Here is a 110,260-nt window from a genome sequence, read left to right as displayed (position 1 = left end):
CGATCATCGTGCCGACGAGATAGGAGATCTCGAGCTTCGCCTCGCCCATGACTTCGGCTGCGACACGGTCGATCACGCCCTTGACGTAATCGAGCTCCGAGCGCAGGCCGACCAGCGGGACCATGATTTCCGGCACGACGGCAGCACCCGTTTCGCGGGCAGCGCTGACTGCCGCCTCGAAGATGGCGCGGGCCTGCATTTCGGCGATTTCGGGATAGGAGATGGCGAGCCGGCAACCGCGATGGCCGAGCATCGGGTTGAACTCGTGCAGCGCGTCGATGCGGCGGCGCATGAAGCCGGGTTCGAGGCCCATGGCATTGGCCACTTCCTCGATCTCCTCGTCGGACTTCGGCAGGAATTCATGCAGCGGCGGGTCGAGCATGCGGATCGTCACCGGCAGGCCATGCATGATGGTGAAGAGCTCGGTGAAGTCGGAGCGCTGCATGGGGAGAAGCTTGTCCAGCGCCACGCGGCGGCCGGCCTCGTCTTCGGCGAGGATCATTTCGCGCATGACATGGATACGGTCGCCCTCAAAGAACATGTGTTCGGTGCGGCAGAGACCGATGCCTTCGGCGCCGAAGGAGCGGGCGGCGCGGGCATCGCCCGGCGTGTCCGCATTGGTGCGCACCGTCATGCGGCGGGTGCGGTCCGCCCATTCCATCAGCTTGGCGAAATCGCCCGAGAGTTCCGGCTGCAGCATGGGCACTTCGCCCTTCAGCACCTGGCCGGAGGAGCCATCGATGGTAACGATGTCGCCTTTGGTGAGGGTCACCCCCATGCCGATGAGCTTTTCGTTGCGCAGGTCGACGCGCATGGTGCCGGCACCGGCCACACAGGGGATGCCCATGCCACGGGCAACGACGGCGGCGTGGCTGGTCATGCCGCCACGGGTGGTCAGGATGCCTTCGGCGGCATGCATGCCGTGAATGTCTTCGGGGCTGGTTTCGACACGCACCAGGATGACCTTGCGTCCTTCGCTTTCAGCCTCGACCGCCTCTTCGGCGGTGAAGACGATGGCACCGGTCGCCGCCCCAGGCGAAGCGGGAAGGCCCGAGCCTATGACATGGCGGGTGACGCGTGGATCGATGGTTGGGTGCAAGAGCTGGTCGAGCGAGGAGGGTTCGATGCGCAGCACCGCTTCCTCTTCCGTGATCAGGCCCTCGGAGACCATGTCGACGGCGATCTTCATTGCGGCCTTGGTGGTGCGCTTGCCGGAACGGGCCTGGAGCATCCAGAGCTTGCCACGCTCGATGGTGAATTCGAGATCCTGCATGTCGCGGTAATGCGCTTCGAGCCGGTCGCAGATCGCCTGGAATTCGGCGAAGGCCTCCGGCATCAGCTTTTCCAGCGAGGGCTTGTCGGAACCACTGTCGATGCGGGCGGCCTCGGTGATCGATTGCGGCGTGCGAATGCCGGCGACGACGTCCTCGCCTTGCGCATTCACCAGGAATTCGCCGTAGAGCTCCTTCGCGCCCGTCGAAGGATTGCGGGTGAAGGCGACGCCGGTGGCCGAAGTCGAGCCGAGATTGCCGAAGACCATAGTCTGAACGGTGACGGCCGTTCCCCAGTCCTCGGGGATCGAATGCAGCATGCGATAGGTCTTCGCGCGCGGGTTCATCCAGCTGGAGAAGACGGCACCGATCGCGCCCCAGAGCTGGACATGCGGATCCTGCGGGAAAGGCTGGCCGAGATCGTGCTCGAGCAGCTCCTTGTAGAGTTTCACCACATGCTGCCATTCGACGGCGGAGAGGTCGGTGTCGAGTTCGTGGCCGAGGCGCGCCTTTTCGTCCTCCAGGATTTCCTCGAAGATCTCGTGGTCGAGGCCCATCACGACATCGCCATACATCTGGATGAAGCGGCGGTAGCTGTCCCAGGCGAAGCGGGCGTCGCCGGAGTGGTGAGCCAGCGCCTCGACGGTGTGGTCGTTCAGGCCGAGATTGAGGACCGTGTCCATCATGCCGGGCATGGATGTGCGCGCGCCGGAGCGGACGGAGAGGAGAAGCGGATGGCTGATGTCGCCGAAGGTGCGTCCGGTGGCAGCTTCGACGCCCTCGATGCCGGCGAGAACCTGAGCCTTCAGGTCGTCGGGCAGCAGTTTGCCGCTCTGATAATAGATGCCGCAGGCATCCGACACGATCGTGAGGCCGGGCGGAACCGGCAGGCCGAGCGCCGCCATTTCGGCGAGGTTGGCCCCCTTCCCTCCCAGCTGATCGATCTCGGTCCTACTCCCCTCGGCCGTTCCTCCGCCGAAGGTGTAAACCCACTTGCGCATCGCCCTCTCCACCCAAACAGGCTTTGTTTTCCACCGTTTATAGCAAATGTGACGGATTGGAAACGTCACCTCGTCAAGTTTATGCTGCAATGCATCATAATTGCGGCAGTCGATGCGAACCGCAGCCCAGGATGCTGCGGGATGGCAGGAAAAGGCACCAGCGGATGGGCGGAAACACGCCTGGGAAACGCCAGCCGCCTGCCCCGGAGCGTCTCCCAATTGTTACGGCTCATCACGCAATGCGATAAACGGTCACTTAAAATGACCGAAGAAATCGCTTCAGGATGATGCACTGCGGCCGAGACTTTGGTAGTGGGCATGCACGAGTATTGTAATCCGGAATCGAAAATGACCCTGAAAAGCCCGGTGCCCCTGACGCAGATCCCGCACAACAACCTGTATCGCAAGGGCGACGTCTTCGTTCTATTTGGTGAATTGTTCGGTCGAGGTTATGTCACGGGCCTGCTGGACCAGGCCAAGAAGGCCGGCATGGAGATCATCGGAATCACCGTTGGTCGCCGCGACGAGAACAACAAGCTGCGCCCGCTGAATGCCGAAGAGCTTGCCCAGGCGGAAGCCAATCTCGGCGGCCGGATCATCAACATTCCCGCCATGGCCGGTTTCGATCTCGATGCGCCCGAAGGCGAACCGACGCCGACCGACCTGCTTTCGGCCCTGACGCTGGAAAACTGGGAAACGGAAAAACTCGACTGGGCGCATATCGAAAAGTGCCGCCAGGTTGGCGTTGAGCGCTTCCAGAAAGCCGTTTCCGACATCATGGCCGAACTGGAAGGCATGATTGCCGACGGCAAGAACGTTCATTTCGCGCACACCATGGCCGGCGGCATTCCCAAGGCCAAGGTTTTCCTCGTGATCGCCAACCGCATCTACAAGGGCCGTGGTGCGCGGCACATGTCCTCGCAGGTTCTGCTCGACAGCGATCTCGGCAAGCTCATCCTGCAGAATTTCGACGAAGTCTCGGCCAATACCTTCCGCCACCTGATCGAAGGCAGTGCCACGATCCGCGCCCGCATCGAAAAGAGCGGCGGCCAGGTTCGTTACTCGGCCTATGGCTATCATGGCACGGGCATTCTGATCGGTGACGAATATCGCTGGCAGACCTATACGAACTACACCCAGGGCTATGCGAAGATGAAGCTCGAGGCGATTGCCGAAGAGGCTTTTGCTTCGGGGATCAAGGCGACCGTGTTCAACTGCCCTGAGATCCGGACCAATTCGTCCGACGTCTTTGCCGGCATCGAACTGCCGCTCCTGCCCCTCCTGAAGGCGCTGAAGAAGGAAAACCCGGGCGCCCGCGCCGAGAAGATCTGGGCCGATTGCCAGGCGCTTCTGGTCGATGGTGCGACGATCGACGAGGTTCTGCAGAAGATCGCCGACTTCCAGGTGAGCGCGGTCATGGAGCCGTTCTACGACTTCAACAAGTGGCCGATGCCCAACAGCCAGGGCCAGTCGGACATCACCATCGGCACCTCGACCGAAATCGCCCAGATGCACAAGGACGCCAAGGCTCTGATCTCGGACTATCTGAGCGTGCTCGTGGTCGAGGCGACCGGCGCGCTGATTTTTGGCGAGGTGGCGAACCCGTCGGCGCCGGTGCTGTGGCTGAACCACGATGTGGTGGCGCGGCAGATCAATGCGGCGGGCTGAGGCGAGCGAATAGCGAATGGGCAGTCGCCAATAGACGGATGCCGGGAGCTTGCTTCCGGCGTTTTCTTTTTTCACGCCCCCCTTCGTCATCCTCGGGCTTGTCCCGAGGATCTACTGCTGCGGCCATGTGCGCGACGTTTATGGCCTTTCCCTTAGGCGTCGCATTCTTGGCCACCCTCGGCAGATCCTCGGCACAAGGCCGAGGATGACGGCGCGTCTGGGGCATGTCTCGTGGCCGCCGGATGGCTCGGCGCTCAGCGCCACCCCTTAAGTCCTTTTCCGGGGGCGAACCGATCGGCGTCTCGCATCACTGGACTTGGTCGAGGAATGCTGGCACCTCGGTGCCCGGTTGTCTGACAAATCGAGTCGTCCTGATGCATCTCCCCCCGCAGTTTCGCGTCTATATCGCCTTCTTCCTGTTCGCCATGTCGACGGGATCGCTGTTTTCGCGGCTGCCGGACCTGCAGATGCAGCTTGGCGTCAACAAGGCCGAACTCGGGATGACGCTGATCGGAATGGCGATCGGGTCTTTGATTTCGCTCACCTTCTCCTCGCCGCTCATTGTCCGGCTCGGCACGCGCACGACGCTCGCCATCTCGCTGCTCGGCGTGATGGCACTGCTGTCGACCATTCCGCTTCTGCCGAATGCGCCCTTTGTCTTCGCAACACTCTTCGTCATGGGGCTTTTGGCCGGAGCGCTGGAAATCTGTCTCAATGTCGAGATCGGACGGATCGAGGCGCAGATCGGCTTCGGCATCATGAACCGGGCGCATGGCTGCTGGAGCCTCGGCTTCTTCGTCACGGCAGTCACCGCCTCGCTGGTGCGTCAGGCGGAGATCAGCATGCAGACGCATATGCACGTGCTGCTCGGTCTGATGTTCGTGATCGGCGCAGTGACGGTTGCCGGCATGAAGAATGCACCGCATCTGCCAAATGCCGCCGCAACGCAAGACCAGCCGCATTTCGCCCTGCCGACGCTCGGACTTCTGCCGCTCTGCATCATCGGCACCTCGGCCTTCCTGATCGAGGGGGCCGGCATCGACTGGTCGACCATCTACATGAACGAAGTCTTCGACGTCTCGCCTTTCATTTCCGGCTCGGGACTGACGCTGTTTGCCTTCTTCATGGCGCTCGCCCGTCTGACGGTCGATCCGGTTGTCGACCGACATGGTGCGCGGCTCGTCGGGCGCGTGCTGCTGACGGTCGCCGCCCTTGGCATCGCATTGGCGTGGCTCGCGCCTCATCCTTACGTGGCGCTGCTCGGCTTCGCGCTGATGGGCGCCGGCTGCAGCGCGGTCTATCCGATGGCCGTGACGGCCGCTGCCATGCGCACGGATCGGCCTGCCGTGGTCAATGTCGCAGCGATCGCCCAGATGGCTTTCGTCGTCTTCTTCCTCGGCCCTCCGCTCCTCGGCTTCGTGGCGGAGACGTTCGGCATCCGCGACGCCTATCTCGTCTGCCTGCCGCTCATTCTGGGGTCTATCTTCGCCAGCTCAGCGCTGCCGGTCAGGGTGGACAATGCCGCACGTGATGCTGCGGCCTGAGCAAACTCGTTAGTCCGCGAGTGCCGCCAGTTCGTCCGGCGTCGGGTTGCCGAAGAACTTGACGCCGAATTCGGCGTCCGAGACCTTCAGAACGGCATGTTTTCCATCGGCTGAGAAGATCGCCACGATCCGGCTCGCCTCACAGCGACCAGCCTCGCAGGCGCGAAAAAGCTGGCGCCGTTCGCCGGAGATCCGCACCTCCTCGGAAGCGAGCGCGACGTAACGCGGCTGGCGCACCAGAGCCCTGACCCAAAAGGGCAACCCCGGCTTGCCCTTGATCATCGCCATGAGGCTATCGCGATGGGCCGCCGAGGATGCGAGAACCTTGGGCAGGAAGTTGCCGGAGAGAGAGGTATCGGGAAGACCGGCGGTTACATCCTGGGCGGCGACGGGACCGATCAGGAAAACCATCAGCACTGTCAGCAGGAAATCCCTCACACCAGGTCCCTTTCGCGCAGCGCCTCCGCCGTCTGCAGGTCGACGGATACGAGTTGGGATACGCCCTGCTCGGCCATGGTGACGCCGAAGAGGCGGTTCATGCGGGCCATGGTGATGGGGTTGTGGGTGATGATGACGAAGCGGGTCTCGGTGGAGGCGGCCATTTCGTCCATCAGGTTGCAGTAGCGCTCGACATTGTGGTCGTCGAGCGGCGCGTCCACCTCATCCAGCACGCAGATCGGAGCGGGGTTGGTGAGGAACACCGCGAAGATCAGCGCCATGGCGGTCAGCGCCTGTTCGCCACCGGAGAGCAGCGTCATGGTCTGCGGCTTCTTGCCCGGCGGGCGGGCGAGGATTTCGAGGCCGGCTTCGAGCGGGTCGTCGCTTTCGATCAGCTGCAGTTCGGCCGTGCCGCCGTTGAACAGGTGGGTGAAGAGACGCTGGAACTGGGCGTTGACCACGTCGAAAGCGGCGATCAGGCGTTCGCGGCCTTCGCGGTTGAGGCTCTGGATCGCGCCACGCAGCTTGCGGATGGCATCGATGATGTCGTCGCGCTCCTTGATGAGCGCCGCGAGCTTTTCCGACAGTTCCTTCTGTTCCTCCTCGGCGCGCAGGTTGACGGCGCCAAGGCGCTCGCGCTCCATCTTGAGCCGGTCGACATTGCGCTCGACTTCGCGCAGGTCGCCGATCTGCGAGGGGTCCTTCAGGCCCGTCAGGCGGAAGGCCTCGTGCGGGGGCACGTTGAGGGCTTCGGCGATGCGCGTTTCGGCATCGATGCGCCATTCCTTGGCGGAGACAAGACGCTCTTCGGCGCGGCCGCGCTTTTCCCGGCTTTCTGCAAGTTCGGCGAGTGCCGCAGCGGCCTTCTGGTCGGCTTCACGCTGGCGGGTCTCGGCTTCGACCAGACGGTCCGCTGCCTCGCGGCGATCCTTCTCGGCCTTGTCGAGCGCGGTCATCAGGTTGCGGCGCTTGTCCTCGAATTCATCGGGCGCCATTTCGAGATCGGTGATTTCTTCGCGGGCCTCGGCCTCGCGCTCGCGGAGCGTCGCGATGTGTTCTTCGGCGGATTTGGCGCGGTTCTGCCAGTTCTGCTTTTCCTGGCGGATCGAGAGAATGCGTCGGCGGCGCATCTCGTCTTCGCGGGCAAGACCTTCGAACCGGGCGCGGGCTTCGGCGAGCAGGCCACGGTCGCGCGCAACCACAGCTTCGGCGTCCCGCAGGCGGACGTCGAGGGCGGAGAGGTCGGGCGTCTCCTCCATCTCGATGCGGGCGGTTTCTTCCTGCTCGACGATCTCCTCGATCTGGGCCTTCAGGCCATGGACAGCTTCCTCGATCACTTCGCGGCGGCGGATGAGATCGCCCGAGGCGCGTTCGGCCTGAGCCAGGGCATCGCGGGCTTCGGCGAGCGCACGCACCGTCAGACGGCTGCGGTCGCGGGCGTCCGTCAGGCGGGCTTCCTCAGCGCGGATGGCGTCGGCGGCTTCCGAAAGGCGATCCTCGGCCTCGACCATCTGGTCGCGGGCTTCCTCGGTCTCGATTTCGATTTCGGCAAGGCGGTTCTTCTGGGCCAGGCGGAGCGCTGCCGCACTCGGCGCATCCGCGCCGGTCACATGGCCGTCCCAACGGTAGACCGCACCATCACGGGTGACGAGGCGCTGGCCCGGCGCAAGGCTTGCCATCAGGCGCAGCGCATCCGCTTCTTCAACGACGCCGATCTGGCGCAATGCACGGGTGAGTGCTGCCGGTGCCCGGACATGGGCAATGAGCGGCTTTGCGCCTGATGGCAGGTCCGGATCCCCTGCCCCGTCGCCATTGCCATGCCAGTGAGCGGGGGCGGACTGGTCGAGCGCGCTGTCGAGATCATCACCCAGGGCGGCACCGAGCGCCGTCTCGTAGCCGCGATCGACGGAGAGTTCGTCGGCAACCGGCGGGAAATCGCCCGTGGTCGTGCTCGCCAGGATGCGCGCGATGGTGCGGGCTTCGGTCTCCAGGCCGTTGACGCGGGCACGCGCGGCTTCGAGCGGCTGGCGCAGATGGCTTTCGGTGCGGCGGGCTTCATTGAGCGCCGCCTCGGCTTCCATCGCCGCAGTTTCGGCGTCGGCAACGGCCTGCTCTGCGATCTCGACCATCTCGCGCTTCTCGTCCGGATCGGGCAGAGCGGCGATCCGGTCTGAAATCTCGGAGAGTTCGCGGGAGGCGTCGGAGACCTGGCGTTCGAGGCGCGCGCGGCGTTCGATCAGATCGCGGATAGCGCGTTCCAGCTGATTGCGACCGGCGGCTGCCTCGGCGCGCTCGGCGGTGAGCCGGGTGAAGTCGCGTTCGCCGTCGGCCAGCGTTGCGGCAGCGGCCTCGAAGGCTTCTTTTGCCTCTTCGCCGAAGCGGCCGGCATCGGCGAGGATTTCTTCGAGCTCCGCCTCTTCCTCGGCCAACCGCTGGATGACCTCGGCGTTTTCCGAGACGAGGCGCTCCTCGCGGCGGATGTCCTCATCGAGCTGGGCAAGACGGCGGGTGAGTTCGTCGCGACGGCGAAGGATGCGGCTGGCTTCCTCGTCGAGCTGGGAACGCGCGATCTGCAGGCGCTGCAGGGCTGCGGCTGCCTTCGCCTCCTCCTCGCGCAGTTCCGGCATCTTCAGGCTCGCCACCGCCTGGAGCTTGGCCGCCTCCATCTGGAAATTCGCCTTTTCGGCGACGATCGACATGGCCTGGTTGAGGGCGCTTTCCGCCTCGCCTTCGGCCTGCTTCGCCTGCGCCCAGCGGATGTGCAGGAGCATGGCCTCGTGCGCCCGGATATCGGCCGACAGCTGCTTGAAGCGGTTGGCCTGACGGGCCTGGCGCTTCAGGCTCTCGATCTGGCTTTCGAGCTGGGCTGTGATGTCCTCCAGCCGCTCGAGATTGGTCTCGGCGGCGCGCAGGCGCAGTTCGGCCTCGTGACGGCGGGAATGCAGGCCGGAAATGCCGGCGGCTTCTTCGAGCAATTGCCGGCGGGCCTGGGGCTTGGCCGCGATCAGTTCGCCGATGCGGCCCTGCCCCACCATGGACGGCGAGCGGGCGCCGGTCGAGGCATCGGCGAACAGAAGCTGCACATCCTTGGCGCGGGCTTCCTTGCCGTTGATGCGATAGACGGAGCCGGCGCCACGCTCGATGCGGCGGGTCACCTGGATTTCGTCGGCGTCGTTGAAGGCAGCCGGTGCCGTGCGGTCGGAATTGTCGAGATAGAGGCCGACTTCGGCGGTGTTGCGGGCGGGGCGGTTGCCGGAGCCGGAGAAGATGACGTCGTCCATGCCGGACGCGCGCATGTTCTTGTAGGAGTTTTCGCCCATCACCCAGCGGAGTGCCTCGACGAGGTTCGACTTGCCGCAGCCGTTCGGCCCGACGATGCCGGTCAGGCCGCGTTCGATGACGAATTCGGAGGGCTCGACGAAGGACTTGAAGCCGAGGAGCCGGAGGCGGTTGAATTTCATCGGCACAGCCTCCCCTTCGCCCCGCTTGCGGGGAGAAGGTGGCCCGAAGGGCCGGATGAGGGGCCGTATTCGCCGTGATGTAACACCGCACGCGATGACAGGGATTTGCTCCTCATCCGCCTACCGGCACCTTCTCCCCGTGAACGGGGAGAAGGACGAAAAACGGGCGCACGGGTCTCCCCGGCGCCCGTCGTCAGAACGGAACGTCGATCAGAGCAGGCTGTCGATGAGGGCCGACATGGAGTCAACCGACATGTCCCCCGAATAGGCCTTGCCATTGATCAGGAAGGTCGGCGTCGAGTTGACGCCGAATTCCTGTGCACCGCGATCGCGGATTGCCGTCACATCACCGGCAAGCTTCGCGTTCGTCAAGCAGGCGTCGAAGGTCTCCTGTGTAAAACCGCCGAGTTTCGACAGTTGCAGCATGGCGGCGCGGACATCGCCATCAGCCGGGGCTGCCCAAGCGCGCTGCTGCTTCAGGAACATGCCGACGAAGGGGAAGAACTTGTCTTCGGTCGTGCAACGGGCCAGCATGAAGGCGGCGAGAGATGCCGTGTCCTGCGGGAAAGGGAATTCGCGCAGCACGAAGTAAGCCTTGCCGCTGTCGACATACTTGGTCTTGATCGCGTCGAAGGTAGTTTCATGGAAATGGGCGCAATGTGGGCAGGTCATCGACATGTACTCGATGATCTTGACCGGCGCATTGGGATCGCCGAGCGCCATTTCCTTGAGCGGGCCCGGCTTCAGGGCGGCTTCCATGTCGACATCGCGATCGGACTTCGGCATTTCCGCCGAGGTGGTCGAGGCCGTGGTCTCGTTGCTGACCGCGGGCACCGGCTGTTCGGCACTGGCGGATTTTTCCTCGCTGCAGGCCGACAGGGCGGCGACGGCGCCGGCCATGGCGATACCGCTCAGCAGGCGGCGCTTGGTGATCGTGAGTTCAGACATCGACATCGGTCTCTTACCTGTTGGAATGACGGTTAATCCGGCACAACCGTTATAACGGCAGATTGCGGCAAACAAGGCGGGGGCCTCAGAGAAAAATCAAAGTTCCGTGACCTTTTCCTCGCTCCGGGCATCGTGTGCGAAGGCTGCCATACCGTGGATCTGCCGGTGCACCGCGCTGCCCCGCACTTGCCCTTGCTGCAGTGCGGCCTTACAGATATCGGCCTGATGGGCCTGCAGCGAGGAAGGCCCCAAACTTGGACGTTCCATACGCATTTCTTCGCTTCATAGTTCGGATCGACTTGCCGTAAATGCTTTTATTCCGGTCGTAGCCAAGAGTTGCATTGATGAATTGTTCTTCCAGAGGTTTTGAGAGGCTACTTTTGCGGACGATCCGTCTCGGCGGCCTTTTGGCGGCTTGTGCGCTTCTTCCCGCGGCCGATGCTTTCGCCCAATCCACGCAGAATGTCGTTCCCCGGACCGGCTCCCAGTCGCTCGAAACCATCGAAGCCGACCGCAAACGACTCTTCGCGCAGATGATGGAGCATCCCGACGACCTGGATACAGCCTTCCGTTATGCCGCGCTTTCCTCGCAGGCGGGCGACCTCGAAGGCGCCGTCTCGACGCTTGAGCGAATGCTGATCTATGCACCCGGACTGCCGCGCCTGCAGCTGGAACTTGGCGTGCTCTACTATCGCCTCGGCGCCTATGAGACGGCACGACAGTATTTCGAGGGGGCACAGTCGGCGGGCGACGTGCCGCCGGAGGTGAATGCCAAGGTGGAGGAATACCTGGCCGCCATCGACAAGCAGGCGGCGCCGACCTCGCTCACCGGCATGGTCCGGGCGGGTATCCGCTATCAAAGCAATGCCAATGCCGGGCCCGGCAATTCGACGGTGACCCTCAACGGCCTGCCCTACACGCTCGACGCCCTGACGGTGGCCGGAGAAGATTTCAACGGCTTCCTCACGAGTTCGGTGCGCTATCGCCACGAACTCGATGAACAGGGCATTGCCATCGAGGCCGGGCTTTCGGGCTATGCGGCCGGATACCGCGACCGCGAGGCCCTGAACACCGGGGCAGTCGAGGCTTTTGTCGGCCCCACGTTCGACCTTGCACGATTCGGGCTGGACGACCGTTCGCTCTCCGTCTTTCTTTTGACGAGCGGCGTGTTGATCGAGGGCGATCGCTATCTGGCCTCGATCGGCGCCTCCACCGCCTTCAACTGGCAGGTGACCCCGTCGGACGGTTTCGGCGCCCAGCTCGAGTATCGCTACGAAGACTACAACAACACGAAATCCCGCCAGAGCGCCGAGGATCAGACGGGCGACCGGTTTGACGGCCAACTCTCTTATTCGCGGCAGGTGACAGAGGACTTCAACCTTTCGGCCCGGCTGCTCGCAACCCGGCGCATTGCCGAAAGCGACTACCTCTCCTCGACGGAGCTGGGCCTTGGCATCGGCAGCGCCTGGCGCTTCGAGGCCCCGATCGGCGACGGGCCGGCCTGGGTTCTTGCCCTCGACGCCGGTGTCTCCCGGCGCAACTATGACGGTCCGGATGCCATGATCAACGCGGCGGAAAGCCAGCAGGATACCGAGTTCAGCCTCAATCTGAGGCAGATCGTGCCCTTTACGGAGCGCGTGGCGCTGGTGGCCGAGGCCGGCTATCGCAAGGTCTGGTCGAACTACGACATGAAGACCTTCGACAATGTCAGCCTGTCACTCGGGATCCAGTCGAGTTTCTAGTGTATCCGAGGCGATGCAAAATCGCCTGATGCCTGTACGCCATTGATGAACGCAGTCCGGACGCAAGACCGCCACACGCCCTTTCGCCGGCGCTGCCCTAGGAGAGCAACATGAACCGCATCCTGTCGACATCAGCGCTTCTCGCCGCATCCGTCGCCATGGTCGTCTCGACCGCAGCACCGGGCCATGCCGAAACCAGCGTTGCCGGCGTGACGGCGGCGGTGAACCCGACCGCATCAGCGTTGGAGCCGAGCGGAAAACGCAAGCTGATCTCACTCGGCGATCCCGTGGTGCGCGATCAGCGGATCGAGACCGGACCGGAAGGCCTGGTGCAGATCCTGCTCGCCGACGGCACCTCGTTCACGGTCGGGCCGAATTCTTCCATCGTCATCGACAGCTTCGTCTACGATCCGGAGAAGCAGACGGCATCGCTTGCCGCAACCATGACCAAAGGGGCTCTGCGCTTTATCGGCGGCAAGGCGTCGAAGGCCGGCGGCGATGTCAAGATCGACACGCCGATCGGCACGGCCGGCATTCGCGGCGCCGTGGTGGACATCAACCTCGACGGCAAGACTGCAGACGGACAGGTAATCCCACCGCATGTCTCGCTGGTCTTCGGTAAACAGGTGGAACTGAACAGCCGCGGCGCCTCGCAGCGCGTCTTCCGCCCGGGGTATTCGATCGTCGCCGGCAGCGGCGGCAATGCGGTCCAGCGCACTCCGCCGGTCTGGGTAAGCTCCCTGCAGCAATATCTGGCCGGGCGGCCGGGCCTGACGGGTGGCGCGCAGACCGTGCCAACCGACAACAGCGTGCGCAACAGCCAGGTGGCGACCAACAATTCGCAGCAGCCTCCAGCGAAGAACAACATTCCTATTCCCCAGCCGAAGCCGCTTCCGGTGAAGTCGCCGGAGCAGATTGCGGCGGAAGCCACGCGGGATACGACGCGGCCTGAGAGTTCCTGGGATGGATCGGTGGGCGTGGTTTACCAGACGGTGAATCAGTGGAACGACGAGGAACTGACGAGCAGCTACGGTCGCATGACCAAGCAGAGCGACGGCTCATGGTCGGGCACAGATGGGGACGGCGCAAGTTTTACCCTGACCGGCATCACAGCGTCCAACACCCTGACCGACGCGGCGGCAACAGGTACCAGTAGCATTCTGGGCAATTTGACCGGCACCGCCTACACCGGCAGCGGGGAGTTCGTTGCCTATCTGATGCGCTCGATTTCGGACGACAAGCCCTTCTACGTGGTGGGTGGCAAGACGGCGAGTATGGCCTCGACCTTCTCGGGGACAGACGTGCTGCATTATGTCGTAAGTGAGGATCCCGCCTCCGGTGCCGTTACGATCGGGGCAGTCAATCCGGCTCTCGCTGCAGCGCTTGATACCACCGATGTGGTATCGAGCGATCTGCTCGTGGTGGGGGCGTCGGGTACCACATATGACAGCGACGCGATCGTCGGCAAGGCGATCCAGGCCTCCCTCTCCATCAGCGGCGATGGAACGAACCAGACAAGCGCGATCAACGTCACGGCAGGCACCTTCGCCCATCTGGCAAGCGGCGGCAAGGGACTGACGGCCCTCAGTTCGGGCGGCTATCTTTCGAGCGCCTCCTCCACCGTGGCCAACGAGCAGTCCACGGTCGAAACCATCGGCGGCAGTGCGGGCAAAGATCAGTTGTTCGGCAATAACGGCGAATACATGGTGATCGCGGGTAGCCAGGAGAACTGGGGGGGCGGTGGCAACACCTTGGACACGGGCGCCAATGTCGTCAGCCGTGACGACACCGCGACCGAAAATGGTGGTAGGAGATCTTTTGCCAACAAGACAGTCACCGGCTTCGCGGCTGGCGCGATGAACAGCTCCAGCACCACCGAACTGGCCACTGGCACGGTATCCTGGAATGTCAACGGGACGACAAACAGCTTTATCGGTGCCATCCACGTCGATGGGATCAACAGCGTTGAGGATGCCGAAGTCTATATGTCTGCGAGCAATTCGCAAACCGCCTACCTTAATGACCAGCTGATCGCGGCCGCCGGCGAGGTCGACGGTTCCTACATCGTTTCCTCCAAGGTAGTTCCGGCCGAGATCTTTGAATATCACAACGGGCCGACGGTCACGGCGAGCGCAGAAATCTGCAGAAATTGCGAATTCATGACTTGGGGTTGGTGGGGCCAAGCCCAGGGGCCGGAAACCTCGACCTCGGTCCATCTCGGCAACTGGATCATCGGCCAGCAGCCCGCCAATACCGCTGTGCCCACGACCGGAAGCGCTACCTATAACGGGAACGCGGTCGGGACGGTGATCAATGGATCATCCCAGTACATTGCGACCGGCACCATGACGTCGACGATGAATTTCGGTGCGCGACAGGGCACGGTGGAAATCAATGATTTCGACAGCAAGGATTTCACGACAGTCGTCAGTTTCGACAATAGCGGCGCGCCCAAGTCCTCCTTCACTGGTAGCAGCACCGTCGGTTCGATGACGAGCAGCATCACTGGCGCGTTTGCTTCCGATGGCTCCGGCACGACGCTCGGCAATGTCAAAGGCATCATGGGCAACTTTACCGCCGTCGATGGAAGCTGGTCTTCCACTGGCATCTTTGCCGGCAGCACGTCTGAGATCTTTCCGTGACAGGCCAGACGGCGGGCGCAGCGAAGTCACAGGCTCGCCCGAAAGGGTGGCGTCTGTCGTCCTCGCAGCGGCGGCGAACAGGGGTGATGCTGATCGGAGCGGCGGCGCTGACGGGTTTCATCACGCTGCAGGCTGTCTTCGCCGGGCAGGCCTTTCGCCTCACGGCTCTCGTGTTCGACAGTTACCAGAGCATCAAGCCGCGTGTGGCGACCGATCCGCCCGTGGCCGTTATCGACATCGACGAGGCCTCGATCGCCAGGCTCGGCCAGTGGCCGTGGTCGCGGCGGGTGGTCGCCGACATGGTGGTGCGCGCGAGCGGGCTCGGGGCGGCTGCAATCGGCTTCGACATCGTGTTTTCGGAGCCGGACCGCACCGCGCCATCACGACTGATCGAGGAAATGCGCCGCCAGGGCGTGTCGCTCGAAATCGCCACGGCTGCCCTGCCCGATCCGGATCTTGCCCTGGCCCGGGCCGCAGGGGACAACCCCGTGGCTCTCGGCATTGCACTGACCAACGAAACAGAGGCGCCCGTCGCGCCACCGAAAGCTGGCTTCTCCTTCCTGGGCAAAGACCCCGCTCCGGCGCTCGACCGCTTTTCCGGGGCACTCTCGAACCTTAAGGTTCTGACCGAGGCGACGAATGCGATCGGATACTTCTCCTTTCCGCCTTCGGCAGACAACATTATCCGCAGCTTTCCGCTCGTTTCGAGCGCCCAGGGCAGGCTCTATCCAGCCCTTTCCGTCGAGACGCTTCGCATCGCGCAACAGGCCGGCTCCTTCATCGTCCGCTCGGCTGAAAGTGGCGGCCGGCTGGCGATGACAGACCTGCGGGTGGGCGCGCTGGATGTGCCTGTCGGCCCCGGCGGGGAGATGTGGATCTATTACTCGGGTTTGCCCGCGATGCCGGTGATCTCGGCCGCAGACCTTCTCGATCCGGCAAAGGCAGCAATCCTCGGGCCGATGATCGAAGGGCGCATTCTGTTGATCGGAACCAGTGCCGTGGGCTTGCGTGATCTCGTGGCGACACCCGTCGATCCGGCGATGCCAGGGGTCAAGGTGCATGCGGAGATCATCGACCAGATCGCCAGCGGCATTTTCCTGCAACGACCGGACTGGATTACCGGTGCGGAACGGGTTGTTGCGGTCGCAGTCGGCCTCATGCTGGTGGCCGCGCTCGCGCTTGGCTCGCCGGCCATTGCCGTGGCTGTCGCGCTCATCCTTTCGGTGGCCGTCGGAGCTGCCTCCTGGCTTGCCTTTTCCAAGGCGCTCCTCCTTTTCGATCCCCTGCTGCCGCTCGGCGGACTGGCCTCGGTGCTTCTCACCGCCCTGCCCCTTCTCCTGATGCTGACGCATCGGGAAAAGCGCTTCGTGCGCGAAAGCTTCGGCCGCTACCTTTCGCCGACGCTGGTGGAACGGCTGTCGGAGAACCCGGAAGGGCTGAAGCTCGGCGGCGAGGATCGGGAGCTGACGATCCTGTTCTCGGACATTCGTGGATTCACGACCCTGTCCGAAAGTCTCACGCCGACCGAACTGACCGCGCTGCTCAACGGCTTCCTGACGCCGATGACCGACGTTTTGCTGGAGCGCGAGGCGACGATCGACAAGTATATCGGCGATGCGATCATGGCGTTCTGGAACGCTCCCCTCGACATTGCCGAGCATGCGAGGAAAGCCTGCGATGCGTCGCTTGCGATGATCGCGGCACTCGATGCGCTGAACCGGGAGCGCGGCACGGCCCTGAAGATCGGCATCGGCCTCAACACCGGCATGGCCTGCGTCGGCAATCTCGGTTCAGACCAGCGTTTCAGCTATTCATGTCTCGGCGACAGCGTCAATCTGGCTTCCCGCGTCGAAGGCATGACGAAGCTCTATGACGTCGCGATCCTGGTCACCGAGGAGGTGGTTCGCCAGGCGCCCGGTTTCGTGTTTGCCGAGGTGGATCGCGTGCGGGTGGTCGGGCGGCGGGCAGCCGTGCGGCTCTACACGCTGCTTGGGCGCGAGAGTGATCCCGCCGTCAGCGACCTTGCGCCGATCCTCGCCCGGCACGAGGCGTTTCTCGACCTGTGGCAAACAGGCGATCTCGACGCCTGCCGGCGAATGGTCGAGGCGTTGCTGTCGCTGGCGCCCAATCCGCTGTCCGGGACCCAAAGGCTTTATCGTTCGCGTCTTGAAACGCTGCCTGAAACCGCTCCCGATGACTGGGACGGCGTGTTTACCGCAAACAGCAAGTAGCGCCGAACACGCTCTTTCTGTCCCGCAGGCTTCGCCACCCGATCCGTTCGTGCGGTCTATTCGTGCAGCGACTGCACAACGCGGTTGGCGATGGTGAGACGCTCTGCGAGCGTGGTCGCACAGAGCCGGTGGATCAGAAGCGCCAGTTGCGGATCCACCGTTTCCAGGTGGCGCAGTTGCTGGCGGCCGAGACGGTAGACGGTCGAGGGTATGTCGGCCACGACATCGGCCGTGCGTGGGCCGCCGCGATAGATGGCGATTTCGCCGAGCACGACACCCGGCTTGACCGTTCGCAGACGCAAGGAACGCCCATCCGGCAAACGCGCTTCAACTCGCGCGCGGCCCTTCCACAAGAGGAAAAGATCGTCACCGATCTCGCCTGCGCGGATGAACCGGTCGCCGGGCTGAAGATCGATCCGTTCCATGGCCGCGACCAGATCCTGCAGCCGAGCATTGGGACCGATCGTCTGGGCGAGGTAATCCTCGACATCGCTCCAGTCCACCTCGTCCGGCAAGGACGCCAACAGGCGCTCCTCACAACGCTCCAGCGCGTGGTCGAGATCACGCTCCACGGCGACGGTCGGGTCGTCGACAACGTCCAGGCCGTTGCGGCGCAGCGCCGTTTCCACCCGCTTGTTCATGCCGCAGACGAGGAGTTCCACGTCGCTCGCGACCAGCATGTTGCGGATCTTGACGAATGCGGCACAGGCGGCGGCATCCATGCCGCTCACCCGGCGAAAATCGAGGATGACGAAACGCAGCGACAGTCGCGTGCGGTCACCGAGGCGCTGACGGACCGCGCCGATGATCTGCTCCACTGTGCCAAAAAAGAGGAATTCCTGCAGCTCGAGCACCTGGACCTGATCACCTTCAAGATCCAGCAGCGTGTTCTCGGCAATGGGCCTATCGATACTCGATCGTCGCTGCCGGGCCGAGGTATCGGCGCGGATCACCGAAAGCCGCGCATAATTGTAAACGAAGGTGACGATCGAGAGGGCCAGGCCCAGGGCCATGCCACCGATGAAACCAAAAGCCAACATGCCGAGCGGGATAGCCAGCACCACCAGCCATTCGCTTACCGGCAATTGCCGCCGCGAGCCCCAGAGCCAGTCATGGATCAGTTCGAAACCCAAGGTGAGCATCAGGCCGGCGGCAATGAAGGTCGGCATGGCACCGGCGAGCTGTCCGGCAAAGGGCAGCATCAACAGCAGCAAGGCCGCGGTCACCACTCCTACGGAACGCGCATGGGCGCCCATGCGGTTGGCAAGCAGCGTCATACTGAGGCCCGTGAAGCCGGGCGCCCCGCCGAGACCGCCGGCAAGAAGATTGGCAAGCCCCGCAATGCGCAATTCTGCGTCGGCATCGATCTCGCGGCGGGTTGCGACCTCAAGGCCGCTGGTGTTGAGAAGCACCCCGACCATGCTGAGCAGCGCCACCGATGCAATCGCCGGCCCGGCATGGGCGACCACCGCCCAGTCCGCGCCTGTGACAATGGCAAGTGGTGACGGCAGTTGCAGACCCGATGTCGGCGGCATGGACGGCAGCCATTGCAGCATGCGTGCCTGTTCGGAGGTCACGCCCAGGAAGGCCAGCATGGCGTAAAACAGCAGCGCACCGGCAAGCATGACGATCGGGGCGGTGACCGGGTTGCTGGCATTCCTCAGGGCGAAGGTCAGCACGATGGCAAAGATCAGCGCGATGTAGAGATTGGCGAGCGCCTGGTGACCGAGTGGCTGGATGAGGAGTTGGGGCAGCGAGCGATCACCGACCACCATCATCACGGCACCCTGGATGAGCAAGAAACCGGAGCCGGCAAGGAAGCCCGCCACCACCGAAAAGGGCATGAAACGGACCAGGCGACCGAAGCGGCAGGCGCCGAAGATCCAGAAGATCGCGCCTGTGGCCACCGCACTCGTGCCGAGAATTGCAAAAGCCGTCTGAATGCGGGTGGCTTCGGACGCTCCCTGCAAAGAGGGCGAGGCCATGGCGGCAGCGATGGCTGTGGCGAGGATGGCGATACTCGCCTCCTGCACCTGGCCGACGCTCGAGGGGTAGCGGCTGCGCAGCGCAATCAGCAGCGCGATGACGACACAGGAGAGCAGGATGACACCGACACCCATTCCGAAACCGGCGGCGAGCGGCCCGGTGAAAATCAAGGCGGCGAAGGCGATGCTGGTGCCCAGGCCATCAATGCCCGCGATGGCGGCAAACAAGAGAGGAGCGGAGAACTGTGCCAGCCTGCCTTTCGGCAGGACCTTCGGTATCGGATGATCCATGGCCGGGACCAGGGCATCGGCGGGCAGTTCAGGCTGGAACTTGTGATTGCTGACGTTCACCGTGGCCGTTCCTGCAAACTGGCGATTGAGGCACCAGGGAGGCGGGGAGTTCTACCGATTGGTAGACCTGCCGCCAACAGCCGACAACGGGCCGCGCCTGATAGACCCAAACTTGGCCGATCAAACGCGCGAAGCCTTTGGCAGACTTGTCTAATTTGAGATTCATTCATGCAGTGCCTGGACGGTGCGATTGGCGATCGTGAGGCGTTCGGACAACGCTGTGGCACAGAGGAGGTGAACCAGCACGGCGAGATGCGGATCTGTCCGTTCGAGAAGAAGAAGCTCGCGGCGGGTCAGGCGATACACCGTCGATGGCAGTTCGGCAACGACGTCGGCCGTGCGCGGACCATCGCGGTAGATGCCGATTTCGCCCAACACGACGCCTGGAGTGACTGTGCGCAGACGCAGGACCCTGCCGTTCGGCAACCGGGCCTCAATGCTCGCGCGTCCCGTCCAGAGAAGATAGAGATCGTCACCGGTGTCGCCGGCACGAATGATCCGATCACCCGGCGAAACGTCGATCCTTTGCATGACCGCGACGAGATCGTGCAGGCGTTCGTTGGGGCCGATGGTGCGGGCGAGATAGTCTTCGACATCGTGCCAGCCCTCTTCTACCGGGACGGTGGCGAGGAGGTGATCCTCGCAGCGCTCCAAGGCCCGGTCGATGTCGGCCAGCAGCAGAACCGCATCATCGCCCTCAAGATCGAGACCGTTCAGGCGAAGCGTTCTTTCCACCTGAGCGGGGAGCCCACAGAACACCAGGACCGCACCGGCACCGGCGAGCAGATTGCGCGTCTTCAGGAAGGTGACGGCGGCGGCGGCATCAAGGCCGCTCACCCGCCGGAAGTCGATCACAACATGGCCGAGTGCGGGGCGTTCCGGATCGCTGAGACGCTGACGGACCCGCTCCATCACCTGTTCGGCTGTGCCGAAGAAGAGAAATTCCTGCAACTCCAGCAGCAGAACCCTGTCCCCTTCCCGGTCGAGAAGCGCGTTGTCCGCGATCGGTCGATCGACACGAGATCGGCGTTCCCGGGAGGAAGCCTCGACGCGGATGACGGAGAGGCTGGCATAGTTGTAGACGAAGGTGACCACCGACAGTGCCAGGCCAAGCGCCATGCCGGGGAGAAAACCCGCCACGACCATGCCGAGAGGAATGGCAAGCACAGTGAGCCATTCACTCTGCGACAGTTGCCGGCGTGCCTTCCACAGCCAGTCGTGCAACATCTCGAAACCGAGCGTCATCATCAGACCGGCCGCGATGAACACGGGCATAATGCCGGCAAGCCCACCGGCAAAGGGCAACATCGTGAGCAAAACCGCAGCAGTTGCGAGACCGACGAACCGGGTTTTTGCACCCATGCGGTTGGCAAGCATGGTCATGGACAGGCTTGAAAAGCCGGGCGGCCCGCCCAACAGGCCAACAGCGATGTTGGCGAGACCAGCAGTGCGCATTTCCCGATCGGCGTCGATCTCGCGGCGGGTCGCAACTTCGAGGCCGCTGGTGTTGAGGAGGAGGCCGATCATGCTGAGCAGGACAACAGAGGCGATGGCCGGCAAGGTGTGAGCAACGGTCCACCAGTCGGCGCCTGAAAACACATCCAGCGGCGACGGCAGGGCAAGGCCCCCAGACGGTGGCATGGCAGGCAGCCAGTGCATGGCGCGGGCTTGCTCGACCGGCAGGCCGATCACGGTCAGCATCCCGTAAAACAGCAAACCGGCACCGAGCATCACGAGCGGCCCCGTAGCGGGACTGGCGAAACGGCCGAGAGACCAAAGCAGAACAAGGGCGAAAATCAATGCCACCAGCAGATTGCTGAGGACCGGACGTCCTTCTGACAACGAAAGTGCGGTGAAGCCGCCTTCACCCAGCACCATCATCACCGCGCCCTGAACCATCAGCGCGCCAGAGCCGGCCAGGAAGCCGGCAATGACGGGATAAGGCAGAAAGCGCATGAGCCGACCGAAGCGGAAAGCGCCGAAAATCCAGAACACGAGACCTGTCGAAAGGCCGCTTAATGCCAAGACGGCGAAGGCTGTCAGGACCCGTGTCTCGTCGCTCGCATCCGTCATCGTCGAAGTCGCGCCGGCAATGGCCGTGGCGAGGATCGCGACGCTCGGTTTGCGAACCTGGCCGATGCTGGAGGGATAAAGGCTGAACAGCGCCATCGCGAGAACCAGCACGACGCTCGAGAGGAGGATAAGACCGACCCCCATGGCGAAGCCCCGGGCGAGCGTGCCGGTGAAGATCAGCGCGGCGAAGGCAATGCTGGTGCCAAGACCATCCAGGCCGGCGACCAAGGAAAAAAGCGCCGAGGCAGTCGTGTTGGCGAGGTGATCGGACCGGGCGGAAGCGAACGCGTTGCTTGCATTGCCATGAGAAATGCCAGCAGGTGGTTCTGCGCCCTCGGGCGGATGCGCCTTGTCGTGAACAGGCTGCGGCGAGCATGTCGGATTATGAAGGTTCACCGGGGCATCCATCGCGGCAAGCTCAACCACGGATTTGGTCTGCCCTCATTCGTAGCCCTCGCCATCGGCAAGCGGCAACGGCCGGGGAACAATCGACCCAGATTTGGCCGCTGCAGCGCAGCATTCTTATGCGCGACGCAGCATTTCACGCCCTCGCTGCACGTCGGACGCGGAACCGTCCACAGGGCGGCGGTCGTTCAGCGGGCCCCGCCGGGTCGCTTCGTCCTTGAAAGCACAGCCGTCCCCAGGCGTTCGATCGCCCGGCGTAAGGTGTCGTTTTCGATACCCTCCATCAGGTTTTCCAGATGTCGGGCCTTTTCTCCCTCGAGCTTTTTCGGTGCGGGACGGCGGAGGGCCGCGTTCGACACCGGCTTCTGCACAATGCGGATCTGGCCGATCGCAGGATAGCCGAAGAAACCGTTGATGCGCGCGATGAGTTCACCTTGGGCATGCGACAGAAAAAGAGCGCGCGCGCCCTCACAGGCGATCGTCAGGACGCCCGGGCGATGGCCGCCGTCCTCGTCGAGATCGCTGCGGCGGGGCCAGGCGATCTTTTCCGGTCGGGTGCAATCGGCAAAACCGCCACCGACGATATCTTCCCACGAGCCGAGCAATGCCGTGTTGATGCCGGCGCGACGCGCGAGCACCGGGTCGACGATGCCGTTGGCAATCTCGGAGATCTGATTGGCGCCCCGGCGCTGAAAGTTTCGTCCCTCCATGATCAAGGAGCCCCCGACTTGGGCAGCGTTTCAAAAGCTTCGGGTGCGGGCGTTGCGATGGCGCTCGCGACAATCACCGAGCCGATCCAGAGAAACAAGGAATCATAGATGTCGTGGCCGAAGATGAAATTGCTCATGCCACCCAGGACATAGGTCGCCACGAGGCAAAAGGCCATGAACAGTCGTGGACCGTAAAGAGCGTTTCGCTCTGCCCGCCATGCGATGACCAGAGGCGCTAGCAGTACCGCAACGAGAGCCATGAGGCCGACAATTCCGCTATCGACCAAAGCTGTGATGAAGCCATTGTGAAAATGCGAGTAGCTGTATCCGGCGGCCGTAATCAGGGCACGGCGATTCTGGAGGCCATGGCCATCGAAAAAGCCCGACTGGACCAATTCCAGCGCTTTCATCCACAGATCGAGCCTCACCGTATAGGACGCGCCCCAGGCGATGTCGCCCCGCCCCGCCAGCAGGCCCGAGACTTCTTCGAACCGTTCGACACTGCCGGAGACGTAGAACCCAATGGCGACCACCGCGAGCAGCGAAAATACGCCTGCGAAGATTTTGAGCCCGCTTACCTGATCGCGCAAAAAGAAAACAGCAAAAACAAGCGCTGCGACGAGAGGGGTCGGCATGAGACCCTTCGTCTGCGACAGGAAGATGCACAGGTATCCAGCGACGAAACCAAGCCCCGCCAGCGCCCGCCAGCGGCGGTCAGTGTCGAGCAAGCCGGGCAAAGAAAGCACGCTCAGCAGAGCGCAGGTCATGGCGAAGGGGATCGCATTGCCACTTCCTCCCTCGACCCGCTGGTCGAGAATGAAGGCCTGAAACAAGGCGAGCGGAAGAACGGCAACCGCGCCAATCGCCGATGCGCGTACCAGCGTCGCAAGGAGGCAGCGTCCGCTGCAGACGGCAAGCCTGTGCATCAGGAACAAAGGCGCGAGAAAGAGGAGTTGCGGCCCGAATTTGCGAAGCTCGGCCAGCGGAGAGGCGAAATTTTCCCCGAAATGCATAAAGAAAAACAGGGCGTTAACAGCCACATAGAAAAGAAGAACCACACTGAACGCGAGAGGCGCCGGGTCACGAACCCAAGACAGGCGCCCGAGCATCAGATAAATCAGGGCCCAGCCGGCAGTCATCACCAGCAGCGCCGTGACGACGGAGCCGCCCAGCGCAGCCAGCCCGAAAACGACGAAGAGGGCTGCAACATTGTTTTCAGCCATCGATCTGTCGAATACATGCATGCTTAAACGGTCCCCTTGCGGGGCATAGAGGTAAACGGAAACGTGATGGACCACAAGACAAAGCCGGGCGCCGAGACGCTGCTGTCCTGGTATGACCGGCATCACAGGGAGTTGCCCTGGCGCATCTCTCCGGCCGCCGCAAAAGCCGGGGCCGTGCCGGATCCCTACCACATCTGGATGTCGGAAGTCATGCTGCAGCAGACGACGGTCGCGGCAGTGAAAGCCTATTTCGCCAAGTTCATCAGCCGCTGGCCGAGCGTGACTGCGCTCGCCGAGGCGCCAATTGAAGACGTGATGGCCGCCTGGGCCGGGCTCGGCTATTACGCCCGCGCCCGCAATCTGAAGAAATGCGCCGAAGCGGTGGCGTTTCAGCACGGCGGTGTCTTTCCCGACACCGAGGAGGGACTCAGGGCCCTGCCCGGCATCGGTGATTATACCTCTGCTGCGGTCGCGGCGATCGCCTTCAACCGGCCATCGGCGGTGATGGACGGCAATGTCGAGCGGGTGATTTCGCGGCTTTATGCCATCGAAGCGCCGCTTCCCGGCTCCAAACCGCAGATGAAGGCCAAGGTCGCGGCACTGACACCGACCGACCGGCCGGGCGATTTTGCCCAGGCGATGATGGATCTCGGTGCCACGATGTGCACGCCGAAGCGCCCCGCCTGCGCCCTCTGTCCGTTCAACGATGCCTGTCTCGCGCTGGCAGACGACGATCCCGAACGTTTTCCGGTGAAGGCGGCCAAGAAGGCCAAGCCGGTGCGGCAGGGGGCGGCCTTTGTCGCGGTGGATCGCGACGGGCGACTGTTGTTGCGCAAAAGGGTGGAGAGTGGGCTCCTCGGCGGCATGACGGAAGTGCCGACGACGGACTGGACATCGCGTCAGGACGGCGAGACAGGGCTGAAAGCCGCCCCCTTCCCTGCCGACTGGCAGTCGGCGGGCACGATCAGTCATGTCTTCACCCATTTCGAACTCAGACTGTCGATCTTCCGCGTCGGACCGATCGATACTCCATCGGGAAATCACGGTTTCTGGGTGCCCGTCACCGAACTTGATGGGGAAGCGCTGCCGACTGTCATGAAGAAGGCAATTGTGGCGGCTATCCCGACAGCATTTCCAACTCCTAAGGGATAAAACATGACCGAGATTCGCCACATCGTCTTCGACATCGGCAAGGTGCTGATCCATTACGATCCGAACCTGCCGTTTCAAAGGATCATTCCTGATCCCGACGAACGGGCGAACTTCTTTGCCACGGTCTGCACCCATGACTGGAACATCGAGCAGGACCGCGGGCGCAGCTGGGCAGAGGCGGAAGACCTGCTGATATCAGAGTTTCCCGAACATGAGGCCAATATCCGCGCCTTCCGGCAATATTGGTCCGAGATGGTGCCGCATGCCTATGACGACAGCGTCGCCGTCATGACCGGACTGATAGAGGCCGGCCACGACGTGACCATGCTGACAAACTTTGCGGCCGACACCTTTTCCGAAGCGCGCAAGATGTATCCGTTTCTCGACAAGCCGCGCGGCGTCACCGTCTCGGGCGAAGTGGGTCTGATCAAGCCGGATGTCGCGATCTACGAGCGGCACGCCACGGATTACGGCCTGTCGCCAGCGCATTGCGTTTTCATCGACGACAGCTATCCGAATGTGGAAGGTGCGCGGGCGGCCGGCTGGAAAGCGGTCCACTTTACGGGTGCCGAACAGCTGAAGGCGGATCTGCGGTCTCTCGGGGTCGAGATCTGACGTCAGCGCTGACAAAAAATAGGCGCGGGTGGAGTTGGCGGACCCCGACCCGCGCCAGTCCGGCCGCAAGCGGCCGAAGACGTTACGGGGCGGTGTCGATAGGCTGACGTTTCATCCCGTGTTTTGTGCAGCGGTGTTACGGCGAGCGGCTTGTCCGAAGCTGGTCTCCGTGACCAGATACGGTAAACTGATCACACACCATGCAGGGGCCGGTCCCGGTCTCTGCACTTTTGCAAACACACCCTGCCACTGCCCGGAGACCCCATGCCTTTTGATCCCGTCACCGCCGCCCGCACCTTTCACGAGGCGATCAATGCGCTCGACTTCGCCACCATCGACGGCTTCTTCGCCGAAGATGCGGTCTACGGGTCGGTGAAGGTCGGCCAGCTTTCCGGCAAGACCGAAATCATGGCCGCGTTCCGGCGCTATTTCGACACCTATCCGGACCAGGTGGCCGTGGATGAACTGACCGAAGCCGTATCGCCGATGGCGGCGCGCGCCGTCTGGCGGTTGAAGGCCACACATGCCCAAACGGGCGAGCCGTTGGTGCGCTTCGGCGAAGAGACGATTACCTTCAACGATGAAGGCAAGATCATCTCGGTCGACGTGACCGACTATAAGGTGTGACGATCAAACATCGCCTTAGAATGCCCAACGCCCGCTCCATGGAGCGGGCGTCCGTCGTTTGATCGTTCGTCCGAAACTCAGTCGAGCTTGATCATGCCAGCACGGACGATGGCACGCAGGTCGTCGATCGGTTTCAGCGCACCGTCCTGTTCGAAGTGCCAGAAGGTCCAGCCGTTGCAAGCATCGAGCCCCTGTACCTTGGCACCGAGGCGATGGATGGAGCCGGCCTCGCCGCCGGACACCAGTGTGCCGTCGGCGCGGATGATCGCCGAGTGGCGGCGCTTCGCATCGGTCAGCACCTGACCGGGCTTGACGAGGCCGCTTTCGACCAGCGTGTTGAAAGCAACGCGGGCTTCGCCCTTCTTGCCGGTCATTACGGTCAGTTCGACCTTGCCCAAAGGCTCGACAGCGGCGATGCGGGCCGAGGCGGCATCGATGTATTCCTGTTCGCGTTCGATGCCGACGAAGTGACGGCCGAGACGCTTGGCAACGGCCCCTGTCGTGCCGGAGCCGAAGAAGGGGTCGAGCACGATGTCACCGGGCTTGGTCGAGGCCATGATGACACGGGCCAGCAGCGCTTCCGGCTTCTGGGTCGGATGGACCTTCTTGCCGTCGTCGCCCTTCAGCCGTTCGCCGCCCGAGCAGATCGGGAAGAGCCAGTCCGAGCGCATCTGGACGTCGTCGTTCGCCGCCTTCATCGCATCGTAATTGAAGGTGTAACCCTTGGCCTTCGGATCGGGCGAGGCCCAGATCATCGTCTCATGGGCATTCTGGAAACGACGGCCCTTGAAGTTCGGCATCGGGTTGGTCTTGCGCCAGACGATGTCGTTGAGGATCCAGAAATTCATGTCCTGCAAGGTCGCGCCGACGCGGAAGATGTTGTGGTAGCTGCCGATGACCCAGATTGTTCCAGTCGGCTTCAGGACGCGGCGGCAGGCGAGCAGCCAGGCGCGGGTGAAAGCGTCATAGGCTTCGAATGAGGCGAACTGGTCCCATTCGTCGTCGCAGGCATCGACGAGGCTCTGGTCGGGACGGTGCAGCGCGCCGCCGAGCTGCAGGTTGTACGGCGGATCGGCGAAGATGACGTCGACGGATTTGTCGGGAAGGGCTTCGAGAGCGGAAACGCAATCGCCCTTGATGATGCTGTCGACCCAGGCAAACGGGTCGGACGAACGGCGGAGTTCGGCAATCGGAAACACAGAAGCCATCGGTTACTCACTCTTACGCTGACGCAGCACGGGAACACGAGGCTTATGGTTACCGAAGTTGGTTACCGAAGGGTGAAGAGGACGTGAGATTTTGTCCGGGGGTGGGATGCCCCTCGTGAGTTTGTCCAATGGCACCCATGTGTTACTGCATGACGCTATTCCAGAAAAACTCAGAAAGCTTTCGGCAGCCCCGCTTGCTTCAAGGTCTCGTTGGCAGTGTGGCGCGACCTCACACCGTGATCGACCGTGAAGTGCCGATTCGTGATGGGGCTGTACCAAATCTCGTGGTCGCGCTTACCCGGTCGGACAAAGGTGCAACCTGCTGCGATCAGTCTTTCCTTCAGATCCCGCAGATAGCTCGCCATAGACGTGCCAGAAACTAGGATTGGGTATCTTGCCGATCTGTTCTGCGAGAATGTGGACCGGAATTTCCGGCAGATCTGAGCCTACTCCATTCAACTCAAGCAAATCTGCTACGGCAGCCATCACCTTGGGCTGGAGCTTTTCCATACTCTCGGATTCCACTGCCAGTCCTTCAATATCACTGCTCGTGGCGACCCAGACTTCGGCATCTTCGTCCCAGGATGCACGTACGATAATTGACCGCGTATTCATCTTGGCCTCCGCAGCTATGGATTGAAGGGCAAGTTACACCGAAACGACCAGTCACGAAACCCGCCGCCGCCAGACCCCATCAAATCGCACGAGGCGAATGCTTGGCATACCTCTCGACCGGCTACGTCTTGCGGACTTCATAACCGAGTGGACGCGGAGGCCTCATCCCAAGCCTTCACCACCGCCTTCTTCGCCTGTGCCCGCCACACACGCGTCAGGTTTTCCCGCACCCATTCGATATCCACCCGATCGGGCCGGGCCAGCACCATCGGATAGGGCCGATGATGGTCGGTGGTGAAGAAGGTGTCTGGGTCCATCTCGATCAGGTGGTCGCGCTCCTCGAAGGGGACCTTGAAGACCGGGCAGTCATGGGTCGGGTTCCAGAACAGCATGACCCTGCCGTTGACCTTGAAGGACGCGGCGTTCCAGGAGGTGGTCTCTTCCGTGGTCGGCAGAGCGAGGATGATCTGGCGCAGGGTGTCGAGGGTGATCATGGTTGGGCCTCCCATCAAGAAAGATGCCAGAGATCACTGGCGCTGTCATGCGACGGTGTTAAGAGTGTAAGATCGAAGCGATGCGAACGCATGGCTCCAACCGGGCGCGGCCATCAGGCGCTCACACATGCAGTCTTCTCGACCTGAAATCCTTGTAACGCGTGCAAAATGAAGATGTCGCCCACTGAAATCCATGATCATCGCTTCGTGCAGGCGGCCCTGGCGTCCTCGGATGACTGCATCAAGATCCTTGGTCTCGACGGCAGCCTTCAATACATGACCGACGGTGGACGGCGTGTGATGGAGGTCGACGATTTCAACGCTATCAAGGGCTGTCCCTGGCCCGATTTCTGGCGCGACGAAGGTAATCATGCGGCGATCGCCGCCATTGAAGCCGCGCGTGAAGGGCGCGAAGCCCGGTTTACCGGCTATGCCGATACGGCGAAGGGGAATCGACGTTTCTGGGACGTGAAAGTGAGCCCGATCCTGGCCGAAGACGGCAGCGTCGAGAGCATTCTCTCGGTGTCCCGCGACATCACTGCGATCAAGAATTTCGAGATCGAACAGGAACTGCTGCGCGGCGAACTCTCGCACCGGATCAAGAACATCCTGGCCCTCGTGCAGTCGCTCGCCAACCAAACTCTGCGCAACGACAGCGACATGGCGTCTTCGCGGACCGCATTCCTTGAGCGCCTGCACGCACTCAGCCATGCGCAGGATCTGTTCATCAGCCGCAATCAGGTCTCGACAACACTGTTGCAGCTGGTGGAATCCGTCATCTCGACGCAGGATCCCGGTCGCGTTGATGTCGACGGGCCCGACGTGGATCTATCATCCAAGAGCAGCATCGCCTTCGCTTTGACACTGCACGAGCTGATGACCAATGCGGTGAAATACGGCGCGCTGTCGAATGGCGAAGGCCAGGTGGAGATCTCCTGGTCCGTCGGCCCAGGCGAGAGCGGCCCGGAGCTTCGGTTCCAGTGGCGCGAACGCGGGGGGCCGGTCGTCGTTGCCCCGAGCCGCAAGGGGTTCGGTTCACGCATGATCGAGAAGGCGCTGGTCGGCTACATCAAGGGCGAGGCCGGCATCACCTATGCCCCGGCGGGTCTTGTCGTGCAGGTAAAAGCCCCTCTCTCCGCACTGCTTGCCGTTTGATCCTATCAGCGCGGGGGCGCAACGCGCACCGAGGTAAAGCCATCCCCGGCGACCTGATCACATAGATCCAACCACTCACAACCGGCACAGGCCGAACGGATCTTACCCGTGGCAAAGTTGGCTCGGAGCCGCTCGATCAGGGCAAGGGTCGGCGTGATAAGGGCACCGAGCGGCAGCGGACAGCCGAGCAGCCGGGCGACGGCGTCTGCCGCCTCGCGGTCGCGCTCCACGACGCTCGCTCCATGGCAATGCGCCTCTGGATCTGCCGTCAGAGGCCCACAGATATCGTCCGGCCCCGCCACCAGTTGGATCTCCTCGCCGGCCGAAAGCCTTGCGGCAATGGCTTCGTAGTTCTCAACGAAGGCGGGCGAATAGCCCTTGCCGACATAGGTCAGCATGCAGAGCAGGTGGTGAGGACGGAGCCGGACGGTCATTCTTCTGTTATGACAACTGGCCGGTCAGAGGTCGAGCGGCCGGGCCGTTCGGCGGGCCAGCGCCAGCAGCAGGGCGGCAGCGAGCGCCGATTTGATGACGGCGCCCAGAATGAAGGGCGTGACGCCAAAGGCCAGGCCCTTTTCTAGGCCGATCAACCACGACAGCCAGGCGCCGCCGATGGCGAGGCAGAGGATGTTGGCCGAGAGATGGGCGAGAAAACTCTTGATCACGCGCTGACCCGTCCAGCCCTTTTCGGCGAGGTAACCGGCGAGGGCTGCGATGATCGGGAAGGCAGCGAGATAGCCTGCCGTTGGGCCGACGAAAGACGCGATCCCCCCGGAGGCATTGGCGAGAACCGGCAGGCCGAGCATGGCCTCGCCGAGCCAGGCGAACACCGTGAGCGAACCGAGACGCCAGCCATAGAGCACACCGATCATGGTCATGGCGAAGGTCTGCATGGTGATCGGTACCGGCACCATGGGCACGGAGATCTGCGAGGCGAGCGCCAGCACACACGTGCCGAAGAGGAGAAGCGTGGCCTGGAAGGGTAGCGAACGGCCCGATATGCCGAGCGGATCGAAACCGCGAGCGGCGGGCGCGAGAATGGTCGTCATGGGCAAACTCCATTTTATAGATAATTCATTCAGGCGTGATTCTTTTATCTACTATTTTCTTAACCAGCAAGAGCTGGCTCGACATGCAAGAAGAGACAACAGCCAGACGCTCATGAGCAGACCTCTTCAATCACGCCGATTTTTCCTATTTTTTCAATCTTTTCAGCCTGTCTCAGCGGTTCGTCGTTCCGTGACAAATTATCTATAATTTTCGACCCGCCGCCGCCCACGCCATCGTCGACGTCGTCACAGCCTAAAAAAGGTCGAGTTCCGCACGATTACGAGGCCTGTTGAGAAAACCATAATTTACCGATGACGGGCAGGATGGCGGACATGGCGACATGCGATGGCCATCGGCGGCGTGAACCTCTCACTCACCGCCGGCCGCGCGGATCAACACCCATCCACCGTACACCGGAGCAGACCAATGTGCCTCGACTGCAGCATCAAGAGCCCGAGGGGCCTCAAGCGCCGCCACCTGATGAAACTGGCCGCCCTCGGCTTTGCCGCCGGCGGGACCGCGCCGATCGCGCTGGCATCGGAGACAAAGACGCCTCCGGCTGCAGACGCGCACGACGCGGACGCCCATGCAGCCGAAGCGCCGGCCGAAGGCGGTCATGATGCCCCTCAGGCGGCCAAGGCCAAGCCGGCCGCCGACCCGCACGCGGCGCCGGCCGATGGCCTGACGCCGAAACAGGCACTGGCCAAACTGAAAGAGGGCAATCGCCGTTTCGTCGAGGACGCCAATGCCTGCGCTGTCGATCTTGCCGCACGGCGCACCGAGCTTGCCGCCGGCCAGCATCCCTGGGCGATCGTGCTCACCTGTTCCGACAGCCGGGTGACGCCAGAGCTCATCTTTGGCGGCGTGACGCTCGGCGAACTCTTCGTCGTGCGCAATGCCGGCAATGTGCTCGATACCGGCGCACTCGGCACGATCGAATACGGTACCGAACATCTGCATGCGCCGCTGGTCGTGGTGATGGGTCACAAGAAGTGCGGTGCGGTGGCGGCCGCCTGCGACGTGGTCAAGAAGGGTGTGGAACTCGAGGGTTCGATCGGCAAGATGGTGCAGCCGATCCTGCCGGTCGCTCTTTCGGCCCTGTTCACCTCGGAGGATTTCGTCGGCCAGACGGTGCGCAACAACGCCGTTTCCGGCGCCAGGCGCATCACCGAAGAAAGCCCCATCGTCTCGCATCTGGTGGAGAGCGGCGCGGTGAAGGTGATCGCCGCCGTCTATGACATCGAGACGGGCGAAGTGCAGTTCATCGACAAGATCGCGTGAGGACCATCTCCCAGCCCGGCGTTTCGGCCGAACCACCCCTCCCCTTGAGGGGGAGGGTCGGACAGCAGGTCCGGGGTGGGGTGAACATTGGTGTCTCACCACCGCCTATCATGCTCGCGGCAGATCACCCCACCCGCCGCTTCGCGGCGACCTCCCCTCAAGGGAGGTGGGATTGATCATCCAACGATCGCAAAGCCTTCCGTCTCGGCACGCCCAGGTACCGGCATGGGCGCGCGGCCGATCCACTGGACGTGGCGTTCGAGGATGCGGGCGGCTTCCGTTGCGTTTCCGGATTTCAGCGCTTCCAGGATGGCGCGGTGGTCGTGGTCGGTGCGGGCTTCCCAAGTGGCCCGCCAGGCGACGAATAGGAAGCGAGCGGAGACGGCATGCAGGTCGTCGATGACCGAGAGGAGCCGCGGCATGCCGCAGGTGGAGACGATCAGGCGGTGGAAGCGGCGGTTGGCCTCCTCCCAGGTGCGAACATCCTTGGCGTCGTCTGCATCGGCTGCGGCCTGTTCGGCGGCGGCCAGAACCTCGGGCGTGAGGTTTGGGGCGGCGTGGCGGAGGGCGAGCACTTCCAGCGCCGCGCGCATCTCGGCAACTTCGCGCACCTGCTTCAGGTCGAAGCTTGCGACCCGCACGCCACGGCGGGGCAGAGAGACGACAAGGCCCTGCGCCTCCAGCCGTCGGAAAGCTTCGCGCACCGGCACATGGCTTGCGCCGAATTCCTCGGCGATATGATCCTGGGCCAGACGCGCGCCGGGCACGAGTTCGCCATGGATGATGCGCTCCGCCAGCGCGCGGCTGATGCGGCTCGCCACCGTGTCCTTCGAGGAATCGTCGCGCGTCTTGGGCATGCGGTCATGCATAGAGAGCGGGGCATGGCTTGTCGAGGGAGTGGGATTGCAACCTCATCCCCAAACCCCTCCCCTCACCCATGCCGGGCGCGACTGTCCTCCGGGGCCTCGGCACGGTCGTCCAGACCATAGTCGCGCAGCACCTCGGCGACGCGGAGGCGGTAGGCGGCGAAGACGCCGCCACGGCCGGCGGACTGGGCGGTCCGGTGTTCTTCCGTCTCGCGCCAGCGGCGAACCGCTTCTTCATCACGCCAGAAGGAGAGCGAGAGCAGCTTGCCGCGCGTCGTCAGGCTCTCGAAGCGCTCGACGGAGATGAAGCCGTCGGTCGCCTCCAGATGGGCACGCAGGTCCCCGGCGAGGTCGAGATAGCGGTGGCGCTCGCCGAGAAAGGGCGTCACCTCGAAGATGACGGCGATCATGGCTGGACCTTCGAGGATGCCGGGTTGGAGACGTTCTTCAGGAAGAGGCGGTCCTCCTGCAGGATGAAACGGGCGTTTCTGGCGAATTCGTAGTTCGCCTTGCCCAACGGATCGGCGGCAAGCCTTGCGCGATAGGCCTCGTACGCTGCGAGGTTTTCGATGTTGTAGATGCCATAAGCCGTGGTGGCCGAGCCCTCATGCGGGGCGAAATAGCCGACGAGATCGGCGCCGCAGCGCGGGATCGCCTCGCCCCAGTTGCGGGCATAGGTGGCGAAATCGTCGCGACCGAAGGGGTCGATGCTGTAGCGGATGATGCAGGTGATCATGGGTGGCTCCTCGTTTGTTGCAAGGCGGGTTTGCCATGAACGAAGGCTGGGATGCTTCGATCGGGATCGAAGTTTTGGCCGCCCCCTAGATAGTTCGACCGGGATCGAAGCATTGGCTACAATTGCGAGGCAGACTGCGGTTGAAAATCTAGAGAGGATCACATGGCAGAAGGCCCAGACATTGCACGCATCGCCTCGCTGATCGGCGATCCCGCGCGTTCGAACATGCTCTTGGCGCTGCTCGGCGGCAAGGCGCTGACGGCGACGGAGCTGGCGGGGGCTGCCGGTGTCACATTGCAGACGGCGAGCTCGCATCTCTCCAAACTCGAAGAGGGCGGGCTGCTTTCCCAGCGCAAGCAGGGGCGGCATCGTTATTTCGCGCTGGCCGACGGTCATGTCGGCGAAATGATCGAAGGCCTGATGAGTTTTTCGGCGACGCGCGGGCACCTGCGTCATCGCACCGGGCCGAAGGAGCCGGAACTGCGAAAAGCCCGGATTTGCTACGACCATCTGGCCGGCGATTTCGGCGTGCGGATGCTCGACAGTCTCGTCGCGCTAGGGGCGATCCGGGCGGAGGACGAGGCGCTGACGCTGACGACAGAGGGTGAGGCGCTGCTCGAAACTCGGGGTCTCGATATCGGCAGTCTCCGCGCCAAGCGCCGTCCGCTCTGCCGCGCCTGCCTCGACTGGAGCGAGCGACGGACACATCTCGCGGGCAGTCTGGGGGCTGAACTGCTCACGCATTTTCTCGATCGCGGCCTTGCCCGACGGGTCGAGGATAGCCGGATCATCCGCTTTTCTCCCGAGGGGGAAAGGCAGTTTCTGGCGTGGTTTCCCGTCGGTGGAGAGCGCGAACCGAGCGCCACAACGATTGCAAGGATGAGCAGCTCGTTCAAACGCGCTTCAGGCGCACAAAGGGGCTAACCGATGAGTATACCTAGCCTGCCGGAGATCGTGGAACTGGAAGAAGCCCTCCATCGGCCCGAGGTGAGGCGCTGCCAAGAGACGCTGAAAAACCTATTAGCTGAAGACTTCATGGAAATAGGGGCTTCGGGCGCCATCTACGACCGGACAGCGATCATCGAGTTGTTGGCACGAGAAGCGGATCCTCCCGAAGACGTCCTGCAGCCTACGAATTATTCGCTAAAGGTGATCAGCGACGGAGCGATGCTCCTGACTTATGAGACTGAGCTCACCCACGCTGACGGGTTTCGAAGGCGCGTTGCAAGAAGCTCCATATGGGTGCGCAACGGGGCTAAATGGCAAATGCTGTTTCACCAGGGCACAATCAAACCCTGATCCTAAGAGGCTGCCTCGTAGAGGAACGTCAACGAGGGTGTTCGGCACCTGCATCGGCGTGCAAGCACACTTGAAAAGAAACCGACCGTACGGTATGTTTTGAGCTTCTCTTTTCCGGAGCTCCGCCATGAACCCTACCCTCTCCGCCTATGGCGCGCTGGCCGCGGCCATCGTGCTCGAAGTCACCGGCACGACGCTTTTGCAGAAGTCGGCGCAGTTCACCAAGCTTCTGCCGACGGCCGGCATGGTGATGTTCTATGTCGCCTCCTTCTACCTGTTGTCACAGGCGCTGAAGGGAATGCCGCTCGGGATCGCCTATGCCATGTGGGGCGGGCTCGGCATCGTGCTGACAGCACTGATCAGCGTGTTCTATCTCAAGCAGAGCCTGGATCTCGCCGCCCTCGCCGGTATCGCGCTGATCGTCACCGGCGTGGTGGTGATGAACACCCTGTCGAACACGGTCTCGCATTGATGCCTGCCGCTTCCACGCCGGCCGGCGCGCCGATCTCCGCCCATCACCGCAAGAAGCAGCCGGAGCAGGTGCGGAGGGCGCTTCTCGACTGCGCCGCCCAGATCGCCGCCGAACAGGGGGCGCAAGCGATCACCATCCAGGCCGTCGCCGACCGCGCCGGGGTGACCAAAGGCGGCTTGCTGCACCACTTCGACAGCAAGCAGGCGCTGCTGGCGGCCGTCTTTTCCGACCTGCTCGAGCAGATGGACCGGGAGATCGACCGCACGATGGCCGGTGATCCCGTAGCGCGCGGGCGCTTTACGCGGGCCTATGTGCGCGCCTGCTTTTCCGACCGGCTGCTCGGCGAGCGCAGCCTCTGGGCGGCGCTGTCGGTCGCCATCGTCTCGGAGCCGGCGCTGCGGGCTCTCTGGTCGTCCTGGCTCGACGGGCGCATGGCGCGGCATGCCGAGACGGATGGCGATGCGAATCTGGTTGCGGTGCGCCTGGCAGCCGATGGTGTCTGGCTTGCCGACATGATGGAGAAATCGGGGGGACTCACGCGCTATCCACAATCCTTCGAGGCGGTGCTGTTGCAGATGGCAGGTGCTTGAGCCAGCAGCGGTGCGGTAGAGACCGGCAGACCTGCCATGCGGGGCACGCGATTGTCCTCGCGCTTGCGATCGTGTAGGGAGCGACCATCCCCTACCCCACACGGATATTCCCATGAGCAGTTTCGAGCTTACCCTTTTCGATTGCGACGGCGTTCTCGTCGATTCCGAGATCATCGCTGCGAAGGTGGAATCGAAGCTTCTGACGGAAGCGGGCTATCCGATTTCGGTCGAGGAAATGGGCGAGCGTTTTGCCGGAATGACCTGGAAGAACATTCTTCTGTCGATCGAGAGTGAAATCGACATTCCGCTGTCGGCCAGTCTGATCGACAAGTCCGAGCAGTTGCTCGACCAGAAGCTCGCACGGGAGGTCAAGGCGATCGACGGCGTCCAGTTCGCGCTGTCCCGCATCAAGGGGCCGCGTTGCATCTGTTCCAATTCGTCGGCGCATCGTCTCGACATGATGCTCTCCAAGGTGGGTCTCAAGGACCATTTCGCGCCGCATATCTATTCGGCAAAAGATCTTGGTGCCGACCGGGTCAAGCCCAAGCCGGATATCTTCCTGCATGGTGCCAAGCAGTTCAATGTCAGCCCGTCACGCTGCGTGGTCGTCGAGGATTCCGTGCATGGCGTTCATGCGGCGCGCGAGGCCGGCATGCGGGTCATCGGCTTCACCGGGGCTTCCCACACCTATCCGTCGCATGCCGACCGGTTGACGGATGCGGGCGCGGAAACGGTGATCGCCCGGATGACGGACTTGCCGGGCGTCATTGCCGCCATGGAGGAATGGGAAGGCGCGTTTTAAGACCCGCCTCGCGGCTCTCACATCCTGACCGTCAGGGCCGCCGGAAGGATTTCCGCAACGAATCCGCCACGAACAGGATTTTCGCCATCGACCTCGACCGGGAAACGGGCGGGGTCGTGTGGACGAAGTTCGATACGGCGCCCTCGGTGGAAGCTCAGCAGGGGATGACCGAGGTGTCCGGCCGAATAAAGACTCTTCAGTAAACCAAGCAGGCCGAGAGCGCTCTCCTCACGCATCACCGCAAGGTCGAACAGACCGTCGGCCAGATCGGCCTGTGGCGTGATGTGCATGCCGCCGCCGAACCAGCCGCCATTGGCGATGGCCGCAATCGCCAGCCGCCCCTCGTGCACCCGCATTCCGTCGACCAGGATGTCAAAGCTGTAGGGCCGATAGCGCAGGATCGCCACGACGGAGAATAGCAGGAAGCGCAGCGGGCCGGTGACGATCTTGCGGCGACCACCCGCATTGACCGCATCGACGATTTCCCCCGATATTCCAACGCTGGTGATGTTGGCGAAGTAACGGCGCTGTTCGTTATCCCTGATATCGCGGGCGATCAGAAGCCCGGCATCGATCTTGCGGGGCGTCGCTGCGGCAATGCGCCGGGCGAGTTCGCCGAAATCGCTTGGCGGCGAAAAGTTGCGGACGAAGTCGCAACCTGTGCCGATCGGCAGGAATGCGAGCGGTGTGTCCGGGCGGCTTGAGGTGAGGACACCATGGACGACATCACTGATCGTTCCATCGCCGCCGGCCACGATCATCAGATCGCAACCGCGTTCGGCCTGCTCGCGCGCCAGACGGATGGCATCGCCGCTGGAACGGCTCTCATGAATTTCGAGACGGGGAAACTGCGCCGAAATGGCATTCTCCGCTGCCCGCCAGACCTTTGTCTGCCTGCGTCCACCCGCGACCGGGTTCCTGATGATGACGGCCTTCACCTGAAACACTCCCCAACCGCCGACCCCACCGGCGGCCCACCTGTCGACCATGCACTATGCGCCGCGAAGGTCTTTCATCGCAGCGACGATCGTCACAGATTAGAGAGGGGAAGTTACTTTTTCTTTTTGCCCGCGTCGAAGCCGACATAGACGCGCGTCATGCCAGAGACGTTTCCGGGAACCGTGACCTGCTTGTTGTAAACGAACTGGGTCGGCTGGTTCACGTCGGCGAGGGTCACAGGATATTGTTCGACCTCGGAGAAGACCTCCTGATCACCATCGACCACGGTCACGCGGATCGGCAGGTTGATAGCGCCGGCCTTGCCCTGCGGCCCGGAGGTCAGGCGACCCTGCAACAGCGCCGTAATGGTGAGCGTCGTGTCGGTGCGCGAGCAGGCGCGGGTCGTATCGGCGAGCGACGCCTGGAACACGACGTCCTTGGGATCTTCGCTCTTCGACTTGGCATAGGTGCGATAGAAGGAGGTTCCGTCACGCAGCGAGATCTGCGGGCAGAAGCCCTGGACGAAAGGCTGAACCGATCCGTTTTCGCTGACCTGCATGGCCGGTTGTGCCGCAGGTTGCGCTGCCGTCTCAGGCGAGGACAGGCCGAGGCTCGACCCCATGCTTCCGGCATTGCAGCCGCCGAGCGCCATCATCAACGAAACGACCAAGACACCACGCGACACGTTTACAGACACGAGATTCACCTTCCGCATGCTCGGCCGAAAAAGCCGGAAAACAGTCAAACTTGAGGCTTTTCAGCGCCCTTGCGGATGGTCTATACCAGCGGCCACGACAAAAATCGATTGGGTAGCCGGCAATTTGAGTCAATTTTCGATCTGCCATCCAGCACCCTTCGTGCCCCAGCAGGCCCGCCCCACAATCGGCATTGCCGGGCTTGCGAAATTCAGCCGCCCGGTCTGGCGCAAAATGGCAAACCTCTTTATCGAAATCGCCATAGGTTTGCGATCGCCAACGATCCGGACAACACACGCTCAAGGATAAGCATCGTGGAATATATCTCGACCCGCGGAGAGGCTCCGAGCCTCGGCTTTTGTGACGCGCTTCTCGCAGGGCTTGCCCGCGATGGCGGCCTCTACGTGCCCCGCGAATGGCCGCAGATGTCGAAAAAGGCGATCCGGGGCCTGCGTGGCAAGAGCTATCAGGACGTGGCCTATGAGGTGCTGCTGCCGTTTACCAATGGCGAGATCGAGCCCACAACCTTCCGCGCGATGATCGACGAGGCCTATGCGACCTTCAAGCATCCGGCGGTGGCACCGCTGGTGCAGACCGGTCCGAACTCCTTCGTGCTCGAACTCTTCCACGGCACCACGCTCGCCTTCAAGGACGTGGCAATGCAGTTGCTTGCACGGCTGATGGACCATGTACTGGAAAAGCGCGGCGAGCGGGCGACGATCGTCGGCGCGACCTCGGGTGACACTGGCGGAGCTGCCATCGACGCCTTTGCGGGACGTGCCCGCACCGACATCTTCATTCTTTTCCCGCATGGCAAGGTCTCGCCGGTGCAGCAGCGTCAGATGACCTCCTGCAAGGACGAGAACGTGCATGCCATCGCCGTCGAGGGCAATTTCGACGACTGCCAGAACCTGGTGAAGGCGATGTTCAACGACGTTGCCTTCCGCGACCGGGTGAAGCTGTCGGGCGTCAACTCGATCAACTGGGCGCGCATCATGGCGCAGGTGGTCTATTACTTCACATCCGCTGTTGCGCTCGGCGCGCCGGACCGGAAGATCTCCTTCACCGTGCCGACCGGCAATTTCGGCGACATCTTCGCGGGATACGTGGCCAAGAAAATGGGCCTGCCGATCGACAAGCTCGTCATTGCAACCAACGACAACGATATTCTGTCGCGCACCATGAAGACCGGACGCTACGAGATGAAGGGCGTCATGGCGACCACCTCGCCGTCGATGGATATCCAGATCTCCTCCAACTTCGAACGGCTGCTGTTTGAATCCTACGGTCGAGATGCGGCTGCGATCCGCTCGTCGATGGAGGGATTGAAGCAGTCCGGCGCGTTCGAGATCCAGCCGGAAGCGCTGAAGGCGATCCGCAAGGAATTCCGTGCCGGTCGTGCGACGCAGAAAGAAGTCGCCAAGACCATTAAGGCCGTGCTTGCCGATACCGGCTATCTGCTCGATCCGCACACCGCCGTCGGCGTGCATGTGGCGCAGAAATTCGAGAAGCCGCAAAGCCCGATGGTGGTGCTCGCGACTGCGCATCCGGCAAAATTCCCGGCTGCAGTAAAATCAGCCTGCGGTATTGACCCCGCGCTTCCGACATGGCTTGCTGACCTGACGGACAGGGAGGAGCGCTTCGAAATCCTGCCCGCGGAACTTAAGGCCGTCGAAAGCTTTGTCGGCACACATGCCCGTGCGGTTGATTGAGAAGCGCAGAAAGACGGACCATGAATGTTGAGTGCACCCGGCTTCCATCGGGTTTGACTGTCGTAACCGAGAACATGCCGCATCTGGAAAGCGTGGCGCTCGGCACCTGGATCAAATCCGGCTCGCGCAACGAGACCGAAGCCGAGCATGGCATTGCGCATCTGCTCGAGCACATGGCCTTCAAGGGCACGAACAAGCGCACAGCCCGGCAGATCGCCGAGGAAATCGAGAATGTTGGCGGCGAAGTCAATGCCGCCACCTCGACCGAGACCACCTCCTATTATGCTCGCGTGCTGAAGGACAATGTGCCGCTCGCGGTCGACATTCTCGCCGATATCCTGACAGACAGCGTGTTCGACGAAGAAGAGCTGGAGCGTGAGAAGCACGTCATCCTGCAGGAAATCGGGGCGGCCGACGACACGCCCGACGACGTTGTCTTCGACCGGTTTTCCGAACAGGCCTTTCACGGCCAGACGATCGGCCGCAGCATTCTCGGCACGCCGGAAACCGTGCAGTCCTTCACCAGCGACCAGATCCGCGCCTATCTCTCGCGCAATTACACGACCGACCGGATGTTCGTCGTCGCCGCCGGTGCAGTCGATCACGACGCCTTCGTCAAGCAGGTCGAACAGCGGTTCGCCTCGCTTCCGACCCAGCCCTCCGCTCCGCCCGTGATGGATCTCGCCCGCTATACCGGCGGCGAGGCCCGCGAAGAGCGCGACCTGATGGATACGCAGGTGCTGCTCGGCTTCGAGGGCAAGGCCTATCACATGCGCGACTTCTACTGTTCGCAGATCCTCGCCAATATCCTGGGCGGCGGCATGTCGTCCCGGCTGTTCCAGGAAGTGCGGGAAATCCGCGGCCTTTGCTATTCCGTCTATGCCTTCCACTGGGGTTTCTCCGATACCGGTATCTTCGGCATCCATGCCGCGACCGGCGGCGAGAACCTGCCGGAACTCGTGCCCGTCATCATCGAGGAACTGCGCAAGGCGTCGGAAAAGATCGACCAGCAGGAAATCGAGCGGTCGCGCGCGCAGATCCGCGCCCAGCTTCTGATGGGTCAGGAGAGCCCTGCCGCCCGCGCCGGCCAGATCGCCCGGCAGATGATGCTTTACGGACGGACCATCCCGAACCAGGAAATGATGGAACGGCTGGCGGGCATCACGACCGAACGGCTGACCGATCTTGCCGGCCGCCTGTTCTTCGATACCGCACCGACGCTGTCAGCCATCGGCCCGGTGGACAAGCTGGTCTCGCTGGATGAGATCGCCGGTGCACTGAGCCTCCAGCCCAAAGGCGCGCGCAAGGCCGCCGGCTAGGGACGCCGCGAATGAAATCATCCGGCGGGATGCCGCCGGATCTCTCTGGGAGTTCCAGGATGACGCGCTCGGTCTTTCGGTTTCTGTCGCGACAGGCGGAGCTGCCGGAACTCGTGGGCGAACGGCATCTTTTGCGGCTTGCCCGCTACCGCGACTTCGAGGCCTGGCATGCGCTGCGGCGCGACAGCCGCGCCTTCCTGCAGCCCTGGGAACCGACCTGGCGGGCCGACGAACTGACCGAACGCGCGTTTCGCCAGCGGGTTCTGCGCAACGAGCAGGAATTTCATTCCGGCATGGCGGTGCCGTTCTTCCTGTTCGAAAAGGACACGGGCGAGCTTCTAGGGGGGCTGACCGTCGGCCTCATTCGCCGCGGTGCCTCGCAGGCCTGCATGATCGGATACTGGATGGGCGAGAAACATGCCGGCAAAGGCCATATGTTTGCCGCACTTCAACTGGCTATTCCCTACATCTTCGGGCCGCTCGAGTTGCACCGCATCGAGGCAGCCTGTATTCCCGACAACGTCAACAGCATACACCTGCTGGAGAAAGCGGGATTTGAGCGAGAAGGTCTTTTGCGCGAATATCTGAAAATCAACGGAGAATGGCGCGACCACGTGCTGTTTTCGAAGATCGCCCCTGTTCGGGGACGGAACGGCAAAGCAGGCTCATGACGCAAACCGTGATCGCTCCGCGCGCGGCTCGGCGCCTGATGCTCCTCGTTGTCGCCCTCGTCTCGACCCTGTGTTTTGGTCTTGCCGCACCGGCATTTGCCGTCGAACCGGTCAAGATTGCCCGCGACGACACCGCGCTCGACCTGACCGCGACGACCGAAATCTACACCAATCAGGGCGCAGCCTTCCAGGTTTCGACCGCCGCGGGTGCCGACGGCATCCGTCGACGCATCGAGGTGCGCTCGAGTTCCGACACACACCAGGGAGACTGGGCCGTTTTCGCGCTTGCCAATGTCTCCGAGGAACAGCTCGAACGCGTCATCGTCGCTCCGCATTTCCGCCTGTCCGGGTCGAAGATGTTCTGGCCGGATCTCGGGTCTCAGCGCATCATGGCGATCACACCGTCGGAAGGCTTTGCGCTCGACCGCGTGCCGAGCCCGGATGCCGATGTCTTCCGCATTACGCTCAATCCCGGGACCGTGATCACCTTCGTTGCGGAACTCGCCTCGCCGAACCTGCCGCAGATCTATCTGTGGGAGCCTGACGTCTACAAGGATACGGTCAACGCATTCACCCTCTATCGCGGCATCGTTCTCGGCATCGCCGGCCTGCTCGCCGTGTTCCTGACCATCCTCTTCGTCGTCAAGGGCACATCCATGCTGCCGGCGGCAGCCGCTCTCGCCTGGGCGGTGCTCGCCTATATCTGCGTGGATTTCGGCTTTCTCGAAAAGCTGATCTCGATCACCTCGTCGGATGTGCGAATATGGCGTGCGGGCGCCGAAGTGGCGCTCGCCTCCTCGCTGGTCATTTTCCTCTTCACCTATCTTAACCTGAACCGCTGGCACGTGCATCTCGGCTATGCGACGCTCGCCTGGATGCTTGGGCTTGCGGCGCTTTTCGGGGTCGCCATCGTCGACCCCTCCATCGCCGCCGGAATTGCGCGGATGTCATTTGCACTGACCGGCGTCGTCGGCATCGGCCTCATCATCTATCTGGGCTTCAACCGCTATGACCGTGCCGTCCTGCTGGTGCCGACCTGGGTGCTGATCCTGGTGTGGCTCTTCGGCGGCTGGATGACTGTGACCGGGCAGTTGTCGAACGACATCATTCAGCCGGCGCTGGGCGGCGGGCTCGTCCTCATCGTTCTCCTGATCGGCTTTACCGTCATGCAGCACGCCTTTGCCGGCGGTGCCTATCAGCAGGGTCTCTTCTCCGACCTCGAGCGGCAGTCGCTCGCCTTGACCGGCTCGGGCGACACCGTCTGGGACTGGGACGTGGCGCGCGACCGTGTCGTCACCAGTCCCGATGTTTCGGTGCGTCTCGGCCTGTCCCCCGGTACCATGCATGGACCGGCACGCAACTGGCTGCCGCGCCTGCATCCCGACGACCGCGACCGGTTTCGTGCGACGCTCGACGTTCTGCTCGAACATCGCAAGGGGCGCCTCAGCCATGAATTCCGCATCCGCGCCGAGGATGGCCACTTTCACTGGCTGAAGATCCGCGCCCGGCCGGTGCTCGGCTCGAATGGCGAAGTCATCCGCTGCGTCGGCACGATCATCGACGTCACCGAGCAGAAGAACTCGATCGACCGGCTGCTGGTCGATGCCATGCACGACAATCTGACGGGCCTGCCCAATCGTGAGGTCTTCCTCGACAGGCTACAGGCGATCCTGTCGCTCGCACCCGCCTCTGATGGCGTCAGACCGACGGTGCTTGCCATCGACATTGATCGCTACAAGCAAGTGAACGATGCGCTCGGCATTGCGGCCGGCGACAACATTCTGATCGCGATTACCCGGCGCCTGCGCCGGCTGCTCAAGCCGCAGGACACGCTAGCGCGTCTCTCGGGCGACGAATTCGGTCTGATCCTGGTGTCGGAAAAGGACCCTGGAAAGATTGCCGACTTCGCCGATGCCGTGTCAAAGGCGATCATGGTGCCGCTCAACTTCGCCAATCGCGAAATCAGCCTGACAGCCTCGATCGGCCTCGTCTCCTGGGTCGACCAGCAGGAGAGTGCCGCCAGCCTGCTCGCCGATGCCGAGCTTGCCATGTATCGGGCCAAGCGCTCCGGCGGCAATCGCGTGGAACCTTTCCGCCCGGCTTTCCGCACCGTCAGCACCGACCGCCTGCAGCTCGAAACGGACCTGCGCCGCGCCATCGAGCGTAAGGAGTTGTCGATGGCCTATCAGCCGATCGTCAACCTTTCCAATGGCGAGATTGCCGGTTTCGAGGCGCTGATGCGCTGGGACCATCCGAAACGCGGGAATATTCCGCCGACGGAATTCATCCCGATTGCCGAAATGTCGGATTTGATCGAGCCGCTCGGCATGTTCGCTCTGGAGCGGGCCTCGACGGACTTGATGGACTGGGAGCGCCAGACCGGCGAGCTGCCGATCTTCGTTTCGGTCAACCTGTCGTCCGCGCAGCTGATCTCCAGCGAAATCTATAATGATGTTCGGGCGATGCTGATCAAGACCCAGTGCGATCCGAAGCGGATCAAGCTGGAGCTCACCGAAAGCGTCGTGATGGAAAACCCGGAACAGGCGCGCCTGATGCTGGAAAAGCTGAAGGACACCGGCATCAGCCTGGCGCTCGACGATTTCGGCACGGGCTATTCCTCGCTTGCCTACCTCACCCGGTTCCCCTTCGACACGATCAAGCTCGACAAGGCACTCGTCTGCGACCAGTCGGACAAGCGGGCCGTGCTGCTGCGCTCCGTCATTTCAATGGCGCGCGGCCTCGAAATGACCGTGGTGGCCGAAGGCATCCAGACGGACCAGGACGCCGCCGATCTCGCCATGATGGGCTGCGAATACGGCCAGAGCTATCTCTTCGGCCCGCCGCTCGGATCGGACTCGGTGCTGCGGCTTTTGAAGGAACGGTTTCCGCTGATGAAACGGGCGTGAGGCTTCCCTGCCTCACGTGCGCTGGAATGCGACGTGCAGGCCAAGCCCGACAAGGACCGCACCCCCTGCCCGCTGGAGATTTCGCCGCAGGGACGAGACCCGCGCCAAGCGCCGGGTGATCGTGCTGGCCGCCATCACGCAGGCGATATCGGCAATCGTGAACATGATATTGACCACGGTTCCGAGGATGACGAACTGTAGCCAGACCGGAAAACTTGCTGCCGCATCGATGAATTGCGGCAGGAAGGCGAGGAAAAAGATCGCCGTCTTGGGATTGAGCAGCTCGACGAGCGCGCTCTCCACGAAGGCGCGGCCGGCCGGTTTTACGGCTGGCATAGCTGCACCTGCAACTGCCATCATGCGGGCGGCACGGAACATGCGAACCCCGAGATAGATCAGGTAGGCGGCACCTGCCAGCTTCACCACCACATAAAGCGTGGGCACCACATGGAAGAGGATCGACAGGCCTGCGGCTGCGGCCACGACATGCACGTAGCAGCCAATATGGATGCCGAGCGTTGCCATAAGACCGGCACGGCGATCGGCTGCCAGGGTACGGGCGGCAACGAATAGCATCGCCGGGCCTGGAATGAAGGCGAAGACGGCGGTGGTGATGAAGAAGGCGATGAGGACGTCTGTGGAGGGCATGTAACGGGGTCCCGGTTGTGTCATCGACTGCGGTGTGGCTCGACCACTTTGTGAAGTCAGCTCGGTCTTTGCAAGCAGAATACAACCTACGGAGCAAAGCGCCATCAAGTAGCACAGCAGAAAAACTCGATCCTGAGTTGCAATTCTTGCAGGCTAGACGTATTCTGCTCCCAGGTGCGGCTTACTCGTCTCAAACTGGGGGACAAGATATGATTTTGCTCGCGCTCGCTCAGGCAACGTCCACAGCAGTGGCGGCCAGCCAAACCGATACAACTGCGCCTGCCAGTGTTGCTCCTTGGGTATTGGCCATCATCGGCGCAATAGTCATCGCGCTGGCCTTGGTGCTGGTCATACGAAACATGCCAGTAAGCACCGGGCACTCGATTTTCCTTGGTGCGGGCATCGCTTTGCTGGCGCTTCCCCTCATCTCCAAATTTGAATGGTCGAGCGACAAGTTTTCCTTCGAGCTGAAGGCAGCCGCACAGGACCTCACCAAGGAGGTCAGTCGTCTTGCGGAGGAAAACAAGGCCATTCGTGGTGAACTGGTGCAACTCAGCAATGCGTTGAAGGCCGCAACGACTAAAATCGACCTGAAAGCAGACGCCACGACACCCGGGATCGGAGCCGTATCTCCCTCAGCTGACGTCGATTGGTCGAAATACAGTTCTCCGAATTTCTTCGATGATTTGATGATCCGCAACAAGAGCGCGATTGAGGGCAATGAACGCGCTTTGGACAATTTACAGTCCATTCAGAAGCAGCTGGAATTTCAATAGCAATAACGGGATCTCTGCCGAATGTCTCAGGCGTGTCCCGCATCCATCGACAGCATGGCCGGGCTGATGCCCATCAGCGCCAGCGCCCGGTCATACTTGTTGTCGAGGCACCGGTCGAAAATGAGTTCTTCGGTGGCGGCGCAGTTCAGCCAGCCGTTCTGCGCGATCTCCTCTTCCAGCTGGCCCGGACCCCAGCCGGCGTAGCCGAGCAGCATGGTGGCGTGCCGGGGGCCGCGCCCGTCCGAGATGGCGCGGACGATATCGAGGGTGGCGGTGAGCGAGATGTCGTCGCTGACGGGAATGGAGCTATCGGAGAGATAGTCGTCCGAATGCAGCACGAAACCACGGTTCTGCTCCACCGGCCCGCCGCACTGGATGGGGAAATGGCGGGCATGATCTGGCAGCATGATCGCGTCGTTGCGGTCGATCAGCTCAAGATGCAACAAGAGGTCAGCGAAGGTGACCGACTGGGCTCGATTGATGATGAAGCCCATGGCACCGGCATCCGAATGGGCGCAGATATAGACAACCGAACGCGCAAAGTTGCCGTCTGCCATGCCGGGCATGGCGATCAGCAGCTGGCCGTCCAGGAAGCCGCGCTCTCTCAGGGATGTCTTCGACGACAATGCCATGCCTGCCTCCTCGGTCTGCCTTGCGGCCATCGTTCGATGCCTGGTTCAGGTGGTCTCCAAATCAAGATGGGGCAGAAGGTGGCACTGATCAACCCAAAATGATGCAGGTCGCTGAAGCGTGACTGGCATACCCACATCTGATCGCCTAGAGATTTGGGCATGATCCACCGTTTCCATGTTTCTCTCCAGCGCCGGCTTCACGCTCTTCGCCCTGCGGCAGTCGCTGTCCTTGCGGCTCTTGCAGCGGTTGTCCCTGCCTGCCTGCCGATGTTCGCGCCCCCCGCCCACGCGGCCAGCAGCCCCTGGGCGATGAACGAAGGCGGACGCATGCGTCTCGTTCTCCTGCCCGCCAAGGCGGATGGCAGCCGGGAGGGCGTGCTGCTGATCGAGCCTAAAAAGGGATGGATCACCTATTGGAAGGAACCCGGCGATGTCGGCATCCCGCCATCGATTACGGCGGCGCCGGGAGCCGAATACCGCGTGGCCCGGGTCGACTTCCCCGTTCCGAAGCTCTTGTCGTCGGGGGACATGCAAGATGTCGGTTACGACCATCCTGTGGCGCTGCCGCTGGTGCTGACCCATGCCGGCGGGGAGCGCCCCTTCAGGATTAACGCCTTTGTCGGCGTTTGCCAGAATATCTGCATTCCCTTCCAGGCGGATCTGACTGTCGACCCCGCCGCCGAAGTCGGAACCGATCCGCAAGAGGTGGCGCTGGTGGAAGAGGCCAAACGTCAGGTGCCGCCGGGACCGAGCGGAGACTTTCGCGTTATCAGCCACGCGATGCGGCCGGATCTCAAAAGCCTGCAGGTTTCGCTGCGCCTGCCAGCCGGCGTGACCAAGCCCGAAATTTTCGTCAGCGGGCCGAGCGGGCATGTCTATGTCGACGGTGACGTGTCGGTCGGCACCAATGGCGAGGCACTCTACACCCTGCCGATCGGCAAACTGCCCAAGGGTTATACGATGGCTGGCAAGCAGTGGGGCATTCTCGTCGTGGCCGGAGATCGCGCCATGGAAACGACCCTTGCCTTTGATTGACCCGCTTCTATATTTGGCGCCGACGCGACGACCGGCATAAGGGCCGGCACGAGAAACATGGGGATGATTTCGATGACCATTGCGATTGGCGACACGCTGCCCAAGGCAACTTTCAAGGAAAAGACGGCTGACGGTGCCGTGGAGATCAGCACGGACGAACTGTTTTCCGGCAAGAAGGTCGTGCTGTTTGCCGTGCCCGGCGCCTTTACCCCGACCTGCACACTAAACCACCTGCCGGGTTACCTGGAAAACCGCGACGCGCTGAAGGAGCGCGGCGTCGACGACATCGCCGTCGTCTCCGTCAACGACTGGCATGTCATGGGCGCCTGGGCCCAGCACTCGGGCGGCCTCGGCAAGATCCACTTCCTCGCCGACTGGGATGCGTCCTTCACTAAGGCGATGGGTCTCGATGCCGATCTCTCGGGCGGCGGTCTGGGTGTACGCTCCAAGCGCTATTCGATGCTCGTTGAGGACGGCGTGGTGAAGAGCCTTAACATCGAGGAAAACCCTGGCCAGGCGACTGTTTCGTCTGCCGCGACGATGATCGAGCAGCTCTGATGTGATGTTTGCGTCCGGAGAAGCTGGAGGGCGGATTGCCCCCTCTAGCCTGCCGGACATCTCCCCCTCAAGGGGGGAGATTGGAACCCGCGATCGGCATGCCGATACGATAAGTTCTGACCCGAAAACCGGCCAACGTGGCGAGCGCTGCCGTCATTCGATCTCCCCCCTTGTGGGGGAGATGCCTGGCAAGGCAGAGGGGGCTACCACAATCTCCAAGGACTAGAGACTAGGCCTCCTTAACCGAGCAAGTCCTCAAAACTGCACCACCGCCATCGTCGCCCGATGATCTGATGGCCACGGCGTGACAACAACATCGGCCTCGGGCGCCTTTTCGCCGACAATACCGGCTTTCAAGACCTTCAGGTTCTTCGCCCGACCGAGCGTATAGTCGATGCGGTCATGGTGGTCGTCTTTGGCGGTCGGTTCGGAGGTGGGCGTCCAGGTAAAGCCGGGCTTGGCGACCGGGTCGGGGAAGGCCGCGCGGAAGAGATCGGTGAAACCACCTGCCGTTTCGATGCGCAATGCCGAGGGATAGGCGACCGCGAGCGGCTGATGGCCGGCCTTGACTGCGGCTTCCGTCCAATCGAGATGTGAGGGTTCATTGAAGTCGCCGAAGACGAAGGCGGCGTCGGCACCATCGGCCTGTTTCAGATCCTCGAAGAACAGATCCAATGCCGGCCCCCGCGCCGCCTTTGCTGCCGCTTGCGCCTCTGCCGCCGTCTTCAGGAAAGGCGCCGTGCCGTATTCGATGTTGAGCAGTTGATAGGGCTGATAGGGGAAATCCGTCAGGTGCAGGTTGAAGGCATAGACCTTGTGGCCATTTACATCGATTTCGACGCCCAGGTCATGCGGCGTTGCCTTGCCGATCGGATAGCGGCTCAGGATGGCATTGGCCCATAGCGCGACGTTCTGCTGGCTCTGGTCGTAGTAGAAATAGCCCAGCTTTTCGGCGATGGCCTTCGCTTTGCTCTCACCGACCGCAGCGCAGGATTCGGCGGTGCAGGGATCCGGTTCCAGACGTGTTTCCTGCATGCCGACAATGTCAGGATTGACCGTCTTGATCACGGCCACGGTCTCATCCACCGGCTTTCCCGAATTGCCGCCGCCACCCCAGATGTTGAAGCTCATCACGGTGAGTTCGACCGGATCTTGCGCGCGGGCAAGCCCCGGCGCGGCAAGAAGGAATGCGGAAAGCACAAGCGACAAGCTGCGCATGGGGATGTCTCCTTTGACGCTGGATGATGGAACAAGACGAGGCTAGCAGGGCCGGATGACAGGTGCGAGACAAGTTACACAACGCAATCGGTGGCGGCGGCCCCCACACCGGCCTTGATTTCGCCGCAATTAGAGCGCCTTTGGCGTTTGTAATGTTATTACATTCATGATGGGCTGCCGATGGACGAACCCGCCTTTCTCCCAAGCCTGCTCGCCCGGTCGGCTCTGGCCCGCCTGTATTTTGTGCTGCTGTTGATCACGCTTATCTGGGCCGGCATCCAATGGGCCGTGGCACTCCCATGAGCCTGATCCGCATCGACAATCTGACGCTGACCTATCAGCGCCACCCGGCCGTACACCATCTCTCGGGCGTGATCAGACAGGGCAGCCTGACGGCAATCGCCGGGCCGAACGGGGCGGGAAAGTCTACCCTGCTCAAGGCGATCATGGGCGAGATCCGCCCCGCCGAGGGCCGCATCGAACATGCTCTCACCGCCCATGACTTCGGCTATCTGCCGCAGGCCGCCGAGATCAACCGGCGCTTTCCGATCAGCGTGCTCGACACCGTCATGCTCGGCGCCTGGCGGCGGGTGGGGGCGTTCGGACGCATCGGCCGGGAAGAGACGGACAGAGCACGCGAAGCACTTTCGACTGTCGGGCTCGAGGGATTCGAGCGGCGCGAGATCGGCTCGCTCTCGGCCGGGCAGTTCCAGCGCGTGTTGTTTGCACGGCTTCTGCTGCAGGATGCCCAGGTCATCCTGCTCGACGAACCCTTTACCGCCATCGATGCGCGCACCACCCGCGATCTGATCGATCTCGTTGCCGGCTGGCATGGCGCGGGCCGCACGGTCATCGCCGTGCTGCATGATCTCGACCAGGTGCGCAGCCACTTTCCCGAGACCTTGCTCCTGGCACGGGAGTTGATCGGCTGGGGTGCGACCGAGGACGTTCTGACACCGGCCAACCTCCTGTCGATGCGCAGCATGGCCGAGCGCTGGGACGAAGATGCCGAGGTCTGCCAGCCCGCGAATATCAGCGGGAGAACGGCGGCATGAGCTTCTTCGACCTGCTGATTGCGCCCTTTGCCGATTACGGCTTCATGCGGCGCGCGCTGATGGCGGCCGTCTGCCTCGGCTTCAGCGCCGGGCCGATTGGGGTGTTCCTGCTCTTGAGGCGCATGAGCCTGATGGGCGATGCCATGAGCCATGCGGTGCTGCCCGGTGCTGCCATCGGCTATCTCGTCGCCGGCTCGCTGTCACTGACGGCCATGGGCATTGGCGGGCTTGTGGCCGGCCTGTCTGTCGCCGTTCTCTCCGGCCTCGTCAGCCGCTCCACCGTGCTGCAGGAGGATGCGAGTTTTGCCAGCTTCTATCTGGCGTCGCTGGCGCTCGGGGTACTGATCGTCTCGCTGCGCGGCTCCAATATCGATCTCCTGCATGTGCTGTTCGGTACGATCCTCGCCATCGATGCGCAGGCTTTGACGCTGATCGGCGCGATCAGCACGCTGACGCTTGTGGCGCTGGCGCTGATCTATCGGCCGCTGGTGCTGGAATGCCTCGACCCCGGTTTCCTGCGGGCCGTTGGCGGCCGGGGATCGCTCTATCACTTCGCCTTCCTGCTGCTCGTGGTCATCAACCTCGTCGCCAGCTTCCAGGCGCTGGGAACGCTGATGGCGGTCGGGCTGATGATGCTGCCGGCGGCGATCGCGCAGCTCTGGGCGCGCACCCTGCCCGGCATGATGGCGGTCTCGGCGGTGACAGCGATTGTCTCCAGCTATGTCGGGCTGATCGCCTCCTTCCACCTGGAACTCGCCTCAGGCCCGACGATCATCCTCACGGCCGCCATCCTCTACGGCCTGTCCATCCTCATAGCCCCGATGGGCATTGCCCGCCGCTTCTTCCCCCGGCCGCATCTCAAGGCTTGACGCCTGCCGCTTTTCCAACCGCACACCAAAGGAGTGTCCGATGATCCGCAAGCTCTCCCTTCTCTCCGCCCTCCCCCTGATCGCGTCGCTTTACGGTTCAACGGCGTTGGCCGGCGAACCGGTCAAGGTGGTGGCCTCCTTCACCGTGCTCGCCGATGTGGTGGCGCAGGTGGGCGGCGATCATGTCGAGGTGTCCAGCCTTGTCGGGCCGAATGGCGACCCGCATGAGTTCGAGCCATCTCCTGCTGACGCCAAGGCGCTGAAGGCGGCCAAGGTGACCTTCATCAGCGGCGAGGGCCTGGAAGGCTGGATGGAACGGCTGATCTCGGCCTCGGGCTATGAAGGCAAGCCGGTGGTCGTATCCGACGGGATTACGCTGCGCAGCATGGAAGAGGACGGCAAGACCGTGACCGATCCGCATGTGTGGAACAGCCCTGTGAACGTAAAGGTCTGGGTCGACAATATCGAGGCAGCACTTGCCAAGGCCGACCCTGACGATGCGGCGGATTTCGAAACCAATGCGAAGGCTTACAAGGCCAAGCTTGATGCACTCGACGCCTATGCTCACGAAAAATTCGACGCTGTCCCGGAAGCGAGCCGGAAGATCCTGACGAGCCACGACGCCTTCGGCTATCTCGGCCGGGAGTATGGCGTGACCTTCCTGTCGTCGCTCGGGCTGTCGACCGAGACGGAAGCGTCGGCTGCCGATATCGCGGAGCTGATCGAGCAGATCAAGACCGAACATGTGAAGAGCTACTTCCTGGAGAACTCCAACGATCCGCGCCTTGTCGAGCAGATCGCCGGTGTGACCGGCGCGCAGTCGGGCGGGGAGCTTTACGTCGAGTCGCTGTCGGAGAAGGACGGACCGGCGCCGACATATGAGCAGATGTTCCGCTACAATGTCGACCAGCTGTCGGCCGCCATGGCGAAATCGAGCTGACCGCAAACGATACGACTGATGGTCGATGAGCCCTCCCCTCGCCGGGAGGGCTTTTTCGTCAATGGGCGAGGTCGAAGACCAAGATGCCAGCAAGGCCGCCATCGGTCGCATGGACGATGCGCTCGCCGACCGCGACGTGCTGCGGGTGCTTCAGATAGTAGTCGCGGACCAGTTCATCCTCGAAGGTGACGATGAAGCCGTCGTTATAGCCGCCGCTCAGGCCCTCTGGCGAGACATTCGGGCCCGACCTCACCTCAAGCATGCCGGGCACGACATCCTTCAGTTCCGCGATCGCGGCATAGATCGCCTGCTTCTCGGCCTCCTGGACAGCGGCCTTGAAGCGCAGGAACACGCAGTGCTGGATCATGGATGTCTCCCGGATGTTTCGTTTTGAGGCGAGCATAGGGGGAATAGGGGAAAGGGCAAGGGTGCGCGCGCCATGCGGTGAGGGTCGCTCACTCCTCCGTCAATCTTGACATTCTTCCGAATAGAGACCAGCTTATACCGAAATCAGTATAAATTGGTGCGGACACATGTCGGAAAAGCTTACCTACAGCAACATCTTCGAGTCGATCACCGAAGACACCTCGCTTGCTGCGGACTTGCAATTCCGTTCGGATCTGATGATGACGCTGATCGACATCATCGAACACAAGGGCTGGAGGCAGTCTGACATTGCGGAGGCGCTCAGCATTCCCCAGCCTCGCGTGAGCGAGTTGCTACGCGGGAAGATCAGCCTCTTCTCCTCGGATCGACTGATTGGCTATCTGGCCAAGCTCGGCTACCGCCTTCGCCCCTCCGTTGATGGCGAGCATAGGGTGGTTTGCGCCGTGGAAACAGCCGCAGCCTGAGATACCAAGCCCCATCAGCCTTTCGCGCGGCTCCGTTTTTCCTCGTCCCGGATGATCGCCATCATTTCCTTGTAGCGATCCTTCACAGTGACCATGGCCTTTTTGTCCACACCGTTGGTGGTCTTCGTGAATGCGTGAAGAACGAAGACCGTATCAAGAAACCTGGCGCAGTAGACCAACCGATAGGCCGGTGAACCGTTCTCAATCAATTCGATCACACCTGCGCCGAGTTCGGGCAAGTGCTTGAACGGTGAGCGCGGATCCTTGCCTGCGGCCACGAAGTTCAGGTCGTTGAGAAAGTCGATTGCGACCGTATGCGGCAGTTTTTGAACCGCCTTCTTCGCGGCGTTATTGACGTATCTGATAGTCCTGACCGCCATACCCGCCACCCGCCGAACGGACATCCATCTGTCTCGCGAATGGCAGCGATGCTCCCCAGCTCCCGCATTCGCGAGGGGCATCATAACGTGGCGGCGACACTGATTGTACCCGTGCAAATCCGGGGTTCAGTGAACGTCCTATCCCGCTCACTTCACCAGCAGTGACTTGCCGAAATTCGAAGTCTTGAACGGCTCCATGCCCTTTCGGGCGAGTTCATCGGCGCGTTCGTTTTCAGGATGCCCCGCATGGCCCTTGACCCAGTGCCACTTGACCTTGTGGCGTTGGTTGGCGGCATCGAGGGCCTGCCAGATTTCGCCGTTCTTGACCGGCTTCTTGTCGGCGGTCTTCCAGCCGTTTTTCTTCCAGCCGAAGATCCACTTGGAAATGCCGTCCATGACGTATTTGCTGTCGGTGTAGAGATCGACCTCGCAGGTGTCCTTAAGCGCATTCAGCGCGCTGATGGCGGCGAGCAGTTCCATGCGGTTGTTGGTGGTGTTGGCCTCACCGCCGCACAGCTCCTTCTCGACGTCTCCGTAGCGGAGCACGGCGCCCCAGCCACCGGGGCCGGGATTGCCCGAGCAGGCACCGTCGGTGAAGATGTCAACGTGTTTCATGAAATCAATCCGTATTCGGAGGCATTGCTGACGGCGCGGTGGAAGCGCAGCTTCTTCAGATATTCAAGCGGGTCTTTCTTCACCACCAGCGCGCCTTCCGGCGTCGTCAGCCAGTCGTAAAGGCGCGTCAGGAAGAAGCGCAAAGCCGAGCCACGGCAGAGGACCGGGAGGGCTGCGATCTCATCGGCAGACAGCGGGCGCACCGAGAGATACCCCTCGATCATCGCCTTACCGTTGGTGATGTTGTAGGAGCCGTCCTTCTCGAAGCACCAGGCATTGAGGCAGATCGAGAGATCGTAGACGAGGAAGTCATTGCAGGCGAAGTAGAAGTCGATCAGGCCCGACAGGTCATCGCCGAGGAAGAAGACGTTGTCGGGGAAGAGGTCGGCATGGATGACGCCGGCGGGCAGATCTTTCGGCCAGTGCGCTGCGAGGAAATCGAGCTCGGCGCCGATTTCTTCCTCCAGCCCGGTTTCCACCTCGTCAGCACGCGCTTCCGACTTTGCCCAGAGCGTCTGCCAGCCTTCGAGCGACAGAGCATTCGGGCGCGTCAGTTCGAAGCCTTCGCCGGCCACATGCATGCCGGCGAGCGCCTTGCCGACTTCGCGGCAATGCTGCGCTTCCGGTTTGCGTAGCCACATGCCTTCGAGGAAGGAGATGAGCGCGGCGGGGCGGCCAGAGAGTTCGCCCAGGAGTTCGCCATCCTTGCGCGGCAAAGGCAGCGGGCAGGACAGACCGCGCTCAGACAGGTGATGCATCAGGCCGAGGAAGAAGGGCAGATCGTTTCGATCGACGCGCTTTTCGTAAAGCGTCAGGATCAGCGGCTGCTTGGTCGTGTGCAGCAGGAAATTGGTGTTCTCGACGCCTTCGGCGATACCCTTATAGGAGAGCAGTTCCCCGGCATCGTACTGCGCCAGGAAGGCCTTGAGGTCGTGTTCGTTGATATCGGTGTAGACTGCCACAGCGTGAGGTTCCGTGCCGCTTCGGGAATGGCCCCGAGTCCTATAACGGGCGCAGCGCGCATGCCAGCCCCGCTGCGACATGGGGCACAGGAAATGGGGCTCATGCCCGCATCTCTCGCGGCGTCGCAGGCATGTTTTCAGGTTTAAAGCTTTACCCATCACTAATATTGTTGATTTAGTCTCCACTTTCAAAACAACCGGAGTGGCGTGATGGATCCCGTTTCCAGCGTCCGCATGGCGCATGATTTCGCCGCGGCGATGAACCTTGCGCTCATCGTCGTCGACGGTGAGGGACATATACAGTTCGCCAATCCCGCGTTCTGCTGCATGTTCGGCTACGACTTCGACGACATCAAAGGCCAGCCGATCACCATCATCATCCCCGAGCGCATGCGCGGGGCCCATAGCGCCGGCATGGCAAATGTTGCGGCCGGCGCCAAACCGGGCCTTGGCGGCAAAGCGGTGGAAGTTTCGGCGTTGAAGAGCGACGGAAGCGAGTTTCCGATCGAGATCACTCTATCGACTTGGAAGACCGAAAGCGGCTTCTGGGCCGGTGCCGCCATCAAGGACATTTCGGAGCGGCGCGAGAGAGATGCCAAACTGATGCGGCTTGCCTCTCACGACACGTTGACGGGCCTGCCGAACCGGCACGAGTTCACGACACTTCTGGCGCAGAAACTCGCCGCCGGAGCGCGCTGCAGCCTCTTCCTGATGGATCTCGACGGCTTCAAGGAGGTCAACGACGCGCATGGCCATGTCGTGGGCGACAGCCTGTTGCAGGCGGTTGCGGTTCGTATCCCCTATCTGCTTGGCGACCGCGCTACGGTCGGTCGTCTCGGCGGGGACGAATTTGCCGTGCTCTACGCAGACAGCGGGGACCCGCTCATGGCACAGAAGGAAGCCTCCGCGATCCTTGATGCCTTTCGCAAACCGTTCAGCCTGGGTGGACTGGAGCTGGAACTGGGAGTGAGCATCGGGATTGCCATTGCACCCCTGCATGGCGAAGACGGCGACGAGCTTCTGGCGTCAGCGGACTTTGCGCTTTACCGCGCCAAGGCCGCCGGAGGGCGCGGCTATCGCTTCTTCGAACCCTCGATGCGCAGCGAAAGCCAAGCCAAACGCGACATGCGGGACGACTTGCGCCGCGCCATGCGTCAGGGGGAGCTGGAACTCTATTATCAGCCGCAGGTGGAGCTTTCCTCCCGCCGGGTTATCGGCTTCGAGGCGCTCATCCGCTGGAACCATCCGCTGCACGGGCTGCTTCTGCCGGGCCGTTTCCTACCCTCCCTGGAGCAGAGCGCGCTCGCAACCGAGATTGGCTGGTGGACCCTAAACGAGGCCTGCCGGATGGCTGCCAAACTGAACGGGCGGGGAGAAGGCTGCAAGGTGGCGGTCAATCTCTTCGCACAACAGTTCCGCTCGCCTCATTTGCGCGACCGGGTCATGGAGGCGGTGCAGCGGCATGGTATCGCGCCATCGTGGCTGGAGCTCGAAGTCACCGAAGAGGTCACACTCAACGACGACGAGTCGAGCCTGCAGACGCTCAAATGCATCCGTGACATCGGCGTCGGTGTCGCCTTCGACGATTTCGGGACGGGTTATGCCTCGCTCTCTTCGCTCCAGCGCTATCCGCTGACCACGCTCAAGATCGACCGAGGCTTCATCCGCGACATCCAGACCTCGGCCTCCGACGCCGCCATCACGCGGGCGCTCGTGGCGATGAGCCGGGAGATGGGACTTGTGACCGTCGCCGAGGGAATAGAGACGGAAGCACAGGCGGCGGTCCTGCTGGCCATGGGATGCGTGCAAGGCCAGGGTTATCTCTATGGTCGACCGATGCCGGCGCAGGATGCGCTCAACTTCTTCCGTCAGGTCCAGACACCGGGCGGTCTGCGCGCAGCACGAGCCCTCTGACGTCCAGAAGGCTTAGGTCGACACCACGACCTAACCGTTCACCCAAGCCATGTCCGCGCGCGTCAATTCCACGTCGCGCAGTTCGCGGTTAACGAGGAAGTGCTCGTTCTCTTCCGCCGTGATCGCAAGCTCGACTTTGGCGTCGAAACGCTCGCGGAACGCCTCGATGATTTCATCGACGATGACTTCCGGGGCGGACGCGCCGGCGGAGATGCCGAGCGTGCCGATTTCGCCGACATCATCCCAGTCGATCTCGGAGGCGCGCTGGACGAGAAGAGATCGGGTGGCCCCTGCCCTCAGCGCGACTTCGACGAGACGCTTGGAGTTCGACGAGTTGGGCGCACCGACGACGATGAAAAGGTCACAGCCGGGGGCTGCCGCCTTCACCGCTTCCTGCCGGTTGGTGGTGGCATAGCATATGCTGTCAGCCGAGGGCGCGGTGAGATTGGGGAAACGTTCAGAAAGCTTGGCGATGACACCGGCGGTGTCATCCACCGAGAGCGTGGTCTGCGTAACGTAACCAAGATTGTCGGGGTCGGCCGGCTGATAGGCAGCTGCATCCTCGACGGTCTCGACCAGCGAAACCGAGCCTTCCGGAAGCTGCCCCATCGTGCCGATCACTTCCGGATGGCCGGCATGGCCAATCAGGATCACATGACGTCCCAGCCGCTGGTGGCGCATCGCCTGCTTGTGAACCTTCGAGACCAGCGGACAGGTGGCATCGAGATAGAAGAGGTTTCTGCTTGTCGCGTCCTCGGGCACCGATTTCGGCACGCCGTGCGCCGAGAATACGACCGGCTGCTGGCGATGCTCGGCGGGGATCTCGTCAAGCTCCTCAACGAAGATCGCGCCCTTGGCTTCCAGGCCTTCGACAACATACCGGTTGTGAACGATTTCATGGCGGACATAAACCGGCGCCCCGTAGCGCTTGAGCGCCAGAACGACGATCTGGATGGCGCGGTCAACACCGGCGCAGAAGCCGCGCGGGCCGCAAAGCCTGATCGTCAGTGGGGGGCGGTTCATGTGAATGTTCATAGGGTCAGCCGGCAATCAGGACAGCGAGGATGGCGATGGCCGCAGGAAGCGCCTGGATGACGAAGATCTTCCGCGAGGCCGTTGCACCCCCATATAGGCCCGCGACCAGCACACAGCCAAGGAAAAACAACTGAATTTGATAGCCGAAGCCAAGATCGGGATGCAGCAGGCCCCAGATCAGGCCGGCGGCGAGAAAGCCGTTGTAGAGACCCTGGTTGGCAGCCATGACCTTCGTGGATTCAGCCTGCTCCGGCTTGAGGCCGAAAGCACGGCGGCCGGTCGGCGTGGTCCAGAGAAACATCTCCAGGACCAGAATGTAGATGTGCTCGAGTGCGACCAGCGCTACCAGTGTCGAGGCGAAATAAGACATACGATTCCCCCTGAGGCAGCGGCGATTGCGGCTACACTTGGAGCGTGTTTAGCCGAATTCGCGCGGCGCCTCTACGGCGTTTTGCGACGGAAGAACCCGGCGATGGTGACCGCCGCCAGCGCAAAGGCAAGCCCGTACCAGGTGATGGCATATTGCAGGTGGCTGTTGGGCAGATCGACTTGCGTGACCCCGCCTTTCGGCAGGCCGCCCGGTACCGGTGTCGCATCCGCATCGAGGAAGAAGGGCAGGACGCGGTCTTCCGGCAGGCCAGTGGAGGCCGCCATGCGGGTCAGGTCTTTCCAGTAGAAGATGTTGGCGCCTTCGTCGTTATCAGGGACCAGCGATGACGGCTTCTCGTTCAGCTTCGTACGGGCCAGACCGGTGATCGTCTGCTGCCCCTCAACCAGGCTTTCCGGGCGCGTCTTCGGTTCCTTGCGGTCGTAAGGCACGAAGCCCCTGTTGACGAAGAGGTACTTGCCATCCGCCAGTTCGAGCGGCGTGTAGAGATAGAAGCCGGACTGGCCGTCAAAGGTCGCGAGGAAGTGGCGCTCCTTGTCGTGCAGGAAGCGACCGCTTGTGGTGGCGTGGCGGTAGTCGATCTCCTCGCCGGCCGCCAGACGCACCGCGATATCCGAGACGTCGACGGCCGGGGCATGGCTGCGTTCGTCGATCGCAGCGAGCAGGCTTTCCTTCCAATGCAGACGGTTGACCTGCCAGGTGCCGAGCGACAGCAAGATGGCCATGGCGAGCGGAACCAGCACGAGACCGGCCCAGAAGCGCCAGCCGCGGCCCGACTTTTTGACGACCTCGGTCTGCTCAACCACGGTCGATGACCCCGGGGGCGGCGTTGTTGCGGTATTGCAGCGCGATCAGCAGAGCCTTCAGCGTACGCATCAGCCAGAGCGTCAACGCGACACCGAGGGGAGCGAAGACCAGAATGTGCAGCCACACCGAAGGCTGGTAGGTGAGTTCGACCCAGACGGCAAACCCGACGACCAGAAGGTCGGCGAGCAGGATGACGAAGATCGCCGGGCCATCGCCCGCGTCGATGAAGGAATAATCGAGCCCGCAGGAGGCACACCGTTTCTTCGGTTTGGTCAGGCCATCGAACAGCTTGCCATTCCCGCAGCGCGGGCAGGAAGCGGAAAGCGCGGCCTTCATCGGGTCGACGGGTGCGTATTGTGCGTTGTCGTCGGTCATAACAATCCCTCCTTTGGGACATTCCAGCCGTCTGGCCAACCCTTAGAGCAGGTCGGTGTTCCCTCCCAGTCCCCACAGGGTCGCAGGCAGTGCCGCAGGAAGGAAGTTGAAATGAAAAAGGGCGGCTTGCGCCGCCCTTCTATCCTTTCGGCCGCATTCAGCCGGCGTGCAGCGGCGCGCCCCAATCGCCCCAGATGTAGATGGCGAAGAAGAGGAAGAGCCAGACAACGTCAACGAAATGCCAGTACCAGGCAGCAGCTTCGAAGCCGAAGTGCTGCTTCGGGGTGAAGTGGCCGGCAAGCGCACGGAACAGGCAAACGATCAGGAAGATCGTGCCGACCAGAACGTGGAAGCCGTGGAAACCGGTCGCCATGAAGAAGGTCGCGCCATAGATCGAATTCTTGAAGTCGAACGGCGAGTGCATGTACTCGTAGGCCTGGACCGCCGAGAACAGGATACCGAGCAGGACGGTCAAGACCAAGCCGGAGACCACACCCTTACGATCGTTGTGCAGCAGAGCATGGTGAGCCCAGGTGACACAGGTGCCGGAGAGCAGCAGGATCACGGTGTTGTAGAGCGGCAGGTGCCAGGGGTCGACGACCTCGATGCCCTTCGGCGGCCAAGTGCCACCGGTGAACTCGACGCGGCTTGCCTGGATGGCTTCATTCGCGAAGAGGCTGGCGTCGAAGAAGGCCCAGAACCAGGCGACGAAGAACATCACTTCCGAAGCGATGAACATGATCATGCCGTAGCGAAGGTGCAGCGAGACAACGCGCGTGTGGGCGCCGGAATGCGCTTCCTTGATCGTATCCGCCCACCAGGCGAACATCGTGAAGAGCACGATGGCAAGACCGATGTAGAACAGCCACGGATGGGCAAGCTCCAGACCGAACAGCTTGAAGGAACCGCCGTTCAGATAGCGCATGTAACCGACGCCACCGAAGGTCAGGACGAAGGCGCCGATCGAGGCCAGGATCGGCCAGGGGCTGGGATCGATAATGTGGTAGTCGTGGTTCTTCTGGTGCGCTTCGGCCATTTCAGCAATCCCCGAATGTCAATTTCATTACGAGACCCGTCTTACCGGACCCCTCTCACAGTTTCGGCTGTATCTTGCCCTTATCCACGTTCAGCGCTGCTACCGGCTTGTCGTCTTCGCGCGGATAGAAGGTGTAGGAAAGGGTAATCGTTCCGATGTCCTTGGTCTCTTCCGCATCGACGATGGCGGGATCGACAAAGAACACAACAGGCATTTCCAGCGTCTCGCCCGGCTGCAACGTGGTCTTGGTGAAGCAGAAGCACTGGACCTTGTTGAAGTAGGCACCGGCTTCGCCCGGAGAGACGTTGAAGACGGCCTCCCCGGTCACGGGCGTCGACGAGTTGTTCGTCGCGACATAGCGAATTTCAACGGTCTCGCCGATCTTCGGCGTGACCTTCTTGTCGACCGGCTTGAAGTCCCAGTTCAGACCGCTCGACACGTTGGCGTCGAAGGTCACGTTGATGGTCTTGTCGAGAACAACGTCGGACATCTGTTCGACACGCTGCGTGGTGCCGCCGTAGCCAGTCACCTTGCAGAACATCTGGTAGAGGGGAACGGCGGCGAAGCTCATGCCGACCATGGCACCGACGAAGACGACACAGGCAGCGGCAACGCCAAAATCGCGGCGGGTCGCGCTGCGTTCGGGCATTTTCGGCGTGTGGTTAATCGGTGCCTCGGCCATGGCTATCTCCGTCAGCCCATATTGCTGATCTTGATGATCGTCACAGCGTAGAAAATCGCGACGAGCAGCGCGAGAACGACGCCGAGGGCGATGTTGCGACCGCGGCGCGACTTCTTCTGAACCTCGTTAAGCTGGATGGTTTCCATCAGGCGGCACCTCCGAGAGACAGGATGGCAGGCGCGACATAGAGATCGACCATGAGAGCCGAGAAAATCGCGAAGAGATAGAAGATCGAATAGCCGAAGAGCTTCTTGGCCGGCACCATCTTCTCATCGCCGTCTGCCATGCGCCAGACGGCGATGGAACAGTGGATGAAGATGGCGCCGAGAAGAGCAGCGACAATGCCGTAACCGATCGAGGACAGGCCGGTAACGGTCGGAAGCACGCCTGTGATGGCGGTCAGCACGGCATAGAGCGCGATCTGACGCTTGGTCGAGGGGATGCCGGCGACGTTGGGCATCATCGGAACGCCGACGGCGCCGTAGTCCTTCATCTTAAACAGCGCCAGTGCCCAGAAATGTGCCGGCGTCCAGAGGAAGATGATCATGAACAGGATGAAGCTGTCGAGGGAGACGCCACCCGTCACGCAGGCCCAGCCGACCATGGGCGGGAAAGCGCCGGCCGCACCGCCGATGACGATGTTCTGCGGGGTCGAGCGCTTGAGCCACATCGTGTAGACGACGGCGTAGAAAAAGATGGTGAAGGCCAGCAGGCCGGCTGCGAACCAATTGACCGCAAGACCGAGGATGGCGACCGAGAACACCGAGAGCACGAGACCGAAGGCCAGCGCTTCGTGCGGGGTGACGCGGCCAGCCGGAACCGGGCGGGTAGCCGTGCGCGACATCACTGCGTCGATATCGGCGTCGTACCACATGTTGAGCGCGCCGGACGCCCCTGCCCCGACGGCGATACATAGGATAGCGATAAAGCCAATGACCGGATGGATCGAGCCCGGGGCCAGGACGAGACCGGCCAGTGCCGTGAAGACGACGAGCGACATGACGCGCGGCTTCAGAAGCGCGAAGAAATCGCGCGGGCCGGCTTCGGACAGGCGGACTTCGCCCTCGATGCCGAATACGTCGCGATTGTCGATGACTGTCATTCTGTTGCTTTCCGTCTTCCGTGTGGTCTTTCGGGCGCCGCAATCTTGATGACTGCGACGCCCGATCGTCTGTTGGATGCGAAGATCCGCTTACTTGATCTTCGGCAGCTGTTCCCACTGGTGGTACGGCGGCGGCGAAGACAGCTGCCATTCCAGCGTGGTTGCACCTTCACCCCAGGGGTTGTCACCGGCGACGCGCTTCTTGGCGAAGGCTTCGAAGACGCCGTAGAGGAAGACGAGAACCGCGAAGGCCGAGATGTAGGAGCCGATCGACGAAACATAGTTCCAGCCGGCATAAGCATCCGGATAGTCGATGTAGCGGCGCGGCATGCCAGCGAGACCGAGGAAGTGCTGCGGGAAGAACACCAGGTTGACGCCGATGAACATGATCCAGAAGTGCAGCTTGCCGACGAACTCGGAGTACATGTAGCCGGTCATCTTCGGGAACCAGTAGTACCAGCCGGCGAAGATGGCGAAGACGGCGCCGAGCGACAGAACGTAGTGGAAGTGAGCCACGACGTAGTAGGTGTCATGCAGCGAGCGGTCGAGGCCGGCATTGGCGAGCTGGACGCCCGTGACGCCACCGACGGTGAACAGGAAGATGAAGCCGATTGCCCAGACCATCGGGGTCTTGAAGGTGAGCGAGCCGCCCCACATCGTCGCGATCCAGGAGAAGATCTTGATGCCGGTCGGCACCGCGATGACCATGGTTGCGAAGAGGAAGTAGCGCTGGGCGGCGAGCGACAGGCCGACCGTGTACATGTGGTGTGCCCACACGACGAAGCCGACGGCGCCGATGCCAACCATGGCGTAGGCCATACCGAGGTAGCCGAAGACCGGCTTCTTCGAGAAGGTCGAGACGATGTGGCTGATGATGCCGAAGCCGGGCAGGATCAGAATGTAGACTTCCGGGTGACCGAAGAACCAGAACAGGTGCTGGTAGAGGATCGGGTCACCGCCGCCTTCCGGCGCGAAGAAGGTCGTGCCGAAGTTGCGGTCGGTCAGCAGCATGGTGATGCCGCCGGCGAGAACCGGGAGCGACAGGAGCAGCAGGAAGGCCGTGACCAGAACGGCCCAGGCGAACAGCGGCATCTTGTGCAGGGTCATGCCCGGCGCACGCATGTTGAGAATGGTGGTGATGAAGTTGATCGCACCGAGGATCGAGGACGCACCGGAAACGTGGAGCGCGAAGATCGCAAGGTCAACGGCAGGTCCCGGCTGGCCGGATGTCGCAAGTGGCGGATACATGGTCCAGCCACCGCCGACGCCGTGGGCACCCGCCGGACCTTCGACGAACATCGAGAGGACGAGCAGCAGGAACGCCGGGACGATCAGCCAGAAGGAGATGTTGTTGAGGCGCGGGAAAGCCATGTCCGGAGCGCCGATCATGATCGGGATCATCCAGTTGGCGAAACCGCCGATCAGCGCCGGCATGACCATGAAGAAGATCATGATGAGCGCGTGCGCCGTGGTGAAGACATTGTACATGTGCTTGCCGGCATCGATGGCGGAATCGCCTTCGGCGCCGTAGACCATAGAGGCCAGGCCATGGAAGATCTGGATGCCGGGCTCCTGGAGCTCGGCACGCATGGCAACCGACAGAGCACCACCAATGATACCCGCGATGATCGCGAAGATCAGGTAGAGCGTACCGATGTCCTTGTGGTTGGTCGAAAACAACCAGCGAGCAGCAAAGCCCGGCTTATGGTCGTGATGCGCATCGTGCGCGTGTTCGTCGTGGGCAACAGAGCCGGCCATTGTCCTCACTCCTCTCAGTTCGTGATGTTTTCAGCGCTCTGGACGGCGGCCGGAGCCCCGTCGACAGCAGCCATCAGCGCCTTGTTTGCGCCAGCAAGATCAGATGCAGCCGCCGCGAGCCAGGTCGCATACTGCTCTTCGGACACGACACGGATGGCGATCGGCATGAAGGAGTGATCCTTGCCGCACAATTCCGAACACTGGCCGTAGTACAGACCTTCGCGATCCGCCTTGAACCAGGTCTCGTTGAGGCGACCCGGGATCGCGTCGATCTTGATGCCAAAGGCGGGCATGGCGAAGGCGTGGATGACGTCGGTCGGAGCAGCGGTGACGAGCATTCGGACCGTCTTGCCGACGGGAACGACCACTTCGTTGTCGACGGCGAGGAGGCGCGGGTAACGCGCGACGTCTTCCTTGCCGGCGGCGGCTCGGTCGGTTTCCTTCAGCATGTAGCTATCGAAGGAGACGGCCTGCTCACCCTGATATTCGTAGGACCAGAGCCACTGTGTGGCGGTGGCCTTCACCGTCAGATCCGGGTTTTCCGGCATCTTCAGCTGATAGGTCAGCAGGTTGAAGGAGGGGATCGCGATGGCGAAGAGGATCAGAACCGGAGCGACCGTCCAGACGATCTCGATTGCCGTGTTGTGGCTGGTCTTCGACGGCACCGGATTGGCCGATGCGCGGAACTTAACCACGACGAGAATGAGAAGGATCAGAACAAAGATGGTAATCGGAACGATGAACCACAGGGTGTATTGCTCGAACCAGCGATTCTTCTCCATGATAGACGTCGCGGCTTCCTGCATACCCATCTGCCAGGGCTTCGGCTGGTCTGCGAAGCTGGCAGAAGCGAAAAGCAGACAGACCAGAGCGGTCAAGGCTGCATAGGTTCTCTTCATCACGGTCTGGTCTCCCACAAGCGCTTGATCCACATCAAACCATAGCGCAAAAATCATGCTAGTGTCGCCGTTTAAAATCACAGATCGGCCGCATTCGCAATACGCTGAGGCGAAAGCCGGTGCGGCATTTTTGCGCTTGATCAATTGCCAGGCGCCTTCCTTCACAGGCTTTTCCCCAACCGGCTGCGCCGGCCGCCTCGAATGCCCGCCAGAGGCGCGCAGCCAGTCCCAATTATGCCGCAGTCGACCGTAAAACAGGCGTCGGGGCTTTCCATTTCCCCACCCGAACGACAAGAATGTGCGGGATGATTCGTTTTCCAGAGGTATTCATGGGTCTTTCGAGACGTGTCTGGTCTGGCCTTGCCGCATCGGCTGTGCTTTTCGGCACGCTTGCGGCCCCGGCGCAGAGCCAGCAAACGCAGCAGCAGCCGGGTTCGGTGCGCTCCAATCACGGCGCCTGGTCGGTGATCTGCGACAAGCCGGCAGGCGCCACCGCCGAACAATGCGCGCTGATGCAGAACGTGATTGCGGAAGACCGGCCGGAGGTTGGTCTCTCTGTGGTCGTGTTGAAGACGGCCGACCGCAAGGCACGGATCCTGCGCATCCTCGCGCCGCTCGGCGTACTGCTCAAGGACGGGATGGAGCTCTTCGTCGACGGCAACAACATCGGCCGCGCCTATTTTACCCGCTGCTTCTCCGAGGGCTGCTATGTCGAGGTCGAGATCGACGAGGAGCTGATGAAAATCCTGCGCGCCGGCAAGGCCGCTGTCTTTGCGCTGCGCGAATCCGCCGATCAGGACCGCGTCGGCATTCCGATCGAGCTCGCCGGCTTTGGCGAGGGTTACGACACGCTGCCTTGAGCGCGCGGTCGCCTTATCGTGATGACATTCCAGATTGAGGGCAAGTCCGGCGGGCTTGCCCCTTTTTCTTTGGGCGCCTACATGCTTGGTCAATGCGCCCAAGGAGACATGCATGACCCAGGACCTTCTCTCCCTCTTCGACTGCGACGATGCCACCCTGACGCGGCGCGTGGCAGACGCCCTGAAGGGCGCTGACGACGGGGAGCTGTTCGTCGAACATGCCCAGGCGGAATCGCTGACGTTCGACAACGGCCGCCTGAAGGGGGGCTCGTTCAACACCGACCAAGGGTTCGGCCTTCGGGCGGTTGCGGGCGAAGCGGTGGGTTATGCCCATGCCGGCGAACTGTCGCTCTCTGCCCTCTCCCGCGCGGCCGATGCTGTCGGCGCCGTCACCCACGGACATTCCGGCTCCTATGCGGCCGCGCCGCAGCGGACGAATTCCAAGCTTTACGGCGACGGCAACCCGATCGGCTCGCCAACCTTCGAGGAGAAGGTGAAGCTGCTGTCGGAGATCGACGCCTATCTGCGCGACAAGGACCCGAAGGTGCGGCAAGTTACGGCGACTGTGGGCGCAAGCTGGCAGGTGGTCGAGATCCTGCGCGCCGACGGGCACCGCGTCCGCGACATCAGACCGATGACTCGGATCAACATCTCCGTCGTGACGGGACAGGGAGACCGGCAGGAAAGCGGCTCTTTCGGAACCGGCGGTCGTATGGGCTTCAACGACTTCCTGACCACCGAAAGCTGGCAGCGCGGGGCGGACGAGGCGCTCCGTCAGGCGCTGGTGAACCTGGAGGCGCAGGAAGCGCCAGCCGGCACGATGGATATCGTACTCGGCAATGGCTGGCCGGGCGTCATGCTGCACGAAGCCGTCGGCCACGGACTGGAAGGCGACTTCAACCGCAAGAAAACCTCGGCCTTTGCCGGACTGATGGGCGAAATGGTGGCCGCTCCCGGCGTGACCGTCGTCGACGACGGCACGATCAACGACCGGCGCGGCTCGATCACCATCGACGACGAGGGCACACCATCGGCCTATAACGTGCTGATCGAGAACGGAAAGCTGGTCGGCTACATGCAGGACCGCCAGAATGCCCGACTGATGGGCATGAAGGCGACGGGGAATGGCCGACGCCAGGGTTATGCTCACCAGCCGATGCCGCGCATGACCAATACCTACATGCTCTCGGGCGACAAGACGCCGGAAGAGATCATCGCCTCCGTCAAGAAGGGCATCTATGCCGTCTCCTTCGGCGGCGGTCAGGTGGACATCACCTCGGGCAAGTTCGTCTTCGGCTGCACCGAAGCCTATCTGATCGAGAACGGCAAGATAGGCGCGCCGGTCAAGGGTGCGATGCTGATCGGCAACGGGCCGGACGCCATGAAGCGGATCACCATGATCGGCAACGATACCAAGCTCGACACCGGGATTGGCAACTGCGGCAAGGCGGGCCAGTGGGTCCCCGTCGGCGTCGGCCAGCCGCATCTGAGGATGGACCAGATCACCGTGGGCGGGACCAAGGCTTGATCGGCAATGCGCTGGTGCCGGAGCTGGGCGTCAGCGACTGGCGCAGGAGCCGGGCCTTCTACTGCGATCTTGTTGGCTTCGAGGTTGCTTATGAACGGCCCGAGGAAGGCTTCAGCGACCTGACGCTTGGTAAGGCGCAATGCGCCGATTGAACAACCTTACCGGCCGAGGCTCGATCTGCAGATCGGGGTTTTTGATCTCGGCAAAACTTTAGGTCGCCCGGGAGAGTGAGGCCGCACCTTGCATGAATGGAAATTTCCATTACTCTATCAGCAAGGAGAAACCCCCATGACATCGCTCACCGTCACCCAGAAGGGCCAGGTCACGCTTAAGCGTGAGTTGCTGCAGCATCTCGGCATCAAACCGGGAGAGCGGATCGCACTGGAGAAATTACCGGGGGGTGAATTGCGTGTTCGGGCTGAGCGCCCAACGGGTAGCATCTCGTCTTTTATCGGCCGCCATGCCGGCAAAGTAGAGAAGCCACTGACCCTTGAGGAGATCAACGAGATTGCAGCGAGCGGCTGGGCCGGCGATCAATGAACATTTCAGTCGACACGAATGTCTTGATCCGCGCTGTTCTCCAGGACGACCCTGTTCAGGGGCCTGCTGCGGCCAGGATCATGTCAGAAGCCTCGCTGATCGCGATCTCTTTGCCCTGTCTCTGCGAATTCGTCTGGGTGCTCAGTCGCGGTGCAAAGCTCTCTGTGAGCCAAGTGGCACAGTCGATCCGCGACCTCTTGGAAACGCAGAATGTTGCAATGAACCGCCCCGCGGTGGAAGCGGGGCTGGCCATGATGGAGGCTGGTGGCGATTTCGCTGACGGTATCATAGCCCACGAGGGCAAATGGCTTGGTGGCGAAATGTTTTATTCGTTTGACAAGAATGCTGTCGCACTCCTGACGAAGGTCGGGGAGCTTGCGGACATCCCGTCGTGACCTGTCGATCAACTAACTGCTGAAGTCCCGATTTTCACCCCCGCGCTGGCATCAGCACGCAGTCGTAGCGCTGGCGGACCAGCTTGTCGCAGGCGGTGCGGGCCTCTTCCTTGGTTTCGAAGCCGGTGAAGCGGGCGCGGTAGAAGGTGGTGCCGTTGCGCGTGACCATCTCGGTATAGGTGTCGAGGCTCTTCAAGGGACCGCCGACCTTGTCGCGGGCGTCCGAGAGAAGCTCCATGGCGGCTTGGGCAGAGGTCGCGGCGGCGATCTGGATCTGCCACTTGCGCTCGCCCGTGGTCGAGGTCGCAGAGGCTTGCTGCGCGCCCTGAGTGGCCGCAACCTTGCCTGCACCAACGCTGGCGCGCGGGATGGCTGCCGTGAGCGGCTCCTGTGCCGGAGCGAGATCCCCCTCGGCATAGGCGGCGGCGACCTCGGTCGTCCCGACGCCCGTGGCGCCGGCCATGCCCTGGACGGCGGCCACCGCGCTCTGGCGCGAGGCCGGAACCGGGATGGCGTCGCCCAGCCGCGCGAGGTCCATCTGCACGCCGGTCGTGCGGCTCGCCACGAGCTGCGTTCCGGTGGAGGCCTTCTTGATGTTCGCGTCGATCAGCTTTTCCATCAGCCTGTCGCGACTTGCGGCCGTGCGGCCGCCCATGACCACGCCGATCACGCGGCGGCCATTGCTCTCGACGGCGCTGACGAGGTTGAAGCCCGACGCATTTGTATAGCCGGTCTTGATGCCGTCCATGCCCTTGTAGCGATACATCAGATTGTTGTGGCCGTTGATCGTGCGGCCGCGGAAGGCGAAGCTCTTGGTAGCAAAGAGCTCGTAGTCCTTGGGGAAGTCGCGGATCAGGGCGACGCCGAGGGTCGACATATCGCGCGCGGTGGTGAACTGCTGGTCGTGCGGCAGGCCGGAGGCATTGAAGAAGGTGGTGTTGAGCATGCCGAGCGAGCGCGCCTTGCGAGTCATCAGGGCGGCAAAGCCCTCTTCCGAACCGCCGATCTTCTCGCCGACGGCAGTCGCCACGTCATTGGCCGACAGCACGATCATGGCCAGCACGGCTTCCTTGACCGTAATCGAGTCTCCCGCCTTGACGCGAAGCTTGGTCGGCGGGCGGGCGGAGGCGTATTTGGAGAAGGGAACGGGGCTGTCCCAGGAAAGGTTGCCGGCGTGGATCGCATCAAGGACCATGTAGATGGTCATCATCTTGGTGAGCGAGGCCGGATGGTTCAGCTCATCCGGGTTTTCGGAGGCCAAGACCTCGCCGGTGCGCGCATCAAGGAGAAGCTGGGCGCTTCCGGCTTCAGCCGAGGTCGAGAGAGACAGGATCGCCACGCAAAACGAAAACGCGATCAACAACTTCTTCATGAAAACTCCAAATGCCGCCTGGATTTCGATGATGGATCAGGCTTGCATGATTCTCTCGACGCGCCGTCCCGGGTGCTGCGCTTAGGGCAAGAATGGGGCGACAATCAGCCGAGCAGGATCAAATGCAACCAATGATCCACAGAAGGTCACCCAACCATGGTTAGCAACCGGTTAACTCTGCGAGCAAGTTCTACCAAAGCGCCGGATCTCTGCCTCCCTCCCCTATCGGCCCAATCCTTCCGCAAGCTTACTTGCGCAAGGCGACCCCACCCGTTCCCTCCTTCGCCAAGGCATCCGCCGGATTGACCAGATTGCAGCGCTTCATCGACAGGCAGCCGCAGCCGATGCAGCCATCGAGATCATGGCGCAGACGCTGAAGCAAACGGATGCGCGCATCCAGTCGCTCGGCCCAGCCGGTCGCGATGCGGCGCCAATCAGCCGGCGTCGGAGTGCGCCCGGCCGGCAAGGCTTGTAGCGCTTCAGCCACTTCCGAGAGCGGCAATCCCACCTCCTGGGCGGCGCGGATCAGCGCGAGACGTCGCAGGACATCGCGGCCGTAACGTCGCTGGTTGCCGCCGGTGCGATCTGCCGCAATCAGGCCTTTGCGCTCGTAGAAATGGATCGCTGAAACGGCAAGGCCGCTGCGGCGTGCGACGTCGCCAACACTCAGCAGGGAGATTTCTTTCGACATGGGCTTTACCTCAACTTAAGTTGAGGTTGTAGCATCCAAGCCCGACCCGACAAAGACCCTCTCTGCAAGGATGCTCCATGCCGAATACCAAAGCCATTTCTGTCGATGCCGTCCCATCCGGTCACGTACCATCAGTTTCGGGCCGGGAGACGGCCGATACGATGCTCCACGGTCGGTGGATCGAGCTGTTGACGCCACGCCATGCGACCACCACCGTGATGCTGTGCATGGGTGTTGCGCTCTTTGCGTTCAACGGCTTTCTCGTCACCACGGTCCTCCCGAGTGCCATCGCCGAGATCGGCGGCGGCCACCTGATCGCGTGGACGGTGTCGCTCTATCTCATCGGCTCGATCGTCTCCGGCGCCAGTGCGGCTGCCTTGAAGGGGCGCTTTGGGGCAAGGCTTGTCATGCTGGCCGCAACCCTGTTGTTCCTCGCCGGCACGCTTGTCGCAGCCCTTGCCCCTGCCATGCCGCTGGTCCTGCTCGGCCGAACGGCGCAGGGGCTCGGGGAAGGCATTGTCGCTGCGCTCTGCTATGCGCTTATTCCGACGCTCTATCCGGCGCGCCTGGTGCCCAAGGTGTTCGGTGCGGAAGCGATGGTCTGGGCGGTGGCTTCGTTCGGCGGTCCCTTTGCCGCAGGGTGGATTACCGAGACCCTATCCTGGCGTGCAGCCTTCCTGGTGAACATACCGCTTGCGCTGATCTTCCTTCTGCTCGTGTTGAAGACGGCAACCCCACATTCTTCTGCTGACGCTGGCGGACGGATGCCGCTTTCTCCACTGCTCCTGCTCGCGGCCGGCATGCTGCTGCTGTTGTCCGCAGGATCGATCGTCGACCTCCGACTTTCGGCACTCACAGTCCTCGGCGGCATCCTTCTGGTTGGCCTGAGCGCATCCCGGGATCGCGGGTCTCGTGATCGGTTGATGCCGCAAGGCGCCTTTGGACTGGGTTCGACCGTCGGGACGGGTCTGTGGGTGGTGCTGCTGATGCCGGTGGCACAGGCAACCAGCGCGGTCTACATCGTCTACGGGCTCCAACATGTCTTCGGCTATGGTCCGACGGCCGCCGGTGGTCTCGGTGCCGTGATGGCGATGAGCTGGAGCTTGGTTGCCGTTGTCATCGCCAACCTCCGTTCGGCAAGGGCGCGAAGGCGCGCCATCCAGGGTGGGCCGGTGCTGCAATGCGCCGGCATGATGCTGGTCGCGGCCGGCATGGCCTTGCACATCCTGCCGGTTCTGGTGCTCGGCCAGGTGCTGGTCGGGGCGGCTTTCGGATCGAGCTGGTCCTATCTCAATCAGATGTTGATGGCCGCAAGCTCGGCAGAGGACCGCGACAAGACCTCTGGCCTTTTGCCCACGCTGCAATCGGCCGGTTATGCGATCGGCGCGGCTCTCGCCGGTCTCACCGCCAACAGTCTCGGCTTTGCCGAAATGTTGGGTCCCGACACGTTGCGCCTCGCGCTGGCGGGAACCTTTACCGTTCCCATCCTCTGGACGCTTCCCGCTATCGTTCTTGCGCGGCGAGCGGTGAGGTTGGCGCTCTCCCCCTGGGGTTCGGAACCTGGCTTGAATTGAGACGAATGCATTGAGTGAAGCTTAAGGACTTCGCCGGTAGGTTGACCGCAATGTAAAAAGGGGTCCAGGCAGGAACGATGGCGGGACGGCTCAGACACGGCATCAAACGGGCGGTGATTACCGGCGGGCTGGAGGTCTCCTTCTGGCTCTCCTGGCTGGGACTGTTGAAGTCCGCACGGGGGCACGGGGTGATCTTCACGCTTCATCACGTGCGGCCGGTCGACGGCGAGGCTTTTCAGCCGAACCGGCATCTCGACATAACGCCGGAGTTCCTCGATGCGGCGATCGTGTCGCTCAAGCGCGCCGGGTATCTCTTCATCCGGCTCGACGAGGTGCCCGCGGCACTCGCCGGACCGGTTGCGGACCAGCCCTTTGTCGTTTTCACCCTGGATGACGGATTTCGCGACAATGCCGCGCATGCGCTTTCCGTCTTCGAGCGCCACGCGGTCCCCTTCACGATCTTTGTCTGCAAAGGCTTGTCTGAGCGAAGCCATACCATGTGGTGGGAGACGGCAGCGGCCCTAATTGCCAGGCAGAAACGGCTGACGCTCTGCCTGCCCGCCGGCCGCATCGACGTGGACTGCAGCACCACCCGGGCCAAACAGGCCGCCTTCGACATGGTGGCGCATGCGGTGTTTTCCGGCGACGAGACCAAGTCCGTCGCCCAGCTCGATGCCGCTGCCCAGGCAGCCGGCATCAATCCGTATGCTCTGGTGGCCGAAACCGTGATGGATCGCGATGAGTTGCTGGCGCTGAGCCAGCATCCGCTGGTCTCCTATGGCGCCCATACCGTGAGCCACCGGGGCCTGGACGCCATGACGGATACCGAGATTCTGGCCGAACTCAACGACAGTGCCGACTATGTCGCCGGCATCACCGGTGCGCGACCGGTGACCTTTGCCTATCCCTACGGAGATGCCCGCAGTGCCACGCCGCGCACGGCAGGTTATGCCGAATGGGCGGGTTTCCCGCTCGCGGTCACGACCCGCCCGGGGACCTTGTCGCCAGCCTCACTCAATGCGCCGCAGCTTTTGCCCCGCGTCTCCTTGAACGGGCTCTACCAGAAGTCCCGTTATGCCCGGGCCCTGGCATCGGGGATTCCCTGGCGTCTCGGACGCGGCTGAAAACGACAGCGCAGCCTTCCGATCAGGGATACATGCGCACCTTCGACCAACCATCGCCGTCGCGGCGGAATTCGATGCGGTCGTGCAGGCGGAACTTGCGGTCGTGCCAGAATTCGATCGACTTCGGGATGATGCGAAAGCCAGACCAATGAGGCGGACGCGGCACGTTTCCGAGCGCATATTTGGCCGTGTATTCTGCAACGGCCTTCTCCAGCGCGAAGCGGCCTTCGAGCGGGCGGGACTGTTTCGAGGCCCAGGCACCGATGCGGCTGCCGAGCGGGCGTGACTGATAGTACTCGTCGGCTTCCGCGTCCGAAACAACCTCGACCTCACCCCGCAGGCGGATCTGGCGGCGGAGTGATTTCCAATGAAAACACATTGCCGCCTTTTTCTGGCCGAGAATTTCCTGTCCCTTTTGGCTCTCAAAATTCGTGTAGAAAACGAAGCCGCGAGAATCGAACCCCTTGAGAAGCACCATCCGCACGTTCGGAAGACCATCTGCATCCACGGTGGCCAGCGCTACCGCATTGGGATCGTTGATCTCCGAAGCCTCGGCATCCTTGAGCCAGGCGGCGAACAGGGCGAAGGGTTCGCTCTCCTCGGTAAAGTCACCAGTTGTTAACCCGACTTCTGACATATTGTCTCAATTGCTCCTGATCTGCATACTGGCCATCGGCGCGAAGCACCGGATGGAAGGGCCCTTGAGAGACATAGCAAAGTCGGTTGAGCGTACAAAGGGTAGCTGCATGCGCAAAGCCTCGATGATCCTCCTCATCGCTGCGACACTTCCGCTCAGCGGCTGCTTCGGCGGCAGCATGGACCTGTTTGGCTCCGACAGCGTCGACAGTTCGATCTCGACGTCGACCGTCTCCAAGAAGGGCAATCCCTCCAGCCACTCTGACGAACTCACCGTGCAAAGTGCGGTATCCTCCGCCGATCTCAACAAGACCGACGGCAAACCGCTGCCCTGGGCCAATGCCACCACGGGCAGTGCCGGCGTCGTGACCGCCATCCAGGAAGAGAAGGGCCAGGGCTTCATCTGCCGCAACTTCTCCACGACCCGCCATTCCTACGAGGGTATCGCCTATTTCTCCGGCAAGACTTGCACGTCGGGGACTGGCAATTGGGAACTTATGAGCTTCGATCGCCGTTCGTAAACGGCGGCCTGATGTCCGGTCGCATTTGAAAGGTTTGCTTAAGCAAGCCGAAAGAATAGCCCGACCGCCACCTGCTCCATGTAACTTTCAATTAGCGAATTGCGTGCGACGGTTTCGGCCTATTGTTTGCCGCCACCGCCATGTCTTCGGCGTGGTTACCGTATTTCTGCGACTCCAGGCGCCATGAAAGGGCCTCGTCGCGTTCGCTAGTTGGTGTCATCAATGCGTGACTTCTATTCGATCCTGGGCGTGAAGCGCGATGCGGGTGCGGACGAGATCAAGGCCGCGTGGCGCACGAAGGCAAAATCCACCCATCCGGACCAGAACCGGGACGACCCGAACGCCCACAACCGTTTTGCCGAAATGGGTCGCGCGTACGAAGTGTTAAAGGACCCGGCCAAGCGTAGCCGCTACGACCAGCAGCGCTCCAAGGTGGAGGCGCTCGAGCGCGAACAGACCATCATGCAGCAACGGAACGCCGCCCGCGAGGCCGCGGAAAAGGCCAAGCAGGCGAAGGCCAATGCCGAGCGCATCATGGCGGAGCTTGCTCAGGCAGAGGCCGAAAAGGCCAAGGCCGAAGCCGCCGCTGCCGCCAAGGCAGATGCCGCAAAGGCGGCCAAGCAGGAGAAGGCGGCCAAGGCGCAGGCCCAGAAGTCCGAGCCAGCGGATGCAGAGACGTCCACCAAAGCATCGTCCGAGGGCGTATCGGGTCAAGCCGGCAAGGCGCAGGCGTCGGCCACCGGCACCGCCAACGGCAAGGCCGAAGGACCGGAGGAAACGGTTTCCCGCATTTTCGGCGACAGCCCTGAAGCGGCGGCCGCGGCGGAGCAATTGAAGCGAGACCAGGAAGACTCCGACATCAACGACGGCATCCCGCTGCGGGGTTCGAGTTCGCCACTGCTGGCGCCGATCGAATTGTTCAGTTCGCTCGTGCGGCGCCTGCGTCGTACCCCTCCTCCTCCACCGCCGGAAAAGGCGCCTGATGTCTTTGCCGAAGCCGTGGTTGCGATTTCAGACTTGCTGGAACAGAAGGCCGTACCCGTCACGCTCACGGATGGCCGTGAGGTGCGCGTGCCACTCAGTGGCGCCACGGAGGGTCATGTCGTCAAGCTGAAGGGCCAGGGCCTGAAATTCCAGGGACTTCTTCGGGGTGACCTTGCCGTCACCATCCGCATCCTGCGCCACGATCGCTTCGTCGTCGATGGATATGATATCAAGACCGTCCTGCCGATTACGCTGGAAAATGCCGTGCTTGGTTGCGAAACCGAGGTCGAAGGACCGGAAGGCGGGGTGAAAGTGACCGTGCCACCGTGGTCGAATTCCGATCAGGTGATCCGCATCGAGGCGCTCGGCCTGCCGGACGGCGATGGCGGGCGCGGCGCGCTCATCGTCGAACTCCGGGTCATGCTCTGGGAGAAGCCGGACGAGAAGGTGACGGACCTGATGCGCCTGATGCGCGAGGGCCTTTACATCTGAGGTCAGCACGGGATCGACGGGCCGTGGAACCTGGGCCGATCCGTGTGACCGGACCAGATTGTTTCGAATTTTCAAACATACATCCATTGTTGGCCCGACCACGTGCGGCGTCCGCTTCAATCTTGAACGGCGGAACGGGCTATGCCATAGGCAACACCACTCGACAGTTCAGGGGATGCATTATGGTTCAGGGTTCGGGCCTCATGGCAGGCAAGCGCGGCGTCATCATGGGCGTCGCCAACAATCGCTCGATTGCCTGGGGCATCGCCAAGGCCTGCCGCGACCAGGGTGCCGAAATCGCGCTGACCTGGCAGGGCGATGCGCTGAAGAAGCGTGTCGAACCGCTGGCCGCCGAGCTGGATGCCTTCCTCGCCGGCGATTGCGACGTCACCAATCTCGAGAGCATTGATGCGGTCTTTGCCAATATCGAGGCCAAGTGGGGCAAGATCGACTTCGTCGTGCATGCGATCGCCTTTTCCGACAAGGACGAGCTGACCGGTCGCTACATCGAGACGACGCGCGACAACTTCACCCGGACCATGGACATTTCCGTCTACTCGTTCACGGCGGTCGCCGCACGGGCCGAGCGGATCATGAACGATGGCGGCTCGCTTTTGACGCTCACCTATTACGGTGCCGAAAAGGTCATGCCGCATTACAACGTCATGGGCGTCGCCAAGGCGGCACTCGAAGCTTCCGTCCGTTACCTCGCCGTCGACATGGGCGCCCGCGGTATCCGCGTCAACGCGATCTCCGCCGGCCCGATCAAGACGCTCGCAGCGTCGGGCATCGGTGACTTCCGCTATATCCTCAAGTGGAACGAGTATCATTCGCCGCTTAAGCGCAACGTCACCACGGACGAGGTGGGCCGGTCCGGGATGTACCTGCTGTCTGACCTTTCGACCGGCGTGTCCGGCGAGGTGCATCACGTCGACTGTGGCTACCACACCGTCGGCATGAAGGCGGTGGACGCGCCGGACATCGTGCTGGGCAGGGACTGAGACCGGAGTTTGGCGCCGTGATTATCTACATGATCCGTCACGGCCAGACAGACTGGAACGCCGAGGGGCGGATGCAGGGGCAGAAGGATATCGGCCTCAATGCGACCGGGCGCGCTCAGGCGAGCGACAACGGGCGCAAACTCGGACAGATCCTCGGCGAGACCGCGACCGAATTCGACTTCGTCAGTTCGCCGCTCTGGCGTACCCAGGACACCATGGAGCGGGTGCGGACCTCGATGGGACTGCCGGCCCAAGGCTATCGTCTCGACGACCGCCTCAAGGAGCTGTCTTTCGGCGACTGGGAGGGCTCCACGCTTGCCGAACTCGCGCGGGTCTCGCCCGAAAGGGTCCAGGAGCGGTCGCGGCAAAAGTGGAGCTTCATCCCCCCGGGAGAGGATGCGGAGAGCTACGAGATTCTCTCCTGGCGGATTGGTGCATGGCTCGCCTCGGTCGATCGGCCGACCGTCTGCGTCAGCCATGGCGGCGTGATCCGCAGTTGCTTCAGACTCGTCGGGAACGTGGATGAAGACACGGCTTGCGAAATGGACATTCCGCAGGACCGTATCCTGAAAATCGAGCGCGACGGCGGTTCAGACACCAGCAGGATCGGCTGGATCTAGGATCATCGCCGGTAGTAGCGCGGACCACCGCAAGGGCGATCCCGCCTCACTGCACGACTTCGAGATCGTCGATGACCCGCTTGCCGTCGACTTCGGTGTAGAAGACGATGACCTTCTGACCCTTCTCCAGTCCCTCGAAGTTAAACTCGTCCGGAACCGTGTAGGTCTTGCCGTCGTCGAGCATCAAGCTCATGCCGTCGACGTTGACGGCAGCAATCGTCGCCTCCACGTCGTGGCTGCCGGCATAGGCAGCGATCGGAGAGAGGAGGCTTGCCGTTCCAAGAAGGAGGGAAATCAGGACGCGCATACGAACCACCTTCGACCAAATCAATGCTGAAAACGAGTACAAGATAGGCCTCCGGAATATGGCAAAATTTGCCCGACGACGTGTCATTTCAGTGGGATTGTGAAGACGAACGCGGCTGTGATCAAGCCGTAGGCACATTTTATCCCCCCCGTTGACGTTCTCTGTTCCGACTATCCGAGAATTGCCAGCCGCGCGTGTCGATCGCGCCGGAGCGACGACCAAATGTTCTCGTCGAAATTCTAAATTAACCGCCGTCGCATAGGCTTACCGCAATAGGGATTAAAGGGTTGGTAGCGTTGCGTAACTTGAAAGCAGGGCCGCGGTCCGACGGCAAATGGGGCAACGGCATCTTCTTGCTGGCAGGTGGCGCATTGATTGGCGCACTGATCGTCGTCGCCGGGTTCCTGATCGATCGCAACACCGCTGCCCATGAACGCAAGCGTGTCGAGCACATCGTGCAGGACGGGCTCGACCACGCCGCCCACGCGATTCGCGAAAAACTCACGAAAAACGTCCAGCTGGCGCTCGATCTGGCGGATGACATGGCCGACGACCCGATGCTCTCTGCGAGCGAGTTCAACCGCACCGTCGCCATGCTTACAGCGACAAACCCCTACATTTCCTCGATCCACCTGCAGCCTTTGGAAGACCGATATCGGATGGCTTTCGACCCGATGATGTCGGCGTCCGGGCACAGGCTATCCATCGACATTCCGGTCCCTCCGATGGCCTGGCAAAGCGCTCAAGATTGGCAATCGCTGCTGATCGAGATCGATTCAGTCACCTTCATGGAGGCGGTCGAGATCGGCAGGAATGAGCCGGGGATTTCCCCTGGCGAGAATGGCGGCGTGACGATCGCCATCGGCCAGACGACCCCTCATGGCGTTGTCGAGATCATTTTGGGTGACCCGAAGCTGGCAGAGGAAAAGACGCTCACTTTGCCGGTCCAGGTCGACGGCCTGTCTCTCGTCGTCCTCGGCATGCCGGAAGAGGGATGGGACGCGGCCATGAACCGGCTGTTGCCGAGCCGCCTTTTGCTGGCCGCCGGTGTGGGCGCCATGATGCTATCCATTCTGCTCGCCATCGTGCTGCTGCGTGAGCGCAATCTGAACATCCAGAGACTGCGGGCACGTGAGGAGCGACTGCTGGAGCTTTCGCAGCGGTTCCAGCTGGCACTGGAAACCTCCAACATCGGCATCTGGGAGATTGACGAGGCTACCCATTCGCTGCTCTGGGACAACCGCACGGCCGGGCTGCACGGGCTGCCGGTGAGCCTGGACGAAGAGGAAGACCGTCTGGCGGACTGGTATGGATGCATTCAGCCCGACGATCTCGGGCGGGCCGAACAACTCTATTTCGACAGCGTGATCGCACGCACCACCGACAGCTGGGACGTCGCCTACCGCGTACCGCTGAGCGACGACAGCTTCCGCTATCTGCGGTCGGTCGGCGCACGGACGGCGGACGGGCGGATCACGGGCATCGTCTGCGACGTGACGACGGACACGCTGATGACGCAGTCGCTCAGCCGGGCGAAAGAAAACAGCGACATCAAGAACGCGGAACTGGAACTCGCGCTCGAGGAGCTGTCGAGCCGCGAACATCAGCTGGCCGAAGCCTCCCGGCGGCTCGACCTGGCACTCGGTTCCTACAATTGTGGCACCTGGGAAGGCGATCCGGTCACCAAGACCGCCGTCTGGGACGAGCGCATGCATCAGCTCTACGGCGTGCCCTATAGCGACAAGCCCGTGCCCGAGCATGTCTGGCTCTCGCGGCTGCATCCTGAGGAGCGCGGCGAGATCCAGCTTGCCACCAAACGTGCGTCCACGCTCGACCAGACGCTCAACACGACGCAGAAAGTGGTGCTGCCGAACAACGAGATCCGCTACATCCGCTCCGTCGGGCAGCCGCATATCGGGCGCGATGGGCGCAAGAAGCTGATCGGGATCGCTTTCGACGTCACGGCTGACGCCCTCCTTGCGGAGCAGATGCGGGCGGCAAAGGCCGAGGCAGATATGCGCAATATCGAGCTGGAGCTTGCCAAAAACCGGATCGAATTCAACGCATTGCACGATCCGCTCACCTCGCTTGCCAACCGCCGCAAGCTCGACCTCGAGCTCGATGGACTGAGCCGTGGCAACTCCAGCCAGCGGGCCAAGTTCGCAATCCTGCACCTCGATCTCGACCGCTTCAAGGAAATCAACGACACGCTCGGACATGCGGCGGGCGACGCCATGCTGGTGCACACGTCGGAAGTTCTCAGACGTCACGTGCCGCGGGGTGACCTCGTTGCCCGTATCGGCGGCGACGAGTTCGTCGTTCTGGCAAGACGCGCGACCTCGACGGAAGAACTGACCAGTCTTGCTGGCCGGATCATCGAAGAGATGCGCCAACCCATCGATTTTGAAGGTTTCGACTGTCGCTGCGGCGTGTCGATCGGGATCGCGCAGGCTTCCGGGTTGATGCCGGATGCGCGCAAGGTCCTGATCAATGCCGACATCGCGCTCTACCAAGCCAAGGAAAAGGGCCGCAACTGCTACGAGTTCTTCACGCCGGACCTGCAGGCGAACATCGTCGCGAAGAAGCGGATGGCCGACGACATGCTGGCGGGCCTGGAGCGCGACGAGTTCATCGTCTGGTACCAGCCGCAATTCGAAGCCGAGAGCATGCAGCTCTGTGGCGCGGAAGCCCTGGTGCGCTGGCGTCACCCCGATCGCGGCGTGCTGGCCTCCGGCAATTTTCTCAAGGTGGCCGAAGACTTGAACGTCATGGCCCGTATCGACCAGTTGGTGCTGCAGACGGCGCTGAAGGACCAGATGCGCTGGACCGCCATGGGCATGGCCGTTCCCCGGATTTCGGTAAACGTCTCCTCCAAGCGCCTGCATGACGAAAACCTGATCGAGCAATTGCAGGGGCTCGCGATCACGCCGGGTTCGATCTGCTTCGAGCTGGTGGAATCGATCTTCCTCGACGAAAGCGATACCAAGGCGACCGAAAACATCGAGAAGATCAAGGCGCTTGGCATTGACATCGAAATCGACGATTTCGGCACCGGCCACACGTCCATCGTCTCGTTGCTGAAGTTGAAACCGAAGCGCCTGAAAATCGACCGTCAGTTAGTGATGCCGATTACGGTCCAGCCGCAGGAGCGCAGCCTGGTGCGCAACATCGTCGAGATTGCCCGCTCTCTCGGCATCGAGACGGTGGCCGAGGGGGTCGAAACGCAGGAGCATGCCGGCATGCTGCGGCAGCTCGGCTGCGACTATCTGCAGGGCTACGCCTTCGCCAAGCCGCTCTCCTTTGACGACTTTACCCGCTTCGTCGGGCGTCTGCCGCAGCAAAAGGCGTCATGACGACGCCGCGCGCCGCCGTTTTCCGGCGCTGTGCCGTAGATCCCGCCCGCCGGATTTCCGGGCGGGCGGGTCGAAAACCCCTTCCCCCCCTTCCCGGATTTGCTCTATGAGTGACCCCATCCAAGGCAAGGCCCGCCGGAAGTCGTTCCGGCCGGGGAGAATGGAACGGTAGCTTACGCATGTCGCACAATACCTTCGGTCATCTCTTCCGTGTCACCACCTGGGGCGAAAGCCACGGGCCGGCGCTCGGCGCGGTCGTTGACGGCTGCCCTCCGGGCGTCCGGTTCCGACAGGAGGACCTGCAGGTCTTCATGGACAAGCGCAAGCCCGGCCAGTCGCGTTTCGTCACCCAGCGACGCGAGGACGATATCGTCAAGGTGCTGTCCGGCGTGATGCCGCAGGAAGACGGCACGATGATCACCACCGGCACGCCGGTGTCGCTGTTCATCGAGAACACCGACCAGCGCTCCAAGGATTACGGCGAGATCGCCAAGCGCTATCGTCCAGGCCATGCCGACTACACTTATGACCTGAAATACGGGATCCGCGACTATCGGGGCGGCGGACGCTCGTCGGCGCGCGAAACCGCCGCCCGCGTCGCGGCCGGCGCGCTGGCACGGCTTGCCATGCCCGGTGTCACCATTCGCGGCGCGCTGGTGCAGATCGGGACGCACAAGATCAATCGCGCCAACTGGGATTGGACGCAGGTCGACCAGAACCCGTTCTTCTGCCCTGATGCGGCGATGGTGCCCGTGTTCGAGGACTATCTCGACGGCATCCGCAAGGCGGGTTCGTCGGTCGGCGCCGTTATCGAGGTGGTGGCCGAAGGCGTGCCGGCCGGGATCGGCGCACCCGTCTACGGCAAGCTCGACCAGGAGATTGCAGCCGGCCTCATGTCGATCAACGCCGTGAAGGGCGTCGAGATCGGCAACGGTTTTCAGGCTGCCGAGATCACCGGCGAGGAGAATGCCGACGAGATGCGCATCGGCGCCGATGGCAAGCCGGTTTTCCTATCCAACCACGCCGGCGGCATCCTGGGCGGCATTTCGACCGGCGAGCCGATCGTGGCGCGTTTCGCAATCAAGCCGACTTCTTCCATCCTGACCGAGAAGCGATCGATCGATGCTGACGGCAACGAAGTTGACGTGCGCACCAAGGGCCGCCACGATCCCTGTGTCGGCATCCGGGCGGTGCCTGTCGGCGAAGCGATGGTCGCCTGCACCATTCTCGACCATATTCTGAGAGACCGAGGCCAGAACGGCCGTACCAGATAGGGGCCTTTGCCATGAGCTATGACCAGAAGCGCGTCGTCGAAGCCATCAGGGCGTTTGAGGCTGGCGAAATCGTGGTGGTCATGGATGACGACGATCGTGAGAACGAAGGCGATCTGATCGTGGCTGCGGTTCACTGCACCGCCGAGAAGATGGCTTTCATCGTCCGCCACACCTCGGGCATCGTCTGCGCCCCCATGCCGAAGGAAGAGGCCAAGCGCCTGAACCTCTCAGCCATGGTGGCGGACAATGACAGTGCCCATACGACGGCGTTTACGGTTTCCGTCGACTTCAAGCATGGCACCACGACCGGTATTTCGGCCGATGACCGGACGCTGACGGTGCGCAACCTCGCCAACCCGAATGCCGGTGCCAGCGACTTCGTTCGTCCTGGGCATATCTTCCCGCTGGTCGCCCGCGAGGGCGGCGTGCTCATGCGGTCGGGCCACACTGAAGCGGCCGTCGACCTCTGCAACATGGCGGGGCTTCCACCGATCGGGGTGATTTCCGAACTGGTGAACGATGATGGCACGGTCATGCGTGGGCCACAGGTCTCGGCCTTCGCCGTCCAGCACGGATTGAAGCAGGTGTCCGTCGCCGATCTCATCGCCTATCGGCAGCGCAAGGAAACCCTGATCGAGCTGAAGTCGACGTTTGACGTACAGACGCCTTACGGTCCGGCCAAGGCCTATGCCTATTCCCTGCCCTGGGACCCGATGCAGCATTTGGCCGTCGTTTTCGGCGACATCCGCGACGGGGAAGACATTCCGGTGCGGCTGCACCTTGAGGATGTCGGCCGCGACGTCTTCGGCGTCAACCGGCAAATCGACGGCATCATGAAGCGGATCTCGGAGAAGGGACGCGGCGTGATCGTCTATCTGCGCGAGGGCTCTGTCGGCGTCGGCGTCTCGACCACCGCTCGCAGCGGCAAGCATGATCGCGAAGCGCATGCGGAGGCTCAGGCCCGCGAGAGCGAATGGCTGGAAATCGGCCTCGGCGCGCAGATCCTCAAGGATCTCGGCGTGACCTCGATCCGGCTCTTTTCGTCGCGCGAGCGCCACTATGTCGGCCTGGAAGGCTTCGGCATCAAGATTTCGGCGACCGAGATCGTGTGAGGCTCAGCGCAGCAGTCCTGTATCGCATGGCACTTACAGCTGACATTGACAATGGACGGTGGCTGATTGCCCCATCCCGCCCCTTCTCCTCAAGGGGAGGAAGGAGTGTCACTGTTGGCTCGCATCTGTACAACGTCACGCAGCAGCCACCCACCTCCCCTTGAAGGGGCAGGACGACGCCACCACACTCATGCCCCGAGCGGCACTTCGATCATCGGCTGCGGCTTGCCCTTCCAGCTCAACCGCCAGACATCGCCCTGCCTTACCGACTGCACGGCTGCCGGTCTGAGAACTGCAAAGCAGGTGCCGCCGTCATGGCGCACCGAGGGATAGATGATCCCGTTCAGTCCTGCGCTTCGGGCCCCCAGCGCCAGACGGTTGCCTTCCGGATAGCCGGTCACCTTATCCGGCGAGAGAGCCGGATGGTTGGGCACCGGCCTGAGGTCGACAAACTCACCGGAGACACTGCAGAACATTTCCGCATAATCGGTCGTCGCCTCATAGACGCCGGTGCGGGCGAGGAATTCCGTCATGTGGAAGATGATCTCGGCGAGACATGTCTCGACGGAGAGCGCCGCATACCAGGCACCGCGCGTCTCGCCATTAAAGCGGTTCGGCTCACGGGGCTTTGCATAGGCGAAGCTCGCATTGATAAAATGGGCATGCGGCACGTCATAGACGAGTTCGTTGGCGGCGAGGCCCGAGATACCGGTCGCCTGAGCGTGGATGCGAGTGGAGGTGGCAGCCTCGATTTCCGCCAGTTCGGCAAACTCTTCCGTTGTGTCGACAAGGCTTGCCAGAACCGCCTCCCGCAATCTTGCCGTCGACACCAGCCGTACCGTTTTCGGATAGGCAAGCGTGGTGACGGGAATGCCCGCGACCTCCACTCAAAGGCCTCCGCGCACAGCATCCAGGTAACGACGCACCTCCAGCATATGCGGAATGCCTCCCTCGACCATCGCGGCGATGGGAGTGCGCCGGTCGAAGAGCGGCCCCGAATTGGCAAGCTGCAGCCAGCGATCCGCCATCTCATCCGAGAAGAGAAGATGCAGTGCCTTGTAGATGCCGACCAGCGCCGAGATGCGCGTCATCTGGTCCTGCGTCAGCGTTTTCTCGACGCGATCGGGCTTCAGGCGCTCCCATGTGCTGACGGAAACGCCAAGCAGGGACGCCGCCTGCTGACTGGTCAGATCCCATTGGCTGACAAGTCGGCGATAGGCCTTGAGCGCCGTCGACGACAGCCGTGTCCGCTCTCCTTCATCGGAAAAACCCTGGATACGAGCGATCGGGGCATCCAGTACGCGCTGATGGTCTAACATGGTCAGCCTCCGTCAAATGACGGATCGACTATACGTCATTTGACGGGAATTACAAGTTGTAGCAACGGAAAGCCTCAGTGCGGCTTCAGCACGCGTGCCATGCCGACAGATCGAGGTGCGGTTTCGTTGAAACCGAACTGGCTGTAGAGCCGGTTGGCCGGCACGTCGGCGATCAGGCTGACATAGGCCGTCTTCGGCAAAGTGGCGATGAAATCGGAGAGCGCCGCCATGATCCATTTGGCAAGCCCCTTGCCCTGATGGGCCGGCAGGATGGCGATGTCGGTCACCTGGAAGAAGCAGCCGCCATCGCCGATGATGCGGCCCATGCCGACGGTCTCATTGCCATGCATCAGGCTGACGCCGAAGATAGAATTCGGCAGGCCCTTCTCGGCGGCTTCACGGGAAAAGGGCGTCAGGCCGGATTCCAGGCGCAGGCGCATGTAATCGTCGATGGGGGGCACGTGGGGTTCGATGCGGTAGGCGCTGTAGTCGGTCATGCGAACGTCTTTCCTGATGAAAATGTCTTGAATCAGCCGAGCCAGCCGGGCTGGAACCGCACCTCGTCCATGCCGGCGAAGCGAGCAACGCGCTGAAGTTCTGCTTCGAGCTTCTCCAACCGCCCGGCGCTTGGCTTCACGCCCGGTTCCAGCCAGAGGCGGCGGACGTCGAGCAGGCCTTCCTTGCGCTCGGCCTTCATGTCGATGCGGCCGATGAGGCGGTCTCCTTCGAGCAGCGGGAAAACGTAGTAGCCATATTGCCGCTTCGGTTCGGGCACGAAGACCTCGATGCGGTAGAAGAAGCCGAAGAGGCGTTCGGTCCGGTTGCGGTCGCGGATCAAGGGATCGAAGGGCGAGAGGACCCGAACCCGCGCAGGTGGTTCGGGCGCATTCATGAGCGTGCCCACCTGGTCAATGAAGGCGAAAGAGCTGCGCGGCTTGCCATCGACCGTCTCCAGCGCAAGCTCCTGCAACTCGTCGCGATGCTCGATCAGCCAGACCTTGGCCTCCTCCGGCGTGATGATCTTGAAGAAGGCGGCGATTTCGCCTGACGTGGCAAAGCCGAGGCGGGTCAGCGCGGCCCGGCAGGCCCAGTCGACAAAGGCCTCGTGCTCGACTTCCGCTTCGTGATGCTCTGCGGGAATGACCCTTTCAGCAAGGTCATAGACCTTCTGGAAGCCTTCACGCCGGGCGATGGCCAACTTTCCCGTTTGCCAAAGGAATTCCAGCGCCGTCTTCGAGGGGTGCCAGTTCCACCAGCCGCCGGAGACATGATCATCGCTCTTCACATCGCGGGCCATGACCGGGCCATGGTCGCGAATGCGGGCATAGGTTTCCTCGAAGGCCTGATCGAAGCCCTGCCCCTGCCATCGGGCCCAGTCCTCGCGGATCTTCGCCTCGCGACGGAGAAAGCGGTGCTTCCAATAGGGAAAGAATTCGGACGGAATGACCGAGGCATCGTGCGTCCAGTGCTCGAAAAGCGAGCGGTCCTTCTCGATGAGATGTTGAAGATCCTTCGGCTTATAGGTCTGGTTGCGGGAAAACAGGATCTGGTGATGGGCGCGCTCGACCCACTGGATGCTGTCCACCTGGACGAAACCGAGATCGTGGATCAGGTCATAGAGCCCCTCGCGCCGAAGCGCCTTCGTCGGCGAGCGGGACAACCCCTGCCGTTCGAGGAAGATTTTTCGCGCAAGGGCGCTGGGAACGGGAATCGACATGAGATGAGGCTAGGGCATGTTCGTGGTTTGTTCAATGGCGGAGATTCCAAGTGGCGACGCCCGCACCGCACAAGGCGATTTTGGCAGCCCCCTCATGATCCAGCGCGATGGAAGAGATCTGGCACCGGGCCCATGAGCGGGCTATAGCAACCCCCATCGCCCGCAGGAGACCCTCCCTTGCACATCATTCTCGATCAGGCCGAGTTGCGTTACGGCGACCGTGTGGCCCTCAAGGCGCTCACACTGTCGCTCAGCGAGCGTCGTATCGGCGTGATCGGGCTCAACGGTTCCGGCAAGACGAGCTTTGCGCGGCTGATTGCTGGCCTTGCCAAGCCGACCTCCGGCACGGTGACACTCGACGGTCTCGATACCGTGACCGACGAGAAGGCCGCGCGGGCGAAGACCGGCTTTATCTTCCAGAACCCCGGACATCAAATCATCCTGCCCATCATCCGCGAGGATGTGGCGCTCGGGCCGAAATCGCGGGGGCTGCCTGCAGCCGAGATAGACCGCGTGGTGGACGAGGCCCTTTCGCGCTTCGGCATCAGCGATCTCGCCGGGCGGCGGCCGCATGAGCTGTCGGGCGGGGAGTTGCAGCTTGCGGCGCTGGCTGCCGTCTGCGTCAACCGGCCTGATGTCGTGATCTTCGACGAGCCGACCAATCAGCTGGATCTGAAGAACCGCGCCCGGGTGAAGGCGGCGATCGACGGGCTTGCTGAGCAGGCTGTTGTCATCAGCCACGATCTGGACCTCGTTGAGAATTTTGGCCGCGTGCTGGTGTTTCATGAAGGCGCACTTGCCTTCGATGGCGCGGGCCAGGACGCGATTGCCCGCTACCGGGAAATTGCCGGATGCTGACGAGCCTGCATGTGGAGGGGACGAGCCTCCTGCATCGCATCCCGGTGAAGCCAAAGCTCTTCGGGCTGATGGTCTGCGGGCTTCTCCTCTACTTCATCGAGCGGTCGGTCGTGCTCGGGGCTGCTCTGGTCCTGACTACCCTGCTCTATCTCTCAACCGGCATCGGATTTGCCGAGGGGCTGCGGCGGCTGAAGCCGGTGCTGTTCACCATCGCCTTTCTGGCCGCCGTAAACGTCCTGCTGCTTTCGCCGCTGGAAGCGCTGGTGACGGTGCTGAGGCTGTTGGCCATCCTCTTTCTTGCCGCTGCCGTAACGGCCTCCACCACGATTGCCGACTTCATGGCCGCCATCACAGACCTTGCGCGACCACTCGAGAAGCTTGGCCTGATGAAGGCATCCGATCTCGGGCTGGCGCTCGGCCTGGTGCTGCGCTTCGTGCCCGATATCGCCCAGCGCTACGAGGCGCTGAAGGAGGCGCATGCGGCGCGCGGCATTCCGGTGAAACTCTCGCGCATGCTGGGTCCGCTGATCATTTCGACGTTGAAGGATGCCGATCGCATTGCCGAGGCAATTGACGCACGGGACATTCGGGGTCACTAAAATCCTCAACGTTTACCGGGGACATTTTCCATGACCACAAGAGACCTCGTGCTCGCCTCTCTTTTCACCGCCATCATCATCGTGCTCGGCTTCCTGCCGCCGGTGCCGATCCCGCTGCTACCCGTTCCGATCACGGCGCAATCGATGGGCGTGATGCTCGCCGGCTGCATCATCGGCGCCAAGCGCGGCGCGCTGGCCTATGCCCTGCTCGTCGTGCTCGTTGCCGTCGGCCTGCCCGTTCTCTCCGGCGGTCGCGGCGGTCTCAACGTGCTGATCGGGCCGACCGGCGGCTATATCTTCGGCTGGATCATTGGCGCTTTCGTCACTGGCATGCTGGCCGAAAAGCTGGTGCGCGAAGAACAGTCCGCAGCCAAGCAGATGACCGGCTTCTTCATCGCCTCCATCGTCGGCGGCATCGGGGTGGTCTATCTCTGCGGCATGCCGTGGCTTTCGGTCGCGGCCGGCACGCCCTTCGACAAGGTCCTTCTCGGCTCGCTTGCTTTCATTCCCGGTGATCTGGTCAAGGCTGCGATAGCAACGCTTGCCGCCCGTGCGGTCTTGGTCGGCTATCCGCTGCTGCCGGCGCGAGTGTGATGCCGAAACGGCAACAACACCCACTCCTTGCTGTCTCTCACCGCAAATAACGGTAGAGCCAGTCGCGCACGTCCTCCGGAAGCGCGGCCGGCTCGCCAGTTTCTCTGTCCCGCGCGGTCCAGGTCACGTCGATCTCGGCGACCGTCTGGCCGTTGCGATCCATCTCCACCTCGAAGCCGACCGACTTGCCGCCGATCTTGTCGACGCGCACGATCATGCGGACCTGATCCTCAAGACGCAGCGGCAGATGCAGGCGCAGTTCAAGCTTGGTCGGCGTGTAGTGCGGCTCGTCCTCCAGCGGGGGACGGTAGCGCCAGAAATGGCGAAGAGCGGCCTCGGCCTGCGTGACATAGGCGGCCACATGCATCTCCCCCGTATCGGCAATGTCGCGGTAGGGGATGGTGATTTCACTCACCTCGACCCGATCTATCTCATCCATGCAGGTTCCGTCTTTTCCGTCGTTAGCGGTATCTAACGGCATAGCGCCTGGCTTCACAAGGGATGTCCCAAAAAGGCGCCGGCAGCGCACCCGCCCGCAGCCAAGAGGATGGGTAAAAACGCATAACAAGGTGGAAGATGACCGAAGGGCGCCTTATGTTCACCGCGACCGAGGATGACCCATGACCACACGTCTCTACGAGAACCCGCTCTTCCTGGAGCACAATACGCCACCGGGTCACCCCGAACGGGCAGACCGATTGCGCTCGCTGAACATTGCGCTCGAACATCCCAATTTTGCAAAGCTTGAGCGGGTCGAGGCGGTTCAGGCGAACGAGGACGCGGTAACGCTCGCCCATCCTGAAGAGCATCTCTTCGCCGTAATGCGGCAGATCCCGGAGGAAGAGGACCGGATCAACCAGCTCGAAGCCGATACCTATGCTTCGCAGAAGAGCCTGCAGGTCGCGCTGACGGCCATCGGCGGGGCGCTGGCCGCGGTCGACGACGTGATGACCGGACAGGCGGACAATGCCTTCGTTGCCGGCAGACCGCCGGGGCACCATGCCGAGAAAACGAAAGCCATGGGCTTTTGCCTGTTCAACACGATCGCCATTGCCGCGCGCCATGCGCAGAGGACCTACGGCGTGGAGCGGGTGGCGATCGTCGACTGGGACGTGCATCATGGCAACGGCACGCAGGACCTCTTCTGGGACGATCCGTCGGTCTTGTTCTGCTCGACACACCAGATGCCGCTTTATCCCGGCACAGGTGCCAAGGAGGAGACGGGCAAACACCGCAATATCGTCAATGCGCCGCTCTCGCCCAATGTCGGCTCGGACCATTTTCGCGAGGCGTTCAAGAGCCGGGTCCTGCCGGCGCTGCATGATTTTTCACCCGATCTGATCCTGATCTCGGCCGGCTTCGATGCGCATCACCGGGATCCCCTGGCTCAGATCAACCTCGTGGGCGAGGATTTCGATTGGGCGACGGGACGGCTTCTCGAAGTGGCCGACCGCTTCGCCAAGAACCGGGTCGTCAGCCTGCTCGAAGGCGGCTATGATCTGGAGGGGCTCGCCGAATCGGCCGGCCTGCATATCGCAAGACTGATGAAGGGTTGAGTATGTCCGACGCCGCCGTTTCCGCCGATCTTTCCGGCCTCTCCTTCGAAAAGGCCGTGGCCGAACTCGAGAGCATCGTGGCACGCCTGGAGCGCGGGGACGTGGCGCTGGAAGATTCCATTGCTATCTACGAACGCGGCGAACTTCTGAAGAAGCATTGCGAGACACTGTTGAAGGCAGCCGAAGACCGGATCGAGAAGATCCGACTGGACCGCGCCGGCAAGCCAACGGGGACTGAGCCGCTCGACGGGGCGTGATGCGCTGCCTCGACCCTAGCGGGAAAATCCGCTACAACGTGGGCATGGACAAGGACGCTGTTATCGCCAAGCTGCGGGAACATCGCGACGAGTTGGTCGCGGATGGCATCTTGTCGCTATCTCTGTTCGGCTCCGTTGCTCGTGGTGAGGCGACCGAGCAATCGGATGTGGATGTCGTTGTTACGCTGGATGACGACATCGTTGGGCGAGGACTGGACTATTTCAGTTCGCTTGCAAGGCTTCAGCAGAAGCTTGAAATTATCCTTGGAAAACCGGTCGACATCGCCTCAGAACCGATACAAAAGCCGAGACTGGCCAGGGAAATCGCACGGGATCGCAAGCTTGCCTTCTAGCCGCCCCTGAGTCAGACTTGAGAACATTCTCGAAAATGGCGAGGCCGTTCTCGATTATACGAAAGGTTTATCGCTGCAGCAGTATCTGGCCGACAGGAAAACAAGCGATGCTTGCGAACGTTGCCTTTCCCGCATCTCTGAGGCTGCCATCAAACTTGGACCTTTTGCTGAGGAACGGTTGCCCGGGCACAATTGGGTTGTAATGCGCAGGCTCGGAATGTTTTGCGCCACGACTATGATCAGATCGAAACCCCGAACATCTGGGACGTTATTAGCCTCCACCTCCCGCCACTGATTGCGGATGTGAAAAACCTCCTGGCGACCGAAAGACCCACCGAAAGTTAGCCCATGTCCTTCTTTCCCGGAAACGACCCCATCCCCGGCGATGGATTTGCCTGTGATGCCATCGAGCATCTGATCATTCCGCGCTCCAGCGACATCGGCGGCTTTGCCGTGCGGCGGGCACTGCCGTCGATCAAGCGGCGGCTGGTCGGGCCGTTCATCTTCTTCGACCGGATGGGACCCGCCGTCTTGAGGGCTGACGAGGCCATGGATGTGCGCCCGCATCCGCATATCGGGCTGTCCACCGTGACCTATCTGTTCGACGGTGAGATCAAGCATCGTGACAGCCTCGGCACCGAACTCGTCATTTCGCCCGGCGACATCAATTTGATGACGGCCGGTCGTGGCATCGTGCATTCGGAGCGGACGCCGGAGAACTTGCGCGGTCACCCGCTGGCCATGTCGGGCCTCCAAACCTGGATCGCCCTTCCCGACCAGTTGGAGGAGATCGATCCGGCCTTTGCGCATACCGCGAAGACAGAACTGCCGACCTTTGCCGATCGCGGCGCTTCCGGTCGCGTGGTGATCGGCTCGACCGGCGGATTGCGCTCGCCGGTCAAGACCTTCTCCGAAACCCTTTACGTCGATCTGACGCTGGAACCAGGCGCCCGTTTTCCCTTTGACGCCGGCCAGGAGGAGCGCGCTCTTTACGTGCTCTCCGGCGAGATCGAGATCGCCGGAGATCGTTTCGCGCCCGACCAGTTGCTCGTTTTCCGCCCCGGCGACGAGATCACGCTGATCGGCGGCGCGACCGGTTGTCACGTGATGCTGTTCGGCGGCGCGGCCCTCGGCACCCAGAAACATATCTGGTGGAACTTCGTTTCGTCGTCGAAAGAGCGCATCGAACAGGCCAAGGAAGAGTGGAGAACCGGCCGTTTCGACATCGTTCCGGGGGACGAAGAAGAGTTCGTGCCTTTGCCGGAGGGCCGTTGACCGCTATATGAAGGGTTGATGGCGTGGAATTGCCCTGATCGTCGGGGGATGATATCGCGCATCCAAACAGACTGAAGAGGCATCAGCCCGTGACATCCCTGCCCGATACGCCGCTCCTGGACAAGGTCAAGCTCCCCAAAGACCTGAAGACCATCGAGGATCGCGACCTTCCGCAGCTGGCGCGCGAGGTCCGCGACGAGATGATCGACGCGGTGTCGAAGACGGGCGGTCATCTGGGTGCGGGCCTGGGTGTGGTCGAGCTGACCATTGCCATCCACAAGGTCTTCGAAACGCCCGAAGACCGCCTGATCTTCGACGTCGGTCACCAGTGTTATCCGCACAAGATCCTGACCGGCCGCCGCGACCGCATCCGCACGCTGCGCCAGGAAGACGGCCTCTCCGGCTTCACCAAGCGCGCCGAGAGCGAATACGATCCCTTCGGCGCTGCCCACTCGTCCACCTCGATTTCCGCTGGTCTCGGCATGGCGGTTGCCGCCGAACTGTCGAAGACCGACCGCAAAGTGATCGCCGTGATCGGCGATGGCGCCATGTCCGCCGGCATGGCCTATGAGGCATTGAACAATGCCGGCGCCCTCGACGCCCGGCTGATCGTCATCCTCAACGACAACGACATGTCGATCGCGCCTCCGACGGGCGCGATGAGCGCCTATCTCGCGCGCCTTGCCTCCGGTCGAAGCTACATGGGCTTTCGCGAGTTTGGCAAGAAACTGACCGCCTATCTTGGCAAGACCGTCGACCGCGCGATCACCCGCGCCGTCGAACATGCCCGTGGTTATGTCACCGGCGGCACCATGTTCGAGGAGCTCGGTTTCTACCATATCGGCCCGATCGACGGTCATTCCTTCGACCATCTTCTGCCCGTGCTGCGCAATGTCCGCGACAATGCCAAGGGTCCGGTGCTGATCCATGTCGTGACCCAGAAGGGCAAGGGTTATGCACCCGCCGAAGCCGCGGCCGACAAGTATCACGGCGTCAACAAATTCGATGTCATCACCGGCACCCAGGCCAAGGCCAAGCCGAATGCGCCGGCCTATACCTCCGTCTTCGCCGATGCGCTGGTCGAAGAAGCCCGCCACGACGAAAAGATCGTCGGCATCACCGCCGCCATGCCCTCGGGCACCGGCCTCGACAAGCTGCAGTCGATCTTCCCGGAACGCACCTTCGATGTCGGCATCGCCGAACAGCATGCGGTGACCTTTGCAGCAGGTCTGGCTGCCGAGGGTTTCAAGCCCTTCTGCGCGCTCTATTCGACCTTCCTGCAGCGCGGCTACGACCAGGTTGTGCATGATGTCGGCATTCAGGGTCTGCCGGTCCGTTTCCCGATCGACCGCGCCGGCTTCGTCGGCGCCGACGGCCCGACCCATGCCGGCTCCTTCGACACCGGCTTCCTTGCCGCACTGCCGGGCTTCGTCGTCATGGCCGCCGCCGACGAGGCGGAGTTGAAGCACATGGTCCGCACGGCCGCCGCCTATGACGAAGGTCCGATCTCCTTCCGTTACCCGCGCGGCGAAGGTGTGGGCGTTCCCCTGCCGGAGCGCGGCGAGATCCTTGCAATCGGCAAGGGCCGCATCGTCAAGCAGGGTTCGAAGGTCGCACTCCTCTCCTTCGGCACGCGTCTCGCCGACTGTCTGCTGGCCGCCGAAGATCTCGACGCTGCAGGGCTTTCGACCACCGTCGCCGACGCCCGCTTCGCCAAGCCCCTCGACCACGACCTGATCCGCCAGCTTGCCCGCCACCATCAGGTGGTGGTGACAGTCGAAGAAGGCGCCGTCGGGGGCTTCGGCAGCCATGTCATGCATTTCCTCGTCAACGAGGGCCTGCTCGACAACGGCCTCAAGGTCCGCTCGCTGGTGCTGCCCGATGTCTGGATGGACCAGGCCAAGCCCGAAACCATGTATGCCAAGGCTGGTCTCGACGCGGCCGGCATTCTGAAGACGGTGTTTGCAGCGCTCGGACAGGACGCGCCGGGCGTCATTGCTGCGGGTGAGTGACCCCCCATGCAGGATCGCTCCGTCGAACTTTCGATCACCGCAGCCGACCACACGCGCGCGGTTCAGATCCATGTCATCCAGCAATACTGGAGACGGCGCGCTGTAGCCATCGGTATCATAGTGTTGTTGCTGGCCGCGATTGTTCTCGGAAAGACGTTCTTGGGCCCGCGGGATTATCAGGGGCTTGAGCGGGCGGTCTTCACCATGGTCGCAGTCTTCGTCACGATGCCGCTGCTGCTCATCTACGTGTTCGTTCCCTGGAATGCCCGGCGCACATACCGGCAGCAGAAAAGCATGCACAGACCTGTGCGGATCGAGTGGTCTGCGGAAGGCTTCACCACCTTTCGGGACGATGGCCGCTGGACAACGCCGTGGTCGGACTTCCTGCGGACGGTGATGCACAAGGACATGGTCCTTCTCTATGTCGCCCCCAATCTGTTCCACATGATCCCGACCCGTTTCTTGTCGCACGAGCAAGTCGTGGATCTCAAGCGACATGCCGCCGTCATCGATCAGGTCCGTGGTTAGGCCTCAATAATCTTGAGCGTGCCCGCCTCTCTGGACTTCCCGCAATCCCACCGCTAGACCGGGCCTTCGATGAGCAGACCCTCATGCGGGTCTCGGAGGCCTCATGCACACCGCAGACACGACGGAAATCCCATCTGACGTCGCGCCCGATTGGGCGGCGATTGCGGTCGTGATCCTGGGCGTCACCGCCTTCGCCGTCGGACAAGGCCTCACCTATCCGCTGATCTCGCTGATCCTCGAAAGCCGCAGTGTCTCCTCCAGCGTGGCGGGCCTGAACGCCTCGGTCTTTGCGCTCGGCCTCGCCTCCTCGACACTCCTGATCGGCAGGCTGACGCAGGTGGTGCGCGGCGACCGGCTGATCGTCGCCTCGCTGCTCGGCGTCTCGGTCTGCCTTGCGACCTTCTCCACGTTCGACAGCCTCGCCGTCTGGTTCGTGGCCCGCTTCCTGCTCGGCTTCTGCACCAGCATCATCTACACGGTCTCCGAAGCCTGGCTGAACACGGCCTGTCCGGATCGCCTGCGCGGCCGTGTGTCCGGCGCCTATAGTGCTGGCATGTGTGCGGGCTTTGCCGCCGGCCCGCTTGCCATTCCGCTTGTCGGCATCGAGGACGGCTTCGCCTTTGCGCTGACGGCGGCTTATGTCGCGCTCGTCGCCTTCGCCTCGGTCATGCTAGGTCGGTACGCCAAGACCAAGCCGGAAGCCTCGGAAGCCGGCGGGCTCCTCACCTTCGTCAAGCTCGCGCCGGTCTTGACGCTGATGGTCGTCGCCTTCGGTTTTTCGGATATCGCGGCGATCTCGATGATCCCGCTCTATTTCGTCGAACGCGGCTACAGCCAGAATTTCGCGGCCTTCGTCGTCACCATGGTGGCCCTGCCGACGGCGCTCGCCCAGCCCTTCGTTGGCTGGCTGCTGGATCGCCTGTCGCGCCCGGTGATCGCGGTGAGCGGCTCGCTCATTGCTGCCGTTGCTTTCCTCGTCCTGCCACTGATGAACTCCCAGGCCGCTCTGCTGATCACCATCTCGATCCTCGGCGCAGCCAGCTTCTCGCTCTATACGGCGGCGCTGACCCTGCTCGGCGAACGCTTTCGTGGTGGCCTGCTGGTCTCGGGCGCCGCCGTTTTCGCGCTGGCCTATGCGATCGGCAGCGCCGCCGGCTCCGGCAGCACAGGCCTGACGATGGATCTCGTCTCGGTCGATGCCGGCCCGGTCTTTGTCGGCCTCTTGATGCTGGGCTTCACCGGCATCTTTGCCCTCAATCTCATGCGCGTCCGCGCTGCGAATCGCTGACCCATGCTGGAAACCTCGCCGCCCGACATCTTCGATTGCCAGACTTGCGGCGCCTGCTGCGCCTATTCCGCCGACTGGCCGCGATTTTCCTTGGAAAGCGACGAGGAAATCGCCGCGATCCCCGAAGCGATGATCGCCAAGGATGAGAGCGGCATGAAGTTCGAGAACGGGCGCTGCGCGGCGCTCACGGGCGAAGTCGGCAAACATGTCGGCTGCGCGGTCTATCTCGTCCGCCCGCATGTCTGCCGCACCTGCATGCCCGGCGACGAGGAATGCAAGATCGCCCGCGCCGAATTCGGCTTTACGATCGACGGCTTGCCGGAGCCTGATATCTACGAGGCCTGAACTCTTCAGGGCATGGTGATCGTCACCTGATCGGCCGGCAGTTCTCCGCCGATTTCCGCCGTCTGGCTCTTCTTGTCGTAGACGCAGATCGAGCTCACCGTGGCGTCGGCTCCAACCGCCTTGCCGGTGAGGATGGCCATCCCATAGCTCTCGGTACCGAAGGGATCGACCACGACTTTTGGCTTTTCGATACGCCCTTCTGCGAGCGCCGAGCATTTGGCCGCGACGTCCATCGCGAATTCACCCCAGGCATCATCAGAAGAGGCGAAGGACGGAAGAGACAGCGGAAACACGAAAAGCGCGGTGGCAAGGACGAGCTGGCGGGAACGGAGCATGGGGACCTCGGTTGGATGCGATGCGGCTGCAAACCTCGGATGGAACGGGGCGTGGTGCAAGTCCAAAAACGGAAGACAATTCTTTCCTTGCCGCGTCTGTTTTTGGAAGAGCAAAGGTTGCCTCGCCCTTCAACCGCTCCTATGTTCCCGTCACCTGCCAAAACGCAATCTATTTGCCAAAAGGAGATCTCACCATGGCCTTCGAATTGCCCGCCCTCCCGTATGCCTACGACTCGCTGGCGCCGTTCATGTCGGCTGAAACGCTCGAGTTTCACCACGACAAGCACCACCAGGCCTATGTGACCAACGGCAACAACCTTCTGAAGGATTCAGGCCTGGAAGGTCTTTCGCTGGAAGAGGTCGTCAAGCAGTCCTATGGCAAGAATGCAGGCCTCTTCAACAATGCCGGCCAGCACTACAACCACATCCACTTCTGGAACTGGATGAAGAAGGACGGCGGCGGCAACAAGCTGCCCGGCAAGCTGCAGGCTGCCATCGACAGCGACCTCGGCGGCTATGACAAGTTCAAGGCCGATTTCGTTGCTGCCGGCACCACCCAGTTCGGCTCCGGCTGGGCCTGGCTCTCCGTCAAGGATGGCAAGCTCGAAATCTCCAAGACCCCGAACGGCGAAAACCCGCTGGTCCACGGCGCGTCTCCGATCCTCGGCGTCGACGTCTGGGAACACTCCTATTACATCGACTACCGCAACGCCCGTCCGAAGTACCTCGAAGCCTTCGTCGACAGCCTGATCAACTGGGATTACGTCCTCGAGATGTACGAAGCCGCGACCAAGTAAGCTTCTTTTCCCATTTTCTTGAAGACGCCCGGTACCGCAAGGTGCCGGGCGTCTTTCGTTTTGCACTGCGACAGCTTGCCATCCCGGGACATGGAACCATCCCGATGCCCCAACGTTTGTTCGGCAAGTCCACAGAGAACGAAAGGAACAGTCCCATGGCGACTTCAAACCTGCAGGCAGAACTGCGTGAACTGCGCGAACAGATGAACGACCTGAAGAGCGTGATCAGCCGCGAAGCCAGCCGCGGAAGCCGGAAGGTGCGCCATCGTGCCTATGACGCCATGGACGGTGCGGCCGAAACAGCGAGCGTCGTTGCAGACTATGCCCGCGAAGGGGCTGGCGCCGTGGCCGGCGTCGTGCGTCGCCATCCGGGTGCAACGTCGGCCGGCCTGATCACCCTTGGCATTCTCGGCGGTCTCGTCGGCTATCTTCTTGCTCAGTCCAATCCGCCGGCACGTGACAGCCGCTGGCACTGGAATTGAGAGGAAACCCATGGCCAAGGTGACCTATCACGTCGTCGAGCATGACGAAGGCTTCGCCTACAGGCTGGGTGACGTCTATTCCGAGCCGTTCGCAAGTCACGCGGAAGCCCTCACTGCCGCGAGGCAGGCGGCGGGCGCCCAGCAGCTCGCAGACGGCGATGCCGAGATCAGCTGGCAGGATGAGAACGGCGAGTGGATTCATGAACATGCGGACGGTGCGGACCGGCCCATGACGGACGTCGTCGACGATGTCGGAGACGCCCGGTAAAGCCTGCCTCGCAGGCGAAAAGGGGAAAGCCCGTGGCATGCCACGGGCTTTCTTCGTTTTCAGACGCACTTCAATGCGGCAAAGCCATCATGCTGCACGGCGCATCTGGCCGCGTTCGGCTCCCACCCTAAACCGCTCGATCATCGCCCGGAGTGCCGCGGCCTGTTCAGCCAGCCTGCTCGCCTCCTCGCTTTGCCCTTCGGACACCCGCGCATTGTGCTGGGTTGTGGCATCCAGCGCGTCGACTGCGCCTGCGATGTCGCGCAGACCACTCGACTGGTCCCTCGAGTAGTCGGCGATGGCATCCATGTGATCATTAATCGTTTTGATGAGACTGCCGATCTCGACCAAGGTCTCTCCGGTGCCGTGAACCAGCTGCACCCCGTTTTCGACCTGGGCGGTCGAGTTCTGGATGAGCGTCTTGATTTCCTTGGCGGCATTGGCTGAGCGCTGGGCAAGCTCGCGGACCTCCTGTGCAACCACGGCGAAGCCCTTACCAGCTTCGCCTGCACGGGCCGCTTCCACACCGGCATTCAGCGCAAGCAGATTAGTCTGAAAGGCGATCTCATCAATGACACCGATGATATTGGAGATCTGCTGGGCGCTTTCCTCGATCCGACGCATGGCCTGTTCCGCTTCGGCGACCACTTTTCCGGAATTGTGTGCGCTGTCGTTTGCCTTCTTGGCAACCGCCCGCGCGTCGGCAACCCGCTGGTTGGCCGAGTGAACCGTGGCGTTGATCTCCTTCAACGACGCGGACGTCTGCTCCAGGGAGGCCGCCTGGCTTTCGGTCCGGCGGGCAAGTTCGCCAGCGCCCGCCGCAATCATGCCGCTGCCATCGTCGATGGTCCCGGCAGCAGTTCGGATGGCAGACATGGTTCCGGCCAATTCGCGGATGGAAGCATTGAAGTCATGCCGCAGGGTTTCGAAACTCGTGTCGAAGGGTTCCTCGATCTGGAAGGCCAGATCTCCGGCTGCCAGGCGACGCAGACCGGAAGCCAGACCGGCCGTGGCAACGCGCAGTCTTTCTGCGGCATCTTCCTCGGCTCGACGCTCGACCTCACGTCGATGTTCGTCGGCCCGCTGCCGTGACTGAGCGGTTTCCGCTTCCAAGGACCGTGTACGACGCAGGCTGTCGCGAAACACTTCGAGTGCGCGACCCATGGTCCCCAACTCATCACGCCGGTCGTGGGTGTCGACATCGATGTCCAAATTGCCGTCGGCCAGGCTCTGGGTGGCACGGGCGAGGTCGCGCAGAGGCTTGACCGCCGTCACTCGCAGCATCAGGACGACCAAGGCGATCATCACCGCGAGTGCGCCGGCACCAATCGCGAGGCGTTTCCAGGCATTGGCGCGCCATGCTGCGAGCTCGGGGGCCAAATCGACCTCGGCGCTGTAGACGCCGACAACTTCACCCGGTTGGATATTCATCTTGGCGGTGTGACAGCTTGCGCATTTTTCGTCACTTGCGCTCCCCTGCCCCAAGATGACGGGACGGGTCATGCGGAACTGTTCACCCTCGAGGCTGTTCAGGCGTTGCAGCGTGGCGATCGTCTGTTCATCGACCTTGTCATGCGGCCCCTCGAATTCGGTCTCGCCTTGTGCCTTCTGGAAGTCGATGACTTTCGGTCCCATCACCAGCCACAGCTTGACGCTGCCGCCGGAGTTGGAGAACTGGTCCATCGTGCCATCAAGGGTGGCGATTGCGGGATCGTCTTCACCCACCTCCTTGCGATTGAGCATCGCCTGAGTATGGACCGACTCCAGCATATCCAGCGCTGCGTCGCCGCGTTTTGCCGCCTTGTCCGTCAGGGTCAACCGTTCGGAGGAGATTTCGTATGCTGCGGTGCCGGCCTGGATGGCTGCAACGGCAAAACCGATACCCAGCACCATTTGGAGGGAGAGAGGCAGTTTCTTGAAGGATCTGAACATGGAAGGTCCGTGGCGGGCCACCGGCTTCGGTGGGTGATGTTAACGATACCATTTGGACGAGAAGCCGTTAATTTTCGGTTCCGGACCGCAAGATCTTGCCATGGAGAAATCAGATATCTTTAATCCCGTCGTGCATGCGGCAGCCATGACCTGGCCGCCGCAAACATTTCGAATTGGGCTCTGCGGATCAGAACTCGGTCCAGTCCTGCTGAACCGGTGCAGCCGCCGGAGTAGCGGGCTGGCTTGCCGCAAACGCGCGGCTGAGCTTGCCGGCGAGAGCGCGGGCAGGTGACGGCGCGGCCATATGGGAGCCGGAGGCGGGCTTCGGCTGAGACCGCACAGGAGGGGCTGCTGGCGACGGCGCCGCTCGACCAGAGGCGGTCGCGCCGGAGAACCGCACCGGAGCGGAAGCAGCGGCAGAGCCGCCCTGCCCCAGACGGAACTGGGCAAGCAGCGTGTTCAGCGAGTCCGCTTCGGCGGCGAGCGCATGGGAGGCGGCCGTCTGCTGTTCCACCATGGCGGCGTTCTGCTGGGTGCCCTGGTCCATGGCGGTCACGGCGAGGTTGATTTCCTGCAGGCCGGTCGATTGTTCGCGGGCAGCCGTGACGATCGCCTGCACGTGATGGCTGATTTCCTGGACGGCACCGACGATTTTCTCAAGCTCTGTCCCGGTTTCGCCAACCAGTGCCACGCCGTTGCCGACCTGGGCTGTGGAGTTGGCGATCAGCGACTTGATCTCGCGGGCGGCATTCGCCGACCGTTGGGCAAGTTCGCGCACTTCCTGGGCCACAACCGCAAAACCCTTGCCGGCTTCTCCGGCACGGGCCGCTTCGACACCGGCGTTGAGGGCGAGGAGGTTGGTCTGAAACGCAATGTCCTCGATCACCCCGATGATGTTGGAGATCGACTGTGAGGACTGTTCGATACCAGACATGGCCGCGACAGCGGAGCGCACGACTTCGCCCGAGCGCTCTGCACCGGCGCGCGTCCGTTCGACCAGTTGACCGACGTCCTCGGCGCGCTGGGCCGTGTCCTTGACGGTGGTCGTGACTTCCTCGACGGCTGCGGCCGTCTGCTCGACGGAGGCGGCCTGTTGTTCCGTGCGTTTGGCAAGATCGTCGGCTGAGGCACGGATTTCGGCAGCGCCAGCATTGATGGCCTTGGCGTTGTCTCCGACGGTGCGAAGCGCGGCCTGCAACTTGTCGACGGAATCGTTGAAACTGCCGCGCAGGCTGTCGAGGCGCGGCGCAAAGGGACGTTCCAGCCGCAAGGCGACATCGCCATTGGCAAGCGCAGTCAGCCCCTTCTCCAGTTCGGCCATGGCGAAACGGATTTCCTCGGCTTCGCTCGCCTTTTCCGCTTCCGTCTTCTGGCGCTCGACTTCGGCCTGTTCACGCATCGAGCGGCGCTCCTCGGCCATCCGGGCGCTTTCGATCGCGGCATCCTTGAAGACAAGAACGGCCTTGGCCATCCGGCCGACTTCGTCGCCGCGATCCACAGCGGGGACCTCGACCTGATGATCACCCGCCGCCAAGCGTCCCATGGCATCGGTCATGCCGGTGATCGGGGTGACGATGGACCGGGCCAGCAGCCAGATCAGGCCGACGGCAAAGACGCCGGCAACGGCGGCGCCCAGGATCAACGCGAGTTCAAGGGCATGATGCGCATAATCAAGCTGTGCGCGAATGGCGGTCGTGCGTTCCGCGAGAAGGGTTTTGATGTCGGCCGCAGCATTGCGGAACTGGTCCAGTTCGCCGACACCATCTACCTTGCCGATGGCGGCAATTTCAGGGATCCCGAGCGTGCCTGCCTTGCGGGCGGCGATTTGCGGATCCGCGACGTTTTTGCCGTAGTCTTGTGCGGCGACGCGCATAGCCTCGATCTTGCCGAGCAGCGCCTCGTCACCGGCCGCCAATGTCGCAGCTTCGGCCAGCGCCGTCTGCAAGGCCTTGCCCTGCGTTTCGACGGCGGCCAATGTCGTGTCACTGCCCGTCAGGATGTAGCCCCGCTCGTTTGCCGCCTGCTCCGCCATGGCGGTCATTGCGGCATCCACGAAGTTGACGATGCGCTGGGCGCGGTCCTGGTCGACGATCGCGTTCTTTGCCGTATAGGCCTGCACGAACACGACAACCGATGCCAGGAAACATCCCGCCATGATGGTGCAGAAGGTCAGGATGAGCTTTTTGCTAAGAGACAGGTTGTTGAGCGACATGGGCCTTAACTTTCGGTCATGACTTTCGGGCCTGCGCACCCGCTGGTTCGGGGCGCATGGCGGCAAGCGATGCCACAGGCATCGCCGAAGGGAGCACGTAAATGATCAATCCGGGGTTCGCGCAGCCGTCATGGCGCACTCAGGGGGAAGCCGGACGCATCCGATCGGCGCGATAGTGTCGAAAACGGTTTTACAACCCGTTACCAAATCATGGCTGATTGGCTGGTTTCCAGTCTTTGCTGGAGACGACCATCAGGATGTCGAGATCGCGCGACGGCACGAAATCCTTGGCACGCATCTCGAAGGTCGTCGGTCCGGTCTTCTTGATGCCCTCGCCACAGAAGCTGATGATGTGGTTTGGGTTGCCCTTGTCCACGGTCAGGTGAAAATCCTCGATGGGACCGAACCAGTTGTTGCCGGTCATCAGGATGTAGGACAGCCACTGCTCGAAATAGTAGAGACCGGCGTCGAAGTTCTGCGATTTTTGCAGTTTGATCGCCGTCCTCATGAAATCGTCGTCGAGGCAGTAGCGTTTTTTGTAGTCTTCGAACAGCTCGTCGGGTTTGTCCTCGTAGATGAAGGATAGACCTGAGATACCGCCGACGCTGGGGCGATAGGTGTGCTCGACCTCGACGTCTTCACCAGCCGGGAAGGTCGTTTCCCACCAGTAGACGGACTCCAGCTCCCAGGCGGGCACGTATTCCGGCTTTCCTTCACCGTAGTCCATGTCGGCGACAAGACCCTTGGTCAACCAGTCCTTGAGCACAGTCTCATCAAGACCCGCGACGGCCTTCCGGGCCTTGTCCGACAGCGGCTGCAACGGAACCCCCTGCGCCTCGAGCTCCTCGGTGAAGTCGATGCCCTGAACGACGGCTCGTTGCTGAAGGTTCGGTTCGATCGTCTCGCCGTCCTGCACGACCGAGAAACCCATGAAGTTGTCGCTCTGCTCGTCTGGCACCGCGGCCATGATTTCGATCGGCCCACCGATCTTGGGCATGGGAAAGGCGACGATCGTGCTCACGTCCGTGTCGCCGGTGTTGCGATAGGTGTATTTGACGTCGACGCGCTCGGGAGAGATGTAGAGATCCTCCCGCGCCATCGTCACCTGTTGCGTGTGGGTGAAGACGAGACCACCGGCTCCGAGCACGGCCATCGTATCGTTGGCAAAGGCACCCGTCGCGATGGCCGCCTGTAGTACAGTTGCCAAGGTCGCAGTGATCGCCAGTGCCTTCATCGTCCGTCTTCCTCATCACGCAAGCCATGGAACATTGTGCCCAGACTAGAGAGCGCCTTCCGCTGCGGTCAATGGCGGTTTCAAACCAAGTGTGGGTAAAACCGCGGGATTCGGGAAGCCCCTCACCCATCGCTAAAACTGTTCTCCAGACAACGAAACGCCCCCGCTCTCGGCGGGGGCGCCTCTACTGCGAATTCCGCGATCAGAACTCGCTCCATTCCTGCTTCATCGCCAGATTGCCCTGGACGGCGGTGGCGGGGCGGCGGAGTTGTTCGCTACCTGGCCGAGACCGCGCTGCGCGGGCTTCGTTGGGCCCGCCGGCGCTTTCCTGCCCCGACAGCTTGAACTGGGCGACCAGCGAGCGCAGTCGTGCCGCTTCCTGGGCGAGCGCGGCAGAGGCTGCCGTCGACTGCTCGACCATGGCTGCGTTCTGCTGCGTCGTCTGGTCCATCTGGTTGACGGCAGAATTGACCTCCGCAAGGCCGGTCGACTGCTCACGGGCGGAGCCTGCGATGGCATCCATCAACGTGTTGATCTGCACGACATATTCGCCGATCGCCTTTAGGGCGGTGCCGGTCTCACCGACCAGCGCCACGCCGGAGCTGACCTGGGTACCGGACGCGGTGATGAGAGCCTTGATCTCCTTGGCCGCCTGGGCTGAACGCTGGGCCAGTTCGCGGACTTCCTGGGCAACGACGGCAAAACCCTTGCCGGCTTCCCCGGCGCGCGCTGCTTCGACACCCGCATTGAGCGCCAGGAGATTGGTCTGGAAGGCAATCTCGTCAATCACGCCGATGATGTTGGAAATCTGCTGCGAGCTGTCCTCGATGCGCCGCATGGCTTCGACCGCCTGAGAGACAACCTGCGCAGAACGGGCCGCGTTCTCGTTTGCCAGGACTGCCACGCTGCGGGCTTCCTCCGTCCGCTGGGAGGAGTTGCGAACATTGACCGTGATCTGATCCAGGGCGGCTGCGGTTTCCTCAAGCGACGCGGCCTGCTGTTCCGTGCGCTTGGACAGATCGCTTGCGCCGGCTGAAATCTCACGGGTGCCGCTGTCCATGCTCGTCACGCTGTTCAGGACCGCGCCAATGGTGGACGCGAGTTGCTGCAGCGACGCATTGAAGTTCTGCCGCAGGGGTTCGTAGTCCTCCGCAAACGTCTCCGTCAGCTGGAAGGAGATGTCGCCCTGCGCCAGGCGCTGCAGACCGTTGCCCAGCGTTTCGGTGGCGAAGCGCAGCTTTTCGGCTTCTTCCTGGATGCGCCGCTGATTGGCAAGACGCGCCTCCTCAGTCTGACCACGGGCGGCGGCGGCCTCGTCCTCAAGCTTGCGGTTGGCAATGGCGTTCTGACGGAACACCTCCACCGCAGCGGCCATCTCACCGACCTCGTCCTTACGTCCAACACCCGGCACGCCAACATTGGTGTCTCCAGCGGCCAGCACACGCATGGAACCGGCAATGCGCACAAGGGGGGACACCAGGCTCTTCTGAAGCAGAACCAGCACGCCGACGACCGCAATGATCATGGCTGCAGCACCTGCGAGGATGGTCTTGCGCGCGCCATCTGCCGCATCGCTGGCAGCCGCGGAACGATCGGTCAGGAGAGCGGCTTCATCGCCGGCGATTTCGGCAGCCTTGGCGCGTATGCCGTCCATCCACTTCTTGCCTGCTCCGCCGATTTCCATGGCGCGTGCCTGTTCGACGGTCGCCGGATCCTTCATGAGTGCGATCTCTTTGGAGGCAACCTCTTCGGTCCAACCTTTGACCAGAGCATCGAGCTCGGCGAAACGCTTCTGCTGTGTCGCATTGTCAGACGTGAGCTGAACCGCCTTCTCGAAGGCTTCCTTGTAGTTCTTCGAACCAGCCTCGTAGGGGGCAAGGAAGGCCTCGTCTCCGGACAGAAGATAACCGCGCACGCCCGTCTCGCGATCAACCATCGCTGCAACGATCGCGTTGACCCGATCCAACACTTCATACGTGTGCACCGTCCAGCCGTTCGCCGTCTGTTGAAACGAAAGGGAGGACCAGCTCAGGGCATTGACGACAACACTGATGACGATGACCAGTGCGAAAGCGCAGATCATCTTGGCAATCGTGCGCATGTTGTTGAGTAGAACCATAATCACGCTCCGGGGAGGTCACATATTCGGCAAAAGCCCGTCGATCGAGGCAGACGATCACTGCAGGGTTGATTGATCAGCGCAAGAAATCGCTGACATGTTGTCTATCTTGGCTGGAAGACAGCATGCTCCTGCCGCCAAGGGAAATGGCCACGTAGCCTCATCATTGAGAACGGTGGCAGGTGAAAACCCTCAGAAATCGAAGGCCTGATAACGTTACCTTAGGCGTCATTCGTAAACACATCCCTAAATTCGCGTATTCTGATTAGTTGTTAAGCAGGCATAATTCGACTATTGCCGCCAAAGCCCAAAAAAGAGCCAGCTTGTGACAGGTTCCAGTTAAAATGAAGCCCTCCGGGCCCGAAACCGGAGGGCTTCAGTGTGTCTGCGGTCCGGAGGGGAAGGGAGCGCGCAGGGTTCGTACCGGTCGACGATCGCTTGGGAGGAGGAGATCTATATCGGCCGACGAGGGAATATTAGCGCTTGACGATTAAATCTTTCCTAATGAAACCCCGGATCAAGCTATCAAACGCTGCGCAACCCGCCGACTAGAGCTGCAGCGGGCAAGACAGGGGCGCCAAGGTCAGAAAAAGACTTGCGCCGCAACGCGTCAACGATCATTGACGGGACATGAGACATTTGCCCGAACCCCAGCGCCTCGACCAGCTTCTGGTCGCCCTCGACCTCTTTGCCAGCCGCTCCCGCGCGCGTGATGCGATCCAGCGCGGCACCGTGAAGGTGGACGGCAAAGTCGTCACCAAACCCAGCCTCGTCTTTGCCGCAACCCACCAGTTCACCATCGACGATCCGGCGCAGGATTATGTGTCGCGGGCGGCGCTGAAGCTGGTCGCGGGGCTCGACCATTTCGGGCTCTCGCCCGAAGGCTGCGACTGTCTCGATGTCGGGGCATCGACCGGTGGCTTCACGGAAGTGCTTCTGAAGCGTGGCGCAGCACACGTCGTCTCGGTGGATGTCGGCCATGGCCAGTTCCATCCGCGGCTCGCGGCCGATCCGCGCGTCACCAATATCGAGGGGCTTAACGCCCGCTATATGGAAGCGGAAGATATTGACGACCGGCCGATCGATTTCGTCGTCTCGGATGTTTCCTTCATCTCGCTGAAGCTCGCGCTGGTGCCAGCGCTGGAGCTTGCCGAGCCGGGCGCGCATTGCCTGCTGCTGGTCAAGCCGCAATTCGAGGCCGGGCGCGAGGCGATCAGCAAGGCGGGCCTGCTGAAGGAGCCGGAAACGGCACCGCTGGTGGCAGCGGAGCTGGAACGCTGGCTGACAGAAGACATGGGCTGGACGAGCCTCGGACTCATCCCCTCGCCCATCTCCGGTGGAGACGGCAACGAGGAGTTTCTGCTCGCCGGTGTGAAGCCGCTCGATGCACAGCGCCACGCTGGCGACGACGATGATCTCGATGACGATGTCGACGGCGACGGCGACCTCGGTGACGAAGGGGACGAGGCATGAGCGCGGACAGCGTCACCATCGCCAGTCTCGGTGCCAAGGGCGACGGGGTCGCGCATGGTCCCGACGGCCCCGTCTTCGTGCCCTTCGCCCTGCCGGGGGAAACCGTCGCCATTGCGCGGGTAAAGAACGAGGGCACGATCATGTCGTTTGCCTCGACCTCGCCCGATCGCGTCGCGCCGCCTTGCAAGCATTTCGGACCCGACGGGGTCGGTGGCGTCTGTGGCGGCTGCTCGCTGCAGCATCTGGCCAAGGCTCCCTACAACGACTTCAAGCGACAGATCGTGATCGATGCGCTGAAATCGAAGGGGCTGGACGTGCCGGTCGGCAAGATCTTCGAGGCTCATCCGCATCAGCGGCGGCGCCTCGTCTTCACCGCCCGGCGGCGTGAGCATGGTCTGGTGATGGGCTTCATGCAGGCCGAGACGCATCACGTCGTGCGGGTGGAGGAATGTCCCATCGCGTCGGACGGGCTGATCTCCCGGCTGGACGCGATCAAGATCATCGCCAATGCCTGCGGTGCCGAACACTTCCGCATCACCGTGACTGAGACACTCACCGGTCTCGACATCTCGCTCGACGGGCTGCGCGGCGGGCTTGGCGATCAGGCGCGGCGCGCCGTTACCAATGCCGTGATCAAGCTGAAGAGCATTGCCCGCGTTTCGGCCAATGGCGAAATCGTCATCGAGCCGCACAAACCGCTGCTCGATTTCGACGGCGCAAGGGTCGTGCTGCCGCCAGGGGGCTTTACCCAGGCGACGCTGGAAGCCGAAGCCCATATGGCAGAACTTGCGATTGCCCATATCGGCAAGGCGAAGAAGGTCGCGGATCTCTTTTCTGGGGTCGGAACGTTTGCGCTGCGCATCGCCCGCAAAGCGAGCGTGTTCGCCGTCGAGTCCGACGAGAAGGCAATCAAGGCGCTCGATCAGGGTGCGCGCATGACGCAAGGACTGAAGCCCGTCAGCATCGAGCGGCGCGACCTCTTCCGCCGGCCGCTGATGACGTCGGAGTTCAAGAGCTTCGACGCTGTGGTCTTCGACCCTCCGCGCGCCGGCGCCGAAGCCCAGTGTCTCGAACTGGCGAAATCGCAGGTGAAGAAGATCGTTGCGATCAGTTGCAACCCGCTGACGCTGGCCCGCGATCTCGCGATCCTGACCGCCGGTGGCTACCGGATCGACACCGTGACGCCCATCGACCAGTTCCTCTGGTCGCCGCATGTCGAGGCGGTGGCGACGCTGACGAAGGGCTGAGGCCGCTCAGTAGGTATAGAGCGTGCCCGAACCGGTGACGTTGGAGCAGCGGCATTTGCCACCGACGCGGCCGGGCTTAGCCGGGCATTGGGCCTGGCCGGTGCCGCCGATCATGTCGGACTGATCGATGACGCAGACATAGCGCTGCGGGCGGACATAAGGTTGGCGGGGCCGGTTGGATTCGCTCTGGATGATGTCGTTATCGTCGTTGCTGTCGACAAAAACGAGGGCGGCCTTTCCTGGCTGCCCCGGCATCACCGACATGGGGCCGGCATGGGCGGAGAAAGCGGCCATCATCAGGCCGATTGCGACACAGAACACACGCAACATGGAAACCTCGAAACCGGAAATGAACAGGTCAAACGCCCGACAGGCGTACTTGTTGCGACCCTAGGCCGAAAAGGCTGAACAGAGGCTGAACCGGCGCTGACAGTAACGCCGGCAACGCCGGGCCCTCAGCGCCCCTTCATGAAGGCTTCGAAGGCAGCCCTTGCTTCGGCGCTCTTCAGCTGGGCGACGAAGTGGACGAGTTCTTCCTGCATGCGGGCGCGCACCTCCTCGGCACTGCCCTTGACCAGCGCGCGGGCGATCTTCATCGCCGCCGGGGGCTTCGCGGCAAGCGAAGATGCGAGCTTCAGCGTTTCCGCCTCCACCTGATCCGGCGCGACCACTTTCCAGATCAGGCCTGCCTCCCGGGCCTGTTCGGCGGAGAAACCTTCACTGGCGGCGAGCATGGCAAAGGCGCGCTGATGGCCCATGATGCGCGGGGCAATCAGGCTGGAGGCGGCTTCCGGGACCAGCGCCAGATCGACGAAGGGGGTCTTGAACAGGCTGCGGTCGGAGGCGACCGTCAGGTCGCAATGCATGTGCAGCGTCGTGCCGATCCCAATGGCCAGACCGTCGACGCCCGAGACCAGCGGCTTGGTGACTTCGGTCAGCGCTTTCAACAAGCCGAAAGCGGCAGGTTCGCCGACGGCGCCGGCCATGGCGAAGCCCAAGAAATCGGCCATGTCATTGCCGGCGGAGAAGCAACCTTCGGTGCCGAGGAAGACCATGGCGCGGATCGTGTTCTCCTGCTCGCCTTCGAGCAGGCCCGCGGTCAGCTTCTGGTACATGGCCTGCGTGATGGCGTTTTTCTTGTCCGGCCGGTTGAAGCGCAGGACGAGGACGCCGGGATGGGCTTCTGGGCGGGTGATCTCAATGTGGTCGGTCATCTCGGCTTCCTCGGGTGGTCCCCACCCTCCCCTTGAGGGGGAGGGTCGGAGCGCAGCTCCGGGGTGGGGTGATCAACGACATATGCTGGTTGTGGCAGGGTCACCCCCACCCGCCGCTTTGCGGCGACCTCCCCCCTCAAGGGGGAGGTGGGAGCTTATGCAAACAGTGCCCTGGCTGCATTGAGGCTTGCCTCGCCGTTGATGACGCGGTCCTTGAGGGCAGCAGTCTCGGCGATCAGGTTCTCGGCGGCGAAGCGGCACAGGGCCAGGCGGTTGTCGCGGCCGTGTTCCTCGTCGGCAAGGGCGCCCTTGGCGAGGTAGACACCGGTCAAAGCGAGACCGAAAAGGCGCTGGTAGGGTGTGGCTCCGGCCAGCGCTGCAGACGCATTGCCAGCAGCGAGCTGCGAGAGCAGCCATTCGGTGGTGTCTT

111 protein-coding genes and 1 pseudogene (2 of these 112 only partly in view) are annotated in these 110,260 nt (G+C 62.3%); 59 read left to right on the top strand and 53 right to left on the bottom strand.

Annotated features, from left to right (window positions below):
• On the bottom strand, positions 1–2,272 hold the 5' portion of the coding sequence (gene ppdK, locus ACT53S_RS05150; RefSeq protein WP_476066158.1) for a pyruvate, phosphate dikinase. It extends 395 nt beyond the left edge of the window; 2,272 of the gene's 2,667 nt are visible here — the first part of the coding sequence; its start codon is at positions 2,270–2,272; its stop codon lies off the left edge, out of view.
• A 354-nt stretch (positions 2,273–2,626) separates the two neighbouring features.
• Between ppdK and ACT53S_RS05145 the strand changes: the two genes are divergently transcribed.
• Both ACT53S_RS05145 and ACT53S_RS05140 read left to right on the top strand, forming a co-directional pair.
• On the top strand, positions 2,627–3,940 hold the full coding sequence (locus tag ACT53S_RS05145) for an enoyl ACP reductase FabMG family protein (RefSeq protein WP_476066642.1): 1,314 nt from the start codon (positions 2,627–2,629) through the stop codon (positions 3,938–3,940).
• A 374-nt stretch (positions 3,941–4,314) separates the two neighbouring features.
• Positions 4,315–5,484, top strand: coding sequence for an MFS transporter (locus tag ACT53S_RS05140; RefSeq protein WP_476066157.1), 1,170 nt, complete (start codon positions 4,315–4,317; stop codon positions 5,482–5,484).
• 9 nt (positions 5,485–5,493) lie between these two features.
• Here the strand turns inward: ACT53S_RS05140 and ACT53S_RS05135 are convergent, their stop codons facing one another.
• The 3 genes from ACT53S_RS05135 to ACT53S_RS05125 all read right to left on the bottom strand — a co-directional run bounded on the left by ACT53S_RS05135 (position 5,494) and on the right by ACT53S_RS05125 (position 10,331).
• Positions 5,494–5,922 (bottom strand): Ivy family c-type lysozyme inhibitor, encoded by a 429-nt coding sequence (locus ACT53S_RS05135; RefSeq protein WP_476066156.1) that lies wholly within the window; start codon positions 5,920–5,922, stop codon positions 5,494–5,496.
• A complete protein-coding gene (locus tag ACT53S_RS05130; protein ID WP_476066155.1) occupies positions 5,919–9,383 on the bottom strand; it encodes a chromosome segregation SMC family protein in 3,465 nt (1,154 codons plus the stop codon). Before ACT53S_RS05130 ends, ACT53S_RS05135 begins: the two co-directional genes overlap by 4 nt.
• Positions 9,384–9,593: 210 nt before the next feature.
• Positions 9,594–10,331: a DsbA family protein gene (locus ACT53S_RS05125; RefSeq protein WP_476066154.1), complete on the bottom strand. Its 738-nt coding sequence runs from the start codon at positions 10,329–10,331 to the stop codon at positions 9,594–9,596.
• A gap of 380 nt (positions 10,332–10,711) precedes the next feature.
• Here ACT53S_RS05125 and ACT53S_RS05120 point away from each other — a divergent pair, with 380 nt between their 5' ends.
• The 3 genes from ACT53S_RS05120 (at position 10,712) to ACT53S_RS05110 (ending at position 16,946) form a co-directional block, all read left to right on the top strand.
• Positions 10,712–12,073 carry a tetratricopeptide repeat protein gene (locus tag ACT53S_RS05120; protein WP_476066153.1) on the top strand — a complete coding sequence of 454 codons (1,362 nt, stop codon included), beginning with the start codon at positions 10,712–10,714 and terminating at the stop codon, positions 12,071–12,073.
• 110 nt (positions 12,074–12,183) lie between these two features.
• Complete coding sequence (locus ACT53S_RS05115) at positions 12,184–14,715, top strand: FecR domain-containing protein (RefSeq protein WP_476066152.1); 2,532 nt, start codon at positions 12,184–12,186, stop codon at positions 14,713–14,715.
• Positions 14,712–16,946: a CHASE2 domain-containing protein gene (locus tag ACT53S_RS05110; protein WP_476066151.1), complete on the top strand. Its 2,235-nt coding sequence runs from the start codon at positions 14,712–14,714 to the stop codon at positions 16,944–16,946. The genes ACT53S_RS05115 and ACT53S_RS05110 overlap by 4 nt, the downstream gene beginning before the upstream one ends.
• Positions 16,947–17,002: 56 nt before the next feature.
• Here the strand turns inward: ACT53S_RS05110 and ACT53S_RS05105 are convergent, their stop codons facing one another.
• The 4 genes from ACT53S_RS05105 to ACT53S_RS05090 all read right to left on the bottom strand — a co-directional run bounded on the left by ACT53S_RS05105 (position 17,003) and on the right by ACT53S_RS05090 (position 23,693).
• Positions 17,003–19,282 (bottom strand): SulP family inorganic anion transporter, encoded by a 2,280-nt coding sequence (locus ACT53S_RS05105; protein ID WP_476066150.1) that lies wholly within the window; start codon positions 19,280–19,282, stop codon positions 17,003–17,005.
• 162 nt (positions 19,283–19,444) lie between these two features.
• Positions 19,445–21,751 carry a SulP family inorganic anion transporter gene (locus tag ACT53S_RS05100; protein ID WP_476066149.1) on the bottom strand — a complete coding sequence of 769 codons (2,307 nt, stop codon included), beginning with the start codon at positions 21,749–21,751 and terminating at the stop codon, positions 19,445–19,447.
• Positions 21,752–21,948: 197 nt separating this feature from the next.
• Positions 21,949–22,470, bottom strand: coding sequence for a DUF721 domain-containing protein (locus tag ACT53S_RS05095; protein WP_476066148.1), 522 nt, complete (start codon positions 22,468–22,470; stop codon positions 21,949–21,951).
• 2 nt (positions 22,471–22,472) lie between these two features.
• The gene (locus ACT53S_RS05090) at positions 22,473–23,693 is read right to left on the bottom strand and encodes an O-antigen ligase family protein (RefSeq protein WP_476066147.1); all 1,221 of its coding nucleotides are present in this window, start codon (positions 23,691–23,693) and stop codon (positions 22,473–22,475) included.
• A 66-nt stretch (positions 23,694–23,759) separates the two neighbouring features.
• On the opposite strand from ACT53S_RS05090, the gene mutY reads away from it, so the two are divergent.
• The 3 genes from mutY (at position 23,760) to ACT53S_RS05075 (ending at position 26,087) form a co-directional block, all read left to right on the top strand.
• On the top strand, positions 23,760–24,845 hold the full coding sequence (gene mutY / locus ACT53S_RS05085; protein WP_476066146.1) for an A/G-specific adenine glycosylase: 1,086 nt from the start codon (positions 23,760–23,762) through the stop codon (positions 24,843–24,845).
• A 3-nt stretch (positions 24,846–24,848) separates the two neighbouring features.
• Positions 24,849–25,460 (top strand): HAD family hydrolase, encoded by a 612-nt coding sequence (locus ACT53S_RS05080; RefSeq protein WP_476066145.1) that lies wholly within the window; start codon positions 24,849–24,851, stop codon positions 25,458–25,460.
• A gap of 264 nt (positions 25,461–25,724) precedes the next feature.
• The gene (locus ACT53S_RS05075; RefSeq protein WP_476066144.1) at positions 25,725–26,087 is read left to right on the top strand and encodes a nuclear transport factor 2 family protein; all 363 of its coding nucleotides are present in this window, start codon (positions 25,725–25,727) and stop codon (positions 26,085–26,087) included.
• A 77-nt stretch (positions 26,088–26,164) separates the two neighbouring features.
• Here the strand turns inward: ACT53S_RS05075 and ACT53S_RS05070 are convergent, their stop codons facing one another.
• The 4 genes from ACT53S_RS05070 to ACT53S_RS05055 all read right to left on the bottom strand — a co-directional run bounded on the left by ACT53S_RS05070 (position 26,165) and on the right by ACT53S_RS05055 (position 28,404).
• On the bottom strand, positions 26,165–27,295 hold the full coding sequence (locus tag ACT53S_RS05070; protein WP_476066143.1) for a DNA methyltransferase: 1,131 nt from the start codon (positions 27,293–27,295) through the stop codon (positions 26,165–26,167).
• 170 nt (positions 27,296–27,465) lie between these two features.
• Positions 27,466–27,660: a type II toxin-antitoxin system HicA family toxin gene (locus ACT53S_RS05065; RefSeq protein WP_476066142.1), complete on the bottom strand. Its 195-nt coding sequence runs from the start codon at positions 27,658–27,660 to the stop codon at positions 27,466–27,468.
• Positions 27,590–27,910, bottom strand: a complete 321-nt coding sequence (locus ACT53S_RS05060) for a DUF1902 domain-containing protein (protein ID WP_476066141.1) — start codon at positions 27,908–27,910, stop codon at positions 27,590–27,592. Before ACT53S_RS05060 ends, ACT53S_RS05065 begins: the two co-directional genes overlap by 71 nt.
• Before the next feature lie 137 nt (positions 27,911–28,047).
• Positions 28,048–28,404, bottom strand: a complete 357-nt coding sequence (locus ACT53S_RS05055) for an MmcQ/YjbR family DNA-binding protein (protein WP_476066140.1) — start codon at positions 28,402–28,404, stop codon at positions 28,048–28,050.
• Positions 28,405–28,578: 174 nt separating this feature from the next.
• Between ACT53S_RS05055 and ACT53S_RS05050 the strand changes: the two genes are divergently transcribed.
• Positions 28,579–29,559 (top strand): sensor histidine kinase, encoded by a 981-nt coding sequence (locus tag ACT53S_RS05050; protein ID WP_476066139.1) that lies wholly within the window; start codon positions 28,579–28,581, stop codon positions 29,557–29,559.
• Positions 29,560–29,564: 5 nt separating this feature from the next.
• On the opposite strand, the gene ACT53S_RS05045 is transcribed toward ACT53S_RS05050, so the two are convergent.
• Together ACT53S_RS05045 and ACT53S_RS05040 are read right to left on the bottom strand one after the other, a co-directional pair.
• Positions 29,565–29,993 carry a DUF1284 domain-containing protein gene (locus ACT53S_RS05045; RefSeq protein WP_476066138.1) on the bottom strand — a complete coding sequence of 143 codons (429 nt, stop codon included), beginning with the start codon at positions 29,991–29,993 and terminating at the stop codon, positions 29,565–29,567.
• A 24-nt stretch (positions 29,994–30,017) separates the two neighbouring features.
• The gene (locus ACT53S_RS05040) at positions 30,018–30,608 is read right to left on the bottom strand and encodes a biotin transporter BioY (protein WP_476066137.1); all 591 of its coding nucleotides are present in this window, start codon (positions 30,606–30,608) and stop codon (positions 30,018–30,020) included.
• 427 nt (positions 30,609–31,035) lie between these two features.
• Between ACT53S_RS05040 and ACT53S_RS05035 the strand changes: the two genes are divergently transcribed.
• Positions 31,036–31,890, top strand: coding sequence for a carbonic anhydrase (locus ACT53S_RS05035; RefSeq protein ID WP_476066136.1), 855 nt, complete (start codon positions 31,036–31,038; stop codon positions 31,888–31,890).
• A 176-nt stretch (positions 31,891–32,066) separates the two neighbouring features.
• On the opposite strand, the gene ACT53S_RS05030 is transcribed toward ACT53S_RS05035, so the two are convergent.
• From ACT53S_RS05030 to ACT53S_RS05020, 3 genes are all read right to left on the bottom strand, one after another.
• Complete coding sequence (locus tag ACT53S_RS05030; protein WP_476066135.1) at positions 32,067–32,747, bottom strand: GntR family transcriptional regulator; 681 nt, start codon at positions 32,745–32,747, stop codon at positions 32,067–32,069.
• A gap of 74 nt (positions 32,748–32,821) precedes the next feature.
• A complete protein-coding gene (locus ACT53S_RS05025; RefSeq protein WP_476066134.1) occupies positions 32,822–33,166 on the bottom strand; it encodes an antibiotic biosynthesis monooxygenase family protein in 345 nt (114 codons plus the stop codon).
• Complete coding sequence (locus ACT53S_RS05020) at positions 33,163–33,492, bottom strand: NIPSNAP family protein (RefSeq protein WP_476066133.1); 330 nt, start codon at positions 33,490–33,492, stop codon at positions 33,163–33,165. The genes ACT53S_RS05025 and ACT53S_RS05020 overlap by 4 nt, the downstream gene beginning before the upstream one ends.
• A gap of 162 nt (positions 33,493–33,654) precedes the next feature.
• Here ACT53S_RS05020 and ACT53S_RS05015 point away from each other — a divergent pair, with 162 nt between their 5' ends.
• The 5 genes from ACT53S_RS05015 (at position 33,655) to ACT53S_RS04995 (ending at position 36,655) form a co-directional block, all read left to right on the top strand.
• Positions 33,655–34,416, top strand: coding sequence for an ArsR/SmtB family transcription factor (locus ACT53S_RS05015; protein WP_476066132.1), 762 nt, complete (start codon positions 33,655–33,657; stop codon positions 34,414–34,416).
• A gap of 3 nt (positions 34,417–34,419) precedes the next feature.
• Positions 34,420–34,791 carry a nuclear transport factor 2 family protein gene (locus ACT53S_RS05010; RefSeq protein ID WP_476066131.1) on the top strand — a complete coding sequence of 124 codons (372 nt, stop codon included), beginning with the start codon at positions 34,420–34,422 and terminating at the stop codon, positions 34,789–34,791.
• A 127-nt stretch (positions 34,792–34,918) separates the two neighbouring features.
• Positions 34,919–35,263, top strand: coding sequence for a DMT family transporter (locus tag ACT53S_RS05005; RefSeq protein ID WP_476066130.1), 345 nt, complete (start codon positions 34,919–34,921; stop codon positions 35,261–35,263).
• Positions 35,263–35,853, top strand: a complete 591-nt coding sequence (locus tag ACT53S_RS05000; protein WP_476066129.1) for a TetR/AcrR family transcriptional regulator — start codon at positions 35,263–35,265, stop codon at positions 35,851–35,853. Before ACT53S_RS05005 ends, ACT53S_RS05000 begins: the two co-directional genes overlap by 1 nt.
• Positions 35,854–35,965: 112 nt before the next feature.
• Positions 35,966–36,655, top strand: a complete 690-nt coding sequence (locus ACT53S_RS04995) for an HAD family hydrolase (protein WP_476066128.1) — start codon at positions 35,966–35,968, stop codon at positions 36,653–36,655.
• Positions 36,656–36,672: 17 nt separating this feature from the next.
• Here the strand turns inward: ACT53S_RS04995 and ACT53S_RS04990 are convergent, their stop codons facing one another.
• Both ACT53S_RS04990 and ACT53S_RS04985 read right to left on the bottom strand, forming a co-directional pair.
• Positions 36,673–37,644, bottom strand: a complete 972-nt coding sequence (locus tag ACT53S_RS04990) for a diacylglycerol/lipid kinase family protein (protein WP_476066127.1) — start codon at positions 37,642–37,644, stop codon at positions 36,673–36,675.
• Between the two features lie 62 nt (positions 37,645–37,706).
• The gene (locus ACT53S_RS04985; protein ID WP_113375659.1) at positions 37,707–38,291 is read right to left on the bottom strand and encodes a hypothetical protein; all 585 of its coding nucleotides are present in this window, start codon (positions 38,289–38,291) and stop codon (positions 37,707–37,709) included.
• Positions 38,292–38,594: 303 nt separating this feature from the next.
• Between ACT53S_RS04985 and thrC the strand changes: the two genes are divergently transcribed.
• Genes thrC through ACT53S_RS04965 form a run of 4 tightly spaced genes read left to right on the top strand, consistent with a single transcriptional unit; the run spans position 38,595 to position 44,897 of the window.
• Positions 38,595–40,001, top strand: coding sequence for a threonine synthase (gene thrC / locus ACT53S_RS04980; protein ID WP_476066641.1), 1,407 nt, complete (start codon positions 38,595–38,597; stop codon positions 39,999–40,001).
• 20 nt (positions 40,002–40,021) lie between these two features.
• Complete coding sequence (locus tag ACT53S_RS04975; protein ID WP_113375641.1) at positions 40,022–41,320, top strand: M16 family metallopeptidase; 1,299 nt, start codon at positions 40,022–40,024, stop codon at positions 41,318–41,320.
• 59 nt (positions 41,321–41,379) lie between these two features.
• Positions 41,380–41,991: a GNAT family N-acetyltransferase gene (locus ACT53S_RS04970; protein ID WP_113375642.1), complete on the top strand. Its 612-nt coding sequence runs from the start codon at positions 41,380–41,382 to the stop codon at positions 41,989–41,991.
• 38 nt (positions 41,992–42,029) lie between these two features.
• Positions 42,030–44,897, top strand: a complete 2,868-nt coding sequence (locus ACT53S_RS04965; protein WP_476066640.1) for an EAL domain-containing protein — start codon at positions 42,030–42,032, stop codon at positions 44,895–44,897.
• Between the two features lie 12 nt (positions 44,898–44,909).
• On the opposite strand, the gene ACT53S_RS04960 is transcribed toward ACT53S_RS04965, so the two are convergent.
• The gene (locus ACT53S_RS04960; protein WP_476066126.1) at positions 44,910–45,545 is read right to left on the bottom strand and encodes a LysE family translocator; all 636 of its coding nucleotides are present in this window, start codon (positions 45,543–45,545) and stop codon (positions 44,910–44,912) included.
• 209 nt (positions 45,546–45,754) lie between these two features.
• On the opposite strand from ACT53S_RS04960, the gene ACT53S_RS04955 reads away from it, so the two are divergent.
• Entirely contained in the window at positions 45,755–46,321 is a 567-nt protein-coding gene (locus tag ACT53S_RS04955) for a DMT family transporter (RefSeq protein WP_476066125.1), read from the top strand.
• A gap of 26 nt (positions 46,322–46,347) precedes the next feature.
• Here the strand turns inward: ACT53S_RS04955 and ACT53S_RS04950 are convergent, their stop codons facing one another.
• The gene (locus tag ACT53S_RS04950) at positions 46,348–46,953 is read right to left on the bottom strand and encodes a YqgE/AlgH family protein (protein ID WP_113375661.1); all 606 of its coding nucleotides are present in this window, start codon (positions 46,951–46,953) and stop codon (positions 46,348–46,350) included.
• Positions 46,954–47,112: 159 nt separating this feature from the next.
• On the opposite strand from ACT53S_RS04950, the gene ACT53S_RS04945 reads away from it, so the two are divergent.
• Complete coding sequence (locus ACT53S_RS04945) at positions 47,113–47,988, top strand: protein-disulfide reductase DsbD domain-containing protein (RefSeq protein WP_476066124.1); 876 nt, start codon at positions 47,113–47,115, stop codon at positions 47,986–47,988.
• 72 nt (positions 47,989–48,060) lie between these two features.
• Positions 48,061–48,546: a redoxin family protein gene (locus ACT53S_RS04940; RefSeq protein WP_476066123.1), complete on the top strand. Its 486-nt coding sequence runs from the start codon at positions 48,061–48,063 to the stop codon at positions 48,544–48,546.
• A gap of 255 nt (positions 48,547–48,801) precedes the next feature.
• Here the strand turns inward: ACT53S_RS04940 and ACT53S_RS04935 are convergent, their stop codons facing one another.
• The gene (locus ACT53S_RS04935; RefSeq protein WP_476066122.1) at positions 48,802–49,764 is read right to left on the bottom strand and encodes an endonuclease/exonuclease/phosphatase family protein; all 963 of its coding nucleotides are present in this window, start codon (positions 49,762–49,764) and stop codon (positions 48,802–48,804) included.
• 299 nt (positions 49,765–50,063) lie between these two features.
• On the opposite strand from ACT53S_RS04935, the gene ACT53S_RS04930 reads away from it, so the two are divergent.
• Genes ACT53S_RS04930 through ACT53S_RS04920 form a run of 3 tightly spaced genes read left to right on the top strand, consistent with a single transcriptional unit; the run spans position 50,064 to position 52,628 of the window.
• Positions 50,064–50,819, top strand: coding sequence for a metal ABC transporter ATP-binding protein (locus ACT53S_RS04930; protein ID WP_476066121.1), 756 nt, complete (start codon positions 50,064–50,066; stop codon positions 50,817–50,819).
• Positions 50,816–51,688 (top strand): metal ABC transporter permease, encoded by an 873-nt coding sequence (locus tag ACT53S_RS04925; RefSeq protein ID WP_476066120.1) that lies wholly within the window; start codon positions 50,816–50,818, stop codon positions 51,686–51,688. The genes ACT53S_RS04930 and ACT53S_RS04925 overlap by 4 nt, the downstream gene beginning before the upstream one ends.
• A 40-nt stretch (positions 51,689–51,728) precedes the next feature.
• On the top strand, positions 51,729–52,628 hold the full coding sequence (locus ACT53S_RS04920) for a metal ABC transporter solute-binding protein, Zn/Mn family (RefSeq protein WP_476066119.1): 900 nt from the start codon (positions 51,729–51,731) through the stop codon (positions 52,626–52,628).
• A 58-nt stretch (positions 52,629–52,686) separates the two neighbouring features.
• Here the strand turns inward: ACT53S_RS04920 and ACT53S_RS04915 are convergent, their stop codons facing one another.
• Positions 52,687–52,995, bottom strand: coding sequence for a Dabb family protein (locus ACT53S_RS04915; RefSeq protein WP_476066118.1), 309 nt, complete (start codon positions 52,993–52,995; stop codon positions 52,687–52,689).
• A gap of 166 nt (positions 52,996–53,161) precedes the next feature.
• Here ACT53S_RS04915 and ACT53S_RS04910 point away from each other — a divergent pair, with 166 nt between their 5' ends.
• Positions 53,162–53,479, top strand: coding sequence for a helix-turn-helix domain-containing protein (locus tag ACT53S_RS04910; protein ID WP_476066117.1), 318 nt, complete (start codon positions 53,162–53,164; stop codon positions 53,477–53,479).
• A gap of 14 nt (positions 53,480–53,493) precedes the next feature.
• On the opposite strand, the gene ACT53S_RS04905 is transcribed toward ACT53S_RS04910, so the two are convergent.
• The 3 genes from ACT53S_RS04905 to ACT53S_RS04895 all read right to left on the bottom strand — a co-directional run bounded on the left by ACT53S_RS04905 (position 53,494) and on the right by ACT53S_RS04895 (position 55,436).
• Complete coding sequence (locus ACT53S_RS04905; protein WP_476066116.1) at positions 53,494–53,883, bottom strand: type II toxin-antitoxin system RelE/ParE family toxin; 390 nt, start codon at positions 53,881–53,883, stop codon at positions 53,494–53,496.
• 123 nt (positions 53,884–54,006) lie between these two features.
• The gene (rnhA, locus tag ACT53S_RS04900) at positions 54,007–54,474 is read right to left on the bottom strand and encodes a ribonuclease HI (RefSeq protein WP_113375753.1); all 468 of its coding nucleotides are present in this window, start codon (positions 54,472–54,474) and stop codon (positions 54,007–54,009) included.
• Positions 54,471–55,436 (bottom strand): homoserine kinase, encoded by a 966-nt coding sequence (locus tag ACT53S_RS04895; RefSeq protein ID WP_476066115.1) that lies wholly within the window; start codon positions 55,434–55,436, stop codon positions 54,471–54,473. The genes rnhA and ACT53S_RS04895 overlap by 4 nt, the downstream gene beginning before the upstream one ends.
• Before the next feature lie 210 nt (positions 55,437–55,646).
• Between ACT53S_RS04895 and ACT53S_RS04890 the strand changes: the two genes are divergently transcribed.
• Positions 55,647–57,350 carry a putative bifunctional diguanylate cyclase/phosphodiesterase gene (locus ACT53S_RS04890; RefSeq protein WP_476066114.1) on the top strand — a complete coding sequence of 568 codons (1,704 nt, stop codon included), beginning with the start codon at positions 55,647–55,649 and terminating at the stop codon, positions 57,348–57,350.
• Between the two features lie 30 nt (positions 57,351–57,380).
• Here ACT53S_RS04890 and ispH read toward each other — a convergent pair whose 3' ends face one another.
• From ispH to coxB, 10 genes are all read right to left on the bottom strand, one after another.
• Positions 57,381–58,385 (bottom strand): 4-hydroxy-3-methylbut-2-enyl diphosphate reductase, encoded by a 1,005-nt coding sequence (gene ispH / locus ACT53S_RS04885; RefSeq protein WP_476066113.1) that lies wholly within the window; start codon positions 58,383–58,385, stop codon positions 57,381–57,383.
• Between the two features lie 4 nt (positions 58,386–58,389).
• Entirely contained in the window at positions 58,390–58,755 is a 366-nt protein-coding gene (locus ACT53S_RS04880) for a DUF1304 domain-containing protein (RefSeq protein ID WP_476066112.1), read from the bottom strand.
• A gap of 71 nt (positions 58,756–58,826) precedes the next feature.
• Entirely contained in the window at positions 58,827–59,498 is a 672-nt protein-coding gene (locus ACT53S_RS04875) for an SURF1 family protein (protein WP_476066639.1), read from the bottom strand.
• A 73-nt stretch (positions 59,499–59,571) separates the two neighbouring features.
• Positions 59,572–59,955: a DUF983 domain-containing protein gene (locus ACT53S_RS04870; RefSeq protein WP_113375757.1), complete on the bottom strand. Its 384-nt coding sequence runs from the start codon at positions 59,953–59,955 to the stop codon at positions 59,572–59,574.
• A gap of 157 nt (positions 59,956–60,112) precedes the next feature.
• On the bottom strand, positions 60,113–60,991 hold the full coding sequence (locus ACT53S_RS04865; protein WP_113375758.1) for a cytochrome c oxidase subunit 3: 879 nt from the start codon (positions 60,989–60,991) through the stop codon (positions 60,113–60,115).
• Positions 60,992–61,046: 55 nt separating this feature from the next.
• Complete coding sequence (locus ACT53S_RS04860) at positions 61,047–61,640, bottom strand: cytochrome c oxidase assembly protein (RefSeq protein WP_476066638.1); 594 nt, start codon at positions 61,638–61,640, stop codon at positions 61,047–61,049.
• Positions 61,641–61,684: 44 nt separating this feature from the next.
• Positions 61,685–61,819 carry a hypothetical protein gene (locus ACT53S_RS04855; protein WP_113375759.1) on the bottom strand — a complete coding sequence of 45 codons (135 nt, stop codon included), beginning with the start codon at positions 61,817–61,819 and terminating at the stop codon, positions 61,685–61,687.
• Positions 61,819–62,775 (bottom strand): heme o synthase, encoded by a 957-nt coding sequence (locus tag ACT53S_RS04850; RefSeq protein WP_142070332.1) that lies wholly within the window; start codon positions 62,773–62,775, stop codon positions 61,819–61,821. Before ACT53S_RS04850 ends, ACT53S_RS04855 begins: the two co-directional genes overlap by 1 nt.
• 90 nt (positions 62,776–62,865) lie before the next feature.
• A complete protein-coding gene (gene ctaD / locus ACT53S_RS04845) occupies positions 62,866–64,533 on the bottom strand; it encodes a cytochrome c oxidase subunit I (RefSeq protein ID WP_142070334.1) in 1,668 nt (555 codons plus the stop codon).
• Positions 64,534–64,547: 14 nt separating this feature from the next.
• The gene (gene coxB / locus ACT53S_RS04840; RefSeq protein WP_113375932.1) at positions 64,548–65,432 is read right to left on the bottom strand and encodes a cytochrome c oxidase subunit II; all 885 of its coding nucleotides are present in this window, start codon (positions 65,430–65,432) and stop codon (positions 64,548–64,550) included.
• A gap of 329 nt (positions 65,433–65,761) precedes the next feature.
• Between coxB and ACT53S_RS04835 the strand changes: the two genes are divergently transcribed.
• The 5 genes from ACT53S_RS04835 (at position 65,762) to ACT53S_RS04815 (ending at position 68,755) form a co-directional block, all read left to right on the top strand.
• Positions 65,762–66,292 carry an invasion associated locus B family protein gene (locus ACT53S_RS04835; protein ID WP_142070336.1) on the top strand — a complete coding sequence of 177 codons (531 nt, stop codon included), beginning with the start codon at positions 65,762–65,764 and terminating at the stop codon, positions 66,290–66,292.
• 112 nt (positions 66,293–66,404) lie between these two features.
• Complete coding sequence (tldD, locus tag ACT53S_RS04830; protein WP_142070338.1) at positions 66,405–67,820, top strand: metalloprotease TldD; 1,416 nt, start codon at positions 66,405–66,407, stop codon at positions 67,818–67,820.
• Positions 67,817–67,972, top strand: coding sequence for a VOC family protein (locus ACT53S_RS04825; RefSeq protein ID WP_476066111.1), 156 nt, complete (start codon positions 67,817–67,819; stop codon positions 67,970–67,972). Before tldD ends, ACT53S_RS04825 begins: the two co-directional genes overlap by 4 nt.
• Positions 67,973–68,108: 136 nt before the next feature.
• Positions 68,109–68,360 (top strand): AbrB/MazE/SpoVT family DNA-binding domain-containing protein, encoded by a 252-nt coding sequence (locus ACT53S_RS04820; protein WP_142070340.1) that lies wholly within the window; start codon positions 68,109–68,111, stop codon positions 68,358–68,360.
• Positions 68,357–68,755 carry a type II toxin-antitoxin system VapC family toxin gene (locus ACT53S_RS04815; RefSeq protein WP_476066110.1) on the top strand — a complete coding sequence of 133 codons (399 nt, stop codon included), beginning with the start codon at positions 68,357–68,359 and terminating at the stop codon, positions 68,753–68,755. The genes ACT53S_RS04820 and ACT53S_RS04815 overlap by 4 nt, the downstream gene beginning before the upstream one ends.
• Positions 68,756–68,789: 34 nt before the next feature.
• Here ACT53S_RS04815 and ACT53S_RS04810 read toward each other — a convergent pair whose 3' ends face one another.
• Positions 68,790–70,127: a serine hydrolase gene (locus ACT53S_RS04810; protein WP_476066109.1), complete on the bottom strand. Its 1,338-nt coding sequence runs from the start codon at positions 70,125–70,127 to the stop codon at positions 68,790–68,792.
• 247 nt (positions 70,128–70,374) lie between these two features.
• Entirely contained in the window at positions 70,375–70,818 is a 444-nt protein-coding gene (gene soxR, locus ACT53S_RS04805) for a redox-sensitive transcriptional activator SoxR (RefSeq protein ID WP_113375766.1), read from the bottom strand.
• Between the two features lie 77 nt (positions 70,819–70,895).
• Here soxR and ACT53S_RS04800 point away from each other — a divergent pair, with 77 nt between their 5' ends.
• Together ACT53S_RS04800 and ACT53S_RS04795 are read left to right on the top strand one after the other, a co-directional pair.
• Positions 70,896–72,392, top strand: a complete 1,497-nt coding sequence (locus ACT53S_RS04800) for an MFS transporter (protein ID WP_476066108.1) — start codon at positions 70,896–70,898, stop codon at positions 72,390–72,392.
• 77 nt (positions 72,393–72,469) lie between these two features.
• Complete coding sequence (locus ACT53S_RS04795) at positions 72,470–73,516, top strand: polysaccharide deacetylase family protein (RefSeq protein ID WP_476066107.1); 1,047 nt, start codon at positions 72,470–72,472, stop codon at positions 73,514–73,516.
• A 22-nt stretch (positions 73,517–73,538) separates the two neighbouring features.
• Here the strand turns inward: ACT53S_RS04795 and pdxH are convergent, their stop codons facing one another.
• On the bottom strand, positions 73,539–74,153 hold the full coding sequence (gene pdxH / locus ACT53S_RS04790; protein WP_110789629.1) for a pyridoxamine 5'-phosphate oxidase: 615 nt from the start codon (positions 74,151–74,153) through the stop codon (positions 73,539–73,541).
• Positions 74,154–74,217: 64 nt separating this feature from the next.
• Between pdxH and ACT53S_RS04785 the strand changes: the two genes are divergently transcribed.
• From ACT53S_RS04785 to ACT53S_RS04770, 4 genes are all read left to right on the top strand, one after another.
• Positions 74,218–74,673, top strand: coding sequence for an RT0821/Lpp0805 family surface protein (locus ACT53S_RS04785; protein WP_476066106.1), 456 nt, complete (start codon positions 74,218–74,220; stop codon positions 74,671–74,673).
• Between the two features lie 222 nt (positions 74,674–74,895).
• Entirely contained in the window at positions 74,896–76,149 is a 1,254-nt protein-coding gene (locus ACT53S_RS04780; protein ID WP_476066105.1) for a DnaJ domain-containing protein, read from the top strand.
• Between the two features lie 182 nt (positions 76,150–76,331).
• Positions 76,332–77,150 (top strand): enoyl-ACP reductase FabI, encoded by an 819-nt coding sequence (fabI, locus tag ACT53S_RS04775; protein ID WP_476066104.1) that lies wholly within the window; start codon positions 76,332–76,334, stop codon positions 77,148–77,150.
• Positions 77,151–77,167: 17 nt separating this feature from the next.
• The gene (locus ACT53S_RS04770; RefSeq protein WP_476066103.1) at positions 77,168–77,770 is read left to right on the top strand and encodes a histidine phosphatase family protein; all 603 of its coding nucleotides are present in this window, start codon (positions 77,168–77,170) and stop codon (positions 77,768–77,770) included.
• A 46-nt stretch (positions 77,771–77,816) separates the two neighbouring features.
• Here ACT53S_RS04770 and ACT53S_RS04765 read toward each other — a convergent pair whose 3' ends face one another.
• Complete coding sequence (locus ACT53S_RS04765) at positions 77,817–78,077, bottom strand: DUF1344 domain-containing protein (RefSeq protein ID WP_113375772.1); 261 nt, start codon at positions 78,075–78,077, stop codon at positions 77,817–77,819.
• 296 nt (positions 78,078–78,373) lie between these two features.
• Here ACT53S_RS04765 and ACT53S_RS04760 point away from each other — a divergent pair, with 296 nt between their 5' ends.
• From ACT53S_RS04760 to ribB, 3 genes are all read left to right on the top strand, one after another.
• Positions 78,374–81,430, top strand: coding sequence for a bifunctional diguanylate cyclase/phosphodiesterase (locus ACT53S_RS04760; RefSeq protein ID WP_476066102.1), 3,057 nt, complete (start codon positions 78,374–78,376; stop codon positions 81,428–81,430).
• A 179-nt stretch (positions 81,431–81,609) separates the two neighbouring features.
• Entirely contained in the window at positions 81,610–82,704 is a 1,095-nt protein-coding gene (gene aroC / locus ACT53S_RS04755) for a chorismate synthase (protein WP_476066101.1), read from the top strand.
• A gap of 11 nt (positions 82,705–82,715) precedes the next feature.
• A complete protein-coding gene (gene ribB / locus ACT53S_RS04750; RefSeq protein WP_476066100.1) occupies positions 82,716–83,816 on the top strand; it encodes a 3,4-dihydroxy-2-butanone-4-phosphate synthase in 1,101 nt (366 codons plus the stop codon).
• 188 nt (positions 83,817–84,004) lie between these two features.
• On the opposite strand, the gene ACT53S_RS04745 is transcribed toward ribB, so the two are convergent.
• The 4 genes from ACT53S_RS04745 to ACT53S_RS04730 all read right to left on the bottom strand — a co-directional run bounded on the left by ACT53S_RS04745 (position 84,005) and on the right by ACT53S_RS04730 (position 86,852).
• Complete coding sequence (locus ACT53S_RS04745; RefSeq protein WP_476066099.1) at positions 84,005–84,703, bottom strand: RES family NAD+ phosphorylase; 699 nt, start codon at positions 84,701–84,703, stop codon at positions 84,005–84,007.
• The gene (locus ACT53S_RS04740) at positions 84,704–85,135 is read right to left on the bottom strand and encodes an antitoxin Xre-like helix-turn-helix domain-containing protein (protein WP_476066098.1); all 432 of its coding nucleotides are present in this window, start codon (positions 85,133–85,135) and stop codon (positions 84,704–84,706) included.
• A gap of 74 nt (positions 85,136–85,209) precedes the next feature.
• Positions 85,210–85,632 (bottom strand): GNAT family N-acetyltransferase, encoded by a 423-nt coding sequence (locus ACT53S_RS04735; RefSeq protein WP_476066097.1) that lies wholly within the window; start codon positions 85,630–85,632, stop codon positions 85,210–85,212.
• A 32-nt stretch (positions 85,633–85,664) separates the two neighbouring features.
• Positions 85,665–86,852, bottom strand: coding sequence for a winged helix-turn-helix domain-containing protein (locus ACT53S_RS04730; RefSeq protein ID WP_476066096.1), 1,188 nt, complete (start codon positions 86,850–86,852; stop codon positions 85,665–85,667).
• Positions 86,853–87,029: 177 nt separating this feature from the next.
• Here ACT53S_RS04730 and ACT53S_RS04725 point away from each other — a divergent pair, with 177 nt between their 5' ends.
• The 3 genes from ACT53S_RS04725 to ACT53S_RS04715 are packed head-to-tail and all read left to right on the top strand — an operon-like array spanning position 87,030 to position 88,903.
• Positions 87,030–87,710 (top strand): energy-coupling factor ABC transporter ATP-binding protein, encoded by a 681-nt coding sequence (locus tag ACT53S_RS04725; RefSeq protein WP_476066095.1) that lies wholly within the window; start codon positions 87,030–87,032, stop codon positions 87,708–87,710.
• Complete coding sequence (locus ACT53S_RS04720; RefSeq protein ID WP_476066094.1) at positions 87,704–88,309, top strand: energy-coupling factor transporter transmembrane component T family protein; 606 nt, start codon at positions 87,704–87,706, stop codon at positions 88,307–88,309. The genes ACT53S_RS04725 and ACT53S_RS04720 overlap by 7 nt, the downstream gene beginning before the upstream one ends.
• A 30-nt stretch (positions 88,310–88,339) precedes the next feature.
• Positions 88,340–88,903 carry a biotin transporter BioY gene (locus tag ACT53S_RS04715; RefSeq protein ID WP_476066093.1) on the top strand — a complete coding sequence of 188 codons (564 nt, stop codon included), beginning with the start codon at positions 88,340–88,342 and terminating at the stop codon, positions 88,901–88,903.
• A 37-nt stretch (positions 88,904–88,940) separates the two neighbouring features.
• Here ACT53S_RS04715 and ACT53S_RS04710 read toward each other — a convergent pair whose 3' ends face one another.
• Complete coding sequence (locus ACT53S_RS04710; RefSeq protein ID WP_113375783.1) at positions 88,941–89,342, bottom strand: thioesterase family protein; 402 nt, start codon at positions 89,340–89,342, stop codon at positions 88,941–88,943.
• Between the two features lie 181 nt (positions 89,343–89,523).
• Here ACT53S_RS04710 and ACT53S_RS04705 point away from each other — a divergent pair, with 181 nt between their 5' ends.
• The 10 genes and pseudogenes from ACT53S_RS04705 (at position 89,524) to ACT53S_RS04660 (ending at position 96,517) form a co-directional block, all read left to right on the top strand.
• On the top strand, positions 89,524–90,459 hold the full coding sequence (locus ACT53S_RS04705; RefSeq protein ID WP_476066092.1) for a histone deacetylase family protein: 936 nt from the start codon (positions 89,524–89,526) through the stop codon (positions 90,457–90,459).
• Between the two features lie 2 nt (positions 90,460–90,461).
• Entirely contained in the window at positions 90,462–90,716 is a 255-nt protein-coding gene (locus tag ACT53S_RS04700; RefSeq protein ID WP_113375785.1) for an exodeoxyribonuclease VII small subunit, read from the top strand.
• Positions 90,716–91,069, top strand: a complete 354-nt coding sequence (locus ACT53S_RS04695; protein WP_476066091.1) for a nucleotidyltransferase family protein — start codon at positions 90,716–90,718, stop codon at positions 91,067–91,069. Before ACT53S_RS04700 ends, ACT53S_RS04695 begins: the two co-directional genes overlap by 1 nt.
• A gap of 25 nt (positions 91,070–91,094) precedes the next feature.
• Positions 91,095–91,220, top strand: a pseudogene (locus ACT53S_RS04690) (HepT-like ribonuclease domain-containing protein); the annotation flags it as partial.
• A 41-nt stretch (positions 91,221–91,261) separates the two neighbouring features.
• Positions 91,262–91,414, top strand: a complete 153-nt coding sequence (locus ACT53S_RS04685) for a HepT-like ribonuclease domain-containing protein (RefSeq protein WP_476066090.1) — start codon at positions 91,262–91,264, stop codon at positions 91,412–91,414.
• Between the two features lie 3 nt (positions 91,415–91,417).
• Positions 91,418–92,344, top strand: coding sequence for a pirin family protein (locus tag ACT53S_RS04680; RefSeq protein ID WP_476066089.1), 927 nt, complete (start codon positions 91,418–91,420; stop codon positions 92,342–92,344).
• A gap of 89 nt (positions 92,345–92,433) precedes the next feature.
• Entirely contained in the window at positions 92,434–94,356 is a 1,923-nt protein-coding gene (dxs, locus tag ACT53S_RS04675; RefSeq protein ID WP_476066088.1) for a 1-deoxy-D-xylulose-5-phosphate synthase, read from the top strand.
• A 6-nt stretch (positions 94,357–94,362) separates the two neighbouring features.
• Positions 94,363–94,884 (top strand): YcxB family protein, encoded by a 522-nt coding sequence (locus ACT53S_RS04670; RefSeq protein WP_476066087.1) that lies wholly within the window; start codon positions 94,363–94,365, stop codon positions 94,882–94,884.
• A 103-nt stretch (positions 94,885–94,987) separates the two neighbouring features.
• Positions 94,988–96,172 (top strand): MFS transporter, encoded by a 1,185-nt coding sequence (locus ACT53S_RS04665; RefSeq protein WP_476066086.1) that lies wholly within the window; start codon positions 94,988–94,990, stop codon positions 96,170–96,172.
• A gap of 3 nt (positions 96,173–96,175) precedes the next feature.
• The gene (locus ACT53S_RS04660) at positions 96,176–96,517 is read left to right on the top strand and encodes a YkgJ family cysteine cluster protein (RefSeq protein ID WP_476066085.1); all 342 of its coding nucleotides are present in this window, start codon (positions 96,176–96,178) and stop codon (positions 96,515–96,517) included.
• A gap of 5 nt (positions 96,518–96,522) precedes the next feature.
• Here ACT53S_RS04660 and ACT53S_RS04655 read toward each other — a convergent pair whose 3' ends face one another.
• Positions 96,523–96,852, bottom strand: a complete 330-nt coding sequence (locus ACT53S_RS04655) for a hypothetical protein (RefSeq protein WP_476066084.1) — start codon at positions 96,850–96,852, stop codon at positions 96,523–96,525.
• Positions 96,853–97,046: 194 nt separating this feature from the next.
• Between ACT53S_RS04655 and ACT53S_RS04650 the strand changes: the two genes are divergently transcribed.
• The 3 genes from ACT53S_RS04650 to ACT53S_RS04640 all read left to right on the top strand — a co-directional run bounded on the left by ACT53S_RS04650 (position 97,047) and on the right by ACT53S_RS04640 (position 98,399).
• Positions 97,047–97,649 carry a superoxide dismutase gene (locus tag ACT53S_RS04650; RefSeq protein ID WP_113375793.1) on the top strand — a complete coding sequence of 201 codons (603 nt, stop codon included), beginning with the start codon at positions 97,047–97,049 and terminating at the stop codon, positions 97,647–97,649.
• Between the two features lie 155 nt (positions 97,650–97,804).
• Positions 97,805–98,131 (top strand): hypothetical protein, encoded by a 327-nt coding sequence (locus ACT53S_RS04645; RefSeq protein ID WP_113375794.1) that lies wholly within the window; start codon positions 97,805–97,807, stop codon positions 98,129–98,131.
• A 10-nt stretch (positions 98,132–98,141) separates the two neighbouring features.
• Positions 98,142–98,399 (top strand): DUF2188 domain-containing protein, encoded by a 258-nt coding sequence (locus tag ACT53S_RS04640; RefSeq protein WP_142070378.1) that lies wholly within the window; start codon positions 98,142–98,144, stop codon positions 98,397–98,399.
• An 87-nt stretch (positions 98,400–98,486) separates the two neighbouring features.
• Here the strand turns inward: ACT53S_RS04640 and ACT53S_RS04635 are convergent, their stop codons facing one another.
• From ACT53S_RS04635 to ACT53S_RS04620, 4 genes are all read right to left on the bottom strand, one after another.
• A complete protein-coding gene (locus ACT53S_RS04635) occupies positions 98,487–100,331 on the bottom strand; it encodes a methyl-accepting chemotaxis protein (RefSeq protein ID WP_476066083.1) in 1,845 nt (614 codons plus the stop codon).
• A 187-nt stretch (positions 100,332–100,518) separates the two neighbouring features.
• On the bottom strand, positions 100,519–102,543 hold the full coding sequence (locus ACT53S_RS04630) for a methyl-accepting chemotaxis protein (protein WP_476066082.1): 2,025 nt from the start codon (positions 102,541–102,543) through the stop codon (positions 100,519–100,521).
• 208 nt (positions 102,544–102,751) lie between these two features.
• Positions 102,752–103,777 carry a DUF4424 domain-containing protein gene (locus ACT53S_RS04625; protein WP_476066081.1) on the bottom strand — a complete coding sequence of 342 codons (1,026 nt, stop codon included), beginning with the start codon at positions 103,775–103,777 and terminating at the stop codon, positions 102,752–102,754.
• 202 nt (positions 103,778–103,979) lie between these two features.
• The gene (locus tag ACT53S_RS04620) at positions 103,980–105,896 is read right to left on the bottom strand and encodes a methyl-accepting chemotaxis protein (RefSeq protein ID WP_476066080.1); all 1,917 of its coding nucleotides are present in this window, start codon (positions 105,894–105,896) and stop codon (positions 103,980–103,982) included.
• A 630-nt stretch (positions 105,897–106,526) separates the two neighbouring features.
• On the opposite strand from ACT53S_RS04620, the gene ACT53S_RS04615 reads away from it, so the two are divergent.
• Positions 106,527–107,369 carry a TlyA family RNA methyltransferase gene (locus ACT53S_RS04615; RefSeq protein WP_476066079.1) on the top strand — a complete coding sequence of 281 codons (843 nt, stop codon included), beginning with the start codon at positions 106,527–106,529 and terminating at the stop codon, positions 107,367–107,369.
• Positions 107,366–108,616 (top strand): class I SAM-dependent RNA methyltransferase, encoded by a 1,251-nt coding sequence (locus ACT53S_RS04610; RefSeq protein ID WP_476066078.1) that lies wholly within the window; start codon positions 107,366–107,368, stop codon positions 108,614–108,616. Before ACT53S_RS04615 ends, ACT53S_RS04610 begins: the two co-directional genes overlap by 4 nt.
• 6 nt (positions 108,617–108,622) lie before the next feature.
• Here the strand turns inward: ACT53S_RS04610 and ACT53S_RS04605 are convergent, their stop codons facing one another.
• The 3 genes from ACT53S_RS04605 to ACT53S_RS04595 all read right to left on the bottom strand — a co-directional run.
• Entirely contained in the window at positions 108,623–108,946 is a 324-nt protein-coding gene (locus ACT53S_RS04605; RefSeq protein WP_476066077.1) for a hypothetical protein, read from the bottom strand.
• A 125-nt stretch (positions 108,947–109,071) separates the two neighbouring features.
• Complete coding sequence (locus ACT53S_RS04600) at positions 109,072–109,830, bottom strand: crotonase/enoyl-CoA hydratase family protein (protein WP_476066076.1); 759 nt, start codon at positions 109,828–109,830, stop codon at positions 109,072–109,074.
• Positions 109,831–109,985: 155 nt separating this feature from the next.
• Positions 109,986–110,260, bottom strand: the final stretch of a protein-coding gene (locus ACT53S_RS04595; protein WP_476066637.1) for an acyl-CoA dehydrogenase. Its footprint extends 1,504 nt past the window's final position; the window shows 275 of its 1,779 coding nt (coding positions 1,505–1,779); its start codon lies off the right edge, out of view; the stop codon is at positions 109,986–109,988.

This window comes from Allorhizobium sp. DMC15, from assembly GCF_056314065.1.
Note: the sequence above shows the minus strand (reverse complement) of the source record. Positions and strands in the feature narration are given on the sequence as shown.

What these genes read in the sequence shown, in the direction of transcription:
- ACT53S_RS05125 (WP_476066154.1), bottom strand. Translation starts at nt 10,331, where the DNA reads ATGTCTGAACTCACGATCACCAAGCGCCGCCTGCTGAGCGGTATCGCC.
- ACT53S_RS04880 (WP_476066112.1), bottom strand. Translation starts at nt 58,755, where the DNA reads ATGTCTTATTTCGCCTCGACACTGGTAGCGCTGGTCGCACTCGAGCAC.
- ACT53S_RS05040 (WP_476066137.1), bottom strand. Translation starts at nt 30,608, where the DNA reads ATGACGACCATTCTCGCGCCCGCCGCTCGCGGTTTCGATCCGCTCGGC.
- ACT53S_RS04865 (WP_113375758.1), bottom strand. Translation starts at nt 60,991, where the DNA reads ATGGCCGAAGCGCACCAGAAGAACCACGACTACCACATTATCGATCCC.
- ACT53S_RS04610 (WP_476066078.1), top strand. Translation starts at nt 107,366, where the DNA reads ATGAGCGCGGACAGCGTCACCATCGCCAGTCTCGGTGCCAAGGGCGAC.
- ACT53S_RS05010 (WP_476066131.1), top strand. Translation starts at nt 34,420, where the DNA reads ATGAGTATACCTAGCCTGCCGGAGATCGTGGAACTGGAAGAAGCCCTC.
- ACT53S_RS04735 (WP_476066097.1), bottom strand. Translation starts at nt 85,632, where the DNA reads ATGACCGACTACAGCGCCTACCGCATCGAACCCCACGTGCCCCCCATC.
- ACT53S_RS04800 (WP_476066108.1), top strand. Translation starts at nt 70,896, where the DNA reads ATGCCGAATACCAAAGCCATTTCTGTCGATGCCGTCCCATCCGGTCAC.
- fabI (WP_476066104.1), top strand. Translation starts at nt 76,332, where the DNA reads ATGGTTCAGGGTTCGGGCCTCATGGCAGGCAAGCGCGGCGTCATCATG.
- ACT53S_RS04925 (WP_476066120.1), top strand. Translation starts at nt 50,816, where the DNA reads ATGAGCTTCTTCGACCTGCTGATTGCGCCCTTTGCCGATTACGGCTTC.
- ACT53S_RS04620 (WP_476066080.1), bottom strand. Translation starts at nt 105,896, where the DNA reads ATGGTTCTACTCAACAACATGCGCACGATTGCCAAGATGATCTGCGCT.
- ACT53S_RS04720 (WP_476066094.1), top strand. Translation starts at nt 87,704, where the DNA reads ATGCTGACGAGCCTGCATGTGGAGGGGACGAGCCTCCTGCATCGCATC.
- ACT53S_RS05075 (WP_476066144.1), top strand. Translation starts at nt 25,725, where the DNA reads ATGCCTTTTGATCCCGTCACCGCCGCCCGCACCTTTCACGAGGCGATC.
- ACT53S_RS04855 (WP_113375759.1), bottom strand. Translation starts at nt 61,819, where the DNA reads ATGGAAACCATCCAGCTTAACGAGGTTCAGAAGAAGTCGCGCCGCGGT.
- ACT53S_RS05080 (WP_476066145.1), top strand. Translation starts at nt 24,849, where the DNA reads ATGACCGAGATTCGCCACATCGTCTTCGACATCGGCAAGGTGCTGATC.
- ACT53S_RS04950 (WP_113375661.1), bottom strand. Translation starts at nt 46,953, where the DNA reads ATGGCATTGTCGTCGAAGACATCCCTGAGAGAGCGCGGCTTCCTGGAC.
- soxR (WP_113375766.1), bottom strand. Translation starts at nt 70,818, where the DNA reads ATGTCGAAAGAAATCTCCCTGCTGAGTGTTGGCGACGTCGCACGCCGC.
- ACT53S_RS05050 (WP_476066139.1), top strand. Translation starts at nt 28,579, where the DNA reads ATGTCGCCCACTGAAATCCATGATCATCGCTTCGTGCAGGCGGCCCTG.
- ACT53S_RS04850 (WP_142070332.1), bottom strand. Translation starts at nt 62,775, where the DNA reads ATGACAGTCATCGACAATCGCGACGTATTCGGCATCGAGGGCGAAGTC.
- ACT53S_RS05030 (WP_476066135.1), bottom strand. Translation starts at nt 32,747, where the DNA reads ATGCCCAAGACGCGCGACGATTCCTCGAAGGACACGGTGGCGAGCCGC.
- ACT53S_RS04955 (WP_476066125.1), top strand. Translation starts at nt 45,755, where the DNA reads ATGATTTTGCTCGCGCTCGCTCAGGCAACGTCCACAGCAGTGGCGGCC.
- ACT53S_RS05130 (WP_476066155.1), bottom strand. Translation starts at nt 9,383, where the DNA reads ATGAAATTCAACCGCCTCCGGCTCCTCGGCTTCAAGTCCTTCGTCGAG.
- ACT53S_RS04990 (WP_476066127.1), bottom strand. Translation starts at nt 37,644, where the DNA reads ATGGTCGACAGGTGGGCCGCCGGTGGGGTCGGCGGTTGGGGAGTGTTT.
- ACT53S_RS05070 (WP_476066143.1), bottom strand. Translation starts at nt 27,295, where the DNA reads ATGGCTTCTGTGTTTCCGATTGCCGAACTCCGCCGTTCGTCCGACCCG.
- aroC (WP_476066101.1), top strand. Translation starts at nt 81,610, where the DNA reads ATGTCGCACAATACCTTCGGTCATCTCTTCCGTGTCACCACCTGGGGC.
- ACT53S_RS04705 (WP_476066092.1), top strand. Translation starts at nt 89,524, where the DNA reads ATGACCACACGTCTCTACGAGAACCCGCTCTTCCTGGAGCACAATACG.
- ACT53S_RS05060 (WP_476066141.1), bottom strand. Translation starts at nt 27,910, where the DNA reads ATGAATACGCGGTCAATTATCGTACGTGCATCCTGGGACGAAGATGCC.
- ACT53S_RS04635 (WP_476066083.1), bottom strand. Translation starts at nt 100,331, where the DNA reads ATGTTCAGATCCTTCAAGAAACTGCCTCTCTCCCTCCAAATGGTGCTG.
- ACT53S_RS04695 (WP_476066091.1), top strand. Translation starts at nt 90,716, where the DNA reads ATGCGCTGCCTCGACCCTAGCGGGAAAATCCGCTACAACGTGGGCATG.
- ACT53S_RS05035 (WP_476066136.1), top strand. Translation starts at nt 31,036, where the DNA reads ATGTGCCTCGACTGCAGCATCAAGAGCCCGAGGGGCCTCAAGCGCCGC.
- ACT53S_RS04660 (WP_476066085.1), top strand. Translation starts at nt 96,176, where the DNA reads ATGCTGGAAACCTCGCCGCCCGACATCTTCGATTGCCAGACTTGCGGC.
- ACT53S_RS04820 (WP_142070340.1), top strand. Translation starts at nt 68,109, where the DNA reads ATGACATCGCTCACCGTCACCCAGAAGGGCCAGGTCACGCTTAAGCGT.
- ACT53S_RS05045 (WP_476066138.1), bottom strand. Translation starts at nt 29,993, where the DNA reads ATGACCGTCCGGCTCCGTCCTCACCACCTGCTCTGCATGCTGACCTAT.
- ACT53S_RS04655 (WP_476066084.1), bottom strand. Translation starts at nt 96,852, where the DNA reads ATGCTCCGTTCCCGCCAGCTCGTCCTTGCCACCGCGCTTTTCGTGTTT.
- ACT53S_RS04765 (WP_113375772.1), bottom strand. Translation starts at nt 78,077, where the DNA reads ATGCGCGTCCTGATTTCCCTCCTTCTTGGAACGGCAAGCCTCCTCTCT.
- ACT53S_RS04680 (WP_476066089.1), top strand. Translation starts at nt 91,418, where the DNA reads ATGTCCTTCTTTCCCGGAAACGACCCCATCCCCGGCGATGGATTTGCC.
- ACT53S_RS05025 (WP_476066134.1), bottom strand. Translation starts at nt 33,166, where the DNA reads ATGATCGCCGTCATCTTCGAGGTGACGCCCTTTCTCGGCGAGCGCCAC.
- ACT53S_RS04965 (WP_476066640.1), top strand. Translation starts at nt 42,030, where the DNA reads ATGCTCCTCGTTGTCGCCCTCGTCTCGACCCTGTGTTTTGGTCTTGCC.
- ACT53S_RS04870 (WP_113375757.1), bottom strand. Translation starts at nt 59,955, where the DNA reads ATGACCGACGACAACGCACAATACGCACCCGTCGACCCGATGAAGGCC.
- ACT53S_RS04940 (WP_476066123.1), top strand. Translation starts at nt 48,061, where the DNA reads ATGACCATTGCGATTGGCGACACGCTGCCCAAGGCAACTTTCAAGGAA.
- ACT53S_RS04920 (WP_476066119.1), top strand. Translation starts at nt 51,729, where the DNA reads ATGATCCGCAAGCTCTCCCTTCTCTCCGCCCTCCCCCTGATCGCGTCG.
- ACT53S_RS04875 (WP_476066639.1), bottom strand. Translation starts at nt 59,498, where the DNA reads ATGGCCATCTTGCTGTCGCTCGGCACCTGGCAGGTCAACCGTCTGCAT.
- ispH (WP_476066113.1), bottom strand. Translation starts at nt 58,385, where the DNA reads ATGAACATTCACATGAACCGCCCCCCACTGACGATCAGGCTTTGCGGC.
- ACT53S_RS04615 (WP_476066079.1), top strand. Translation starts at nt 106,527, where the DNA reads ATGAGACATTTGCCCGAACCCCAGCGCCTCGACCAGCTTCTGGTCGCC.
- ACT53S_RS04915 (WP_476066118.1), bottom strand. Translation starts at nt 52,995, where the DNA reads ATGATCCAGCACTGCGTGTTCCTGCGCTTCAAGGCCGCTGTCCAGGAG.
- pdxH (WP_110789629.1), bottom strand. Translation starts at nt 74,153, where the DNA reads ATGTCAGAAGTCGGGTTAACAACTGGTGACTTTACCGAGGAGAGCGAA.
- ACT53S_RS05015 (WP_476066132.1), top strand. Translation starts at nt 33,655, where the DNA reads ATGGCAGAAGGCCCAGACATTGCACGCATCGCCTCGCTGATCGGCGAT.
- ACT53S_RS04740 (WP_476066098.1), bottom strand. Translation starts at nt 85,135, where the DNA reads ATGTTAGACCATCAGCGCGTACTGGATGCCCCGATCGCTCGTATCCAG.
- ACT53S_RS04860 (WP_476066638.1), bottom strand. Translation starts at nt 61,640, where the DNA reads ATGCCCGAACGCAGCGCGACCCGCCGCGATTTTGGCGTTGCCGCTGCC.
- ACT53S_RS04640 (WP_142070378.1), top strand. Translation starts at nt 98,142, where the DNA reads ATGGCCAAGGTGACCTATCACGTCGTCGAGCATGACGAAGGCTTCGCC.
- ACT53S_RS04945 (WP_476066124.1), top strand. Translation starts at nt 47,113, where the DNA reads ATGATCCACCGTTTCCATGTTTCTCTCCAGCGCCGGCTTCACGCTCTT.
- ACT53S_RS04605 (WP_476066077.1), bottom strand. Translation starts at nt 108,946, where the DNA reads ATGTTGCGTGTGTTCTGTGTCGCAATCGGCCTGATGATGGCCGCTTTC.
- mutY (WP_476066146.1), top strand. Translation starts at nt 23,760, where the DNA reads ATGGACCACAAGACAAAGCCGGGCGCCGAGACGCTGCTGTCCTGGTAT.
- ACT53S_RS04665 (WP_476066086.1), top strand. Translation starts at nt 94,988, where the DNA reads ATGCACACCGCAGACACGACGGAAATCCCATCTGACGTCGCGCCCGAT.
- rnhA (WP_113375753.1), bottom strand. Translation starts at nt 54,474, where the DNA reads ATGAAACACGTTGACATCTTCACCGACGGTGCCTGCTCGGGCAATCCC.
- ACT53S_RS04905 (WP_476066116.1), bottom strand. Translation starts at nt 53,883, where the DNA reads ATGTCCGTTCGGCGGGTGGCGGGTATGGCGGTCAGGACTATCAGATAC.
- ACT53S_RS04935 (WP_476066122.1), bottom strand. Translation starts at nt 49,764, where the DNA reads ATGCGCAGCTTGTCGCTTGTGCTTTCCGCATTCCTTCTTGCCGCGCCG.
- coxB (WP_113375932.1), bottom strand. Translation starts at nt 65,432, where the DNA reads ATGAAGAGAACCTATGCAGCCTTGACCGCTCTGGTCTGTCTGCTTTTC.
- ACT53S_RS04710 (WP_113375783.1), bottom strand. Translation starts at nt 89,342, where the DNA reads ATGGATGAGATAGATCGGGTCGAGGTGAGTGAAATCACCATCCCCTAC.
- ACT53S_RS04930 (WP_476066121.1), top strand. Translation starts at nt 50,064, where the DNA reads ATGAGCCTGATCCGCATCGACAATCTGACGCTGACCTATCAGCGCCAC.
- ACT53S_RS05005 (WP_476066130.1), top strand. Translation starts at nt 34,919, where the DNA reads ATGAACCCTACCCTCTCCGCCTATGGCGCGCTGGCCGCGGCCATCGTG.
- ctaD (WP_142070334.1), bottom strand. Translation starts at nt 64,533, where the DNA reads ATGGCCGGCTCTGTTGCCCACGACGAACACGCGCACGATGCGCATCAC.
- ACT53S_RS04730 (WP_476066096.1), bottom strand. Translation starts at nt 86,852, where the DNA reads ATGTCGATTCCCGTTCCCAGCGCCCTTGCGCGAAAAATCTTCCTCGAA.
- ACT53S_RS04630 (WP_476066082.1), bottom strand. Translation starts at nt 102,543, where the DNA reads ATGTCGCTCAACAACCTGTCTCTTAGCAAAAAGCTCATCCTGACCTTC.
- ACT53S_RS04645 (WP_113375794.1), top strand. Translation starts at nt 97,805, where the DNA reads ATGGCGACTTCAAACCTGCAGGCAGAACTGCGTGAACTGCGCGAACAG.
- tldD (WP_142070338.1), top strand. Translation starts at nt 66,405, where the DNA reads ATGACCCAGGACCTTCTCTCCCTCTTCGACTGCGACGATGCCACCCTG.
- ACT53S_RS05095 (WP_476066148.1), bottom strand. Translation starts at nt 22,470, where the DNA reads ATGGAGGGACGAAACTTTCAGCGCCGGGGCGCCAATCAGATCTCCGAG.
- ACT53S_RS05115 (WP_476066152.1), top strand. Translation starts at nt 12,184, where the DNA reads ATGAACCGCATCCTGTCGACATCAGCGCTTCTCGCCGCATCCGTCGCC.
- ACT53S_RS04970 (WP_113375642.1), top strand. Translation starts at nt 41,380, where the DNA reads ATGACGCGCTCGGTCTTTCGGTTTCTGTCGCGACAGGCGGAGCTGCCG.
- ACT53S_RS04715 (WP_476066093.1), top strand. Translation starts at nt 88,340, where the DNA reads ATGACCACAAGAGACCTCGTGCTCGCCTCTCTTTTCACCGCCATCATC.
- ACT53S_RS05140 (WP_476066157.1), top strand. Translation starts at nt 4,315, where the DNA reads ATGCATCTCCCCCCGCAGTTTCGCGTCTATATCGCCTTCTTCCTGTTC.
- ACT53S_RS04910 (WP_476066117.1), top strand. Translation starts at nt 53,162, where the DNA reads ATGTCGGAAAAGCTTACCTACAGCAACATCTTCGAGTCGATCACCGAA.
- ACT53S_RS04670 (WP_476066087.1), top strand. Translation starts at nt 94,363, where the DNA reads ATGCAGGATCGCTCCGTCGAACTTTCGATCACCGCAGCCGACCACACG.
- ACT53S_RS04975 (WP_113375641.1), top strand. Translation starts at nt 40,022, where the DNA reads ATGAATGTTGAGTGCACCCGGCTTCCATCGGGTTTGACTGTCGTAACC.
- ACT53S_RS04890 (WP_476066114.1), top strand. Translation starts at nt 55,647, where the DNA reads ATGGATCCCGTTTCCAGCGTCCGCATGGCGCATGATTTCGCCGCGGCG.
- ACT53S_RS05090 (WP_476066147.1), bottom strand. Translation starts at nt 23,693, where the DNA reads ATGGCTGAAAACAATGTTGCAGCCCTCTTCGTCGTTTTCGGGCTGGCT.
- ACT53S_RS04625 (WP_476066081.1), bottom strand. Translation starts at nt 103,777, where the DNA reads ATGAAGGCACTGGCGATCACTGCGACCTTGGCAACTGTACTACAGGCG.
- ribB (WP_476066100.1), top strand. Translation starts at nt 82,716, where the DNA reads ATGAGCTATGACCAGAAGCGCGTCGTCGAAGCCATCAGGGCGTTTGAG.
- ACT53S_RS05020 (WP_476066133.1), bottom strand. Translation starts at nt 33,492, where the DNA reads ATGATCACCTGCATCATCCGCTACAGCATCGACCCCTTCGGTCGCGAC.
- ACT53S_RS04650 (WP_113375793.1), top strand. Translation starts at nt 97,047, where the DNA reads ATGGCCTTCGAATTGCCCGCCCTCCCGTATGCCTACGACTCGCTGGCG.
- ACT53S_RS04700 (WP_113375785.1), top strand. Translation starts at nt 90,462, where the DNA reads ATGTCCGACGCCGCCGTTTCCGCCGATCTTTCCGGCCTCTCCTTCGAA.
- ACT53S_RS05065 (WP_476066142.1), bottom strand. Translation starts at nt 27,660, where the DNA reads ATGGCGAGCTATCTGCGGGATCTGAAGGAAAGACTGATCGCAGCAGGT.
- ACT53S_RS04780 (WP_476066105.1), top strand. Translation starts at nt 74,896, where the DNA reads ATGCGTGACTTCTATTCGATCCTGGGCGTGAAGCGCGATGCGGGTGCG.
- ACT53S_RS04815 (WP_476066110.1), top strand. Translation starts at nt 68,357, where the DNA reads ATGAACATTTCAGTCGACACGAATGTCTTGATCCGCGCTGTTCTCCAG.
- ACT53S_RS04960 (WP_476066126.1), bottom strand. Translation starts at nt 45,545, where the DNA reads ATGCCCTCCACAGACGTCCTCATCGCCTTCTTCATCACCACCGCCGTC.
- ACT53S_RS04810 (WP_476066109.1), bottom strand. Translation starts at nt 70,127, where the DNA reads ATGAAGAAGTTGTTGATCGCGTTTTCGTTTTGCGTGGCGATCCTGTCT.
- ACT53S_RS04600 (WP_476066076.1), bottom strand. Translation starts at nt 109,830, where the DNA reads ATGACCGACCACATTGAGATCACCCGCCCAGAAGCCCATCCCGGCGTC.
- ACT53S_RS04995 (WP_476066128.1), top strand. Translation starts at nt 35,966, where the DNA reads ATGAGCAGTTTCGAGCTTACCCTTTTCGATTGCGACGGCGTTCTCGTC.
- ACT53S_RS05000 (WP_476066129.1), top strand. Translation starts at nt 35,263, where the DNA reads ATGCCTGCCGCTTCCACGCCGGCCGGCGCGCCGATCTCCGCCCATCAC.
- ACT53S_RS04795 (WP_476066107.1), top strand. Translation starts at nt 72,470, where the DNA reads ATGGCGGGACGGCTCAGACACGGCATCAAACGGGCGGTGATTACCGGC.
- ACT53S_RS04835 (WP_142070336.1), top strand. Translation starts at nt 65,762, where the DNA reads ATGGGTCTTTCGAGACGTGTCTGGTCTGGCCTTGCCGCATCGGCTGTG.
- ACT53S_RS05055 (WP_476066140.1), bottom strand. Translation starts at nt 28,404, where the DNA reads ATGATCACCCTCGACACCCTGCGCCAGATCATCCTCGCTCTGCCGACC.